Origin of the sequence: Streptomyces sp. NPDC012835 (assembly GCF_042900885.1) — a bacterium.
Classification (GTDB): Bacteria; Actinomycetota; Actinomycetes; order Streptomycetales; family Streptomycetaceae; genus Streptomyces.
This window is the reverse complement of sequence record NZ_JBIBBW010000001.1, coordinates 1,225,489-1,339,889: the sequence shown is the minus strand read 5'-3', so window position 1 is coordinate 1,339,889 and position 114,401 is coordinate 1,225,489. Positions and strand designations below refer to the sequence as shown.

General features: G+C 71.8%; 96 protein-coding genes and 5 pseudogenes. 54 read left to right on the top strand and 47 right to left on the bottom strand.

What is annotated here, in order from left to right; genetic code table 11:
- Nucleotides 1-40: 40 nt before the first annotated feature.
- The 4 genes from ACFY6S_RS05490 to ACFY6S_RS05475 form a co-directional block, all read right to left on the bottom strand.
- Nucleotides 41-2,806, bottom strand: coding sequence for a LuxR C-terminal-related transcriptional regulator (locus tag ACFY6S_RS05490; RefSeq protein ID WP_388823126.1), 2,766 nt, complete (start codon nucleotides 2,804-2,806; stop codon nucleotides 41-43).
- A 143-nt stretch (nucleotides 2,807-2,949) separates the two neighbouring features.
- On the bottom strand, nucleotides 2,950-3,474 hold the full coding sequence (locus ACFY6S_RS05485) for a hypothetical protein (RefSeq protein WP_388823124.1): 525 nt from the start codon (nucleotides 3,472-3,474) through the stop codon (nucleotides 2,950-2,952).
- 106 nt (nucleotides 3,475-3,580) lie between these two features.
- The gene (locus ACFY6S_RS05480; RefSeq protein ID WP_388823122.1) at nucleotides 3,581-3,892 is read right to left on the bottom strand and encodes a hypothetical protein; all 312 of its coding nucleotides are present in this window, start codon (nucleotides 3,890-3,892) and stop codon (nucleotides 3,581-3,583) included.
- 332 nt (nucleotides 3,893-4,224) lie between these two features.
- A complete protein-coding gene (locus ACFY6S_RS05475; protein WP_388823120.1) occupies nucleotides 4,225-4,734 on the bottom strand; it encodes a GNAT family N-acetyltransferase in 510 nt (169 codons plus the stop codon).
- A gap of 232 nt (nucleotides 4,735-4,966) precedes the next feature.
- Here ACFY6S_RS05475 and ACFY6S_RS05470 point away from each other — a divergent pair, with 232 nt between their 5' ends.
- The gene (locus tag ACFY6S_RS05470; RefSeq protein WP_388823118.1) at nucleotides 4,967-5,551 is read left to right on the top strand and encodes a hypothetical protein; all 585 of its coding nucleotides are present in this window, start codon (nucleotides 4,967-4,969) and stop codon (nucleotides 5,549-5,551) included.
- A gap of 388 nt (nucleotides 5,552-5,939) precedes the next feature.
- On the opposite strand, the gene ACFY6S_RS05465 is transcribed toward ACFY6S_RS05470, so the two are convergent.
- The gene (locus ACFY6S_RS05465) at nucleotides 5,940-6,596 is read right to left on the bottom strand and encodes a TetR/AcrR family transcriptional regulator (RefSeq protein ID WP_388823116.1); all 657 of its coding nucleotides are present in this window, start codon (nucleotides 6,594-6,596) and stop codon (nucleotides 5,940-5,942) included.
- A 263-nt stretch (nucleotides 6,597-6,859) separates the two neighbouring features.
- On the opposite strand from ACFY6S_RS05465, the gene ACFY6S_RS05460 reads away from it, so the two are divergent.
- The 3 genes from ACFY6S_RS05460 (at nucleotide 6,860) to ACFY6S_RS05450 (ending at nucleotide 11,562) form a co-directional block, all read left to right on the top strand.
- On the top strand, nucleotides 6,860-8,173 hold the full coding sequence (locus tag ACFY6S_RS05460) for a UDP-glucose dehydrogenase family protein (protein ID WP_388823114.1): 1,314 nt from the start codon (nucleotides 6,860-6,862) through the stop codon (nucleotides 8,171-8,173).
- A gap of 66 nt (nucleotides 8,174-8,239) precedes the next feature.
- On the top strand, nucleotides 8,240-9,451 hold the full coding sequence (locus ACFY6S_RS05455; protein WP_388823112.1) for a glycosyltransferase: 1,212 nt from the start codon (nucleotides 8,240-8,242) through the stop codon (nucleotides 9,449-9,451).
- 488 nt (nucleotides 9,452-9,939) lie between these two features.
- Nucleotides 9,940-11,562, top strand: a complete 1,623-nt coding sequence (locus tag ACFY6S_RS05450; protein WP_388823110.1) for an MDR family MFS transporter — start codon at nucleotides 9,940-9,942, stop codon at nucleotides 11,560-11,562.
- Nucleotides 11,563-11,682: 120 nt separating this feature from the next.
- On the opposite strand, the gene ACFY6S_RS05445 is transcribed toward ACFY6S_RS05450, so the two are convergent.
- The gene (locus ACFY6S_RS05445; RefSeq protein ID WP_388823108.1) at nucleotides 11,683-12,417 is read right to left on the bottom strand and encodes a translation initiation factor IF-2; all 735 of its coding nucleotides are present in this window, start codon (nucleotides 12,415-12,417) and stop codon (nucleotides 11,683-11,685) included.
- A gap of 445 nt (nucleotides 12,418-12,862) precedes the next feature.
- On the opposite strand from ACFY6S_RS05445, the gene pcaC reads away from it, so the two are divergent.
- From pcaC to ACFY6S_RS05405, 8 genes are all read left to right on the top strand, one after another.
- Entirely contained in the window at nucleotides 12,863-14,161 is a 1,299-nt protein-coding gene (gene pcaC, locus ACFY6S_RS05440) for a 4-carboxymuconolactone decarboxylase (protein WP_388823106.1), read from the top strand.
- Nucleotides 14,162-14,219: 58 nt separating this feature from the next.
- Nucleotides 14,220-14,852, top strand: coding sequence for an MBL fold metallo-hydrolase (locus tag ACFY6S_RS05435; protein WP_388823104.1), 633 nt, complete (start codon nucleotides 14,220-14,222; stop codon nucleotides 14,850-14,852).
- 45 nt (nucleotides 14,853-14,897) lie between these two features.
- Nucleotides 14,898-15,677 (top strand): exodeoxyribonuclease III, encoded by a 780-nt coding sequence (locus ACFY6S_RS05430; protein WP_388823102.1) that lies wholly within the window; start codon nucleotides 14,898-14,900, stop codon nucleotides 15,675-15,677.
- A 289-nt stretch (nucleotides 15,678-15,966) separates the two neighbouring features.
- The gene (locus ACFY6S_RS05425; RefSeq protein ID WP_388823100.1) at nucleotides 15,967-16,404 is read left to right on the top strand and encodes a DUF6278 family protein; all 438 of its coding nucleotides are present in this window, start codon (nucleotides 15,967-15,969) and stop codon (nucleotides 16,402-16,404) included.
- 169 nt (nucleotides 16,405-16,573) lie between these two features.
- Complete coding sequence (locus ACFY6S_RS05420; protein ID WP_388823860.1) at nucleotides 16,574-17,317, top strand: amino acid ABC transporter ATP-binding protein; 744 nt, start codon at nucleotides 16,574-16,576, stop codon at nucleotides 17,315-17,317.
- A gap of 13 nt (nucleotides 17,318-17,330) precedes the next feature.
- Nucleotides 17,331-18,266, top strand: a complete 936-nt coding sequence (locus ACFY6S_RS05415; RefSeq protein WP_388823098.1) for a glutamate ABC transporter substrate-binding protein — start codon at nucleotides 17,331-17,333, stop codon at nucleotides 18,264-18,266.
- Between the two features lie 10 nt (nucleotides 18,267-18,276).
- Nucleotides 18,277-18,921, top strand: coding sequence for an amino acid ABC transporter permease (locus ACFY6S_RS05410; protein ID WP_388823096.1), 645 nt, complete (start codon nucleotides 18,277-18,279; stop codon nucleotides 18,919-18,921).
- Nucleotides 18,918-19,793: an amino acid ABC transporter permease gene (locus tag ACFY6S_RS05405; protein WP_388823094.1), complete on the top strand. Its 876-nt coding sequence runs from the start codon at nucleotides 18,918-18,920 to the stop codon at nucleotides 19,791-19,793. Before ACFY6S_RS05410 ends, ACFY6S_RS05405 begins: the two co-directional genes overlap by 4 nt.
- A 90-nt stretch (nucleotides 19,794-19,883) precedes the next feature.
- Here the strand turns inward: ACFY6S_RS05405 and ACFY6S_RS05400 are convergent.
- A pseudogene (locus ACFY6S_RS05400) lies at nucleotides 19,884-20,081 on the bottom strand (hypothetical protein); the annotation flags it as partial.
- A 136-nt stretch (nucleotides 20,082-20,217) separates the two neighbouring features.
- On the opposite strand from ACFY6S_RS05400, the gene ggt reads away from it, so the two are divergent.
- Nucleotides 20,218-22,047, top strand: coding sequence for a gamma-glutamyltransferase (ggt, locus tag ACFY6S_RS05395; RefSeq protein WP_388823092.1), 1,830 nt, complete (start codon nucleotides 20,218-20,220; stop codon nucleotides 22,045-22,047).
- 134 nt (nucleotides 22,048-22,181) lie between these two features.
- On the opposite strand, the gene ACFY6S_RS05390 is transcribed toward ggt, so the two are convergent.
- From ACFY6S_RS05390 to ACFY6S_RS05370, 5 genes are all read right to left on the bottom strand, one after another.
- On the bottom strand, nucleotides 22,182-23,180 hold the full coding sequence (locus ACFY6S_RS05390; protein ID WP_388823090.1) for a zinc-dependent alcohol dehydrogenase family protein: 999 nt from the start codon (nucleotides 23,178-23,180) through the stop codon (nucleotides 22,182-22,184).
- Between the two features lie 9 nt (nucleotides 23,181-23,189).
- A complete protein-coding gene (locus ACFY6S_RS05385; RefSeq protein WP_388823088.1) occupies nucleotides 23,190-23,990 on the bottom strand; it encodes a HisA/HisF-related TIM barrel protein in 801 nt (266 codons plus the stop codon).
- Nucleotides 23,987-25,264: an FAD-dependent oxidoreductase gene (locus tag ACFY6S_RS05380; RefSeq protein WP_388823086.1), complete on the bottom strand. Its 1,278-nt coding sequence runs from the start codon at nucleotides 25,262-25,264 to the stop codon at nucleotides 23,987-23,989. The genes ACFY6S_RS05385 and ACFY6S_RS05380 overlap by 4 nt, the downstream gene beginning before the upstream one ends.
- Before the next feature lie 7 nt (nucleotides 25,265-25,271).
- Nucleotides 25,272-25,952: a hypothetical protein gene (locus ACFY6S_RS05375; RefSeq protein ID WP_388823084.1), complete on the bottom strand. Its 681-nt coding sequence runs from the start codon at nucleotides 25,950-25,952 to the stop codon at nucleotides 25,272-25,274.
- A 78-nt stretch (nucleotides 25,953-26,030) separates the two neighbouring features.
- Complete coding sequence (locus tag ACFY6S_RS05370) at nucleotides 26,031-26,684, bottom strand: hypothetical protein (protein WP_388823082.1); 654 nt, start codon at nucleotides 26,682-26,684, stop codon at nucleotides 26,031-26,033.
- Nucleotides 26,685-27,102: 418 nt separating this feature from the next.
- Here ACFY6S_RS05370 and ACFY6S_RS05365 point away from each other — a divergent pair, with 418 nt between their 5' ends.
- The 7 genes from ACFY6S_RS05365 (at nucleotide 27,103) to ACFY6S_RS05335 (ending at nucleotide 34,362) form a co-directional block, all read left to right on the top strand.
- A complete protein-coding gene (locus tag ACFY6S_RS05365) occupies nucleotides 27,103-27,402 on the top strand; it encodes a helix-turn-helix domain-containing protein (protein WP_388823080.1) in 300 nt (99 codons plus the stop codon).
- Nucleotides 27,399-27,797 carry a PPOX class F420-dependent oxidoreductase gene (locus ACFY6S_RS05360; protein ID WP_388823078.1) on the top strand — a complete coding sequence of 133 codons (399 nt, stop codon included), beginning with the start codon at nucleotides 27,399-27,401 and terminating at the stop codon, nucleotides 27,795-27,797. Before ACFY6S_RS05365 ends, ACFY6S_RS05360 begins: the two co-directional genes overlap by 4 nt.
- 119 nt (nucleotides 27,798-27,916) lie before the next feature.
- Nucleotides 27,917-29,395 carry a hypothetical protein gene (locus tag ACFY6S_RS05355; RefSeq protein WP_388823076.1) on the top strand — a complete coding sequence of 493 codons (1,479 nt, stop codon included), beginning with the start codon at nucleotides 27,917-27,919 and terminating at the stop codon, nucleotides 29,393-29,395.
- Nucleotides 29,396-29,653: 258 nt separating this feature from the next.
- Nucleotides 29,654-30,496, top strand: a complete 843-nt coding sequence (locus ACFY6S_RS05350; RefSeq protein ID WP_388823074.1) for a nitrilase-related carbon-nitrogen hydrolase — start codon at nucleotides 29,654-29,656, stop codon at nucleotides 30,494-30,496.
- Nucleotides 30,493-31,773, top strand: coding sequence for an aspartate aminotransferase family protein (locus ACFY6S_RS05345; RefSeq protein WP_388823072.1), 1,281 nt, complete (start codon nucleotides 30,493-30,495; stop codon nucleotides 31,771-31,773). The genes ACFY6S_RS05350 and ACFY6S_RS05345 overlap by 4 nt, the downstream gene beginning before the upstream one ends.
- A gap of 162 nt (nucleotides 31,774-31,935) precedes the next feature.
- On the top strand, nucleotides 31,936-33,342 hold the full coding sequence (hydA, locus tag ACFY6S_RS05340; protein WP_388823070.1) for a dihydropyrimidinase: 1,407 nt from the start codon (nucleotides 31,936-31,938) through the stop codon (nucleotides 33,340-33,342).
- Nucleotides 33,343-33,360: 18 nt separating this feature from the next.
- Nucleotides 33,361-34,362, top strand: a complete 1,002-nt coding sequence (locus tag ACFY6S_RS05335) for a TIGR03842 family LLM class F420-dependent oxidoreductase (protein WP_388823068.1) — start codon at nucleotides 33,361-33,363, stop codon at nucleotides 34,360-34,362.
- Nucleotides 34,363-34,602: 240 nt separating this feature from the next.
- Here ACFY6S_RS05335 and ACFY6S_RS05330 read toward each other — a convergent pair whose 3' ends face one another.
- From ACFY6S_RS05330 to ACFY6S_RS05310, 5 genes and pseudogenes are all read right to left on the bottom strand, one after another.
- Nucleotides 34,603-34,791 (bottom strand): hypothetical protein, encoded by a 189-nt coding sequence (locus ACFY6S_RS05330; RefSeq protein WP_388823066.1) that lies wholly within the window; start codon nucleotides 34,789-34,791, stop codon nucleotides 34,603-34,605.
- A 487-nt stretch (nucleotides 34,792-35,278) separates the two neighbouring features.
- A pseudogene (locus tag ACFY6S_RS05325) lies at nucleotides 35,279-35,371 on the bottom strand (ferredoxin); the annotation flags it as partial.
- A gap of 83 nt (nucleotides 35,372-35,454) precedes the next feature.
- Nucleotides 35,455-36,447 carry a 4-hydroxy-3-methylbut-2-enyl diphosphate reductase gene (locus tag ACFY6S_RS05320; protein ID WP_388823064.1) on the bottom strand — a complete coding sequence of 331 codons (993 nt, stop codon included), beginning with the start codon at nucleotides 36,445-36,447 and terminating at the stop codon, nucleotides 35,455-35,457.
- 142 nt (nucleotides 36,448-36,589) lie between these two features.
- Nucleotides 36,590-37,777, bottom strand: a complete 1,188-nt coding sequence (gene ispG / locus ACFY6S_RS05315) for a flavodoxin-dependent (E)-4-hydroxy-3-methylbut-2-enyl-diphosphate synthase (protein WP_388823062.1) — start codon at nucleotides 37,775-37,777, stop codon at nucleotides 36,590-36,592.
- Nucleotides 37,774-39,675, bottom strand: a complete 1,902-nt coding sequence (locus ACFY6S_RS05310) for a 1-deoxy-D-xylulose-5-phosphate synthase (RefSeq protein WP_388823061.1) — start codon at nucleotides 39,673-39,675, stop codon at nucleotides 37,774-37,776. The genes ispG and ACFY6S_RS05310 overlap by 4 nt, the downstream gene beginning before the upstream one ends.
- A gap of 504 nt (nucleotides 39,676-40,179) precedes the next feature.
- Here ACFY6S_RS05310 and ACFY6S_RS05305 point away from each other — a divergent pair.
- Nucleotides 40,180-41,709 (top strand): ABC1 kinase family protein, encoded by a 1,530-nt coding sequence (locus ACFY6S_RS05305; protein WP_388823059.1) that lies wholly within the window; start codon nucleotides 40,180-40,182, stop codon nucleotides 41,707-41,709.
- Between the two features lie 103 nt (nucleotides 41,710-41,812).
- Here ACFY6S_RS05305 and ACFY6S_RS05300 read toward each other — a convergent pair whose 3' ends face one another.
- On the bottom strand, nucleotides 41,813-42,862 hold the full coding sequence (locus tag ACFY6S_RS05300) for a polyprenyl synthetase family protein (protein WP_388823057.1): 1,050 nt from the start codon (nucleotides 42,860-42,862) through the stop codon (nucleotides 41,813-41,815).
- Between the two features lie 933 nt (nucleotides 42,863-43,795).
- Here ACFY6S_RS05300 and ACFY6S_RS05295 point away from each other — a divergent pair.
- Together ACFY6S_RS05295 and ACFY6S_RS05290 are read left to right on the top strand one after the other, a co-directional pair.
- Nucleotides 43,796-44,893, top strand: a complete 1,098-nt coding sequence (locus ACFY6S_RS05295) for a hypothetical protein (protein WP_388823055.1) — start codon at nucleotides 43,796-43,798, stop codon at nucleotides 44,891-44,893.
- A 263-nt stretch (nucleotides 44,894-45,156) separates the two neighbouring features.
- On the top strand, nucleotides 45,157-46,296 hold the full coding sequence (locus ACFY6S_RS05290; protein ID WP_388823858.1) for an anion permease: 1,140 nt from the start codon (nucleotides 45,157-45,159) through the stop codon (nucleotides 46,294-46,296).
- A 50-nt stretch (nucleotides 46,297-46,346) separates the two neighbouring features.
- On the opposite strand, the gene ACFY6S_RS05285 is transcribed toward ACFY6S_RS05290, so the two are convergent.
- Nucleotides 46,347-47,402: a biotin/lipoate A/B protein ligase family protein gene (locus ACFY6S_RS05285; RefSeq protein WP_388823856.1), complete on the bottom strand. Its 1,056-nt coding sequence runs from the start codon at nucleotides 47,400-47,402 to the stop codon at nucleotides 46,347-46,349.
- 220 nt (nucleotides 47,403-47,622) lie between these two features.
- Between ACFY6S_RS05285 and ACFY6S_RS05280 the strand changes: the two genes are divergently transcribed.
- Both ACFY6S_RS05280 and ACFY6S_RS05275 read left to right on the top strand, forming a co-directional pair.
- A complete protein-coding gene (locus tag ACFY6S_RS05280; protein ID WP_388823854.1) occupies nucleotides 47,623-49,395 on the top strand; it encodes a gamma-glutamyltransferase family protein in 1,773 nt (590 codons plus the stop codon).
- Nucleotides 49,396-49,449: 54 nt separating this feature from the next.
- Nucleotides 49,450-50,322: an inositol monophosphatase family protein gene (locus ACFY6S_RS05275; protein ID WP_388823053.1), complete on the top strand. Its 873-nt coding sequence runs from the start codon at nucleotides 49,450-49,452 to the stop codon at nucleotides 50,320-50,322.
- 53 nt (nucleotides 50,323-50,375) lie between these two features.
- Here the strand turns inward: ACFY6S_RS05275 and ACFY6S_RS05270 are convergent, their stop codons facing one another.
- A complete protein-coding gene (locus tag ACFY6S_RS05270) occupies nucleotides 50,376-51,185 on the bottom strand; it encodes a nucleotidyltransferase domain-containing protein (protein WP_388823852.1) in 810 nt (269 codons plus the stop codon).
- A 174-nt stretch (nucleotides 51,186-51,359) separates the two neighbouring features.
- Between ACFY6S_RS05270 and ACFY6S_RS05265 the strand changes: the two genes are divergently transcribed.
- The 4 genes from ACFY6S_RS05265 to ACFY6S_RS05250 all read left to right on the top strand — a co-directional run bounded on the left by ACFY6S_RS05265 (nucleotide 51,360) and on the right by ACFY6S_RS05250 (nucleotide 55,947).
- Complete coding sequence (locus ACFY6S_RS05265) at nucleotides 51,360-52,775, top strand: phytoene desaturase family protein (protein WP_388823051.1); 1,416 nt, start codon at nucleotides 51,360-51,362, stop codon at nucleotides 52,773-52,775.
- 243 nt (nucleotides 52,776-53,018) lie between these two features.
- Nucleotides 53,019-54,500: an AlkA N-terminal domain-containing protein gene (locus tag ACFY6S_RS05260; protein ID WP_388823850.1), complete on the top strand. Its 1,482-nt coding sequence runs from the start codon at nucleotides 53,019-53,021 to the stop codon at nucleotides 54,498-54,500.
- Nucleotides 54,501-54,553: 53 nt separating this feature from the next.
- A complete protein-coding gene (locus ACFY6S_RS05255) occupies nucleotides 54,554-55,090 on the top strand; it encodes a methylated-DNA--[protein]-cysteine S-methyltransferase (RefSeq protein WP_388823049.1) in 537 nt (178 codons plus the stop codon).
- 167 nt (nucleotides 55,091-55,257) lie between these two features.
- Nucleotides 55,258-55,947: a TMEM175 family protein gene (locus ACFY6S_RS05250; protein ID WP_388823047.1), complete on the top strand. Its 690-nt coding sequence runs from the start codon at nucleotides 55,258-55,260 to the stop codon at nucleotides 55,945-55,947.
- Here the strand turns inward: ACFY6S_RS05250 and ACFY6S_RS05245 are convergent.
- The 3 genes from ACFY6S_RS05245 to ACFY6S_RS05235 all read right to left on the bottom strand — a co-directional run bounded on the left by ACFY6S_RS05245 (nucleotide 55,865) and on the right by ACFY6S_RS05235 (nucleotide 59,161).
- Nucleotides 55,865-57,127, bottom strand: a complete 1,263-nt coding sequence (locus tag ACFY6S_RS05245) for a hypothetical protein (RefSeq protein WP_388823045.1) — start codon at nucleotides 57,125-57,127, stop codon at nucleotides 55,865-55,867. The genes ACFY6S_RS05250 and ACFY6S_RS05245 overlap by 83 nt on opposite strands.
- A 185-nt stretch (nucleotides 57,128-57,312) precedes the next feature.
- Nucleotides 57,313-58,548: a MerR family transcriptional regulator gene (locus ACFY6S_RS05240; RefSeq protein WP_388823043.1), complete on the bottom strand. Its 1,236-nt coding sequence runs from the start codon at nucleotides 58,546-58,548 to the stop codon at nucleotides 57,313-57,315.
- Between the two features lie 64 nt (nucleotides 58,549-58,612).
- On the bottom strand, nucleotides 58,613-59,161 hold the full coding sequence (locus ACFY6S_RS05235; protein WP_388823847.1) for an NUDIX domain-containing protein: 549 nt from the start codon (nucleotides 59,159-59,161) through the stop codon (nucleotides 58,613-58,615).
- 188 nt (nucleotides 59,162-59,349) lie between these two features.
- On the opposite strand from ACFY6S_RS05235, the gene ACFY6S_RS05230 reads away from it, so the two are divergent.
- Nucleotides 59,350-60,504 (top strand): glycerate kinase, encoded by a 1,155-nt coding sequence (locus tag ACFY6S_RS05230; protein WP_388823041.1) that lies wholly within the window; start codon nucleotides 59,350-59,352, stop codon nucleotides 60,502-60,504.
- A 115-nt stretch (nucleotides 60,505-60,619) separates the two neighbouring features.
- Here the strand turns inward: ACFY6S_RS05230 and pssA are convergent, their stop codons facing one another.
- The 9 genes from pssA to ACFY6S_RS05185 form a co-directional block, all read right to left on the bottom strand.
- A complete protein-coding gene (pssA, locus tag ACFY6S_RS05225; protein ID WP_388823039.1) occupies nucleotides 60,620-61,474 on the bottom strand; it encodes a CDP-diacylglycerol--serine O-phosphatidyltransferase in 855 nt (284 codons plus the stop codon).
- Nucleotides 61,467-62,114: a phosphatidylserine decarboxylase gene (locus tag ACFY6S_RS05220; RefSeq protein WP_388823037.1), complete on the bottom strand. Its 648-nt coding sequence runs from the start codon at nucleotides 62,112-62,114 to the stop codon at nucleotides 61,467-61,469. The genes pssA and ACFY6S_RS05220 overlap by 8 nt, the downstream gene beginning before the upstream one ends.
- Before the next feature lie 180 nt (nucleotides 62,115-62,294).
- Nucleotides 62,295-63,500 (bottom strand): acyl-CoA dehydrogenase family protein, encoded by a 1,206-nt coding sequence (locus ACFY6S_RS05215; protein WP_388823035.1) that lies wholly within the window; start codon nucleotides 63,498-63,500, stop codon nucleotides 62,295-62,297.
- A 1-nt stretch (nucleotide 63,501) separates the two neighbouring features.
- Nucleotides 63,502-64,050 carry a MaoC family dehydratase gene (locus ACFY6S_RS05210; protein ID WP_388823033.1) on the bottom strand — a complete coding sequence of 183 codons (549 nt, stop codon included), beginning with the start codon at nucleotides 64,048-64,050 and terminating at the stop codon, nucleotides 63,502-63,504.
- Nucleotides 64,051-64,055: 5 nt separating this feature from the next.
- On the bottom strand, nucleotides 64,056-65,042 hold the full coding sequence (locus ACFY6S_RS05205) for an HpcH/HpaI aldolase/citrate lyase family protein (RefSeq protein WP_388823031.1): 987 nt from the start codon (nucleotides 65,040-65,042) through the stop codon (nucleotides 64,056-64,058).
- Nucleotides 65,039-67,054: a protein meaA gene (locus ACFY6S_RS05200; RefSeq protein WP_388823029.1), complete on the bottom strand. Its 2,016-nt coding sequence runs from the start codon at nucleotides 67,052-67,054 to the stop codon at nucleotides 65,039-65,041. Before ACFY6S_RS05200 ends, ACFY6S_RS05205 begins: the two co-directional genes overlap by 4 nt.
- 1 nt (nucleotide 67,055) lies before the next feature.
- Nucleotides 67,056-68,429 (bottom strand): crotonyl-CoA carboxylase/reductase, encoded by a 1,374-nt coding sequence (gene ccrA / locus ACFY6S_RS05195; protein WP_388823027.1) that lies wholly within the window; start codon nucleotides 68,427-68,429, stop codon nucleotides 67,056-67,058.
- A gap of 407 nt (nucleotides 68,430-68,836) precedes the next feature.
- On the bottom strand, nucleotides 68,837-69,649 hold the full coding sequence (locus ACFY6S_RS05190; RefSeq protein WP_388823025.1) for a TetR family transcriptional regulator: 813 nt from the start codon (nucleotides 69,647-69,649) through the stop codon (nucleotides 68,837-68,839).
- A gap of 130 nt (nucleotides 69,650-69,779) precedes the next feature.
- A complete protein-coding gene (locus ACFY6S_RS05185; RefSeq protein ID WP_388823023.1) occupies nucleotides 69,780-71,687 on the bottom strand; it encodes a 3-hydroxyacyl-CoA dehydrogenase family protein in 1,908 nt (635 codons plus the stop codon).
- A gap of 312 nt (nucleotides 71,688-71,999) precedes the next feature.
- Here ACFY6S_RS05185 and ACFY6S_RS05180 point away from each other — a divergent pair, with 312 nt between their 5' ends.
- On the top strand, nucleotides 72,000-72,566 hold the full coding sequence (locus ACFY6S_RS05180) for an adenylosuccinate lyase (protein WP_388823021.1): 567 nt from the start codon (nucleotides 72,000-72,002) through the stop codon (nucleotides 72,564-72,566).
- On the opposite strand, the gene ACFY6S_RS05175 is transcribed toward ACFY6S_RS05180, so the two are convergent.
- The 3 genes and pseudogenes from ACFY6S_RS05175 to ACFY6S_RS05165 all read right to left on the bottom strand — a co-directional run.
- Nucleotides 72,515-73,075 (bottom strand): GNAT family N-acetyltransferase, encoded by a 561-nt coding sequence (locus ACFY6S_RS05175; protein ID WP_388823019.1) that lies wholly within the window; start codon nucleotides 73,073-73,075, stop codon nucleotides 72,515-72,517. The two genes, ACFY6S_RS05180 and ACFY6S_RS05175, sit on opposite strands and share 52 nt — an antisense overlap.
- Nucleotides 73,076-73,227: 152 nt before the next feature.
- The gene (locus ACFY6S_RS05170; protein WP_388823017.1) at nucleotides 73,228-73,698 is read right to left on the bottom strand and encodes an NUDIX domain-containing protein; all 471 of its coding nucleotides are present in this window, start codon (nucleotides 73,696-73,698) and stop codon (nucleotides 73,228-73,230) included.
- Between the two features lie 5 nt (nucleotides 73,699-73,703).
- A pseudogene (locus ACFY6S_RS05165) lies at nucleotides 73,704-74,149 on the bottom strand (XRE family transcriptional regulator); the annotation flags it as partial.
- Between the two features lie 197 nt (nucleotides 74,150-74,346).
- Between ACFY6S_RS05165 and ACFY6S_RS05160 the strand changes: the two are divergent.
- Both ACFY6S_RS05160 and ACFY6S_RS05155 read left to right on the top strand, forming a co-directional pair.
- On the top strand, nucleotides 74,347-74,868 hold the full coding sequence (locus ACFY6S_RS05160; RefSeq protein WP_388823015.1) for an RHS repeat-associated core domain-containing protein: 522 nt from the start codon (nucleotides 74,347-74,349) through the stop codon (nucleotides 74,866-74,868).
- A gap of 132 nt (nucleotides 74,869-75,000) precedes the next feature.
- Nucleotides 75,001-75,498, top strand: coding sequence for a hypothetical protein (locus ACFY6S_RS05155; RefSeq protein WP_388823013.1), 498 nt, complete (start codon nucleotides 75,001-75,003; stop codon nucleotides 75,496-75,498).
- A gap of 782 nt (nucleotides 75,499-76,280) precedes the next feature.
- On the opposite strand, the gene ACFY6S_RS05150 is transcribed toward ACFY6S_RS05155, so the two are convergent.
- Nucleotides 76,281-76,490, bottom strand: coding sequence for a hypothetical protein (locus tag ACFY6S_RS05150; protein ID WP_388823845.1), 210 nt, complete (start codon nucleotides 76,488-76,490; stop codon nucleotides 76,281-76,283).
- A gap of 872 nt (nucleotides 76,491-77,362) precedes the next feature.
- Between ACFY6S_RS05150 and ACFY6S_RS05145 the strand changes: the two genes are divergently transcribed.
- Entirely contained in the window at nucleotides 77,363-77,887 is a 525-nt protein-coding gene (locus ACFY6S_RS05145) for a hypothetical protein (RefSeq protein WP_388823011.1), read from the top strand.
- A 23-nt stretch (nucleotides 77,888-77,910) separates the two neighbouring features.
- Here the strand turns inward: ACFY6S_RS05145 and ACFY6S_RS05140 are convergent.
- Nucleotides 77,911-78,842 (bottom strand): annotated as a pseudogene (locus ACFY6S_RS05140) (transposase); the annotation flags it as partial.
- Between the two features lie 95 nt (nucleotides 78,843-78,937).
- Nucleotides 78,938-79,126, bottom strand: a pseudogene (locus ACFY6S_RS05135) (radical SAM protein); the annotation flags it as partial.
- Between the two features lie 138 nt (nucleotides 79,127-79,264).
- Here ACFY6S_RS05135 and ACFY6S_RS05130 point away from each other — a divergent pair.
- From ACFY6S_RS05130 to ACFY6S_RS05090, 9 genes are all read left to right on the top strand, one after another.
- A complete protein-coding gene (locus tag ACFY6S_RS05130; RefSeq protein ID WP_388823009.1) occupies nucleotides 79,265-79,762 on the top strand; it encodes an SRPBCC family protein in 498 nt (165 codons plus the stop codon).
- 252 nt (nucleotides 79,763-80,014) lie between these two features.
- On the top strand, nucleotides 80,015-82,510 hold the full coding sequence (locus ACFY6S_RS05125; RefSeq protein WP_388823007.1) for an MFS transporter: 2,496 nt from the start codon (nucleotides 80,015-80,017) through the stop codon (nucleotides 82,508-82,510).
- A 134-nt stretch (nucleotides 82,511-82,644) separates the two neighbouring features.
- Nucleotides 82,645-85,083 (top strand): SpoIIE family protein phosphatase, encoded by a 2,439-nt coding sequence (locus ACFY6S_RS05120; protein WP_388823005.1) that lies wholly within the window; start codon nucleotides 82,645-82,647, stop codon nucleotides 85,081-85,083.
- A gap of 103 nt (nucleotides 85,084-85,186) precedes the next feature.
- On the top strand, nucleotides 85,187-85,912 hold the full coding sequence (locus ACFY6S_RS05115; RefSeq protein ID WP_388823003.1) for a class I SAM-dependent methyltransferase: 726 nt from the start codon (nucleotides 85,187-85,189) through the stop codon (nucleotides 85,910-85,912).
- Nucleotides 85,913-86,127: 215 nt separating this feature from the next.
- A complete protein-coding gene (locus tag ACFY6S_RS05110; RefSeq protein WP_388823001.1) occupies nucleotides 86,128-86,961 on the top strand; it encodes a M55 family metallopeptidase in 834 nt (277 codons plus the stop codon).
- Nucleotide 86,962: 1 nt separating this feature from the next.
- Entirely contained in the window at nucleotides 86,963-88,303 is a 1,341-nt protein-coding gene (locus tag ACFY6S_RS05105) for a M20/M25/M40 family metallo-hydrolase (protein ID WP_388823843.1), read from the top strand.
- A gap of 8 nt (nucleotides 88,304-88,311) precedes the next feature.
- Nucleotides 88,312-90,342 (top strand): prolyl oligopeptidase family serine peptidase, encoded by a 2,031-nt coding sequence (locus ACFY6S_RS05100; RefSeq protein WP_388822999.1) that lies wholly within the window; start codon nucleotides 88,312-88,314, stop codon nucleotides 90,340-90,342.
- A complete protein-coding gene (locus ACFY6S_RS05095) occupies nucleotides 90,339-91,298 on the top strand; it encodes an LD-carboxypeptidase (protein WP_388822997.1) in 960 nt (319 codons plus the stop codon). Before ACFY6S_RS05100 ends, ACFY6S_RS05095 begins: the two co-directional genes overlap by 4 nt.
- A 125-nt stretch (nucleotides 91,299-91,423) precedes the next feature.
- Nucleotides 91,424-92,008, top strand: a complete 585-nt coding sequence (locus ACFY6S_RS05090) for a GNAT family N-acetyltransferase (protein WP_388822995.1) — start codon at nucleotides 91,424-91,426, stop codon at nucleotides 92,006-92,008.
- Nucleotides 92,009-92,149: 141 nt separating this feature from the next.
- Here the strand turns inward: ACFY6S_RS05090 and ACFY6S_RS05085 are convergent, their stop codons facing one another.
- On the bottom strand, nucleotides 92,150-92,662 hold the full coding sequence (locus tag ACFY6S_RS05085) for a MarR family winged helix-turn-helix transcriptional regulator (RefSeq protein WP_388822993.1): 513 nt from the start codon (nucleotides 92,660-92,662) through the stop codon (nucleotides 92,150-92,152).
- Nucleotides 92,663-92,803: 141 nt separating this feature from the next.
- On the opposite strand from ACFY6S_RS05085, the gene ACFY6S_RS05080 reads away from it, so the two are divergent.
- On the top strand, nucleotides 92,804-94,057 hold the full coding sequence (locus ACFY6S_RS05080; protein ID WP_388822990.1) for an amidohydrolase family protein: 1,254 nt from the start codon (nucleotides 92,804-92,806) through the stop codon (nucleotides 94,055-94,057).
- Between the two features lie 147 nt (nucleotides 94,058-94,204).
- Here ACFY6S_RS05080 and ACFY6S_RS05075 read toward each other — a convergent pair whose 3' ends face one another.
- The 5 genes from ACFY6S_RS05075 to ACFY6S_RS05055 form a co-directional block, all read right to left on the bottom strand.
- Nucleotides 94,205-94,540, bottom strand: a complete 336-nt coding sequence (locus ACFY6S_RS05075; RefSeq protein ID WP_388822988.1) for a DUF6204 family protein — start codon at nucleotides 94,538-94,540, stop codon at nucleotides 94,205-94,207.
- A 146-nt stretch (nucleotides 94,541-94,686) separates the two neighbouring features.
- Nucleotides 94,687-95,385 (bottom strand): VWA domain-containing protein, encoded by a 699-nt coding sequence (locus tag ACFY6S_RS05070; protein ID WP_388822986.1) that lies wholly within the window; start codon nucleotides 95,383-95,385, stop codon nucleotides 94,687-94,689.
- Nucleotides 95,386-95,518: 133 nt separating this feature from the next.
- Nucleotides 95,519-95,884, bottom strand: coding sequence for a VOC family protein (locus ACFY6S_RS05065; protein WP_388822984.1), 366 nt, complete (start codon nucleotides 95,882-95,884; stop codon nucleotides 95,519-95,521).
- Nucleotides 95,885-95,957: 73 nt separating this feature from the next.
- On the bottom strand, nucleotides 95,958-96,773 hold the full coding sequence (locus tag ACFY6S_RS05060; protein ID WP_388822982.1) for a class I SAM-dependent methyltransferase: 816 nt from the start codon (nucleotides 96,771-96,773) through the stop codon (nucleotides 95,958-95,960).
- 119 nt (nucleotides 96,774-96,892) lie between these two features.
- On the bottom strand, nucleotides 96,893-98,359 hold the full coding sequence (locus tag ACFY6S_RS05055) for a bifunctional phosphatase PAP2/diacylglycerol kinase family protein (RefSeq protein ID WP_388822980.1): 1,467 nt from the start codon (nucleotides 98,357-98,359) through the stop codon (nucleotides 96,893-96,895).
- A gap of 205 nt (nucleotides 98,360-98,564) precedes the next feature.
- On the opposite strand from ACFY6S_RS05055, the gene ACFY6S_RS05050 reads away from it, so the two are divergent.
- A complete protein-coding gene (locus ACFY6S_RS05050) occupies nucleotides 98,565-99,782 on the top strand; it encodes an aminotransferase class I/II-fold pyridoxal phosphate-dependent enzyme (RefSeq protein ID WP_388822978.1) in 1,218 nt (405 codons plus the stop codon).
- A gap of 136 nt (nucleotides 99,783-99,918) precedes the next feature.
- Here the strand turns inward: ACFY6S_RS05050 and ACFY6S_RS05045 are convergent, their stop codons facing one another.
- Together ACFY6S_RS05045 and ACFY6S_RS05040 are read right to left on the bottom strand one after the other, a co-directional pair.
- Nucleotides 99,919-100,557: a DedA family protein gene (locus ACFY6S_RS05045; RefSeq protein ID WP_388823841.1), complete on the bottom strand. Its 639-nt coding sequence runs from the start codon at nucleotides 100,555-100,557 to the stop codon at nucleotides 99,919-99,921.
- Entirely contained in the window at nucleotides 100,557-101,348 is a 792-nt protein-coding gene (locus ACFY6S_RS05040) for an MBL fold metallo-hydrolase (RefSeq protein ID WP_388822976.1), read from the bottom strand. Before ACFY6S_RS05040 ends, ACFY6S_RS05045 begins: the two co-directional genes overlap by 1 nt.
- Nucleotides 101,349-101,595: 247 nt before the next feature.
- On the opposite strand from ACFY6S_RS05040, the gene ACFY6S_RS05035 reads away from it, so the two are divergent.
- The 4 genes from ACFY6S_RS05035 to ACFY6S_RS05020 all read left to right on the top strand — a co-directional run bounded on the left by ACFY6S_RS05035 (nucleotide 101,596) and on the right by ACFY6S_RS05020 (nucleotide 105,245).
- A complete protein-coding gene (locus tag ACFY6S_RS05035) occupies nucleotides 101,596-102,000 on the top strand; it encodes a hypothetical protein (protein ID WP_388822974.1) in 405 nt (134 codons plus the stop codon).
- A 119-nt stretch (nucleotides 102,001-102,119) separates the two neighbouring features.
- A complete protein-coding gene (locus ACFY6S_RS05030) occupies nucleotides 102,120-104,318 on the top strand; it encodes a phage holin family protein (protein WP_388822972.1) in 2,199 nt (732 codons plus the stop codon).
- 92 nt (nucleotides 104,319-104,410) lie between these two features.
- Complete coding sequence (locus tag ACFY6S_RS05025; protein WP_388822971.1) at nucleotides 104,411-104,812, top strand: hypothetical protein; 402 nt, start codon at nucleotides 104,411-104,413, stop codon at nucleotides 104,810-104,812.
- Nucleotides 104,813-105,032: 220 nt separating this feature from the next.
- Nucleotides 105,033-105,245 carry a hypothetical protein gene (locus ACFY6S_RS05020; protein WP_388822969.1) on the top strand — a complete coding sequence of 71 codons (213 nt, stop codon included), beginning with the start codon at nucleotides 105,033-105,035 and terminating at the stop codon, nucleotides 105,243-105,245.
- A gap of 55 nt (nucleotides 105,246-105,300) precedes the next feature.
- Here ACFY6S_RS05020 and ACFY6S_RS05015 read toward each other — a convergent pair whose 3' ends face one another.
- Nucleotides 105,301-106,326 carry a LacI family DNA-binding transcriptional regulator gene (locus ACFY6S_RS05015; RefSeq protein WP_388823839.1) on the bottom strand — a complete coding sequence of 342 codons (1,026 nt, stop codon included), beginning with the start codon at nucleotides 106,324-106,326 and terminating at the stop codon, nucleotides 105,301-105,303.
- 364 nt (nucleotides 106,327-106,690) lie between these two features.
- On the opposite strand from ACFY6S_RS05015, the gene ACFY6S_RS05010 reads away from it, so the two are divergent.
- From ACFY6S_RS05010 to ACFY6S_RS04990, 5 genes are all read left to right on the top strand, one after another.
- Entirely contained in the window at nucleotides 106,691-107,980 is a 1,290-nt protein-coding gene (locus tag ACFY6S_RS05010) for an ABC transporter substrate-binding protein (RefSeq protein WP_388822967.1), read from the top strand.
- 17 nt (nucleotides 107,981-107,997) lie between these two features.
- Entirely contained in the window at nucleotides 107,998-108,978 is a 981-nt protein-coding gene (locus ACFY6S_RS05005; RefSeq protein WP_388822965.1) for a carbohydrate ABC transporter permease, read from the top strand.
- A complete protein-coding gene (locus tag ACFY6S_RS05000) occupies nucleotides 108,975-109,835 on the top strand; it encodes a carbohydrate ABC transporter permease (protein WP_388822963.1) in 861 nt (286 codons plus the stop codon). The genes ACFY6S_RS05005 and ACFY6S_RS05000 overlap by 4 nt, the downstream gene beginning before the upstream one ends.
- A gap of 61 nt (nucleotides 109,836-109,896) precedes the next feature.
- The gene (locus ACFY6S_RS04995) at nucleotides 109,897-111,150 is read left to right on the top strand and encodes a glycosyl hydrolase (protein WP_388822960.1); all 1,254 of its coding nucleotides are present in this window, start codon (nucleotides 109,897-109,899) and stop codon (nucleotides 111,148-111,150) included.
- A gap of 78 nt (nucleotides 111,151-111,228) precedes the next feature.
- Nucleotides 111,229-114,249 (top strand): alpha-mannosidase, encoded by a 3,021-nt coding sequence (locus ACFY6S_RS04990; protein WP_388822958.1) that lies wholly within the window; start codon nucleotides 111,229-111,231, stop codon nucleotides 114,247-114,249.
- Nucleotides 114,250-114,401 lie beyond the last annotated feature (152 nt).

The window sequence follows — 114,401 nt, the reverse complement described above, 5'->3', positions numbered from 1 at the left end:
CGTAACCGCTCCGGCGTGGCCGCGGCGCCGGGCAGCGGTGTTACGTCCTGAACCTCACCAGACCCATCCGGGAGCGGATGCCGAGCTTGCGGTAGATCTGCCGCAGATGAAACCCCACCGTGTGCGGGGAGATGTACAGATGCCGTGCGGCCTGCTGGTTGGTGAGGCCGTCGGCCACCAGCTCCGCCACCTTCCGTTCGGTCCTGGTGAGGCTCTCCCAGCCGGAGTCCGGACGCTTGGCGCGCGTCCAGTGCCGGCGCCGCACCCCGAGCCGGCGCAGCCGGGCCCGTACACGCGCGGCGTCCCGCTCGCCGCCGAGCGCGCCGTAGGCGTCCAACGCGCGGTCCAGCTCAACGATCGCGGCCGCGTGGTCGCCGCGGTCGAGCAGCAGCCCGCCGTGGTCCTCGGCCGCCGCCGCCCGCGCCCACGGGTTGCGGTGCTGCCGGCCCGCCCTGGCCAGGGCGTCCACGTCGCCCTCGGCGAGCGCGCGGGCGTGCAGGGCCGAGGTCAGCACGGCGGGAACGTCCGGGTTGTGCGTACGGAGGTACTCCATCGTCCCGACCACCGTCCGCACGATGTCCGGCCGGTCCGCCGCGAGCGCGCAACGCACACACCACGCCGCTGCCGCCGCGTCCTCCAGCAGGAGGTCGCGGAGCGCACCCGCGTTCGTCCCGATCTCCGCCAGCATCTCCGCCGCCGCCCGCGAACCCCCCTGGGCCTGGGCCAGCTGCGCGTTCAGCAGCCGGCGCGCGGCCCACCAGGGGCTGGGGGAATCCTGCGGGAAGTCCTTCTCCAGGGTCCTGGTGTGATCCTCGGCCTGGGCGAGCGCGCCCCGGCGCAGTGCGACGAGGGCCAGCACCAGCCATGCCTGCGGGGCGAGCATCGGCAGGTACGGGCCGTCCCCTCCCGTACCGCCCCGCACCGCCGCCTCGGCCTCGTCCAGGTGCCCTTGGGCGAGCCGCAGCGGGGCCCTGAGCAGGGCCGGGACGACGGCGGCCAGCGTCCTCACCTCCGGAGGGGCCGGCCGGGCGCAGCGCTGGATGACGGCCGCCGCCTCCTCGTACTCGTCGGTCTTGGTGAGCGCGAAGGCGAGGAACCAGCGTGGATCGAGGAGTTGCGCGTCCCCGCCCTCGCGGTCGAGCGCGACGGCCGCCCGCAGCGTCGCCACCGCCTCGCCCACCCGGCCGTCGCGCCACTGGCTGAACGCGTGGAAGGTCAGCGCGCCGATCCGCACGGTCCTCGGGTGGCGGTCGGGCGCGCCGACGATCTTCCGCGCCCGGTCGACCGCGGTGCCGTCGCCGCTCAGGTAGGAGGCGGCGAGGTGGGTGATCACGGCTTCCGGGAGCTGGGGTCCGCCCTCCCGTGCCGCGAGCGCCTCGTGTGCCGCCCGGCGCGCCGCGCGGGTGTCCCCCCGGAGGAGCAGCGCGGTCGACATCGACGCTCGCAGTGCCGCGATGTCTCCGGCCGGCTCCGTCGGACCCGGGGCCGCGCGGCCGGTCGTCTCGTCGATCGTCTCCTTGGACAGGGCGACGGCCCGGTCCAGGTCGCCCGCTCGGGCGAACGCGTCGACAGCGGTCCGCGCGAGGCGCACGCGCTCGGGGTGCCCGGAGGGCAGCAGCTCCATACCGCGGGTCGCCAGCCACGCCGCGGACGGCGGATCGGTGGCCAGCAGCTCGCCGGCTCCCGCGGCGATGACGCCCAGGGCCTCCGCGTTGCCGGGCTGGGCGATGTGCACCAGTTGGAGGGCGGCGCGCGCGACGCCGTCGGGACGCGCCAGCAGCATCTCCGCCGCCTGCCGGCGCAGCAGCGCGCACACCGGCGGCGGCACGGAGTCCAGCAGTACCCGCCGGATCGGCCCGCTGCGGAACGCGAGGTCCCGCTCACCGCAGACCAGAAGCCCCCGGCCGACCGCTTCGTCCACCGCTGCCAGCAGGCCGACCGGTGCCTCACCGAGCAGGGCCGACAGATCCTCCGGCGCGAACGGCGATCCGAGCACCGCCGCCAGCCTGAGCGCCTTCATGGTGGGTGGGGAGAGCGACCGCAGTTCCTTCTGGACCAGCGCGGAGAAACGCTTCGGTACGGACGCCGGCATACCCCCACCGGTCCCGGCGGAGGCGTTGCCGGGGGAGTCGGGCCGCAGCCGTGAGATGCCGTCGACCACACATATGTCGCCGTCCTCCACAAGCCCGCGCACCAGCTCGATCACCGCCCGGGGCGTGCCGTTGACGCTCTCCGCCAGCGCGAGGAGCGCCGGGCCGGGGGCGGCGCCGGTGCAGTCGGTGACCAGGTGCGCCAACGCGTCGACCGGGAGCGGCCCCAACTCCCGCACGGGCTCGACCGGGACCCTGCCCCGGAGGATGCCGAGACAGGTCTTCACCGGCTCGTACGGCGTGGGGTCCCCGTCCGGCGTGAAGGCGAGCAGCCAGAGGACCGGACGACCGCTCAGGGCCACGACGAGATCGCACAGGGCCGTCAGGTCGGGGAGGGTCGCCAGATGCAGATCGTCGAGCGCGACGACGGCGCGGACGTGTTCCGCGTCGTCGCGCAGCCATGCCCGCGCCGCCCCGATCGCGGCCGACGCGCTCGGGTGGTGGAGCCCGCCGGCGCCGGTGCCCGGCGGGTGAGGGCGGGCACCGGCAGCTGTCGGCGCCGCCCCGGCGGAGGCATCGGGGCCCACCGGGACGCCGTTGAGGACCGTGAAACCGCTCCTGTCGGCGAGGCCGGCCGCCTCGGCCAGCAGACGGGTCTTGCCCGCGCCGGACGCCGCCTCCACGAGGAGGACCCGGCTCCGCCGTGTACTGGTCACGCCGTGCAGGTTCGCGGTCACCTGCGCCAGCTGTTGTTCCCGCCCGCGCACCTGCGGTGACGGCCGTGCGTGAGGACCCATGAGGCTCCGTATCACGAATCTCAGTCAGTCGGTCCGCTGCTCCACTTGGTCCAGCTGCTCCCTCACTCGACGAACTTGACGCTCTGGAAGGTGGCGTCGAGGTGGGCGCCGGGGGCGACGGCGTGGGCGGCCGTCCCGGGGCAGTTCTTGAAGCCGTAGAGGAGGGCGGTGGCGTCGGTGTTGTTGAGGAGGAGCCCGTCACCGGCGACGTTCTCGCAGTGGCCCAGGGGCGGCTTCGGAAGCGTCTTCGGGGCTGAGCGCGTGGCGTAGACGAGCGTCCCGCCGGCCTGCCGCACGACGCGCAGACTCTCGAAGGCGACGTGGTCCTTCCACGCGTGCGGGGCGACCGTGACGGGGATACCGGAGCAGTTCGGGTGGGTGAAAAGCTCGACGCCCTGGTCGGTCAGGTTGTCGACGGCGATGCCACCGGGGGACACGTGGCAACGGGGAGGCGGGTCGGTCAGGGCGTGCTCTGCCGGGGGCGGGGTGTAGGTGAAGGAGCCGCTCGCCGCGGTGGCGGGACCGACAGGCATTGTCAGGGACAGAGCGAGGGCGAGCGCGGTCGGCACGGCGCGAGAGATCGGCACCCGGTGTTCCTTTCGGCGAGCGGTAGGTGCTGCCACGCGGCCCGGCCGCACGGGACCCGGGCCGGGGCCGGCCCGTCGCGGGGTGACGGGCCGGCCGGGCGACGGGTCAGCCGATGAACTTCACGCTCTTGAACTCCGCCTCGTAGTGCTGCGCGCCGGGGTCGAGCTCCACGGCATGAGTGCCGGCGCAGCTCCGCTCCGCGTACAACAGGGCGTAGGCGTCGGTCTTGTTGAGCGTGTTCTTGATGCCGGTGACGTTGTAGCACTTGCCGGTCACCGGGTTTTCGAGGAGGGCGAGCTGGCCGTTGGTCTGGGTGTAGGCGAAGGTGCCGGACGCCGCGTACGCGCTGGTGGTGGTTCCCAGGGCGAGCGCGGCGGCCGTACCCACGACGGCCGTGCACAGGGCGATGCGCTTCATGAAGCTCCTTTCGGACCGGGACGAGGCGTCGTCCGGCGATGGCGGGGTCCGCCGATGCGATGCGGAAGCGGGGCGGGCGCCCCGCGACGACTACTGCGGGAGAGTGATCGACTCCATGGAGTGACTTTCCCAGGCTGGCACGGCTGACGCTCGGAAACCACCGCGTACAACAGGTCGCTCCACGGCGCTAGCAGCACACCCGTCGCGGCCCGCACCTCCACGCGCCCCCCGGCGCCCCGCGTACCCACCGGAACCGTGAAATCCCGCGACGGGGGGCCGGGGGCGCGGGAGTTGCCGCCGGACGCGAGGACCGGCCACCTCGACCGCCGCGCTCAGTCGCGCACCTCCGCGGGAGCGTTGAGCGAGATCCAGGTGTCAGGGGGCAGGTCCGGCCGGCCCGGCACCTGCCTATGCTCCTCGGTCCACGCGTCGCCGACGGTCTCCGTGGCGACACGGCGCCAGAAGCGCGCCGCGCCCGTGTTGGTGTCCTGGAAAGCGATCTCCCACGGACCCGGGTGCCTGGCCATGAGCTGCTGAACGGCCCGCAGCCCGACTCCGGCCCGCCGCGCGCCGCGCACCACGAAGAAGCTGTTCAGCACGCGCGTCGGGCCGGTCAAGCCGCGGACGAAGGCGAAGCCGGCCGGTCTGTCCCCGCTCATCAGGAGGTACGGCGCCCAGCCGGGCTCGGAGAACGCCTTGTGGAGCCGGTCGGCGCGGAAGGTTCCGTCAGGGTGGGGCAGCACAGCCTCGAACTCGGACATGTCATGGCGGTACATCAGCCACAGCCGCTCCACCGTGGAGCGGTCCGTGGTGTCCGCGAGGCGCGTGGATATGTCTGTCACAGGACTCCTCGGTGAGGGGGCGGGCTCGGGCGGCCGCTGCGGCGGACCGGTGGGCAGCCGGGCGTCGTTCGGGGCGTGTGTGTCGGCGGATGCCCAGGTGTGCGACGGGTGGGACCTGACTGCATACGGGTGACGGATGAACGTTACCTCTCGGCAACACCGTCGCGCGGGACCCGATACGGCTGCCATAAAGAGGAGGAAGTCCCACTTCCTGAAGGAAATGAGGGAAATCATGAATGAACTGCGCGGTACGGCAAGGGTATTTGCTGTCCTGGCGGCGCTGGCGCTCACCGCCGGCGGAGCCGGTTCGGCATCGGCGGCCGGGAGCGGAGCGGGGAACGTCGCGGGACCGGCGGCGGTGGAGTACACCGGGGTGATCGGCTCCGATGTCGCGGACATCGTCAAGGAGAAGAGGGCCGGCGCCGAGGAGTGGGGCCAGGTGTACGACACCGAGACGGTCCACCTCGCGTGCAGGGGCACCGGCGACCGGCACACCTGGTACCAGCTCGCGGGACAGAAGGACCGGTGGATCATCGACGACGCGTTCGACACCGTCTCCCCGCGCATCCCCGCGTGCCCCGTCACCGAGCCGGCCGGCCACACGGGAATCGTCACGGGATCCCGGTACGCGGACATCCTCAAGGAGAAGAGGCGGGGCTCCGAGGAGTGGGGCCTGGTCTACGAGACCGAGACGGTCCACCTCGCGTGCAAGGGCACCGGTGACCGGCACACCTGGTACCAGCTCGCCGGACAGCGGGACCGGTGGATCATCGACGACAAGCTGAGGAGCCTCAGCTCCGGTATCCCCACCTGTTAGACCGCTGCCCGCGTACGGCACGTCCGAACGAGCAACGGCATCGTCACCTCGCGTCCGGGGGCGGGATCCCGCCTCGGAGACCGCCTCCCGGGCAGGCGCACCGGCCACCGGGGCACACCGGACACCGACGTCCTCCGCGGCCACGACTCCACTGAGCGGTACGCACCCCGTCGCGCGGGCTCCCCGTGAAGCGGGGTGCTGCTGTGTCTGTTCCCCCGCTTCCCGCGGCGGCTTCCTCGCCTCGGCTTCCCTGCCACAGCTCTCACGGTCTCCTTGCCCCGGCGGTCAAGGCATTCGTGCGCCACCGGGTGGCCGATCGGGCGGGCCGGCGGCCATCCCGCGCACCCGCAGCCCCGGCGGAGGGCGACGGGGACGCCCCGGTCGGCCGTTACGGCTCCGACCCCTCGCACCAGCATCCTTCAACCGCGCCCTTCCTCGCCCCGCCCGGCTGTAGCAGCGAGTCGACGGCCCCCTTGATATAGGGCAGCACGGTCGCGTCCTGAGCGGAGCTGAGCGCGGGCGGCTGGACCGCCAGCCGCATCAGCACCACCCCCAGCACCAGCGCCGCCAGCAGTTCGGCGCGGACCTCGGCGTCGGGTCCGTCCAGGCGTCTGGCGAAGTTGCGCGAGAAGACCTCGGTCACGTCGGCGTGCATGCGCCCGACGCCTTCCTCCCGGCTGGGCGAGCGGAGCATCGTCAGCACCGGATGGGGCGTTTCGTCTTCTGCCGGGCCTTCGAAGGCCATCCGGTGAACCCACTCCGCCACGTCCTCCAGCGGCAGGTCGCACAGGGGTGCGAACACGGCGGTACCGCTGCTCACAACCTCCGCGAACAGCCCCTGTTTTGAGCCGAAGTAACGGTAGACGAGCGCGGCGTCGACATCGGCGGCCCGGGCGATGTCGCGGATGCTGGTGCCCTCGTATCCACACCGCCCGAAGCACCGGGCGGCAGCGCTCACCAGAGCCGCCCGCGTGCCCGCGGAGTCGTATCTGCGGGGCGAGGAGCGGCCGGAGCCGTCCCGTTTCGCCTCGTCGGTTCTCTCCATCTGGTTCTCCTCCGTCGGGCCGTTTTCCGTACATGCTCCCGGTCCCGGCCCAGACTGTCCAAAAGCCGCCAACCAATGTCATCGATCGTTGACAAATATTTTTTGATCCAAATAGCTTGTGGACGCGGGCCGTTGACCACCGGAACCCGCCTTCGACCACAGGCCCGACGAGACGTCGGGCCCCTTCCCCCCTGCCAATGACGCGGCCGAGGCGCCGGCCCACGGTGATGCCGGTGCCCGAACGAGAAGAATCGGTTGTTCTCATGGAATTTCGACATATAGCAGTCATAGGAACCGGCTACGTCGGACTGACCACCGGCGCCTGTCTGGCCTCCCTGGGACACCGGGTGGTGTGCGCGGACGCGGACGCGCGCAAGGTCGAACGGCTCCGGCGGGCAGAGGTCGACATCCTCGAACCGGGCCTGCCGGAAACGGTCCGCGAGGGGCTGGACTCCGGCCGTCTCCGGTTCGTGGGGGACGCCCGGGCGGCCGTCGAGGAGGCCGAGGTGGTCTTCCTCTGCCTGCCCACTCCGATGGGCGTCGGAGGCGCCGCCGACCTGGCCGCGGTCGAGGCGGTCGCCGACGAGGTCCGGGACCGCCTGCCGCGCGGCTGCACGGTGGTCAACAAGTCCACCGTGCCGGTCGGCACCGCCGAGCGCGTCGCGGCTCTGCTCCGCCGCCCCGACGTGACCGTGGTGAGCAACCCGGAGTTCCTCCGCGAGGGACACGCCGTGGACGACTTCCTCCACCCCGACCGGATCGTGGTGGGTGCCGCCGACGCCGAGGCGGCCCGGCGGGTGGCCGACCTCTACGCGGCCGTCGACGCGCCGCGGGTGCTCACCGACACCGCCGGCGCCGAACTCGCCAAGTACGCGGCGAACTTCTTCCTCGCGATGAAGCTGTCCTTCGCGAACAACCTCGCCACGCTCTGCGAACGGCTCGGCGCGAACATCGACGACGTCGTCGCCGGCATCGGACACGACCCGCGCATCGGCGGCGCCTTCCTCAAGCCGGGACCCGGATGGGGCGGCTCCTGCCTGCCCAAGGACACGCACGCGCTGCTGCGCGTCTGCGAGGAGTCCGGCGTCGAGTTCCCGCTGCTGCGGGCCGCCATCGAGACCAACGTCGAACACCAGCGTCGGCTTGTCGAGCGGGTGGTCGCGGCGTGCGCCGGGCCGGACGGTTCGCTGCGCGGGGTCCGGATCGGACTGCTCGGTCTCACCTTCAAGGCAGGCACCTCCGACCTGCGCGACTCACCCGCCCTGGCCATCGCCCGCCAACTGCGCGAGCGCGGAGCCGAGTTGACCGCCTACGACCCCGCTCTCAGCGAACTCCGGCCCGATCTGGGCGATCTGCTCACCATCACCGGCACCCCGCTCGACGCGGTGGAGGGGGCCCGCGCCTGTGTCGTCCTCACCGAGTGGCCCCAATTCCGCGACCTGGACTGGGAGGCCGTCGCCGGGCGGCTGGACACGCCGCTCGTCTACGACTTCCGCAACATCCTCGACCCCGCACGGCTCGACAGTGCCGGGCTGACCTCGGAGGGCATCGGCCGCCCGCTGGCGATGGCGCGCTGACGGCGCCCCCTCCATCTTCACGCTTCCCCCCTTCCCCAGTCTCCTGAGCCCGAAGAAAGGCTTGTCGTGCGCGTACTGTTCACCACGATCGGTAGTCCCTCCCACGGCCGCGCACAGCTACCGCTGGCCCGGGCGCTGGCGGCGGCCGGGCACGAGGTGCTCGTGGCCACCACCCCGGCCCTCGCCTCCGTGTTCCAGCAGGACGATGTCCGGGTGGCCGCCGCCATCGGCGAAACCACTCCGCAGTCCTTCATCACACCCGAACTGGCCGAGCGGGTGGCACGGGCGACCGAGGACGGCAGCGAGCCGCGCGACGCCATGAGCCGCCTCATGTTCCACGTCATCTCCGGCCCGATGGCCAAGAAGCACTGGGATGAAGTCCTCCCGGTGGCAAGGGAGTTCCGGCCCGACCTCATCCTGCGCGACGGCATGGACATGAGCGCCTGCCTGATCGCGGAACACCTCGGCATCCCGCACCTGCCCACCCCGTCGGGCACCAGCAACCTCATCGACCCCGCCGAACTGCTGCCCGGCCTCAACGCCCTGCGCGAGGAACTCGGGCTGGCCGTCCAGGACGACCCGCTGTCGATCGTCCCCCACGGCCGCATCGACTACGTACCGCCGGCCTTCTCGTTCGCCGAGCATCTGCCCTCGTCGTATGCCTACCGGCAGAGCGTGACCGTGGACCGCGTCTCGGTCCTGCCGCAGTGGTTCGCGCAACTGCCCACCGACCGCCCCCTGGTACTCGCCGCCCTCGGTACCGCCCTCCCGAAGATCAGGGAGCTGACAGCCGACGGGAACCAGGAGCAGCCGTTCCCGATGCCGGACCCGGTCGGGACGCTGCGGTCGATGATCGAGGCGGTGTCGCGGCTGGAGGAGTGCACCGTCGTCGTCGCCACCTCCGGCCTCCCGGCGGACACCGAAGGACTGCCGCCGCACGTGCACGTCACCGACCGGGTGCCGCAGCCCCTGCTGCTGGAGTCCGTCGACGCGTTCCTCACCCACGGAGGCTTCAACAGCATCCGGGAGTCGCTGCGTACGGCCACCCCCATGGCGGTGCTGCCCCAGTTCGGCGACCAGATGGCCAACGCGCGCCGCGTCGAGCAGCTCGGTCTCGGCCGGGAGGTCACCGACACCACCCCGGACGGCATCACCACGACCGTACGCGAGACGCTGACCGACCCGGGCGTTCTGGCCAGGGCACGTGCGGCCAGGCTGGCGATGCTGACACTGCCGGAGATCGACAGCGCCGTGACCGATCTACAGAAGATCGTCTGACACCGCGTCACACGCCGGCACACCGACATACACGGCACACGTACACGGCACACCGACGTACACGACGCACCGACGTACACGGCACACCGTCGCACACTGCCGCGCATCGGCACCCATGGGCCTCGACACCCACGGGCCTCGCGCCGGGCCGGCTTCGCGCCGTTCCGTCCGGCAGTCCGCCCTTCCCCCTCCCGGCCCGGACCGAGCCCGCGGGCCCCGGCCGGGAGGGCTTCACGCCCGTCCCTCCTCCCGTCTCTCCGCCTGCCCCCGCCCGCCCCGCCCCGTCCACAGCACGCACACGCAGCGAAAAGGGTTCCCGTGCCGCCTCCCCCAACCTCCACCACCGTCACCGAGGCCCTGACACCGGCCGCCGGTACGGGCCCGCGCCTCCGCACGGCGACGAAGGCCGTGCCCCGCCGGATACCGTCCCCGACCCACGGGGCCGGCGACGGCGCTCCGGGCGTCGTGGCCTGCGCGGAGGGAACGGCATGACCGCCTCCGAAGCGGCCCCGACCGGCGCCAAGGACGCTCCCGAGGGGCCCGCGCGCCTGGAACACCGGCAGATCGTCACCGTGCTGTCCGGGCTCATGCTCGGCATGTTCCTGGCGGCACTCGACCAGACCGTGGTCTCGTCCGCGCTGCGCACCATCGCCGACGACCTGCACGGGCTGACGGCGCAGGCGTGGGTGACGACCGCCTACCTCGTCACCGGCACCATCGCCACCCCGCTGTACGGAAAGCTCTCCGACATCTACGGCCGCCGCCCGGTGTATCTGTGGGCGATCGTGCTGTTCGCCGCGGGCTCGCTGCTGTGCGGCTTCGCCACGTCGATCTACGAGCTGGCGGCCTTCCGCGCGGTGCAGGGCCTCGGCGGCGGCGGGCTGATGTCGCTCGCCATGACGATCATCGCCGACCTCACCTCGCCCCGGGAACGCGGCCGGTACCAGGGCTACATCACCGCGGTCTTCGCCGGCGCGAGCGTCGCCGGGCCGCTCGTCGGAGGGGTGTTCGCGGCACAGCCCACGCTGCTCGGGCTCGACGGCTGGCGCTGGATCTTCCTGCTCAACGTGCCGTTGGCGGCGCTGGCCGTCGTGGTGATCCTGCGGGTGCTGCACGTCCCGCACCAACCCGTACGCCACCGCCTGGACTACGGCGGGGCCCTGGCGCTGGCCATCGGCATCGTCCCCCTGCTCGTCGTCGCCGAGCAGGGCCGGTCCTGGGGCTGGCTCTCCGCCCCGGCGCTGGGCGCGTATGTGCTCGGACTGGCCGGCCTGACCGTCTTCGTACTGCTGGAGCGCCGGATGGGGGATGCCGCCCTGCTGCCGCCACGGCTGTTCCGGATCCGGGCGTTCCGGCTGGGAGCCGTCCTGCACTTCGTCGTCGGCATCGCCATGTTCGGCACCATGACGACCCTGCCGCTCTACCTTCAGCTGGCAAAGGGCATGAGCCCGGTGGGGGCGGGACTGGCCACACTGCCCACCGTCGTGGCGAACGTGTCGGTGACCCTGATCGTCGGGCGGCTGATGGCCAGGACGGGGAAGTTCAAGGTCCATCTGGTGCTGGGCATCGGGTCGTTGACGCTCTCCCTGCTGGTGTTCGCGACGCTCCGCGCGGACAGTCCGCTGTGGTACGTCTCGATCGGCATGCTGTTCATGGGCGCCGGCCTCGGTGCCGCGATGCAGACCATCACCACACTGGCGCAGTCGGAAGTGCCCCGCGGCGACATGGGTGCGGCGACCGCCGCGGTGAACTTCTTCCGCTCCAACGGTGGGACGGTGGGCGCCGCCGCGTTCCTCTCCATCCTCTTCTCCCTCGCGGGCACCCGGATCACCGAACGTCTCACCGGCGCGTTCACCGAGCCGGCCTTCCGCCGCCTCACCGATGAACCCGACAACGCCCGCGCGCTGGACGGCGTGCTCCAGGCGGACGGCCACGTCAGCCTTCAGGACTCGGCCTTCCTCCGCGCCCTCGACCCCCGCGTCGCCCAGCCTTTCCTGGAGGGCTACGTCAGCGCCATGCAGGTCGTCTTCCTCACCGGTGCCGCCGTCGGCCTCACCGCGTTCGTGATCGCGGCCTGGCGGGTGCCCAACACCAGTCTGTCGGACGACTGAGCCGGCAGGACCACCGAGCCGGAGAGGCGGCCGAGCCGGAGGGGGCGCCGAGCCGGAGGGAGTGCCTCTACGTCTGCCGTCGCAACCCGCCGCCGGCGGCCGAAAGAGTCGGGGTCCCGTTCAGTGCGGCGGCGGTTGCGGGTCCAGGGCGTTGTCGACGCTGCAACCGCCCTCTCCCGGCATCCGCTGGATCCGGGGCGGCACCCACACTTCCGTGGCGCCGGGACCCACGCGGGCGAGAAGACAGTCCTGCGCGTCGAAGCCGCTGCCCCGCACCGACAGGAGAATCCCGACCCGGCCCCCGTCCGCCTTCACCTCGGTATGGATCGCCGGTTCCAGCTCCAGGGCGGCGAGCGTACGGCGCACCTCGGCCTCGTCCGCCCGGCCGGCCTCCGGCACCCGGGGAAGCCTCGCGCGCAGCTCCTCCCGCGGCAACCGGGGCGGTTCGGGCGGCGGGGCGAAGGTCAGCGGAGGTCCATCCGGGCAGTCCACGTCCCGGGGAGCCGCACCCCACTCGGACTTGGGCGACACCCGCACCAGGAAACAGCGCAGCACGGTGACCTCCTCCAGGTCGCGCCATCTGTTGTACGTCGAGCCGGGTGTACGGACGACCACGTCGACGCCGTCTCCGTCGTGCGTCGAGGTACCCGTCACCCGCAGGACCTCCACCCCGTCGATGCCGGAGGCGGCGCGCCCCACATCCTCCGCCGCGCGCGGACGCTGGCCGTAGAGCAGCTCGCCCGCCCTCCGGGCCACCTCCCGAGCGGCGTCCGTCGCCTCCGTCTCGGAGGACCGCACCACCCCGCAACCGGCGGTGAACAGCAACAGCGGGGCGAGCACGAGCAGTCGGCGCACGCGCCCACCTTTCCTGTGCCGAGCGCGGCGGGTGATCGCTCGCGTACTCGGACCGGCACGGGCGATGGTACTCAGCCGCTGCGGCGATCGGCACGCGCGCACCCCGGCGCCGGGACCGGACAGCATCAATGGTCCCGAAACGCTGTTCTGGGCAGTTCGACGCGAGGGCGCTTCAGGTTCCGTGACGCTGAAATGGAAGGATCATGGACGAAAATGGCCTTCCCAGGGTCCGTCTGTACGATGCTCGGGCGTCTTGCATCAGGTACCTCGCCGACAACGGAGTGCCTGATCACCTGGTTGCCATGCGGGCCGGGCACACGAACGTGAGGACGACGAAGAAGTGGTACGTGAAGCCGGACGTGGCGGACCTGCTTCCAGCAGCGGAGGCATGGGGAGGTCTCGCGGGGGGCGTGTGACGGATCGTGACAGATGAAGGTGTGAACCCGTGAGCGAAGCCAAGATCCATACGCTGCAATACCGCTTTGACGGGCCCGAACAGGCCCCGGTCCTGATCTTGGGTCCCTCACTGGGCACCACGTGGCACATGTGGGATCGCCAGGTGCCCGAACTGGCCCGGCAGTGGCGGGTCCTCCGCTTCGATCTGCCCGGTCACGGCGGCGCGCCGGCGCATCCCGCCACCAGCGTCCCCGAGCTGGCCGAGCGGCTGCTCGCCACTCTCGACGGGCTCGGAGTGCAGCGTTTCGGATACGTGGGTTGCTCCATCGCCGGGGCCATCGGCGCCGAGCTGGCGCTGCGCCGCCCGGACCGGATCGCCTCGCTCGCGCTGGTGGCCGCCTCGCCCCGCTTCGGCACCGCCGACGAGTTCCGCCAGCGCGGGGTGATCGTACGGGCCAACGGGCTCGACCCGATGGCCCGGACCGCGCCCGAGCGCTGGTTCACCCCCGGGTTCGCCGCCGCTCAGCCCGCCATCGTCGAGTGGGCCGTCCAGATGGTCCGCACGACCGACCCCGGCTGCTACATCGCCGCCTGCGAGGCGCTGGCCGCCTTCGACATCCGGGCGGAGCTGGGCCGTATCTCCGTACCGACCCTGGTACTGGTCGGCGCCGAGGACCAGGTCACCGGACCGGCCGAGGCCCGGACCCTGGTCGCCGGGATTCCGGACGCGCGGCTGGCGTTGGTGCCAGGGGCCTCCCATCTGGCGCCCGTCGAGCAGCCCGCGGCCGTCACCGACCTGTTCGTCCGCCACTTCTCCACCGCGTGGTTCAACCCCTCCGACACGGCCACGGGCCTGACCGTGATGCCCGAACGCGTCACCCGGCCCTCCAGCTCGGCGCAGGCCGGACCGGTCGCCGAGATCGCCCCCGCCGAACAGCCCCGGGCGGTCTCCACCGGCACCGGCCGCCCGGATCCGTACGAGGCGGGGATGCGGGTCCGCAGGGAGGTACTCGGGGACGCCCATGTGGACCGGGCCACGGCCGCCGCCGACGGCTTCTCCGGTGACTTCCAGGAGCTGATCACCCGCTACGCCTGGGGCGAGGTGTGGACCAGGGAGGGCCTGGACCGCCGTACCCGCAGCGCGGTGACGCTGACCGCGCTGATCGCCGGCGGACACCTGGAGGAGCTGGCCTTCCACACCAGGGCCGCGCTGCGCAACGGGCTGACCCCGGCCGAGATCAGGGAAGTGCTGATCCAGACCGCCGTCTACTGCGGCGTCCCGGCCGCGAACACGGCCTTCCGCGTGGCCGGGGCCGTCATCCGGGAGGAGACGACGCCCGAGGCGTAGCAGGATGGAAGATGTACGGCCCGAGCGAGGGACAGCGACCAGAAGGAGGCGGTGAGCGGTGAAACTCACCAAGAGGACCCACGCCTGTGTACGGCTGGAGAAGGACGGGCGCACGCTCGTCATCGACCCCGGCGCCTTCACCGAGGAGGACGCCACCGTCGGCGCCGACGCCGTCCTCATCACCCACGAGCACCCCGACCACTTCCACGAGGGGCGGCTGCGGGCCGCGCTCGAAGCCAATCCGGCGGCCGAGCTGTGGACGCTGCGCAGCGTCGCGGAACAGGTCTCCGCCGCGTTCCCCGGCCGGGTCCACACGGTGGGGGAGGGCGACGCCTTCACCGCGGCCGGGTTCGACGTCAGGGTGTACGGCCAGTTGCACGCCGTCATCCACCCGGACCTGCCGAGGGTCACCAACACCGGCTATCTCGTGGACGGCTCGGTCTTCCACCCGGGCGACGCGCTGACCGTCCCCGACCACCCGGTCGACACGCTGATGCTGCCCGTGCAGGCACCGTGGAGCAAGATCTCCGAGGTGATCGACTACGTGCGCGAGGTCGCGCCGCGCCGCTCCTTCGACATCCACGACGCGCTGCTCACCGACCTGGCGCGGCCCGCCTACGACATGCACATCGGGGCGCTGGGCGGCGCTGAGCACGGCCGGCTCTCCTCGGGCGAATCCGTCGACGTGTGATCGCCGCGCCGGGCGCTGTCGTACCCCGCCGCTAGGGTGTCCTTCATGCGCATCGCCACCTGGAACGTCAATTCGATCACCGCCCGGCTGCCCCGGCTGCTGGCCTGGCTGGAGGGCAGCGGCACGGACGTGCTGTGCGTCCAGGAGACCAAGTGCGCCGAGGCGCAGTTCCCGGCCGACCGGCTGCGTGAGCTGGGGTACGAGTCGGCGGTCCACGCCACCGGCCGGTGGAACGGGGTGGCGCTGATCTCCCGGGTCGGTCTGACGGACATCGTCAAGGGGCTGCCCGACGGCCCGGAGTACGAAGGGGTCGCGGAGCCGCGGGCGGTCTCCGCGACCTGCGGCCCGGTCCGCCTCTGGTCGGTCTACGTGCCCAACGGCCGCGAGGTGGGCCACGACCACTACGGCTACAAGCTCGCCTGGTTCGAGGCGCTGCGCGCGGCCGTCGCTCAGGACGCGGCGGGCTCGCGCCCCTTCGCGGTGCTCGGCGACTTCAACGTGGCCCCGGCCGACGAGGACGTGTGGGACCTGTCCCGGTTCGAGGGCGCCACCCATGTCACCCCCGCCGAGCGGGCCGCGCTCGCCGCGCTGCGCGGGGAGGGGCTCCAGGACGTGGTGCCGCGCCCCCTCAAGTACGACCGTCCGTACACCTACTGGGACTACCGCGAGCTGGGCTTCCCGAAGAACAGGGGCATGCGCATCGACCTCGTGTACGGAAACGCCCCGTTCGCCGGGGCCGTCAAGGACAGCTACGTCGACCGCGAGGAGCGCAAGGGCAAGGGCGCGTCCGACCACGCCCCGGTCGTGGTCGACCTCGACGTGTGACCGCGCCGGCCGGGCGCCCCGGCTCGGACCCGACCAGCGCGCTCGTCGGCACCCGGGAGCGACGACCCGTTCACCGAGGAGGGGATCGTCAGCACCCCGCAACTGATGACCGGATCCGGCCGCGGGACCACGGTCCGCCTGATCGTGAACGCCGTCGTCAACCTGTGCGCCCACCCCGGCCGGCCGGCCCTCGTTGTGTCCTACGGGACGGCCGGCGCCGGGTGCCGGACACGCCCCGGGCCGCGTGCCCCTATGGTGCCCCGGCCGGGGTGATGGCAGGCTGGCGGGCATGAACATCCCTTTCTTGGACAACTGGCGCAAGCGGCGGGACGGTGACACCGCCACGTCGCTCGCCGCCGCCGGCGCCGACCAGGAGGGCGTGGCCGAGCTGCTCTCCGAGTGCGAGCTGCTGCGGGCCAGGGCAGGGCAGAGCGGGCTCGAACTGGACGACTCCCCGGACTCGTTGGACGCGCTCGACCAGCTGCCGCCGCGCTGGCGCGACGACCCGGAGGAGCTGCCCTGGCTGGGCAACGACGCGGGACTCTATCTGGGCACGGTGATCGTCCGTACGGTGCCGGGCGCGGTCTGGCAGATCTGGCCCGGCGGCCACCCGGTGGTGCGCCTGCTCTCGGGGCGCGAGATCCAGGTGGTCGAGGCGGGGCTGGAGTGGGCGGCCACCGGGGCGCCCGAGCTGTCCCAGGTGTACGGGGAGGCCGCCGAGGGCTGACCCGGCCCGGTGCTCCCGCCCCGCCCCGGCCGCCCCCGCAGCACCCCGTACCGCTTTTGCAGTAAATACGGCTTATGCCCCGCGTGCGCGTGTCGTGCGCGAAGTCCCTTTCCCGGCTGGATAGTTTGCGCGGACCTCGACACAGCCGAGAATGGGGTGGGGCAGGGTGATGGCCGTCGATCCGTTGATCGAGCTCCGTGACGTCAACAAGTACTTCGGGCAGCTCCACGTCCTCCAGCACATCGATCTCACGGTCGCGCGCGGCGAAGTGGTCGTGGTCATCGGCCCCTCCGGCTCCGGGAAGTCCACCCTCTGCCGGACCATGAACCGGCTGGAGACGATCGAATCGGGCCGGATCACCATCGACGGCCGTCCGCTGCCCGAGGAGGGCCGCGGACTCGCCCGGCTCCGCGCCGAAGTGGGCATGGTCTTCCAGTCGTTCAACCTCTTCGCGCACCGGACCGTGCTGGCCAATGTCTCGCTCGCGCAGATCAAGGTGCGGGGGCGCAAGAAGGAGGACGCCGACCGGCGCTCCCTCGAACTGCTCGACCGGGTGGGACTCGCCGACCAGGCCGACAAGCTGCCCGCCCAGCTCTCCGGCGGCCAGCAGCAGCGCGTCGCCATCGCCCGCGCCCTCGCGATGGACCCCAAGGTCATGCTCTTCGACGAGCCGACCTCGGCGCTCGACCCCGAGATGATCAACGAGGTCCTCGAAGTGATGCGGCAACTCGCCCGCGACGGCATGACCATGGTCGTGGTCACCCACGAGATGGGCTTCGCCCGGTCCGCCGCCAACCGCGTGATCTTCATGGCCGACGGCCGCATCATCGAGGACCGCACCCCGGAGGACTTCTTCACCGCGCCGGCGAGCGAACGGGCCAAGGACTTCCTCTCCAAGATCCTCAAGCACTGACGGGGCGCGGTCGATGACACACCTGCCACGCCGGAGAAGGAGCCTCGCGGCCCTGCTCCCGCTGCTGCTGGCCCTGCTCGCGCCGCTCGCCGCCGCCGGCTGCGGCAAGGCGGGCAGCCCGCCCGTGAAGGGCCCGAAGGCCGAAGCCCTGCCGCGCTACCGGGTCGACCGGTCGTTCCGGCTGCCGGACTCGCCCACCTGGCGAAAGGCCGAGCGGCGCGGTCATCTCGTCGTCGGGGCCAAGGAGGACCAGCCCTACATGGGTGAGAAGGACCCCGCCACCGGTGTCTACTCCGGCTTCGACATCGAGATCGCCAAGATGCTGTCGGCCTCGTTGGGCTTCGACCCGAAGACCGTCCAGTTCCGTACGATCGCCTCGGCCAATCGCGAAACCGCCCTCCAGAACGGGCAGATCGACTACTACGTCGGCACGTACACCATCAACGACAACCGCAAGAAACTCGTCGGCTTCGCGGGCCCCTACTACATGGCGGGCCAGTCCCTGCTGGTGCGGACCGACGAACACGGCATCGACGGACCGCGCGACCTCGACGGCAAGCGGGTCTGCTCGGCGTCCGGATCCACCCCGTACCAGCGCGTGCAGCACGACTACCCGCGCGTCGAACTCGTCGGCTACGACACCTACTCCGTCTGTGTCGACAATCTGCTGACCTACCAGGTCGACGCCGTCACCACCGACGACACCATCCTCCAGGGCTACGCGGCCAAGGTGCCCGAGGAGCTGAAAGTGGTCGGCAAGCCGTTCTCGAAGGAGCCGTACGGCATCGGCGTCCCCCGCGGCGACAACGCCCTGCGTCTCGCGCTCGACGACGCCCTCGCCGTCCACGAGCGCGACGGGGACTGGCAGAAAGCGTACGACGCCACCCTCGGGCTCTCCGGACGCAAGGCCACCCCGCCCCCGCCCATCGACCGCTACCCGGCGAGCTGAGGCAGGCGCCATGGACGTACTCACCCAGAACTTCTCCCTCTACGGCAAGGGCTTCCTCGGCACCGTCGAGCTGACCGTCTACGCCTCGCTGCTCGCGCTGGCGCTCGGCTTCGTCATGGCCTCGTTCCGCGTCGCGCCGGTGCGCTCACTGCGCGCGCTGGGCACCGTATGGGTCACCGTGCTGCGCAACACCCCGCTGACGCTGCTGTTCTTCGCGGTCGTGCTCGGACTGCCGCGCTTCGGTCTCGTCCTGCCCTTCCAGCTGTTCGCGGTGCTCGCGCTCGGCTGCTACACCTCCGCGTTCATCTGCGAGGTGCTGCGCTCGGGCATCAACACCGTGCCCACAGGGCAGGGCGAGGCGGCGCGCAGTCTCGGGATGGGCTTCGGCCAGACGCTGGGCACGGTGGTGCTGCCGCAGGCGTTCCGCACGGTCATCCCGCCCATCGGCTCCACCCTGATCGCCCTCGCGAAGAACTCGGCCATCGCCGGCGCGTTCAGCGTCACCGAGCTGCTCGGCACCTACAAGAGCCTCAACGAGATGGGCTACAGCATCGTCTGGACCTTCGTCTGGATCGCCGTCGGATACCTGATCATCACGCTGTCCATCAGCGCGCTGTTCACGGTCATGGAGAAGCGCTGGGGGACCGCCCGATGAGCCGCGCCACCGTCACCGCGGGGCCGACCGCCCTGTACGACATCCCGGGGCCCAGGACGCGCCGCCGCCACCGCCTCTACGGTGTGCTGGCGACGGCGGTGATCGCCGCGCTCGTCGGCTGGGTGCTGTATCTGCTCTTCGACACCGGCCAGTTCACCGCCACCAAGTGGTCGCCCTTCGAGTACCGGGGCATCCAGGACCTGCTGCTGCGCGGGCTCGGCAACACCCTCAAGGCGTTCGCCCTGGCCGCGGTGGGCTCCCTCGCGCTGGGCGGAATCCTGGCCTGCGGCCGGCTCTCCGAGCACCGGCCGGTGCGCTGGATCGCCACCGTCCTGGTCGAGTTCTTCCGCGCCATGCCCGTACTGGTGATGATCTTCTTCATCTTCGTCGCGCTCAAGGTGCAGGCCCTGCCCGCACTGGTGGCGGGGCTCACGCTCTACAACGGCTCCGTGCTCGCCGAGGTGTTCCGCACCGGCGTGAACTCGGTGGAGCGCGGTCAGCGGGAGGCCGCGTACGCCCTCGGCATGCGCAAGACGCAGGTCATGTCGTACGTGCTGGTGCCGCAGGCGGTCCGCGCCATGCTGCCCACGATCATCAGTCAGTTGGTGGTCGCTCTCAAGGACACATCACTGGGATATCTGATCACCTATGAGGAGTTCCTCCATGCCGGAAAGCTCATCGCCTCGAATCTCGACTACGATTTGCCGTTCATCCCCGTGGTGATGGTGATTTCGCCGATCTACATCGGGATGTGCATGCTGCTCTCCTGGTTCGCCCACTGGATGGCCAGGCGTCAGCGGCGCAATCCGAGAACCGGTGCCGCGGCTGTCGCCCCGGCCTCTCCGGGGACGCTGCTGCCGGGCGCGCGGTAGCACAGGGCAGTGGCCCGCCCGGCGGCAGTCGGAGATCACTTCTCGTACGACGGGGAGAAGGTCAGCTGCGCCGGTCGGGCCGTGCTCGGATCAGCCGGTGGCCGGCGCGGGCTCCGGGGCCGGCGCCGTACGGAACACCTCCGCGACCGGCTCCACCACATCGGGCCCGGGCGCCTCCGAGTTCACGACCTTCAGCAGCGGACAGAACGACCTGTCGCCGTGCTTGCGCCCGAGCCTCTCGTGGTGGCGCGCCAGACAGCGCGAGGCCGCCTGACCGGTGATCGCCCGCTACCGGTTGATCAGCGCCGGCAGCTCCAGCGGCGCGAAGACGTCGTAGCGGCGGCCCCGTCATGACGATGGCGGTCCTGACGCGGCGGGCGCGCGGAAGTTAGGCTGCGCGCACTGTTCCTGACTGGAGGTACGGATGCGTCGCTCCGCAGCGCGGAATGTCTCGCTGGTGGCCCTGGCCGCCGCCCTGCTGTCGGTGGGGGCGGCGCCGCCCCCGTCGGCGGCCCCCGGCTCCCGGACCGGAGCCCCCACACCCACCGTGCCCAAGACACCGGTCGCCGCGGGGTACGGGGGAGCGGTCGCGAGCGTCGACGCCGACGCCTCGGCCGCCGGGATCGAGGTGCTCAGGCGCGGCGGCAACGCCGTGGACGCGGCCGTCGCCACCGCCGCGGCGCTCGGGGTCACCGAGCCGTACTCGGCCGGGATCGGCGGCGGCGGATACTTCGTCTACTACGACGCCAAGTCCCGTACGGTGCACACCATCGACGGCCGCGAGACCGCCCCGAAGTCCGCCGACAGCTCCCTCTTCCTGGAGAACGGCGCCCCGATCCCGTTCGCGGACGCGGTCACCAGCGGCCTCGGCGTCGGCACCCCCGGCACCGCCGCCACCTGGGACACCGCCCTCGACGCCTGGGGCAGCCGGTCCCTGGGACAGGTGCTGGCGCCCGCCCAGCGGCTGGCGAAGGACGGTTTCACCGTCGACGAGACTTTCCGCTCCCAGACCGAGTCCAACCAGAAGCGCTTCGCCGACTTCCCCGACACCGCGAAGCTGTTCCTCCCCGGAGGCCGGCTGCCGGTCGTCGGATCGGTCTTCAAGAACGCCGATCTCGCCCGCACCTACGCCGAGTTGGGCCGCCAGGGCACCAGCGCGCTCTACCGGGGCGAGCTGGGCCGCGACATTGTGCGCACGGTGCGCAAGCCGCCCGTCGACCCGTCGGCCGACCGGGTGGTCAGGCCCGGCGATCTGACCACCCGGGATCTCGCGGCCTACCGGACGAAGCGCCAGGCGCCGACCAAGGTCGCGTACCGGGGGCTCGACGTGTACGGCATGGCGCCCTCGTCCTCGGGCGGTACGAGCGTGGGGGAGGCGCTCAACATCCTTGAACGCACCGACCTTTCGAAGGCGAGCCAGGCGGGGTATCTGCACCGCTTCATCGAGGCGAGCCGGATCGCCTTCGCCGACCGGGGCCGCTGGGTCGGTGACCCGGCCTTCGAGGACGTGCCGACCAAGGGGCTGCTCTCCCAGCGGTTCGCGGACTCACGGGCCTGCCTGATCAAGGACGACGCCGTCCTCAAGAGCCCCCTCGCACCCGGCGATCCGAGGAATCCCACCCGGTGCGGCCAGGGCGGCACGGCAGCGCCGACCACCTTCGAGGGAGAGAACACCACGCATCTGACGGCCGCCGACAAGTGGGGCAACGTCGTCGCTTACACCCTGACCATCGAGTCGACGGGCGGCAGCGCCATCACCGTGCCGGGCCGGGGATTCCTGCTCAACAACGAGCTGACCGACTTCTCCTTCGCCCCCGCGAACCCGGCGGTCCACGACCCGAACCTGCCGGGCCCCGGGAAGCGGCCGCGCTCGTCCATCTCCCCGACGATCGTGCTCGACCGGCACGACCGGCCGGTGCTGGCCGTCGGCTCGCCGGGCGGCGCGACCATCATCACCACCGTGCTCCAGACCCTGACCGGGCGTCTCGACCGGGGGCTGCCGCTGGTCGACGCGATCGCGGCGCCCCGGGCCAGCCAGCGCAACACGGCGGCCACGGAGCTGGAGCCCGGGCTGTGGAACAGCCCGGTGAGGCGCCAACTGGAGGCGCTGGGGCACGTCTTCACCCAGAACCCGGAGATCGGCGCGGCCACCGGGGTGCAGCGCCTGCCCGACGGGCGGTGGCTGGCAGCGGCGGAGCGGGAACGCCGGGGCGGCGGCTCGGCGATGGTGGTACACCCCGCCGGACGGCAGTAGCGCGCGACGGGCGGGCGGCCACCGGCCGCCCGCCCACGGCGCGGGTCGTCGCGGCTACGGACCGATCCGCGCGGGACCGGTGAGGGCAGGCGCCGGCCGGGGCACGAGGGGCCCCGGCCGGCGCCTCGCGCGAGTCAGCCGGTGAGCACGATCTTCCCGAGGCGGCCGGGCCGCAGGTGGTGGGCGAGCGCGTCGTGGATGCGGGAGAGATCGTAGTGGGCCTCCACGGGCGCCTCCAGCGTGTGATCGGCGAGCTGCCGGGCGATGGTCGAGGTCAGTTCGTGAAGGGCCGGAGGGCTCATCCGCTCCATGTGCTGGGGCAGCCAGAAGCCCTCCACGCTCACGCCGCGGAAGATGAGATCGAACGACGGCAGGGGGAGCGGGTGGCCGGACATGGAGCCGTAGACGATGTGCCGGCCGCCGTCGCGCAGGCAGCGCAGGGCCAGCGCTCCCTGCCGTCCGCCGACGGCGTCCAGGGCCGCGGCCACGCCTCCCGTACCCGCCGCGTCCCGGGCCCGGTGGACGACCGCGTCGTCGCCGCCGTCGGCCGACACCACGTGTTCGGCTCCGAGATCCCGGAGCCGGGACGCCTGCTCGGTGTCGCGAGCCAGACAGACACAGCGGACGCCCCGGTCGCGCGCCAGGCGGATGATCATCCGGCTCACCGACGACGTGCTCGCCGTCAGGACGATGGCGTCGCCCGGTTCCACCGCGAGATCGGCCAGGAGCAGGTGGGCGGTGAAGGGATTCACCGTGAACTGGCAGGCGATGTCGAGCGGCAGATCGTCCGGGACCGGGATGACGGCGTCCTCGGGGGCGGTGACGTACTCCTGCCAGGTGCCCGTGACGGCGACCGCCACTCGGGCACCCGGCTCCAGCCGGACCCCCGGTCCTGCCTGATCGACGACGCCGGCGCCCTCGAACCCGATGGGGCTGACGGTGCTGCCACCGACGCGGGTGAAGGGGGCCGGCCGCCCGTAATCACCCTTGACGAACATGACATCCGAAGGGTTCACCGGCCGTGCCTGGAGGCGTAGCCGGACCGTTCCGGCCGGGGTGTCGGGCAGTGGCATCTCGGTGAGGAGCAGACTCTCCACCGGGTCACCGTGGTGTTCGAAGACAAGGGCGCGCATGAACACTCCCTACGCGAAGGACGAACTGCTCATGAGCGAGTCGCGGATGTCGGCGATGGAGAACTGCCCGCCGTGCACCATCGAGTTCACCAGGACATAGGTGGCGCCGCCTTCGCCCAATGCCTCCGTGAGGTGCTCCAGTGCCCCGCACCCGCCGGAGGCGATGACCGGGAGCCCTGACGCTTCCGCGACGGTGCGGGTCAGTTCCAGGTCGAAGCCCTTGCCGACGCCCTCCCTGTTGACGGCGTTGGGCAGGACGGCGCCGACGTGGAGGTCTCCGAGCCTGCGGGCCAGGTCCACGGCGTCGATCGAGGTGCTCCTCGTGCCGTTGTGGGTGTAAGCCTCCCACCCGCCGCTCGCGCGCGGCCGGCTGTTGATGACGACGATGAAGCGTTCGGCTCCGTACCGGTCGATGGCCTCCGCCACGTCGTCCGGGTTGTCGATCATGCTGGTGCTGACGGAGACGGCGTCGGCACCGGCGTCCAGCAGGCGTCCGACATGGTCCGCGGAGGGAATGACACCGTGTCCGACCGAGACCAAGGGGGACATGCCGGTGCCGTTGAGGCGGCTCACCAGGGGATGGAGATAGCCGGTGGTGCGCTCCCACGGGTCGATCACGTCGACGAAGAGTTTGGTGGCGCCGTCCCGCGCGTAATGGGCCGCTACTTCGACGACGTCCGTGGGATCGGGCAGCCCCGGTATGCGCGAGGGTTTCGCGGTACGTCCCCCGGTCACGTCCACGCAGGGGATGATCAGGTCCGCGACATAGGAGTTCCGGTCGTGGAAAACGGGAGCGATCGATTGCGTCATGGCGAGGAATCTCCTTGTCGGGCGGTGAGTTGTTCCAGACGCGGTCCAGTGCGGGTGAGACGGCGGGCGACGTCGAGAGCGGAAGCCACTGCGGCTTCCTGGGAGTCCAGGGCGCCGGTGTAGGCGCCCGCGAAGTACAGGCCCCCTTCGCCCTGGCACTGCCGCAGGCGTCGGCGTGCGCGGTGCGCGGCCGGGGTGGGCAGGGGGGTGCGGAAGGACGTCTGGGCCACCTGGCGGCCGGGTCGCGCGCCGCGATGGGTGATCTGGCTGACGAACATGTCGGTGTCGTGGCCCGGGCCGTACCAGGTGGTGGTCTCGCTCCACCCGTCGTGCACGGTCACGTTGGTGGTGGACCAGTGCCTGCGGTCCCGCGGCATGCCGAAAGGGTCGAGGTGCGCGGCGTAGACGAGTTCCTGGTAGGTGAAGGAGTCGAGGATCGCCCGCAGACGGCCGCAGCCCCCCAGGGACCGGAGCGCCAGTGCGGCGGCATCAGCGGGCGTGGCGAAGACGACCGCGTCCACCGAATGGGTCCGGCCTGATGTCTCGACCAGGGTGAAACGGTCGCCGTCCCGGCGCAGCCGACGCAGCTGTGCCCGCAGGTGGACCTCCGTGGTGCGCAGTTGATCGACCAGTGCGAGGGCGAGTTGCTGGGCGCCCCCTCGTACGTTCTGCGTCAGGGCGGCTTCGGAGGTGGACGCCGGGGGGCCCGCGAAGAATCCGCCGGCTCCCCGGGCGGCGAGCCCTGCCACATCGTGGGTGCCGCAGCCGAACACGGAGGCCGGCAGGGCATGGATCACGTCATTCCGCAGGGCGCCGGGGAGCGCCGGCCAGTCGGCCGCCTCCTCGACGGTGACCTCGCCGTCGAGGTCCTCGTCCTCCCAACGGGATGCCTCACGGAACAGATGGTTCAGCGCCTCCCACGCCGGGCCGAGAATCACCTCACGGTGCCTGTCCTCCCGCACGGTGTGCGGGCCGACCAGGTAGGGGCGGGCGCCGTCGCCGTGTCGCAGAGTACGGGAGGCGGGAACCGGCAGCAGATCGTCCGGTCCGAAGCCGGCCGCTCGCAGCAGGCGCGACCACAGGGGGAACCGGTCCGAGACCTCATGGACCCCGAGGTCCGGACAGCAGGTGCCGGCCGCTGTGCGGGCGCTGACGGTACGCGCGTTGCCCCCGGGGGAGCCGCGTTCCTCCAGCAGCACGATCTGGTGGCTGCCGGACAGCAGCCAGGCCGTCGTGAGGCCCGCCGTCCCCGCTCCTACGATGCCGATTCTCATGGTGCCCTCACGGGTGGGAGGAGGCGATGACGGTCGGGGCCCCGGCAGCACTGGCCCAGAAGCCCTCCAATGACTCCTCGAGAAGCCGCGCCATGAAGAGTGCCTCCTCCGGGTCGTCACCCCGGTCCAAGCCGTCCTGCGCCACTTCCACGGCGAGTTCACACAGGTTCTCCGACGGGTCGTTGGAGAAATAGGTGAGGAAATCGTCGGGGGCGTCCACATCGTGCTTACGGATCTCCGTGACGAGTTCCTCGCAGGCCGGGAAGTACACGGACATGTCCGTGTGAGCCGTCAACGCGGTGACCGCCTGACTGCCCTGGATCGCGATCCAGGACAGGATGCCGTTGAAGCTGTAGGCGTCCCTGGCGGCCGGCCGCCTCCACTCCTCCTTGCCCTGACTCGACAGCCCCAACGCCTCTCCCGCCCTGTCGAGTCTGGGTCCGGCGTCGTAGGCCAGGCAGGCCAGTCTGAGGTAGAGGCCCGCGGCGGGCCGGTGGGGGAAACGGCTGCCCATGACGGCGTAACCGGGCAGTTCCCCGTGGTGAACCTGCGCTTCGTTGCGGACCAGTTGGCGCAGGTGGTCCCGGGTGAGTTCGCCGGCCTTCGCCACGTCCAACAGCGGATTCGCCACCGGGTGCTGTCGGCGCCTGCGCGTCAGTTCTTCGACCAACTGCTGTGCGGACGACATCCGATATCCCTTCCTGACGCGGCGGAGACTCCGCGGCGCCGATCAGCGTGCCCTTGCGGCGGGGCGTCGGTGGCGGCCCTATGCCGCGGCGGCGCTGGCCCAGAAGTCCGCGAAGGACTCTTCGAGAAGTCGCGCCATGAGGAGGGCCTCCCGCGGGTCGTCGCCCCGGTCAAGGCCGTCCTGCGCCACTTCGAGAGCCTTCCGGCGCGTGCCCGCGCACGGGTCTCCCTCGTAGTAGGTGAGAAATTCCTCGGGGGCGTCCACGCCGTGCTCTCGGATCGACGCCACGAGGTCCACACAGCCGGGAAAGTAGACGGACATGTCCGTGTGGACGGCCAGCGCCGTGGCGGTCTGGCTGCCCCGGGCGGTGATCCACGACAGAATTCCGTTGCAGCTGTAGGCCCTCCGGTCGGACGGCCACATCCACTGGTCTTTCTCCTGTCGTGACAAACCCAGTGCCTCCGCCACCGCGTCGAGTTTGGGCCCGCATTCGTGCATCAGATCGATCAGCTCGATATAGAAATCTTCGGCGGGTCGGTGCGCGAACCGGCTGAGCATCGCGCCGTAGGCAGGGAGTTCCGTGTGATGACACTGGGACTCCGTGCGTACGAGGCCACGCAGCTGGTCGCCGGTGAGCTCGCCGGATTCCGCCACGTCCAGCAGCTGATTGGGAACCGGATCTTGTTGACGCTTCTGCGCGAGTTCATCGACCAGTTGTTGTGCGGACTTCATCTTCGGTCCTTCCCGGAAAACGCACCCGCCGTTCATCTGCGTGCTCCACGGGTTATCCGCGTGCTCTACGGGACAAGTTCTGACGCGGTCGGCACGCTGAATCCGCGCTGCTCCGAAGGGCTGGCATCGTTCGCCCTTCACACGCCGTATTCGCGGATTCTGGGCAGCCTCGTTCACCAGCCTAGGGGCATTCCGGTGACACGGCATCCGCGCACGTTCTCGGTGAGGCGACCAAAACATGAAGGAAGCGATCCGGACATCGGTGGAGCGACGGAACATCGGTGCATGGACCGGAACATCGGTGAAGCGACACTGGACGGCTGAGCGGTCGGAGAAGATCACGCGCTCACCGCCTCGGGGTCCGGCTCCCGGCGCCCGGCTCAACCTCCTCCGCACGTACCCGCGTTACCATGACCGCATGGTGCGCAACCCCCTCACCCCCGAAGAGCGCGAGCGCGGCGACCGGCTCGGCCGGCTCCTCCGTGAGGCGCGCGGTCCGCGCAGCATGGTGGAGGTCGCGGCCGTCGCCGGACTCTCCGCCGAGACCCTGCGCAAGATCGAGACCGGCCGTGCCCCGACGCCCGCCTTCTTCACGGTGGCGGCGCTGGCACGCGCGCTCGGCCTGTCGATGGACGAGATCGCGGCGGCCTGCGCGCTGGTGCCTGCTTGTCTGACGGCCCGTGCCGGGACCCACCGGGCGGTAGTGTCCGGCGTGTGACCACACTCCGGACGCTCGGCCGCAGCCGCTATCTGAGTCTCACCACCTACCGCAAGGACGGTACGGGCGTCGCGACGCCCGTCTGGCACGCGGTGGAGGGCGATGAGCTGTACATCTGGACCCGTTCCGACTCCTGGAAGGTCAAGCGGATCCGCAACAACGGCAAGGTGCTGGTGGCCGCCTGCGACATGCGCGGGCGGATCGCGCCGGGAGCCGCGAGCGCCGAGGGCACCGCGCGACTGCTCGACGGAGCGGGCCTGGACAAGGCGCGCGCCTTGCTGGCCGCCAAGTACACCTGGCAGTTCTGGCTGACCGACTGGCCTGCCATGGTCCTACGGCGCGGAAAGCGCCCCCACACGGGAATCGCCGTGCGGCTCGGCCCCGACGCCGGGTGAGACCTCCGCCCCGCCCCGGAAAACTGTCCGTAGCCGCCCCGTAACACGGCTGCGGTGGAATGCCCGCAGACCGAGGCGTGTTCCCTCCGGCAGGGGACCCTGCAAGGGACGGGGCAGCGATGGCGGTGCATCAACTCCCGGCGGAGATTGGATATTTCGCACGTTATCTAAAGGACCTGGCCGCTCGGCTCGATCCGGACGGCGGCTGGTACGGCGTCTTCGGGCACCGTGACCCCGAGGGGCTGCGCGCCTGCTTCGACGGCGCGCGGATCCCGCCGTGGGACGTGGTCGAGTCGCTGCTCCAGGACTTCGCGGCCGGCCGTGACCAGCGGCTGGTGGCGCGCGAGACCGAGCGTGCCCGGCGGCTGCACGCCGCGTCCGTCGCCGCGTACGACCGGCTGCCCGGCGGCGCCGAGGCGCTGTCGGAACTGCTGCGGCTGATGCTCGGCGAACAGGCCCACGCGGCAGGCCGGGCCGAGGAGCTGACGCGGCTGCTCCACGGCGAACCGGAGGGCTCGCCCCAGGGGCAGCGGCTCGTCCATGACCTGGCCTGGGTCCGTGACGACCACGCGCGCGCCACCGTGCGCTGCGCCGAACTCCGCGCCAGACTGGCGGCCCTGACGGCACCGGTCCCTTCCGCCTCCGTACCGCGCCCGCCCGCCCCGGCGGGCTGGTTCCGCGCGGACACCGATACGGGAGCGGGCACGGAAGCCGAAGCCGATACGGAGCCGGAGCCCGCGGGGCCGGACGGCGCCGAGCGCGTGGTCGGACCCGAGCGCGCCGGCGGCCCCGCCGAACATCCGCCCGCAGAGGCCGCCGGCGGGGGCGAGGGCGGGAAGCGGCCGGCCGGCCGGAGCGCGAAGAAGGCGCGCAGGGAGAACCGCGACACCTCCCAACGCAGGCCGCGCGGCGCCCGCTTCGCCGGCATCGAGGCCGAGGAGACGGACCCCGCCGAGCCCGCGCCGCTCACGCCCCCGCCCGGCGCCCCCGGCACCCCGCGTGGCGCCCGCTTCGGCGGTGTGCCGGCGGCCCGGCCCGTAGGACCGACGCCGCCCCCGGTGACCCCGGAGGACCGGAGCGCCGCGACCGGCACCGTCGCCCGGCTGATCCGGTTGCGCGCCGAGGGCCGGACCGGCGAGGCCCATGTCGTCCTCTGCGAGGCGGCGGGCCGGCCGCCCGGCCAACTGCCGCAGCTCGCCGCCGAACTGCACCGCGCCGGGCTCGGCGCCGACTGGGCCGAACTGCTCTGGGAAGCCGCCTTCCTGCCGCCCGCACGGCTCGCGGCGGCCGCCGGGGCGCTCGCCCTGGCGGGCCGGGACGACGACTGCGCCCAACTGCTGCGGCAGGGGGTCTCGCGTCCCGCCGAGGAGATCGGCGACGCCGTACTCGCCCTCGGGGACGCAGGCCGGGAGCAGGAGGCGCGGGCCCTGCTCAGCGCCTTCGTGCAGGCCCGCGCGCCCGAGGACGCGGCGCTCGTCGCCGCGCCCGATCCCGCCCGGCTCGTCCCGCAGCTGATCGACGCGGCCCGTACGGTCTCGGTCGCCAGGGAACGCGACCTCGTCCACGCGCTGCGCGTCGCGGGCATCGGGAACGCCTGAGACGGACCGGTCCGCCCGCTGCCGGAACGGTGAGCCGCACCCCGCTCCGAACCCCGCGCCGTACCCCTGACATGGGCGGCGGGCGTCTCATTCTGCCGTGAACCGGCCGATGTCGACCGCTCGGGTGTGAAACTTGATCGACTCTGCGGGTTAACGACGATGGTCTTGCCCCCGTGTGGGACGGGGCTTACGTTCTCCTCCTACGCATCGAATCTACGTGCGTAGAGCGCACCGACGCATCCGCCGAAGGAGCAGCTCGTGGCCTCAGTCGTACGCGCCGCACTTGTCCAGGCGACCTGGACGGGCGACACCGAATCCATGATCGCGAAGCATGAGGAGCACGCCCGCGAGGCGGCCCGGCAGGGCGCGAAGATCATCGGGTTCCAGGAAGTCTTCAACGCCCCCTACTTCTGCCAGGTGCAGGAGCCCGAGCACTACCGATGGGCGGAACCGGTTCCGGACGGACCGACCGTGACCCGGATGCGGGAGCTGGCCCGGGAGACCGGAATGGTGATCGTCGTCCCGGTCTTCGAGATCGAGCAGTCCGGGTTCTACTACAACACCGCGGCGGTCATCGACGCCGACGGCTCGTATCTCGGCAAGTACCGCAAGCACCACATCCCGCAGGTCAAGGGGTTCTGGGAGAAGTACTACTTCAAGCCGGGCAACGCGGGCTGGCCCGTCTTCGACACCGCAGTCGGCAAGGTCGGTGTCTACATCTGCTACGACCGCCACTTCCCGGAGGGCTGGCGCCAGCTCGGGCTGAACGGCGCGCAGATCGTCTACAACCCCTCCGCCACCTCCCGCGGTCTCTCCGGCTACCTCTGGCAGCTCGAACAGCCCGCCGCGGCCGTCGCCAACGAGTACTTCGTCGCCGCGATCAACCGCGTCGGCCAGGAGGAGTACGGCGACAACGACTTCTACGGCACGAGCTACTTCGTCGACCCGCGCGGCCGGTTCGTCGGGGAGACGGCGAGCGACAAGGAGGAGGAACTCCTCGTCCGCGAACTGGACTTCGGGCTGATCGAAGAGGTACGCCAGCAGTGGGCGTTCTACCGGGACCGCCGGCCCGACGCGTACGAGGGGCTGGTGCGGCCGTGACGGAACTGCACGACCGGCACCGCGCCGTCCTGCCCGACTGGCTCGCGCTCTACTACCAGGACCCCATCGAGATCACCCACGGCGAGGGCCGCCACGTGTGGGACGCCGAGGGCAACCGCTACCTCGACTTCTTCGGCGGCATCCTCACCACCATGACCGCCCACGCGCTGCCCGAGGTCACCAAGGCCGTCAGCGAGCAGGCCGGGCGGATCATCCACTCGTCCACGCTCTACCTCAACCGCCCCATGGTCGAACTCGCCGAGCGCGTCGCCGGTCTCTCCGGCATCCCCGACGCCCGGGTCTTCTTCACCACCTCGGGCACCGAGGCCAACGACACGGCGCTGATGCTCGCCACCGCGTACCGGGGGTCGAACCAGATCCTCGCCATGCGCAACAGCTACCACGGCCGGTCCTTCTCCACGGTCTCCGTCACCGGCAACCGCGGCTGGTCCCCGACGGCGCTCTCCCCGCTCCAGACGCTGTACGTGCACGGCGGCGTCCGCGACCGGGGACCGTACGCCGGGCTCACCGACGAGCGGTTCACCGAGGCGTGCGTCGCCGATCTGGAAGACCTGCTCGGCCATGTCCGTACCCCCGCCGCGCTGATCGCCGAACCCGTCCAGGGCGTCGGCGGCTTCACCGTCCCGCCCGACGGGCTCTACGCCGCGTTCCGCGAGGTCCTCGACCGGCACGGTGTGCTGTGGATCAGCGACGAGGTGCAGACCGGCTGGGGCCGCACCGGCGAGCACTTCTGGGGCTGGCAGGCGCACGCAGGGAACGGCCCGCCCGACATCCTCACCTTCGCCAAGGGCATCGGCAACGGCATGTCGATCGGTGGCGTCGTCGCCCGTGCCGAGATCATGAACTGCCTGGACGCCAACTCCATTTCGACGTTCGGCGGCAGCCCCGTCACCATGGCCGCCGGGCTGGCCAACCTCTCGTACCTGCTGGAGCACGACCTCCAGGGCAACGCCCGCAGGGTCGGCGGACTGCTGATCGAGCGGCTGCGCGCCATCGGCGCACGCGTCGACTCCGTACGGGAGGTGCGCGGCCGGGGGCTGATGATCGGCATCGAGCTGACCAGGCCGGGTACGGCCGAGGCGGCGCCCGAGACAGCCGCGGCGGCCCTCGAAGCGGCCCGCGAGGGAGGGCTGCTGATCGGCAAGGGCGGTGGCCACAACACCAGTGTGCTGCGGATCGCGCCCCCGCTCTCGCTGACCGTCGCCGAGGCGGAGGAGGGCGCGGAGATCCTGGAACTGGCCCTGCGCAGCACCTAGTTCAGCAGGGGAGGGGACGCGCGCGCCGGTCGACTGCCGGGCCGTCCGTCCCCGCCGCCCGTCCGTCCCCGCCGCCCGTCCGTCCCCGCCGCCCATCCGTATCCGCCGTCCGTCCGTCCCTGTCCGTCCGTCCCCGTCCGTACGAGAGGGAGCGTCACCAGCATGAGCAGTACCCGCACCCTGATCCGCGGCGGTCTCGTCATCACCGCCTCCGACGAGATCCACGCCGACGTCCTGATCGAGGACAGCCGCGTCGTCGCGCTCGCCGCGCACGGCTCCGGCACGGCCGAGGGCTGGACCGCCGGCCGTACGATCGACGCCACCGGGAAGTACGTCATCCCCGGCGGTGTCGACGCGCACACCCACATGGAGATGCCGTTCGGCGGGACCTTCGCCGCCGACACCTTCGAGACCGGCACCCGGGCGGCCGCCTGGGGCGGTACGACCACCATCGTGGACTTCGCCATCCAGACCCCGGGCGGATCGCTCCGCGAGGGCCTGGACGCCTGGTTCGCCAAGGCCGACGGCACGTGCGCCATCGACTACGCGTTCCACATGATCATGGCCGACGTCAACGAGACCTCCCTCAAGGAGATGGACCTCCTCGTCCAGGAAGGCGTCACCTCCTTCAAGCTGTTCATGGCCTACCCGGGCGTCTTCTACAGCGACGACGGCAAGATCCTGCGGGCCATGCAGCGCGCCTCGTCCAACGGCGGGCTGATCATGATGCACGCCGAGAACGGCATCGCGATCGACGTCCTCGTCGAACAGGCCCTGGCCGAGGGCCGCACCGACCCCCGCTACCACGGGGAGGTGCGCAAGGTCCTGCTGGAGGCCGAGGCCACCCACCGGGCGATCCAGCTCGCACGGGTCGCCGACGCGCCGCTGTACGTCGTCCACGTCTCCGCCGAGGAGGCCCTCGCGGAGCTGGCCATGGCCCGGGACAAGGGGCTGCCGGTCTTCGGCGAGACCTGTCCGCAGTATCTGTTCCTCTCCACCGACAACCTCGCCGAGCCCGACTTCGAGGGCTCCAAGTACGTGTGCTCGACCCCGCTGCGGCCCCGGGAGCACCAGGCGGCGCTCTGGCGGGGGCTGCGCACCGACGACCTCCAGGTGGTGTCCACGGACCACTGCCCGTTCTGCTTCGCCGGACAGAAAGAGATGGGCCGGGGCGACTTCTCGAAGATCCCCAACGGGCTGCCGGGGGTGGAGAACCGGATGGATCTGCTCCATCAGGCCGTGGTCGAGAAGAAGTTGAGCCGGCGCCGCTGGATCGACATCGCGTGTGCCTCGCCGGCCAGGATGTTCGGCCTCTACCCGCGCAAGGGGACCATCGCGCCCGGCGCCGACGCCGATGTGGTCATCTACGACCCGCACACCGAGCAGACCGTCTCGGCCCGGACGCACCACATGGCCGTGGACTACTCGGCCTACGAGGGCAAGCGCGTCACCGGCCGGGTGGAGACGGTGCTCTCCCGAGGCGAAGTGGTCCTGGAGAAGGGGGAGTTCAAGGGCAGGGCCGGACACGGCCAGTACACCCCCCGCTCGACCTGTCAGTACCTCACCTGAGTTAGGGAGCGTCACGCCATGGACTTCGGACTCGTTCTCCAGACCGATCCGCCCGCCTCGGCGGTGGTCGGACTGATGCGGCGCGCGGAGCGCAACGGCTTCCGGTACGGCTGGACCTTCGACTCGGCCGTGCTCTGGCAGGAGCCCTTCGTCATCTACAGCCGCGTCCTGGAACACACCACCAGCCTGGTGGTGGGCCCCATGGTCACCAACCCGTCCACCAGGACGTGGGAGGTCACCGCCTCCACCTTCGCCACCCTCAACGACATGTACGGCAACCGCACCGTGTGCGGGATCGGCCGCGGGGACTCCGCGATGCGGGTGGTGGGCCGCAGGCCCAACACCCTGGCCACACTGGGCGAGGCGATCGACACCATCCGCGACCTGGGAGAGGGCAGGGAGGCGCACGTCGACGGCCGCCCGGTACGGCTGCCCTGGGTGCGCGACGGGAAACTCCCGGTGTGGATGGCGGCGTACGGTCCCAAGGCACTGGCCCTGGCCGGACAGAAGGCCGACGGTTTCATTCTCCAGCTCGCCGACCCGTTCCTCACCGAGTGGATGGTCAAGGCGGTCCGCACGGCGGCCTCCGACGCCGGCCGCGACCCGGACTCCGTCACCATCTGCGTCGCGGCCCCGGCCTACGTGGGCGACGACCTCGCCCACGCGCGCGAACAGTGCCGGTGGTTCGGCGGGATGGTCGGCAACCACGTCGCCGACCTGGTGGCGCGCTACGGGGAGCACTCCGGGCTGGTGCCGGACGCGCTGACGGACTACATCAAGCGGCGCGAGGGGTACGACTACAGCCACCACGGCCGCACCGGCAATCCGGACGCCGGCTTCGTACCGGATGAGATCGTGGACCGGTTCTGTCTGCTCGGCCCGGCCGAGGCGCATATCGAGAAGCTGCGGGTCCTGCGCGATCTGGGGGTCGACCAGTTCGCCGTGTACGCCATGCACGACGCGCGGGAGGCCGTCATCGACGCGTACGGCGAGCGGATCATCCCGGCACTCGACGGATAGGCGCCGACCGAGAAGGCAAGCATGTCCGGGGCCGGCACGGATCCTCGGTCTCCTGAAGCCGTGGTGGACTGCCGCAGCCGATGTGCGGGGTGGAGGGGGCGTAGCTCGATCCGGACAGCCGGATGACGGGCGGGCCCGGCGGTGGGAGACGGAGGCGGGCGACGCGGCTGGAGGGTGCGGAAAGGCGGTGCCGACAAGAAACTGCCCCGGCAGCTTCGCGCCTGTCGGGGCAGCGGTCGGTCACCGGCTGTGTTCAGGCCGAGACGGCTCGCGGTGGTCCTTGGTCTCCACCAGCTTGGTCAGTCCCTCGCGGAAGTCGCCTTCGGCGGCCGACAACCTGTCGACGATGGCGTCGGCGAGTGATTCGGCGCTGTTGAGCACGTCCTTCAGGAATTTACCGATGCCCTGGGGCTTGTTTGATTTGGTCACAGTCTCTTCTCCTGTGGGGTGGATGACGCGGCGGCATGTCCGGCTTGCGGCTCTCTCTCGGAGATCAGCAGGCGATTGCGGGCGACCCGGAAGCCCTCCGCGCGGGGGCGCCGACCGGACGTGGCGAGGGCCGTGTCTCGGGGCGCCCGGGGCCGCGCCCGAGGTGCTGACGGCGGTCGAGGCCGGACGGGGGCGAGCGGCCCACTGCCTCGACGGGGCGCGGTGCGGCGGCTTCCGGTCCGAGGCGCGACCGGACGAGTGGGCGTGCCATCAGGTCCACCGCGTCCCTCGCGGCGACGGGGATCGCGGCTGCGCCGTCCGGTACGCGGTTCGGGGCCGCTGACCCACGCGGTATCGGCCCCGGGCGGCCCGAGACGCCGGCGCGTCCGGTCGTGCTGTGCCCGGTCACCCCCCGTTCCAGCAGGTGAGACGGTCTGCGGGTCCTCCGGCTGCTGCGGTGCACGTGCCTCCACCCGTACCCGTGCCGCCGTCCTCCGCTGTAGACGCAGTCGACGGGGCATTCGTCGCCACACGCTCTGTCGAGCACGTCCACACCGGGTGCGGCGATCACATACGTCATGGCGGACAGTCCTCTTCTCGTCGGCGGGCCGTGCCCATGAGGCGGGCCGGGCGGCGGGCGGCCAGGAGATGCCCGGCCTGCTGTCAGGCGGTACGCCGGGGCTGCTCGGCGGCCTCGGCGCGCAGGTTTCGGCGGAGTTCCTTGGGGAGGCTGAAGGTGATCGATTCGTCTGCTGTCCTGACCGTCTCGACGTCGCCGTATCCGCGTTCGGCGAGCCATGTCAGTACGCCGTCGACCAGGGTGTCGGGAACCGAGGCGCCGGAGGTCAGGCCGACCGTGCTCACGCCCTGGAGCCAGGTCTCGTCGAGTTCGTCGGCATGGTCGACGAGGCGGGCGCTCGGCGCGCCCGCCTGGAGGGCGACTTCGACCATGCGAACGGAGTTGGACGAGTTCGTGGAGCCGACGACGATCACCAGCTCGGCCTGTGAGGCGAGTCGCTTCACGGCGGTCTGGCGGTTCTGGGTGGCGTAGCAGATGTCGTCGCCGGGCGGCGAGAGGAGCTGCGGGAACTTCTGTTTGAGGGCGTCGACGGTCTCCATGGTCTCGTCGACCGAGAGGGTGGTCTGGGAGAGCCAGACGACCTTGGACTCGTCGCGTACGGAGATGCCCGCGATGTCGTCGGGGCCGCCGACCAGGGTGATGTGGTCGGGGGCCTCGCCGCTGGTGCCGATGACCTCTTCGTGTCCCTCGTGGCCGATCAGGAGGATGTCGTAGTCCTCCTTGGCGTAGCGGACGGCTTCCTTGTGGACCTTGGTGACGAGGGGGCAGGTCGCGTCGATCGTCGCGAGCCCGCGCTCGGCGGCCTCGGTGTGGACGTGGGGGGCGACGCCGTGCGCGGAGAACATCATGATGGAGCCCTCGGGGACCTCGGCGGTCGCATCGACGAAGATCGCGCCTTTTTTCTCCAGGGTCCGTACGACGTACTTGTTGTGGACGATCTCGTGGCGCACGTAGATGGGCGCACCGTACTGTTCGAGGGCTCTTTCGACGGCGGTCACGGCGCGGTCCACACCCGCGCAGTACCCACGGGGAGCGGCGAGAAGGACCCGGCGGGCGGGGACTGGTGGTCGCGTCATCGGGATCGGCTTCCTGTGGCAGGGCAGGCAGGGCAGGCAGGGCAGGGAGGGCAGGCAGGGCAGGGAGGGCAGGCAGGGGAGGCGGGCAGGGCCGGTTGGCGCGGGGCGACGAGGGCCCCGGACCGGGCCGTGCCCACAGTCGTCATGGTGTACGGCCCCGGCTCGTCGCCCGGTCGGTGTCGTCGGCGTCGGCCGTGTCGGTGAGCTTCAGCGCTTCTTCCAGCAGCGCCTCGACGATCCGGCTTTCGGGAACCGTGCGTACGGTCCTGCCCTGAACGAAGATCTGTCCCTTGCCGTTGCCGGAGGAGACGCCGATGTCGGCTTCGCGGGCTTCGCCGGGGCCGTTGACGACGCAGCCCATGACCGCGACCCGCAGCGGGTGGGGGAAGCCGTCGAAGGCGGCCTCCACCTGGGTGGCCAGCTTGTGGATGTCGACTTGGAGTCGTCCGCAGCCCGGGCAGGAGACGATCTCCAGTTTGCGGGGGCGCAGGCCGAGCGAGGACAGGATGTGGCAGCCGGCCTTCACCTGCTCCACCGGGCTGGTGGACAGGGAGACACGGATCGTGTCACCGATGCCTTCGTTCAACAGGATTCCGAAGGCGACGGCGGACTTGATGGAGCCCTGGAGGGCGGTGCCCGCCTCGGTGACGCCCAGGTGGAGCGGGTAGTCGCACTGCTGGGCGAGTTGCCGGTAGGCGGAGATCACCGTGAGCGGGTCGTGGTGCTTGACCGCGATCTTCAGGTCGCGGAAGCCGTGGTCCTCGAACAACGAGCATTCCCAGAGCGCGGACTCCACCAGGGCTTCCGGTGTCGCTCGGCCGTGCTTCGCGAGGAGCCGGGGATCCAGCGATCCCGCGTTGACCCCGATCCGGATCGGGACACCCGCGGCGGTGGCGGCGGCGGAGATCTCGGCGATCCTGTCGTCGAACTTCTTGATGTTGCCCGGGTTGACGCGGACGGCGGCGCAGCCGGCGTCGATGGCCTGGAAGACATAGCGCGGCTGGAAGTGGATGTCGGCGATGACCGGGATCGGGGACCGCTCCACGATGCGGGGCAGGGCGTCGGCGTCGTCCTGGGAGGGGACCGCGACGCGGATGATGTCGCAGCCCGCGGCGGTGACTTCGGCGATCTGCCGCAGAGTGGCGTCCACGTCCGCGGTCAGGGTGGTGGTCATCGTCTGCACGGTGACGCGGGCGCCGCCGCCGACCGGGACGGTGCCGACCTGGATCTGCCGGGTGGGCCGGCGCACCGGGACCGTTGCTGTGGTGGGCGGCTCTGTGGGGGTGGTCCGGCCGGGCAACGGCGGGATGGGGAGGTCGACGGTGGTCATGGGCTGTTCCCGTCAGGAGCAGGTGTGTGGGGGAGCAGGGGCTTTCCGGCGCGGGCCCGCAGAACCGCCCGGGCGACCTGGCGTGCCGTCAGACCTGCCTCGGTGAGCAGCTGTTCGCGGCTCGCGTGGCGGAGGAACGCGGTGGGCAGGCCGAGGGTGTGCAGGGGGGTGGTGATGGAGTTGTCGCGCAGCGCACCGGCGAGGAGACTCCCCGCGCCACTGGTGCGGAGGCTGTCCTCGACAGTGAGAATCAGCCGGTGTGAGGTGGCGAGTCGCAGAAGTTCGGGGGAGACCGGCAGCACCCAGCGCGGGTCGCAGACGGTGACTCCGATGCCCTGGGAGTCCAGTTCGGCTGCTGCTTCCAGGCACGGGTCGGCGAGCGGGCCGTGGGAGACGAGCAGCACATCGCGGTTCCCGGACGCGAACAGGACATCGACGGGACCCTCCCCGCGCAACGCGGGGATGTCGTCACGGGCGGTGCCTTTGGGGAACCTCAGCGCGGTGGGCCCTTCCCGGCAGGCGGTGGCTTCCTCCAGCAGTCGGCGCAGCTGGGTGGCGTCCCGTGGGACGGCCAGTCGCATACCGGGGACGGCCGCGAGGAGCGTCGGATCCCACATGCCGTGATGCGACGGTCCGTCCGGGCCGGTGATCCCCGCCCGGTCCAGCACGAACGTCACCGGCAGGCGGTGCAGCGCCACGTCCATCAGCACCTGGTCGAAGGCACGGTTGAGGAAGGTGGCGTAGACGGCGACGACAGGGTGCCACCCGCCCATGGCCAGCCCCGCGGCGGAGGTCACCGCGTGCTGCTCGGCGATCCCCACGTCGAAGTACCGCTCGGGAAACCGCTCGGCGAACGGGACGAGCCCGGTGGGACCCCCCATCGCCGCCGTGATCGCCACCACGTCCGGGCGCTCGGAGCCGAGTTCGAGCAGGGCACGGGAGAACACGCTGGTCCATGACGGACGAGGCGCGCCCCGGACCGGAACCCGGACGGGTGCGGACGGGCTGACCGCATGCATCCGGTCCGCCTCGTCCGCCTCCGCCGGTGGGTGCCCTTTCCCCTTGACGGTGAGCGCGTGCACGATGACGGGGCGGTTCAGGTCGCGTGCTCGGACCAGGGCCTTCTCCAGGGCTGGAGTGTCGTGGCCGTCGACCGGACCGAGATAGGTGAAGCCGAGATCGGTGAACAGGTTGCGGCCGCCCGCCTCGGTACCGTCGATGTCCGTGCCGTACGGCTCCGTGCCGTACGCTTCTCTGCCGCGCGTGCGCAGTGTCGCCAGATGTGCGGCCAGCGCCCCGGTGGTGAGGGCGTAGGAACGCCCGTTGTCGTTCAGGACCACGACCACCGGGCGCTCGGAGGCGGCCCCGAGGTTGTTCAGCGCCTCCCACGCCATGCCGCCGGTCAGAGCGCCGTCCCCGACCACCGCCACCACCCGTCCCGTATGTCCCGACAGGTGGCGGGACTTGGCCATGCCGTCCGCGTAGGACAGGGCGGTGGAGGCGTGCGAGTTCTCCACCCAGTCGTGGGGGGACTCGGATCGGGCGGGGTAGCCGGACAGGCCGCCCGCCTGACGCAGTGTGCCGAACGCGTCGCGGCGGCCGGTCAGCAGTTTGTGAACGTAGGACTGGTGGCCGGTGTCGAAGAGGACGGTGTCGCCGGCCTCGACATCGAAGACCCTGTGCACGGCCAGCGTCAGCTCCACCACACCCAGGTTCGGGCCCAGATGACCGCCCGACGTGATCACCCTCTCGATGAGGAGCGCACGGATCTCCACGGCCAGCTGATCCATACGTGAGGCCGGCAGTTGACGGACGTCTCCCGGAGTGGTGATCGAGTCCAGGAGCGGATGTGCCGGTTCGGCGGACGGGGGCAAGGGGGGCGCGGCGGTAGTGGACATGGGGCGTGCCTCTCACCCGGGACCGGACGGGCGAACGATGCCCCGCGGTCCCGGCAGAAGGTCGATAAACGTGTACCTGACAGAATGCGGGCACCTGCCCACGGGGTGTACAGATGACATACGACCGGCGCGCGAAGCCCGCCGCGTTCCACGGAGTGCGCCTGAGCGGAACCGGGTGCGCCACACTCCGGGCAGCCCGTTTGTCACACATGCCGCCCCGCCGTGGCGGGACCCGCGGAGTGGCTCCAGGAAGTCACACCGGTGAGTCCGCGGTACGCGGTGCCCACGGCGCCGGCCTGTCCGACGCCCGCGTTCGAGCGCCGGAGCGCACCGCTTCGTTCGCACGTCCTTCGCGACACCGTGCGCTCCACCTTCGGGGGATGGCCGCCGCTTGCAGCGGACATGCTGCACCCCGGGTGTGCGCCAGCCGCATACAGCCACGGCCGGCGCGGGATCCTTCCGCCGCGCCATGGTCCAGTGTCATGCGAGCCATTGGAGCTGCCCATGGGGAACAGTCGCCGCGCGGGGAAGATCATCAAGGTCCTCGGGCGTCTGGCGGCCGAGGAGACGGCGCGTACGGTACACCGGCTCGGCGACCGCGCGGCGCGGGACGGCGGGGACGAAGCACGCTCGCGAGCGTGTGCCGCGCGGCAGGCGCTGGAGAGCCTGGGCCCGCTGTACATCAAGGTGGGGCAGATGCTGTCGACCCGGCCGGACATGGTGTCGGCGGCCATGGTCGAGGAGTTCCGGAAGCTCCACGATCACGTGGCGCCCAGCCCGTTCGCGGAATTCGAACCGGTACTGGCCGGTGAACTGGGACCGGACTGGGCAGCCGGCTTCCGCCGTATCGACACCGAGGACCCCATCGGCACGGCATCCCTGGCGCAGGTCTACCGGGCCGAACTCGCGGACGGCACCACCGTGGCGGTGAAGATCCAGCGGCAGGGGGTGCGCGAGGTGATGGAAGCCGACATGCGGCTGCTGACCGGACTCGCGCGCTTCGCCGGACGGAGGGCGCCCCGTCTCAACGCGGTCGTCGACTTCGAAGCGATGCTCGGCGTGCTGTTCGACGCGATGCGCCCGGAGCTCGATTTCGTCCTCGAGGCGAGGAACATGAAGATCGCAGGCAAGGCGGCGTCCGGCTTCAAGCACATCGCCGTACCGGACGTCATCAGGGCCACGCCCCGGGTGCTGATCCAGACGCTGGCCCCTGGCTGTTCCATCCGGGAGGCGGATCCCGCCGCCTTCACCGTCCAGCAACGGACGGATATCGGCCGGGACTTGCTCGCGTTCATGTACCAGGGCTATTTCCTCGACGGGTGGTTCCACGCCGACCCTCATCCGGGCAACATCTTCGTCCACCCGGGCTCGCCCGCGTACCTCATCGACTGGGGCATGGTCGGACGAATAGACCGCTCCCTCGGCACCCACCTCCTGCGGGTCCTTCTCAGCGTCGCCCAGAACGACGGAACGGCGCTCGCGCAGGCGTGGATCGAGCTAGGCGACGTCACCCCGTGGGCCCAGGTCAACGCCTTCTGTGCCGACATGGTCGCCCTCGTCCCCAAGGTCGCGGCGGCGTCCTTGGAGGACCTCGACTTCGGCCTCACCCTGACATCGATCCTCGAACAGTCGACGAAACGAGGCATCAAGACCAACACCATGATCGCCGTCCTCGGCAAATCCTTCGCCAACATCGAGGGATCCATCCGCTGTCTGAGCCCCGAACTCTCCCTCCTCGACGTGTTCGAGACGGAGCTGGTCCCCATCGTTCAGGGACATGTCAAAAAGTTCGCGTCCGGCGCGCAAGCCGTCCACGCCCTCCTCGAAGGCATCGACGACACCACCCGGACACCCCAGCAACTCCGTGGGATCATCCGCGACCTCGCCGAGCACAAACTGACGGTGAACGTCGCCCACTCCCAGGGCGCGCCCGCGACACGGAATGCGCTGGAAGGCGTCTCTCACCGGATTCGCGACGCGGCACTGCTCACCATGGTGGTCCTGTGGTGGCGTCGGTCCCGCACCGCGCGGTGACGGTCGCCGCGCAGCCGGCTGGTCGTGTCGGCCAGGGTGTCGGATTCGTCGGCGGCCGTCAGTGGCTGGTCTCCCGTCTGCGGGGCCGGGTGGGCGGTGGCGATCAGCAGGCCCGGCTGGCCGCTGCGGTCGCCATGGTTCTCAGGACGGTGGCGGCCGCGGGGCGCAGGGGCGCGCGGTCGAGTGCGGCCAGCGCCTGCTCGTGGCGTTCGTTGATCAGGTTCTCGACGCTGGCTTGCGCCCCGGTGTCGGTGAGGACCTGGCGCATCCGCGTGGCCTCCGCGGCGGTCAGGGCCTGATTACCGAGGCCGGCGCGCAGGACGCGTGCCTGTGCCGGAGTGGCGCGCTGGAGGGCGATGGCGGCCAGCACGGTGTGTTTGCCCTCGCGGAAGTCGTCCAGGACGGACTTTCCGGTGCGCTCGGGGGTTCCGTACACGCCCAGTAGATCGTCGCGCAGCTGGAACGCCTCGCCCAGCGGAAGGGCGTACGCCGACAGTGCCGCGAGCACGTTCCTGTCGGCCCCGGCGAGACGAGCTCCCAGCTGCAGGGGGCGCTCACAGGTGTACTTGGCGGTCTTGTAGCGGATGACACGGCGCGCGGCAGCGGTGTCGGGGAGGGCGGTGGAGACCGGTCCGGCGCTGACGAGGTCGAGGTACTGGCCGACGAGGGTCTCGGTACGCAGGGCGTTCAGCAGAGGCCAGACCCGGCTGAGGTGCTCGGCGGTGGGGCCGAGGCCGGTGGCGTGAAGGAGTTCGTAGGACCAGCCCAGCGCGAGGTCGCCCAGGAGGATCGCGGCGTGGACGCCGAGGGTCTCGGCGTCGCCCCGGTCGCGGTGGCGAGCGGCGAGGAGACGGTGGGCCGTGGGCTTTCCGCGCCGTGTCTCCGAGGCGTCCATGATGTCGTCGTGGATCAGAGCGAAGAGGTGGAAGAGTTCCAGCGAGGCGGCCACCCGCCAGACCGCCTGCGGGGGTGGCCGGTCGCTCACCGTCAGCCAGCCGACGACACACAGCACGGGCCGGATCCGCTTGCCTCCGGCCGCGATCATGTCCCGTAACAGATTGGCGAACAGAGCCAGTTCGGCCAGATCGTCGTTCGCGTCGCGGATCTGCGCGTCGAGGAACTCGTACAGCAGCGCCTCGACGGCCGCGGGCACATGTTCAGGTTCCAGAGGTGAAAGTGGCGTGGGCATGACAATCATATGATGCCTCCTGGGGCAAGGAGCCTGGGGCAAGGAGTCGGCCGGTCGGCCGACGAGGCCGAGGGGCCCGGCGAGTCGTCAGGAATCCAGCGGCGCACGGGCTCGGAGTGCACTGGGTTCGCGGTGCTCCCCGGCCGTCGCGCTCCGGGCTCGGCCCGGGCATGGCCTCGACCGTGAGGTGTACGGGCCGGGGCCGGGCGGCACGAGACCCGGGCTCCCTCGCCGGTGACGGAGGATCCCATGGCCCATCGTCCGCCGTCTCCGCCGCTCCTTGTAGAGCGCGAACCTCCGGCGCTCGACGTGCGAACGTCCTCGGAATCACGCCCCTCACTCCCACGGGAGGGAGGACGCGGCTCCGGAGGCGGACCGCTGCCGATCACATGAATGCCCGTTAGGCGTTTCGGGCGGGGTGGCGAACCGTCGCGGCGCTCCACCTGCCGGCCGGCGTATGGTGCGGGCTCCCGGCCTCCCCCCGGGGTTGCCCGCGTGCACTGCTCTCCGGGCCCTGTGGCACCCCCGGCCACAGGGCGTGCGGAAGCGCGACAGCGCCGCGCGTCGAGGGGCGGGTGCGGGGGCGCGAGCCGCCCATAGGCGTACGAACCGACCTACGCGCCCGGGGCGTACATCATGGACCGATATTCACGTCAGCCATGGTCCTGTGCTCCCTTCCCGCAGCTTGTGGCCGAGGTGATCCTGGTTGCACGACTCGACCGGAGTCGGCCCGGGTGACTGACGGATCGGTGCCATGGGCAAGGCCGGTCGCCGCGCGTCGGCGCCGGCGGACCCGACCGGCCCGCCCCCTTCTTCGAGGGGAACACCGTACGACCGCCCTCATCCGCCCCGGCGTGCCCGCCGCCCTCGGCACGTCACACCACGAGGAAGCATGTCATGAACACGACTATGGACCCGACCGCCGCACAACTGCTCCAACTGCCGCCGCTGTACTGCCCCATCGACGCGGCCGTTCACCCCGAGCTCGACAGCATCGACCACGATGCCCGGAACTGGCTCGACCGCTACCGCCTCTACACCAGCGACATCGACCGGGCCTGGGTCATCGCACGCAACTACGGGGAGGCGATGGCCCGCATCTACCCCGTAGGCATCACCGACCGGGTCGTGCTCACCGCCCGATGGCTGCACTGGATCTTCTATGTCGACGACGTCCGCATGGAAACCGCCCTCACTCCCGACAAGCTCGCTACGGCCATGGGCCTCACCAGCCACCTGCTCCGCGTCATGGAGTCCCCGGCCACCGAACCGGCCGCAGACGAGACCGGCCCCATCGCCGCGCTCCAGTCACTCATGGCCTCCGTGCAGGACGTCGCCACCCCGACCCAGCTCTACCGGCTCGTCGAGGCCCACCGCAAATGGTTCCACGCCATCCTGTGGGGGATGGCCGCCCCCACTCCCGCCGGCCTGGACGAGTTCCTGCACCTGCGCATGTTGAACGCGGGCGGCGCCGCCAGCCTGTGCTGGTCGGAGATCACCGCCGGGGAGGAGATCCCCGGCGCCGAATTCCACTCGCCCGCCATGCGCGCACTCCAGGAATCCTCCTTCCTGATGATGGCCCTCGACAACGACCTGCTCTCCTACAACCGCGAGCTGCTCATCGACAAAACCGACGTCAACATCGTGATGCTGCTCGCCCGGCTGAACGACTGCCCGGCCGAGCAGGCCGTCCAGCAGGCTGTGGCCCTGCGGGACCGCCTGACGACACTGTTCCTGAGACTGCGCGAGCAGGAACAGCCCAAGCTGAGCGCGCCCGGAAGGGCCTACGTCGCGGACCTCGCCTACGCGATCCGCTCCAACCTCGACTGGGGCGCGCACTCCGCCCGCTACACCGCTGTGACCTCGCGAACCCAGCTCCCCCCGCCCCATCCCGCCCCCATCCCGCTGACACTCACCGACCACCCCAGCGACGCCAGCACCGAACCCCTGCCCTGCCCCTCGATCGCCTGGTGGTGGCAGCAGCTGCGCACGTGACCCCGGGAGACCTGTGTCCCGCATACGGCGCACCTCGGGTCGCCGACGCCATGGTCCACGCCGGGCTGTGCCGATGCCGCCATCGCACGGCTCCGACGACGGACGCGTACGGCGTGCGGATCATCCCGGAGCTCGGCGGCAGATGATTCTCCCGGCAGGGCGTTGCGCGGCTTTACGGGCCTGTCTCCTGATTTAGTGTGACGTTTCTACGTGGAATCAGGTGGACTCCGGCTCGGGCTGGACGCCGGTCCGGGAGGTCCGTGTTGGGCTCGGTCACCGTCCTTCTCGTACTCGTGGTCATCACCGCGCTGGCCTTCGACTTCACCAACGGGTTCCACGACACGGCCAACGCGATGGCGACGTCCATCGCCACGGGCGCGCTGTCGCCACGGCTGGCGGTGGCCATCGCCGGTGTGCTGAATCTGACCGGCGCCTTCCTCTCCGTACGTGTGGCGGAGACGATCTCCAGCGGCATCGTGGACGACGACCTGATCTCGCTTTCCATGATCTTCGCGGGTCTCACCGGGGCGATCGTGTGGAATGTGGCCACGTGGTTCCTGGGGCTGCCGTCGAGTTCCACGCACGCGCTCCTGGGCGGGCTGATCGGGGCGGTCTGGGCGGGCGCCGGCGGGTCGGCCCTGCGGACCGGCGAGATCATCGGGAAGGTCGTGGTGCCCGCGGTCGTCTCACCCGTCATGGCCTGCGTCGTGGCTCTGACGGCGATCCGCGTCGCCCACCTCCTGACCCGGGGAGTGGGCGGAGGCGGCCTCGTACGGGGGTTTCGCGCGGGTCAGATCGGGTCGGCGTCCCTGGTGGCCCTCGCCCACGGCACCAACGACGCGCAGAAGACCATGGGGGTCATCACGCTGGCGCTCGTCTCCGCCGGAGTCCTCGGCCAGGGGGCGGGGCCGCCCCTGTGGGTGGTGCTCTGCGCGGGAGTCGCGATCTCTCTGGGCACCTGCGCGGGCGGCTGGCGGATCATCCGGACCGTGGGCCGCAGGCTGACCGATATCGAATCCCCGCAGGGTTTCGCCGCCGAGGCGAGTTCGGCGTCGGTGATCCTCGTCTCGTCGCACCTGGGATTCCCGCTGTCCACCACACAGGTCTGCACCGGCAGCGTCCTCGGCGCGGGGCTCGGGCGCGGGCGGGCACGGGTGCGGTGGAACATCGCCGGACGGATCGCTCTGTCGTGGGCCCTGACCCTGCCCGCCGCTGGGGCCCTGGGAGGGGCCTCGGCGTGGACCGCCGACCGGGGGAACTGGGGCGTGGGCCTGGTGGTGGTCGTCGTTCTGGCCACCACCACCTGCCTGCGGATTCTGGCCCGCCGCCGTCCCGTCACCCCGGACAACGTCAACGAGCCACCTCCCCGGCTCGACGGCCCCGGTGAGAAGAAGATCGCGTAGAGCGTCCCGCCCGGCCCGCGGGCGGACGGCGCCGCTCTCGCGGTCACGCCCTACGGCACCCGCGCCGTCCACCCCTCCGTGGCGAACTTCGTCGCGACCAGTTCCTCGGCGCGCGCCAGCTCCGCGTCGGTGACCTTGCCCGTGGTGAGACCGTACCGGCCCCGGAAGGAGTCGATCATCCGCTCGATGACGGTCTCGCGCGGCAGCCCGGTCTGCCGCCGCAGCGGGTCGACCCGCTTCTTCGCGCTGCGGGTCCCCTTGTCGGAGAGCTTCTCCCCGCCGATGCGCAGTACGTCGACCATCTTGTCCGCGTCGATGTCGTACGCCATGGTCACGTGGTGCAGCACCGCGCCCCGCCCGTCCACGACGCGCTTCTGGGCGGCGCCGGCGATCTTGCCCTGCTCGGTCGCGATGTCGTTGAGCGGCTGGTACCAGGCGGCGATGCCCATGTCGCCGAGCGCGGACAGCACCCAGTCGTCCAGATAGGCGTAACTGTCCGCGAAGGAGAGCCCGGAGACGAGGGACTGCGGTACGGAGAGGGAGTACGTGATGGTGTTGCCGGGTTCGACGAACATGGCGCCGCCCCCGGAGACCCGGCGCACCACCGTCACCCCGTGCCGGTCGGCGCCCGCCGGGTCGACCTCGTTGCGCAGCGACTGGAAGCTGCCGATGATCACGGCGGGCGAGTCCCACTCCCAGACCCGCAGCGTCGGCGGGCGGGCCCCGGTGGCGACCTCGGCCGTGATGACCTCGTCCAGCGCCATGTGGAGAGCGGGGGACTGCGGCTCCTCGTGGATCAGCTGCCAGTCGTAGTCGCTCCACTCGGTGGCCCCCGCGAGCGCCCGCCGTACGGCGACGGCCACGCCCTCGGCGCTCAGCCCGTACATCACGGTCCCCTCGGGCAGCGCCGCCTCGATCCGCGCGGTGAGTCCGGCGGCGTCCGTGCCGGCGGGGGCACCCTCCAGGGCCCGGTCGATCGCCCCGATCGCCTCGTCGGGCTCCAGGAAGAAGTCCCCGGCGACCCGCACCCCGCGCAGCGCGCCGTCCGCCACGTCCAGGTCGACCACGACGAGCTTGCCGCCGGGGACCTTGTACTCACCGTGCACGCTCATGCCTCCAGCTCCGCCCGGACCCCGAACGGGCCGGTTCCGATCGGACACAACGCCCGAATCCGGGCCATCATTCCGTACGGCCCGCTCCGACCGGTCCCGGCCCGACGCCGGCCGCCGGGGCTTGAGTAGTCTGCGGCACCGGACCATCCGTTCCCACGGTGAGGTGACACAGGTGCGGTTCACGACTCGGCCGACTCTCCAGGGCACGTTCGGGATGGTGTCGTCCACCCACTGGCTGGCCTCGCAGTCCGCCATGGCCGTGCTGGAGGACGGGGGCAACGCCTACGACGCCGCCGTGGCCGCCGGGTTCGTGCTGCATGTGGTCGAGCCGCATCTGTGCGGACCCGCGGGGGAGGTGCCGATCATCGTGGGGCCCGCCCGGGGAGAGGTACGGGTGCTCTGCGGGCAGGGGACCGCGCCGGCGGGGGCGACCATCGAGCACTACCGTTCCCTCGGCCTGGAACTCGTTCCCGGCACCGGGCCGCTGGCCGCCGCCGTGCCCGGGGCGTTCGACGCCTGGATGGTGCTCCTGCGCGACCACGGCACGAAGCCGCTCGCACGGGTGCTGCGCTACGCCGTCGGCTACGCGCTCGACGGGCACCCGCCCGTCGAGCGGATCGGCGAGACCGTCGAGACGGTGCGGGAGCTGTTCGAGACGGAGTGGACCTCCTCCGCCGAGGTGTATCTGCCCGGCGGCCGGGCGCCCGCCCCCGGGACGCCGCTGCGCAACCCCGCCCTCGCCGCGACCTGGCGCCGGCTGATCGCCGAGGCCGAACAGCGCGGCGGCGGCGACCGGGTGCGCCAGATCGAGGCCGCCAGGGCGGTCTGGCGCGAGGGCTTCATCGCCGAGGCGCTGCTCGCCCAGTCCGCCCGTCCGACCATGGACACCAGCGGCTCCCGGCACCCGGGCACCCTGACCGCCGCCGATCTGGCCGGCTGGTCAGCGACGTACGAGGCGCCCGTCACCTACGACTGGGACGGCTGGACGGTGTGCAAGGCGGGCGGCTGGAGCCAGGGCCCCGTCCTCCTCCAGCAACTGGCGCTCCTGCCGCCGCACGCCGCCGACCTGCCGCCGTACGGCTCCGGCGAGTACGTCCACCGGCTCATAGAGGGCTGCAAGCTCGCCATGGCCGACCGGGAGGCGTGGTACGGGGACGCCGCCGCCGACGTCCCCCTCGGCACGCTGCTCTCCGAGCCGTACAACACCGAACGGCGTGCCCTCATCGGCGAGCGGGCCTCGTACGCCCTGCGGCCGGGCAGCCCCGACGGGCGGCTGCCCGTGCTCAGCGCGCACGCCGACGCCGTCGCCTCGGGCCGGATCGCCTTCGACCCCTCGGCGGCCCCCGGCGCGGGCGAGCCGACCGTGGCGGGGGACGGGGGCACCCGGGGCGACACCTGCCACGTCGACATCGTCGACCGGTGGGGCAACATGGTCTCCGCCACACCCAGCGGCGGCTGGCTCCAGTCCAATCCCGTCGTGCCCGAACTGGGCTTTCCGCTCGGCACCCGGCTCCAGATGGCGTGGCTGGACCCGGGCCTGCCGAACTCCCTGACACCGGGCCGCCGGCCCCGTACCACCCTCACCCCCTCCCTCGCCCTGCGCGACGGGGTGCCGGTGCTGGCGTTCGGCACGCCGGGCGGTGACCAGCAGGACCAGTGGCAGACGCACTTCTTCCTGGCGCTCGCCCTGCGGCCCCCGGTACGCGGCGGGCTCGACCTCCAGGGCGCCGTCGACGCGCCCAACTGGCACAACGACAGCTTCCCCGGCTCCTTCCACCCGCGCGGCATGCGTCCGGGCGGGGTGACCGTCGAGGCGGGCACCGACCCGGACGTCGTCGCGGAGCTGCGCCGGCGCGGCCACGACGTCACCATCGGCCCCGCCTGGTCGGAGGGCAGGCTGTGCGCGGTCGCCAGGGACCCGGCCGGCGGCATCCTCTCCGCCGCCGCGAACCCGCGCGGAATGCAGGGTTACGCCGTCGGACGCTGACCGGCCACCCGGTGCGCCCCACGGCCGGTCACGGCGGCGTGGTTGGCTGGGTACATGATCGATGACTCGGTGTTCGGAACGGTTCCCCTGCGAGACACGGCCCACGGCCCCGGCGTGGCGGCCGTCGAGGAAGCGGTGCGCGCCGCCGCCGCGGCGGAGATCATGCCGCGCTTCCGGCGGCTGGCCGCGCACGAGATCCTGGAGAAGGAAGGCCCGCACGATCTGGTGACCGTCGCTGACCGGCGCGCCGAGGAACACCTCACCGCCGCCCTCACCGCGCTGCTGCCCGGCTCGGCGGTGGTCGGCGAGGAGGCCGTCCACGCCGACCCGGCGGCCTACGAGGCGCTGCGCGGCGACGCACCCGTGTGGATCGTGGACCCGGTCGACGGCACCAGCCACTTCGTGCGGGGCGAGCCCGGCTTCTGCACGCTCGTCGCGCTGGCCCAGCGGGGCGAGCTGCTGGCCTCCTGGACCTACGCGGCGGCGCTGGACGAGATGGCGATCGCGGTACGGGGCCGGGGCGCCGTCCTCAACGGCGCCCCGCTGCGCTCGGGCGCCGCCGACCCCGGCGCGGTGCTGAAGGTCGCGCACTCCCACCCGGACTACACGTCAAAGACGCAGAAGCGCGCCCTGCTCGGGCTGCGCTGCGCGGACATCGAGGCCCGTCCCTGCGGCGCGGCCGGGCTGGAGTACCTGTCCGTGGCGCGCGGCACGCTCGACGCGGTGGCCTTCAACTGGGAGCTGGCCTGGGACCACGCCGCCGGGCTGCTGCTGGTGACGGAGGCGGGCGGCGCGCAGACGACGCTGGCCGGCGAGCCGTACCGCATCACCGGCGGCAACGTGCTCCCGTTCACGGCGGCGCGGGACGCGGGGACCGCGCGGCGGGTACGGGACCGGCTGCGCGCCGGGACGCACGGCACGGGATGAGCGGCCGGAGCGGGCGTCAGCGAGCCGCCGCCCGCCGCCGTCCCGTGCCCCCGTCAGCCGTCCGTCTCCAGCACCGCCCGTACCTCCCGCACCAGCGCCTCCGCCTCCGCCACCGCCCGCTCGGCCGGCGCCCGCAGCGCCTCCGCCACGCGCCGGGCGAACCCCGGCGGGGTGTGCGGCAGAGCCGCGGCGGCGGCCGCGGCGCCCTTCTCGTTGAGGCACCACGTCCTGTGGTGGGCGTGCAGGCCCTGGGCGAGGACGCCGAAGGCCCGGGACAGACACAGCGCCACATACAGCGCGTCGTCCCCGGCGCCGTCCCCGCGCCCCACCGTCTTGCGGGTGGCGGCCACCGAGAACGACGCCTCCCACACCGCCCCGGTCAGCGCCGCCCGCAACGGCTCCGGATAGTCGGCGGTCTCCGTCCGCAGCCGCGTCAACTCGCCGTGCGGATCGGCCAGTACGCGGCAGAGCGCGACCTCCCCGGCATACGCGGGCGACCAGAATCCGAGGGGGTGCCCCGGCTGCGTACCCACCTCGTACCGCCCCTCCCGGCACCCCGCCCAGACCCGTTCCACCCGGTCGAGATCGCGCAGGATCCAGTCCACAGCGACGCCGTTGACGGTCAGCCAGGCGCCGCCGTTCACCCAGGGGCCCCAGCCGCCGGGGCCCGCGACCTCCACCGGGGAGTCCCCGGCGCCGTCGTCCACCTCCGCCGCGAGCGCCGTCAGCGCCGGTACGTCCACATCCCCCCGGTAGTAGACGCCCAGGTCCCAGTCGGAGCCGGGGCGTGCGGCGCCCCGGGCGCGGCTGCCGCCGAGGGACACGGCGCGTACGCCGCGCACCCGGGTCAGCCGTGCGGCCATCGCCCCGATCGCCTCCTCCACGGATGCCCCGGCGGATTCCGTCACGGCCGCCTCCGGCGGCCGGTCCTCAGGTGTGTTCATGGTCGCGGACCGTACCCGCTCCCGGGCTGTCGGTGCCCGGGAATATCCTGGAGGCCCGGCCCGTGGCCGACAGTGCCGACAGAGGAGACGAAGGTGACGTCGATGCTCGATGCGGTCGTCGTGGGGGCGGGGCCCAACGGGCTGACCGCCGCGGTCGAGCTGGCCAGACGCGGCTTCTCCGTGGCCGTGTTCGAGGCCAGGGAGACGGTGGGCGGCGGGGCGCGGACCGAGGAGCTGACCCTGCCCGGATTCCGTCACGACCCCTGCTCGGCCGTCCATCCGCTGGCCGTGGGCTCGCCCGTCTTCGGGACGATGCCCCTCGCGCGGTACGGACTGGACTGGCTGCACCCCGAGTTGCCCATGGCGCACCCCTTCGACGACGGCACGGCGGCCGTGCTCTCGCGCTCCGTCGCGGAGACGGCCGCCTCGTTCGGCCCGCGTGACGCCGGAGCCTACCGGCGGCTCGTCGCCCCGTTCGCCGGCAAGTGGGACTCGTTCGCCGCGGACTTCATGTCCCTGCCGCTGACCGCGCTGCCGCGCGACCCGGTCACCCTCGCCCGCTTCGGGCTGGTCGGACTGCCCCCGTCGACGTGGCTGATGCGCCGCTTCCGCGACGACAGGGCGCGCGCACTCTTCGCCGGGCTCGTCGCCCATGTCATCGCCCCGCTGGGCGGCCTCGCGACCGGCGCCGTCGGGCTGGTCTTCGCGCTCGCCGCGCACGCGGGCGGCTGGCCGATGCCGCGCGGCGGCTCGCAGTCGATCTCGGACGCCCTCGCCGCCTACCTCCGTGACCTGGGCGGCACCGTCCACACCGGATACGAGGTCAAGCGGCTGGACGACCTGCCGCCGGCCCGCTCGTACATCTTCGACACCTCCCCGACCGCCCTCGCCCGCATCGCCGGTCTGGGCCGCGCCTACGACGGCTACCGGTACGGCGCGAGCCTGTTCAAGATCGATTACGCCCTGGACGGGCCCGTGCCCTGGACGGCGGAGGAGCCGCGCCGGGCGGGCACCGTACAGATCGGCCCGAGCAGCCGGGAGATCGGGACGGCGCTGCGTCAGGCGTCGGGCGGGCAGGCGCCGGACACACCGTTCCTGATCACCGCGCAGCCCAGCCTGGTCGACCCGTCGCGCGCGCCGGAGGGCCGGCACGTCTTCTGGGCGTACGGCCATGTCCCCAACAGCTGGCAGGGCGACTTCACCGAGTCGATGGAGCGTCAGATCGAGCGCTTCGCCCCCGGTTTCCGCGACCGGGTGCTGGCCCGCGCCACCGCGGGACCCCGTGAACTGGCCGACCGCAACGCCAACTACGTCGGCGGGGACATCGCCTGCGGCGCCGCCTCCGGGCTCCAGCTCCTGGTGCGCTCCAAACTCTCCCTCTCCCCGTACACCACCTCGCACCCCGCCGTCTTCCTCTGCTCCTCGGCGACCCCGCCGGGGCCCGGAGTGCACGGCATGTCGGGGCACAACGCGGCGAAGGCGGTGTGGCGGCGGCTGCGCCAGGACTGAGCCGCCCGCGGAGAGCGGACCCGCGCCGTCCCGCGCCACCTCGGGCGATGCTCCAGTCTTCGCACGTGTGAGCGAACGCGTGGCGGTGCGGGACGCCGCGCCGGGGAGCGCGGTGGGGGTCGGCGACGCACCCGGCCCGGCTCGGCCTGCGGAACCGTCGCCCCCGGCGGCCGGAAGGCCAATGTCGTTTTCTCGCCAGTCGGGACGGCGCCGGTACGCGATGATGGAGCCATGCGCCCCGCGATGCACACCGACACCGAACGCTGTGTACGGGCCGTCAGATCCAACGACGCGAGGTTCGACGGCTGGTTCTTCACGGCTGTCCTGACCACCGGGATCTACTGCCGGCCCAGCTGTCCCGCCGTACCGCCCAAGGCCGAGAACATGACGTTCTACCCGAGCGCCGCCGCCTGCCAGCAGGCCGGGTTCCGCGCCTGCAAGCGGTGCCGGCCGGACACCAGCCCCGGATCCCCGGAGTGGAACGCCCGCGCCGACACCGTGGCCCGGGCCATGCGGCTCATCCACGACGGCGTCGTGGACCGCGAGGGCGTCCCCGGGCTCGCCGGACGGCTCGGCTACTCCGCGCGCCAGATCGAGCGCCAGCTGCTCGCCGAGCTGGGCGCCGGGCCGCTCGCCCTGGCCCGCGCGCAGCGGGCGCAGACCGCCCGGCTGCTGATCGAGACGACCGCGCTCCCGATGGCGGACGTGGCCTTCGCGGCGGGCTTCGCCTCCATCCGCGCCTTCAACGACACCGTCCGCGAGGTCTTCGCGCAGTCACCGAGCGAGCTGCGGACCCGCGCCACCGCGCGCGGCTCCCGCACGTCCGGCGACGGCGCCCGCGGGGTGATCTCACTGCGCCTGCCGTTCCGCGCGCCGCTCACCCCCGACAACCTCTTCGGCCATCTGGCCGCGACGGCCGTACCGGGAGTCGAGGAGTGGCGGGACGGCGCCTACCGGCGCACCCTCACCCTGCCGTACGGGCACGGCGTCGCGGCGCTCTCCCCGCGCCCCGACCACATCGCCTGCCGGCTCTCGCTCACCGACCCCCGCGATCTCACCCTGGCCATCAGCAGCTGCCGCCGCCTGCTCGACCTGGACGCCGACCCCGTCGCCGTGGACGAGCAGCTGCGGGCCGACCCCCGGCTGGCGCCGCTGGTCGACAAGGCCCCGGGGCGGCGGGTGCCCCGTACCGTCGACGCCGCCGAGTTCGCCGTACGCGCCGTACTCGGCCAGCAGGTCTCCACCGCCGCCGCGCGGACACACGCGGCGCGGCTGGTGACCGCGCACGGCGTCCCCGTCCAGGACCCCGAGGGCGGGCTCACCCATCTCTTCCCGACGCCCGCCGCGCTGGCCACGCTCGATCCGGCCGCGCTGGCCCTGCCGCGCACCCGGCGCACCACGCTCACCACCCTGGTCGCGGCCCTCGCCGACGGCTCGCTGCGGCTGGGACCCGACAGCGACTGGGAGCAGGCCCGCGCCCGGCTGGCGGAGCTGCCCGGATTCGGGCCGTGGACGGTCGAGGTGATCGCGATGCGGGGGCTGGGCGACCCCGACGCCTTCCTCCCCACCGATCTCGGCATCCGCCGCGCCGTCCGGACCCTGGGCCTGCCGTCCACCCCCGCCGCGCTGACCGCGCGCGCGGCGGGCTGGCGGCCCTGGCGCGCCTACGCCGTCCAGTACCTGTGGGCCACCGACGACCACGCCATCAACCGCCTTCCCGCGTAACCCCCACCCGGCTCACCCTCGTTACACAGACACCTCGCGTAAGGAGCCTCCGCATGACCACCCCGCGCACCGTGGACACGGCACAGGTCGTCCACACGGTGATCGACAGTCCCTACGGCCCGCTGACGCTCGTCGCCACCGACGGCGCCCTGAGCGGGCTCTACATGACGGAGCACCGTCACCGCCCGCCGCAGGAGACCTTCGGCGTCCCCGACTCGGGCCCCTTCACCGAGGTCGTCCGCCAGCTCGGTGCCTACTTCGACGGCGAGCTGACGGAGTTCGACCTGCCGCTGCGAGTGGCGGGCACCCCCTTCCAGCGCGAAGTCTGGGAGCAGCTGAAGAAGATCCCGTACGGCGAGACCCGTTCCTACGGCGAACTCGCCGAGGCCCTCGGCAGGCCCGGCGCCTCACGCGCCGTGGGCCTGGCCAACGGCAAGAACCCGGTGAGCATCATCGTGCCCTGCCACCGGGTGATCGGATCGACCGGCAGCCTCACCGGATACGGCGGCGGGCTCGCCCGGAAGCAGCGGCTGCTGGCCTTCGAGCGGTCGGGGGCGAAGTCCCCGGAGGAGACCGCGACCCTCTTCTGAACCCGGCGCGCCCGCGTCCAGCTCGCGTGCCCGTGCCCGGCCGGTCCGATCGAGGACCCGGCCGGGCACACCGGTGGGTGAACCGCCGTGCCGGGTCGCCCGCCGGGCACGAGCGGTGCTCTAGCTTTGGCTCCTCACGGCACCGTCACACTCCAGGGACGTCAGGCATGAGCACCCTCAGCACACCGTCCGACGAAGCCGTGGGCGAACGCTCGATGGGACGGCTGTTCGGCCTCTCCGACGCGGTCTTCGCCATCGCCATGACCCTGCTCGCCCTCGACCTGGGCGTGCCCGCGCTGAACAGTCCGACCGAGGGCGAGCTGCGCCACGCGCTGGCCGGACAGGGCTCCCACTTCCTGGCCTTCCTGCTGAGCTTCTACGTGGCCTCCGTCTACTGGCGGCGCCACCACACCGAGATGCGCGACGTGCGCGTCAGCCACCCCGCGCTCGTCCGGCGCACGATGATCCTCCTCCTCGCGGTGAGCGCGCTGCCGTTCGCCTCCAACCTGCTGGGTTCCTACGGCAGTCGGGCCGGAATCGTGCTCGCCGTCTACGCCGGGGTCAACGTCGTCGCCATCGCGGCGCTGCTGCTGCTCCGCCACGCCGTGCGCCACCACCGGCTCTCCACGGAACCCGGCCCCCGGCCCGAAGCCGTCGAGCTGTGGTTCGACCTCGCCGCGATGCTGCTGGCCGTCCCGGCCGGTTACCTGCTCCCCGGCCACGGAGTGGTCGCGCTGATCGTCCTGCTGGTCGTCAGCGGCCGGGCCGGCTGGTTCATGACGCGTCGGCGACGGCGAAGGGATTCGGCACGCCTCCCGTCCAGCGGTGCAGGACCGCGCGGCCGGTCTGCCGGGTGACTCCGTCGGCGCGCACCGTGCCGGCCTCGGCCACGTAGTAGCGCCCGTCGTCGAGCGAGACCAGCCCGTACTGCCCGGCCGCCTCCCAGCCGTTCACCCCGGACCCGGCGTCGTGCAGCCCCTGTGGCAGGAGGGACAGCAGCCGGCCGTGCTCGGGCTCCCGCTGACCCCGTACGACGCCGTCCACGGGGCGTTTCGAGCCGTCCACGACGAAGAGCGTGTACGGGGGGAAGTGTGTTTTGGTGCCCTTGTAGACGGCGAGCAGCCAGTTTCCGGTGTGCCGGTCGTACTCCAGGTTCTGCACGCCGTAGGTGGTGTTGCCGGTGTACGCGAAGTACTTGCCGCCGGGGGAGGCGGGGCCGCTGGTGTGCGGCGACTGCTCGGTCAGCGGGCGCTCGTACCTCTTCCACCCCCGCACGTCGTACTGGAGCAGGACCTGGTGGTCGTTGTCCTCGCGGCCGGTGTTGGCGTAGATCCCGTACGCGACGGTGAGCCGCTCGCCGCCCGTGCCGTCGAGGGCCGGGCCGAAGGCCACACCGTCGATGCCACTGCAACCGTAACGGTGGTCGGGGGTGGCGGCGGTGTCGCCGTCGAAGACGCCGTTCCCGTCCATGTCGGCCGTGTAGTCCTTCACGACCTCGCCGAGATGGACGGTGGAGACCACCCCGGTGGAGGCCGCGTCCATGTCCATCCGGTTGATGCGGGCCCCGTCGAAAACGGCGATGTAGAACGCCTTCGCCGCCTTGTATTCGAGCGAGCCGTAGACCCTGCCGTCCCGTTCGTCGAAGTCCAGGTCCCCGAGATGGCCGGTGAAGCCGGTGACGGAGCCGAGCGGGGTGCCGCGCAGATCCGTCTTGACCAGGAGGTTGGTGAAGGAGAAGTACAGGTGGCCCGCGCGGCGGTCGACGGCCATGCCCTGAAGATGGCCGGACCGCCAGCTTCCGCCGTCGACCGACGCGGGGAGCCGCGGCAGTGTGCGCGCGGCGGCGACAGGAGTGGCGGTCGCGCCGGCGCCGGTGTCGGCGGGCGCGGTCCGCGGCCCGCCCCCGCCCGCCAGTAGCACCGCGCTCAGCACGGCCGGAACGACGGCGCCGAAGACGCGCAGGACGGCCGCCGTCCTGCCGCGCGCCCGGGTCCCGTCCGCCTGACGGCTGCTCAGTCTGCTGGATCGCGTGCGCATCGGGGGGCCTCCGCGAGTCGTGGGGGACTCCAGGATGATGCCGCCCGCGCGTGCACGGCGGACCAACGCGGCGTGAACGGCGCGACATGCCTCCGACGGGCCCTGTCCCCATGCCCGTTCCGCCGCCCCGATCCCGCTCCCGATCCCGCTCCCGACGCCGGTCTCGCCCCCGGTCCCGCTCCGTCTCAGTCCGTCCGCCCGGCCAGGGCGACGGGCATCACCAGCGTGGTGAAGCCGCTCTGGTCCGCGGAGCGCACCACGACCGGCTCCGTCGGAGCGGCGATCTCCAGCAGGACGTCCGGGCCGACGCTCGTCTCCAGCGCCGCGACGAGCACGGCGGGGGCGAAGCCGATCCGCAGGGGCGGTTCACCCGTGCGGACGGCCGGCAGCACCTCGGCCCCGGAGCCGTCGGGCCGCGCCACGGTGACCTCGTCCGTACCGAGCCGCAGCGCGACGCCCGGGGCGTCGCCGAGGGCCTCGACGGCGGTCAGCAGGGCCTCCCGGCCCACGATCACCCGGTGCCGATGCGGCGTCAGGGCCGCGAGCATCTCGCGGTAGGCGGGGAACTCCCCCTCGGAAACGGGAAGTTCGCGCAATCCGCTGCCGTCCGTGTCATACGCCCGGACACCGTCGGGCCCCGCCTCCAGGGTCACCGCCGCGCAGCGCGCCGCCCAGGTCCCGAACTCCACCAGCCGCTCGGCCGCGATCAGCACCGCCCGCGCCCGCCCCTCCACCGTCAGCACCGGCTTCAGACCGCGCAGCGCCAGGCGGTAGCGGTCGGTGGCCACGAGCCGCACCTCGTCCGCGTCGATCTCCACGAGGACGCGGCCGAGGACCGGGATCTTCGGGTCCTCGCCGGTCGCGGGTACGACCTGACGTATCGCGCCCGCCAGTTCGGCCCCGCCGAGCCGCACCCGGGTGGGGGCGGGCTCCCCGTGCGCCTCGGCGGCGGAGGAGTCCGGGCCCGGCATGGAGCGCAGCACGGCCGCGATCGCGGCGTCGGCCGTCCTGCTCCGCTCCCGCACGGTGGCGCGGTGCCGTTCCAGCACGGCGCGCGCCTCGGCCACCTCGCCGTCGAGGACGACCATGACATCCGCGAGCGGAAGCCCGGCCGACCGCAGACTCCGCAGCATATTGGCGCGGATCGCCTGGTCGGGGCTGTAGGAGCGGTAGCCGGTGGCCGCGTCCACCCGGGCGGGCGGAAGGACGCGGCAGTCGTCGTAGAAGCGCAGGGCGCTCGGGGTGAGCCCGACGCGCCGGGCGAAGACGCTGATGCTCAGCAGTTCGGGCGGCGTGCCGAGCGTGAGGTCGACGGGGGAGCCGCGCCTCGCGCCCCCCGCCGTACCACCCGTGCCGTTCCCGCCAACCGTGTCGCCCGTGCCGCCGGTCCCGCGCGGAGTGTTGTCCGTGGTGCTGTCCATGGCGGCGATTGTCGACGTTCACGCTGCCTGAAAGTCAACTCCGCCCGGCACCGGGTCACTTCCGTCAGACGCGGTGGCCGTTCTCCAGCTCCACCGTGCGTCCGCCGGCCTCCAGCGCGTCGAGCGCGATCAGCACCCGCCGCCCGAGCGAACCGGGCAGCCAGGCGGGTACCTCGGAGGGCTCCACCAGGCGCCACGAGAGCAGTTCGTCCTCCTGGAGAACGATCGCAGCGAGCCGCTCCTCGCTCAGCACCCCGCCGTCGTACAGGTACGAGGCCACGGGCGGCCGGGCCTCCCCCTGCACCCAGTCCACGGTGAGCAGCGTCCCCGGCTCGATGTCGAGGCCGATCTCCTCCAGCGTCTCGCGCCGGGCGCCCTCGCGCGGGGTCTCGCCGTCGTCCGACTCGATGGTCCCGCCGGGCAGCGCCCAGCCCTCCCGGTAGTTGGGCTCGACGATCAGTACGCGCCCCGCGCCGTCCCGCAGGAGCACGGCGGCGCCCGCGAGGATCCGGGGCAGCGAGGCGATGTACGCGGCGTAATCCTCGGCCTCGGCCTCGGCGGCGTCGGATTCGGGGGTGGGAACGGGGGCGGGAGTCTGGGTATCGGTGTCCATCACACGCGAAGGGTATCCGGGCGAGAGGGGCGCGCCATACGTAGGTAAATATCCATTATTGAGGTGTGGTATGTCGTCCCCGCCGGACGGCCACGGGCGACGGGCATGGGCGACGGGCATGGGCATACCCCCGCCGTGCGGATAGGGTCGGACCGGCGCGACACCTGTTCGAAAGCAAGGGATACAAGGTGACGGACGGCGCGGTAAACGGGCCCGCACGCGTACTGATCGCGGCGGACAAGTTCAAGGGCTCACTCACGGCGGTGGAAGTCGCGCGGCGGGTGACGGCGGGCCTCCGCCACGTCGTCCCCGACCTCGCGGTCGAGGCGCTGCCCGTCGCGGACGGCGGGGACGGTACGGTCGCCGCCGCCGTGGCGGCCGGATTCGAGCGGCATGAGGTCCGCGTCACCGGGCCCCTCGGTGACGCGGTGACGGCGGCCTTCGCGCTGCGTGACGGCACGGCCGTCATCGAGATGGCGGAGGCGTCCGGCCTCCAGCACCTCCCCGAAGGAGTCTTCGCGCCGCTCACGGCGACCACGTACGGCTCCGGCGAGCTGCTGAGCGCCGCGCTCGACGCGGGCGCCCGCTCCCTCGTCTTCGGCGTCGGCGGCAGCGCCACCACCGACGGCGGCGCGGGCATGCTCAGCGCGCTCGGCGCCCGCTTCCTGGACGCCGGCGGACGGCCGGTGGGCCCCGGCGGCGGCGGACTGCGGGACCTCGCCACCGCCGACCTCTCCGGTCTCGACCCGCGCCTCACCGACGCGGACACCGTGCTCGCCAGCGATGTCGACAATCCGCTGACCGGCCCCAAGGGCGCCGCCGCCGTGTACGGGCCGCAGAAGGGCGCCACCCCCGCGGACGTCACCACGCTCGACGCGGCGCTCGCCCGCTACGCCGGGGTGCTGGAGGCGGCCATCGGGTCCCGCGCCGCCCATCTCGCGTTCTCGCCGGGCGCGGGCGCGGCGGGCGGTATCGGCTACGGCGCGCTGGTCGGCCTCGGCGCCCGCTTCCGCCCCGGGATCGAGATCATGCTCGACGTCCTGGGCTTCGCCCCGGCGCTGGCCCGGGCCACCCTGGTCATCACCGGCGAGGGATCGCTGGACGAGCAGACCCTGCACGGCAAGGCCCCCGCGGGCGTCGCTGCGGCGGCCCGCGCCAGGGACGTCGAGGTCGTCGCGGTCTGCGGGCGGCTGAGCCTGCCCCCGGAGGCCCTCGGCCGGGCCGGTATCCGCCGGGCCTACGCCCTCGGCCAGCTGGAGCCGGACCCGGCGGTGTGCATGGCCGAGGCGGGTCCGCTGCTGGAGCGCCTCGCGGCGGACATCGCGCGGGACTTCCTGGTCTGAGGGCCGCGCGCCACCGCCGCCGGGGGCCGCGCGCCACCGCCGGCGGAGCCACGGGACAGCGAGGAGGCCCGGGTGCGGTACGCACCCGGGCCTCCTCGCGTTGCCACGCCCACCGCTACGGCAGCTGAGCCGCCCGTGCCTCGCGACGGTTGCCGCGGAAGGTGTTCACCCGGCGCGCCGTGGCGAAGAGCGGGATCACCGCGCCCGTCACCACCTGGAGCGCACAGCCGGTCTGGAGCAGCAGCTGGCCGCCCGGCGCGTCGAACGCCCAGGCCGCCAGGAGCCCCATCGCGGCGACGATCCAGCTGAGCATCGCGAGTGCGAGCACACCGCGCGGCTTGGGGTACTCGACCCGGCTCACCATCAGCCACGCCACCCCGATGATCGCGAGCAGTGTCGGGACGAAGGGCAGCTCCAGCAGCACGATCGAGATGACCGTGAGGGCGCCGAAGGGGCTCGGCATCCCCTGGAACATGCCGTCCTTCAGCGTCACGCAGGAGAATCTGGCCAGCCGGAGCACGACGGCGAGCAACACCACGATCGCCGCCAGCGCCGACACCCGTTGATGTGCGTCGTCCGCGACCATTCCGTACACCAGTACGAAATAGGCCGGGGCGAGACCGAAGCTGATCAGGTCGGAGAGGTTGTCCAGCTCCGCGCCCATCGGGGAGCTGCGCAGCTTGCGCGCCACGAGACCGTCGAACAGGTCGAAGATCGCCGCGGCGAGCATCAGGATCACGGCTGTCGCGGCGGAGTGCCGTGCCATGCCGCTCTCGTCGCTGCCCGTGAGGTGCGGGATGAGGATGCCGGTGGTGGTGAAGTAGACGGCCATGAAGCCGCAGGTGGCGTTACCGAGCGTGAGGGTGTCCGCTATCGACAGCCGCAGCGACAGCGGCATGTCCTCGGCTTCGGCCTCCGCCTTGGCCTCTGCCTCGGCGACCCAGCCCGCTTGCGTATCAGGATCAATCACGGTCAATTCGAGTCACCCCTGCGGTCGTGGTCTGACCGACCTCGACAGCGACCTCGACACCTTCCGGAAGGTAGATGTCGACGCGCGAGCCGAACCGGATCAGGCCGATGCGCTCGCCCTGTTCCACCTTGGTCCCCTGGGGGAGGTACGGGACGATGCGCCGGGCCACCGCGCCCGCGATCTGCACCATCTCGATGTCGCCCAGCTCCGTGTCGAAGTGCCAGACAACGCGCTCGTTGTTCTCGCTCTCCTTGTTGAACGCCGGGACGAACCCGCCGGGGATGTGCTCCACGGAGGTCACGGTTCCCGCGAGGGGAGCCCGGTTGACGTGAACGTTCAGCGGGCTCATGAAGATGGCGACCCGGGTGCGCCCGTCCTTCCACGGCATGATGCTCTGCACCACACCGTCGGCCGGGGAGATGACCCGGCCCTGCGTGATCTCGCGCTCCGGGTCTCTGAAGAACCACAGCATGCCCGCCGCGAGCGCGGTGGCGGGCACGGCGAGGGCTGCCGCGCGCTTGGAACGGCGTGCGCGGGCCAGGCCGATCGCTGCGGTCGCGACGGTCGGCAGGAGCCACGGCGATGCTCCGCGTGCGATGCGGACCCGGCCGCTGGGTGCAGAGGTTTGGCTGTGGGGCATGGATGACCTTCGTAGCGGATGATGCCGCGCTGGCAACGGGGGACGGCGGCTTTCCAGCGATGGTACTGGTTGTGAGCCGCAACTGAGCAAGCCAGCACCCGAGTCGGGCGGCTTGAAGCGTGCGGCACACCTCGATCTGGTGTGATCTTCTTCGCCGTCAAATCGGTTCAAAGGCGATAATTATCCCTGGAATCGGTACTCCTCCAGCAGTCGGCGGCCGATGATCATTTTCTGGATCTCGGCGGTACCCTCGCCGATCAGCAGCATCGGTGCCTCGCGGTAGAGACGCTCGATCTCGTACTCCTTGGAGAAGCCGTAACCGCCGTGGATACGGAAGGCGTCCTCGACGACTTCCTTGCAGTATTCGGAGGCGAGGTACTTCGCCATCCCTGCCTCCAGGTCGTTTCGTTCCCCGGAGTCCTTTTTGCGTGCCGCGTTGACCATCATCGCATGGGCGGCCTCGACTTTGGTAGCCATCTCGGCCAGCTTGAACTGGATCGCCTGGTGCCGGGCGATGGGTTTCCCGAATGTGTGGCGCTGCTGCGCGTACGAGACGCCGAGTTCGAAGGCGCGATGAGCGACCCCGCAGCCACGCGCCGCGACATTCACCCGGCCGATCTCGACACCGTCCATCATTTGGTAAAACCCCCGGCCGGTGGTGCCGCCGAGGACCCGATTGGCCGGAATGCGAAGTCCGTCCATCACCAGCTCGGTGGTGTCGACGCCCTTGTACCCCATCTTGTCGATCTTCCCGGGCACGGTGAGGCCGGGGCGCACCTCGCCGTAGCCGGGCTCCTTCTCCACCAGGAACGTCGTCATCGACTTGTGCGGAGGCGTACCCGCCGGATGCCCCTCGTCGCTCCGGCAGAGCACCGCGACCAGGTGCGAGGTGCCGCCGTTGGTCAGCCACATCTTCTGACCGTTGAGCACATAGGCGTCGCCGTCCCTCGTTCCCCTGGAGGTGATCGCCGCGACGTCCGAGCCGAGGGCCGGCTCCGACATCGAGAAGGCGCCGCGCACCTCGCCGGTCGCCATGCGGGGCAGAAAGGTGTCCTTCTGCTCCTGGGTGCCGTACCGCTTGAGCAGATACGCCACGATGAAGTGCGTGTTGACGATGCCGGATACGGACATCCAGCCGCGGGCGATCTCCTCCACGCAGAGCGCGTAGGTCAGCAGGGACTCGCCGAGGCCGCCGTATTCCTCCGGGATCATCAGCCCGAACAGTCCGAGTTCCCGCAGACCCTCGACAATCCGCGTCGGATATTCGTCGCGGTGCTCCAGCTCGGTGGCGACCGGGATGATCTCCTTGTCGACAAAGTCCCTTACGGTCGCCAGGATCTCCCGCTGGATATCGGTCAGCCCAGCGGTCTGCGCGAGTCGGCTCATCTCACTTCTCCCGTGGCGTCGGCGCGGACTTCGGTTCGGACTTCGGCGCGGATTTCGGTTGCGGCCGGCCGGGCTGTTCTCCGCCGCGTTCCTTCACGTAGGACGCGGTGGGGACCATCACTTTGCGGCGGAACACACACACCACGGTGCCGTCCTGGGTATAGCCCCGCGTCTCCACCCGGACGATTCCGCGGTCGCTTTTCGACTTCGACGGTGTCTTATCCAGGACCGTCGTCTCGCCGTACAGCGTGTCGCCGTGGAAGGTCGGCGCGATGTGCCGCAGCGACTCCACCTCCAGATTGGCGATGGCCTTGCCGGAGACATCCGGCACGGACATTCCCAGCAGCAACGAGTAGACGTAGTTGCCCACCACGACGTTCTTTCCGAAATCCGTCGCCTGCCCCGCGTAGTGGGCGTCCAGATGCAGCGGATGATGGTTCATGGTGAGCAGACAGAAGAGATGGTCGTCGTACTCCGTGACGGTCTTGCCGGGCCAGTGCCGGTAGACCTCGCCGACCTCGAACTCCTCGAAGGTGCGTCCGAAGCGCATCGCGCTCACCCCTCCGGCGCTTCGAACGAGGAGGTCCGGGACAGCCCGGCGGCCCGGCCCTTGCCGGCGATCACGAGTGCCATCTTCCGGCTCGCCTCGTCGATCATCTCGTCCCCGAGCATCGCCGAACCCTTCCGGCCACCGGCGTCCGAGGTGTGGAAGTCGTACGCGTCGAGGATCAGCTCGGCGTGGTCGTAATCCTCCTGCGAGGGCGAGAAGACCTCGTTGGCCGCCTCGATCTGCCCCGGGTGCAGCACCCACTTGCCGTCGTAGCCGAGCGCGGCGGCGCGGCCCGCCACCTCGCGGAAGCCGTCCACGTTCCGGATCTGGAGATAGGGCCCGTCGATGACCTGGAGATCGTGGGTGCGGGCCGCCATCAGCAGTTTCATCAGAATGTAGTGGTAGGCGTCCGCGGGATAGCCGGGCGGCTGCTCGCCCACCACCAGGGTCCGCATGTTGACGGAGGCCATGAAGTCCGCCGGACCGAAGATGATCGTCTCGGTGCGCGGTGAGGCGGCCGCGATCGCGTCCACGTTGACCAGGCCCTTGGCATTCTCGATCTGCGCCTCGATGCCGATCCGGCCCACCTCGAAGCCCATCGTCTTCTCGATCTGGGTGAGCAGCAGGTCCAGCGCCACGATCTGCCGCGCGTCCTGCACCTTGGGCAGCATCACGCAGTCCAGATTCGGTCCGGCGCCCTCCACGACCGTGATCACATCGCGGTAGGTCCACTCGGTCGTCCAGTCGTTGACCCGCACCACCCGGGTCTTGCCCGTCCAGTCACCCTCGTTGAGGGCTTTGACGATGGTGTGCCGGGCGCCCGGCTTGGCCAGTGGAGCGCAGGCGTCCTCCAGGTCCAGGAAGACCTGGTCGGCCGGGAGCCCCTGGGCCTTCTCCAGGAACCGGGGGCTCGACCCCGGCACGGCCAGGCAGGAGCGGCGCGGCCGGAGCCGGCCGGCCGTGGTCGCGGGCGTGGCGGTGGGCGTGGTCATGCGCGTACCTCCAAGGGGTCGAGCTTGTTGGCCTTACGGATCTCGTCGACGATACGGCCGATGATCCCGGTGATCCCGAAGTCCTTCGGGGTGAAGACGGCGGCGACCCCGGCCGCCCGCAGCAGCGCCGCGTCGGCACTCGGGATGATCCCGCCGACGATCACGGGCAGATCGCCCGCGCCCGCCTCGCGCAGCCGTGCGAGCACATCGGGCACCAGGGCGGTGTGCGAGCCCGACAGGATCGACAGGCCCACGCAGTGCACGTCCTCGGCCAGCGCCGCGCCGACGATCTGTTCCGGGGTCAGCCTGATGCCCTGGTAGACCACCTCGAAGCCGGCGTCCCTGGCGCGTACCGCGATCTGCTCGGCGCCGTTGGAGTGCCCGTCGAGCCCCGGCTTGCCGACCAGCAACCGCAGCCGTCCCGCGTTCAGTTCCTCCGCCGTACGGGACACCTTCGCCCGTACGGCGGCCAGCGGGGTGCCCGCCTCGGCCGTCACCGCGACCGGCGCACCGCCCACCCCCGTCGGAGCGCGGAACTCACCGAACACGTCGCGCAGCGCCCAGGACCACTCGCCGGTGGTCACCCCGGCGCGTGCGCACTCCACGGTGGCGGCCATCAGATTGCCGGTGCCGGCGGCGGTCCGCTTCAGCGCGGAGAGCGCCCCGGCGGCTCGTGACTCGTCCCGCGCGTCGCGCCACTCGTGCAGCGCCGCCACCACCCGGGCCTCGTTGGCCGGGTCGACCGTCATGATCGCGGTGTCGAGATCCGCGGTCAGCGGGTTGGGCTCGGTCGACTCGTAGCAGTTGACGCCCACGACCTTCTCCTCGCCGGACTCGATCCGGGCCCGGCGTTCGGCGTGCGCGGAGACCAGCCGCGACTTCAGATAGCCGGACTCGACGGCCGCCATCACCCCGCCCATCTCCTCGATCCGGCCGATCTCGCCGAACGCCTCGGTGACCAGGGCCGCCACCTTGGTCTCGACGACCTGCGAGCCTTCAAAGAGGTCCGCGTACTCCAGCAGATCGCTCTCGTGCGCCAGGACCTGCTGGATACGCAGCGACCACTGCTGGTCCCAGGGCCGGGGCAGCCCCAACGCCTCGTTCCAGGCGGGCAGTTGCACCGCGCGGGCGCGGGCGTCCCTGGAGAGCGTCACGGCGAGCATCTCCAGCACGATCCGCTGGACGTTGTTCTCCGGCTGCGCCTCGGTCAGCCCGAGCGAGTTGACCTGGACGCCGTAGCGGAACCTGCGCTGCTTGGCGTTCTCGATCCCGTACCGCTCCCGGGTGATCCGGTCCCAGACGCGGGAGAACGCGCGCATCTTGCACATCTCCTCGACGAACCGCACGCCCGCGTTGACGAAGAAGGAGATCCGCGCGACCACCTCGCCCCTGCCCTCCTCGGGGATCTGTCCGGACGCGAACACCGCGTCGAGCACGGCGATCGCGGTGGACATCGCGTACGCGATCTCCTGGACGGGGGTCGCCCCCGCCTCCTGGAGGTGGTAACTACAGATGTTGATGGGGTTCCACTTGGGGATGCGGGCGACCGTGTACGTGATCATGTCCGTGGTCAGCCGCAGGCTCGGCACCGGCGGGAAGACATGGGTTCCGCGGGACAGGTACTCCTTCACGATGTCGTTCTGCGTCGTCCCCTGGAGCCTGGTGATGTCCGCGCCCTGCTCCTCGGCGACCACCTGATAGAGGGCCAGCAGCCACATCGCGGTGGCGTTGATGGTCATCGAGGTGTTGGTGCGCTCCAGCGGGATGTCCCGGAACAGCCGCCGCATGTCGCCGAGGTGCGAGACCGGCACCCCGACCCGGCCGACCTCGCCGCGCGCGAGGACGTGGTCCGGGTCGTAGCCGGTCTGGGTGGGCAGGTCGAACGCGACGGAGAGTCCCGTCTGTCCCTTGGCGAGATTGCGGCGGTACAGCTCGTTGGACGCCTCGGCGGTGGAGTGACCGGCGTACGTCCGCATGAGCCAGGGCCGGTCCTTCGCGCGTTCCCCGGTCATCTCACACGCTCCCGCGGTGCTGATCGGTCCGCTCCGCCGGCGCGTCACGGAACAGGTTGATCGCGTCGATGTGCCGGGCGCGCAGCTCCTCGTCCCGTACCCCCAGCCCCTCGCGCGGCGCCAGCGCCAGCACGCCGACCTTGCCCTGGTGGAGGTTGCGGTGCACGTCGTACGCGGCCTGGCCGGTGTCCTCCAGGGCGTACACCTTCGACAGCGTCGGATGGATCCTGCCCTTGGCGACCAGCCGGTTCGCCTCCCACGCCTCGCGGTAGTTGGCGAAGTGCGAGCCCACGATGCGCTTGAGCGACATCCACAGATAACGGTTGTCGTACTCGTGGGTGTAGCCGGACGTGGAGGCGCAGGTGACGACCGTGCCGCCCTTGCGGGTGACGTACACACTGGCGCCGAAGGTCTCGCGCCCCGGGTGTTCGAAGACGATGTCCACGTCCTCGCCGCCCGTCAGTTCGCGGATGCGCTTGCCGAAGCGCTTCCACTCGCGCTGGTCCTGGTGGTGGTCGTCCTGCCAGAACCGGTAGCCCTCGGCGGTGCGGTCGATGATCGCCTCGGCGCCCATCCGGCGGCAGATCTCCGCCTTGCGGTCGCTGGAGACCACACACACCGGGTTCGCGCCGCCGGCGAGCGCGAACTGCGTGGCGTACGAGCCGAGTCCGCCGCTCGCGCCCCAGATCAGGACGTTGTCCCCCTGCTTCATGCCGGCGCCGTTGCGCGACACCAGCTGGCGGTACGCGGTCGAGTTGACGAGGCCGGGGGCCGCCGCCTCCTCCCAGCTCAGATGGAGCGGCTTGGGCATCAGCTGGTTGGACTTCACCAGCGCGAGCTCCGCCAGACCGCCGAAGTTGGTCTCGAAGCCCCAGATCCGCTGTTCGGGGTCGAGCATCGTGTCGTTGTGGCCGTCGGACGACTCCAGTTCGACGGAGAGGCAGTGTGCCACCACCTCGTCGCCCGGCCGCCAGGCGTTGACCCCGGGACCGGTGCGCAGGACGACACCGGCGAGGTCGGAGCCGATGACGTGGTACGGCAGATCGTGCCGCCGTGCCAGCTCGCTCAGCCTGCCGTACCGCTCCAGGAAGCCGAAGGTCGGCAGCGGCTCGAACAGCGAGGTCCACACGGAGTTGTAATTCACCGAGCTGGCCATCACGGCCACGAGGGCCTCGCCGGGGCCGAGCGGGGGCACCGGCACCTCGTCGAGGTGCAGCGAGGCGCGGGGGTCCTTCTCCCGGCTGGGAAGGCCCGCGAACATCTCCGTCTCTCCCTTGTGCACGGTCACCGCGCGGTACGACTCGGGGACGGTCAGAGCGGCGAAGTCGGCGGACGTACTGTCCGGCGACTGGATCGCCTCCAGGATTTCCTTCACGGTATGGCCTCCGGCGAAGCTGAGGGTGCGAGTGCGGCTGGGGGCGCGCGGGCGGACGGCGAGGTGCCCGGTCGCGGGATGGAGGTGTGCCGTCGGTTCGGCGGATGGTGCTGATCACGTGGTGCTGATCGCCCGGTGCGTGACGTGCTGATCGCGCTGACGTGCTGAGCGGTGGCGCCGGGTGGGCGCGCGGGTGCCTGTGACGCAGGCGTCCGGGGCGCAGGCCCGGGGGCTTGCGGGAACAGCCGGACAACATCAACGTATGGCACGCCGTGACAGCTGGCAAGGCACTGGGTGCCAAGAATTTGTCTCAATTGACGCAGGGGCGGCACGCATGAGCACCACCCGCCGCCCGAAGTGCCGTAAGAGCACTTCAGGTGGCCGGTCGACCGTGGAAGGAGGAGGGGTCAGGCGTTCTTGAGCGCCTGCTTGATGGTCCGCATGACCTCGTCCAGCGGGGCATCGGTGTGGGCCACCGCGACCAGCACGTCCCCACTGGTGCGCGCCGAGGCCGCCGGGCGGCGGGGCGCCTCGCCCATGGTGCGGCCCGCGCCGATACCGGAGCCGAAGGTCTCACGGACGATCGCGAAGGCGTGGTCGAGCTGTGTCTCGACGTCGCCGCGGCCGCCGGCCCGCAGCCAGCGGCGCAGCACATGGTTGTGCGCGGTGACCACGGCGGACGCGGCCACCTCCGCCAGCAGCGGGTCGTCATTGCCGTCGGTGTGGTCGCGCTCGTCGAAGTGACCCAGCAGATAGCGGGTGAACAGCCGCTCGTAGCGGGCCACCGAGGCGATCTCCGCCTCCCGCAGCGTGGGCACCTCGCGGGTGAGCTTGTAGCGCGCCACGGAGACGGTGGGGGAGCCCGCGTACATCCGCATGACTTCCTTGATGCCCCGGCAGACCGTGTCCAGCGGGTGCTCGTGCGCGGGGGCGGCGTTGAGCACCGCCTCCGCCCGCACCAGCGTGTCGTCGTGGTCCGGGAAGATCGCCTCTTCCTTGGAGCGGAAGTGCCGGAAGAAGGTGCGGCGGGCGACCCCGGCGGCGGCGGCGATCTCGTCGACCGTCGTCGCCTCGTACCCCTTGGTCGCGAACAGTTCCATGGCCGCCGCCGACAGTTCGCGGCGCATCTTGAGCCGCTGAGCGGCGGCGCGGGTGCCCGCGGCGCTCTCGGGGACGTCGGACTTGCTGCTGGAACGGGCGGACCTGGCGGGCTGGGACATGAGGTGAACGTACTGCATCGACGCCGCGGAGCGCGCCCGAGGGGGCGGCCCGCCCCCGGTCCCGACCCGCCCCGCGTTCCTCTCTTCGCCCAGCTCAGGGGCGGGTGCGCCGTCTTGCCCGGGGGCCGGCTCAGCGGCGCTTGGCGTACTCACGGAAACCGCGCCCGCTCTTGCGTCCCAGGCACCCCGCCGCCACCAACTGCTCCAGCAGCGGCGCGGGGGCCAGCGAGGGGTCCCGGAACTCCTGGTGCAGCCCCCGCTCGATGGCGAGCGAGACATCGAGGCCGACCACGTCGAGCAGTTCGAAGGGGCCCATCGGATAGCCGCCGCCGAGGCGCATCGCCGCATCGATGTCGTCCATCGTCGCGTAGTGCTCCCCGACCATCCTGACCGCGTTGTTGAGGTACGGGAACAGCAGCGCGTTGACGATGAATCCGGCGCGGTCGCCGCAGTCCACCGGGTGCTTGCCGACGGCCGCGCTCACCTCGCGGACGGTGGCGTGGGCGCTGTCGCAGGTCAGCACCGTACGGACCACCTCCACCAGCCGCATCGCCGGAGCCGGGTTGAAGAAGTGCATGCCGAGGACGTCCTGCGGGCGGGAGGTCGCGCGGGCGCAGGCCACCACCGGCAGCGAGGAGGTCGTCGTGGCCAGCACCGCTCCGGGCGCGCACACCGTGTCGAGCGCGGCGAACAGCTGCCGCTTGACGTCCAGGTCCTCGGCCACCGCCTCGACGGCGAGGTCCACCGCGCCGAGCGCGTCGAGCGATCCGGCCGGGGCGATCCGCTCCAGCGAGGCGTCGCGGGCCTGCCGCGTCAGCCGCCCCTTCGTCACCGCACGCTCCAGGGACGCGGCGATCCTGGCCACGGCGGCCGTCGCCCGCTCCCGGGTGCGGGCGGTGAGCACCACGTCGTACCCCGCCGTCGCGAAGACCTCGGCGATGCCGCTCGCCATCGTGCCGGAGCCGGCGACGCCCACCGAGGCGACGGGCCGGCCCAGGGCGGCCGGCGCCGCGGGCGACGGGGTGAGCCCGTCCGTCACCGGGGTGCCGCTGCCGGGCGCCTCGTACGTGTAGAAGCCGCGCCCGGCCTTACGGCCCGTCAGCCCGGCGTCGCTGAGCTGCCTGAGCACGGGCGTGGGCGCGTGCAGCCGGTCGTGCGACGCGGCGTACATCGCGTCGAGCACGGTACGGGCGGTGTCGATCCCGATCAGGTCCAGCAGCGCGAGCGGCCCCATCGGCAGCCCGCACCCCAGCCGCATCGCCGCGTCGATGTCCGCGCGCGAGGCGTACCCGGACTCGTACATCGCCGCCGCCCGGTTGAGATAGCCGAAGAGCAGCCCGTCCGCGACGAATCCCGGCCGGTCGCCCACGGCCACCGGCTCCTTGCCCAGGGCGCGGGCGAGCGCGGTGACGGCAGCGACGGCCGCCGGTGAGGTCAGCACCGACGACACCACCTCCACCAGGCGCATCGCGGGGGCGGGGTGGAAGAAGTGCAGGCCGAGCACGCGTTCGGGGTGCGCCGAGCCGGCGGCCAGCCGGGTCACGGACAGCGCGTTCGTGCCGGTCGCGAGGATCGCGGTGGGGGCGACGATCCCGTCCAGTTCGCGCAGGACCCGCCGTTTGGTCTCGTACTCCTCCGGCACGACCTCGATCACCAACGGGGCGTCGGCGGCGGCCCGGGGGCCGGAGAAGGTACGGAAGCGGGCGAGCGCGGTCAGCCGCTCCCGCGCGTCGAGCCGCCCGCGCCCCACCGCCCGCGCGGTGGACTCCTCCAGCGTGCGCACGGCCCGCGCGGCGGCCGCCGCGTCGGGATCGATACCGATCACCTCGCGGCCGGAGAGGACCAGAAGCTCGGCGATGCCGGTCCCCATCGTGCCGAGGCCGACGACGGCGACGGTGGAGAGGGGCGCGGCGGGGGCGGGCGAGGCGGAGGCGGTGGTGGTGACGGGGGTGACGGTGGTGGCCGGGGCGGTGGTGGTGTCGGTCGCGGTCGCGGTGGCGGCGGTGGTCGCGGCAGGGGTGTCCGTACGGATGTCCATCGGGGGACTCCAGGGGGATGGGTGACGGCTGAGGGCGCGCGCGAACGGCGGCGCGGGTGAAGAGGGTTGCGAGGTCTGCGGCGGGCCCTGTCCCGGGGCCGCGCCGTGCGGACGGCCCGTGCGGACCGTGCCGTGAAGCCGCTGAACCGACAGCGACAGGACTCGCGACGGCTGCGTCACCAGGCCGTCGAAGTCGCGGAGTTCATCCGCTCATTTGAGATTAACCGACGGGTAACGAGCGCGCCAGAGGGGTGCGCCCACCGGTCCGCTGTGCGGTGCGTCACGGTCACCGGACTCGCTACGCTGCTCCGTATGGATGAGGACTTCCGCTCCCTCGCGGACCGCGTGCGCGGCGAGTCCGGCGGCTCCGGCACCTGCGAACGGCTGATCGGCACCGAGGACACGGAGGAGCTGGCCACGGTCCTCACCGCACCCCAACAGCCCTTGTGGGCCAGGGAGATCGCGGCCTTCCGGCTCGGCTGCGCGGGAGACCGGCGGGCCTTCGAGGCGCTGGTCCTGCTCCTCAACCACCGCGACCCCGAGCGCTGCGTCAGCGCCTCGTACGCCCTGTTCAGGCTCGGTGATCCACGCACCCCTCGGGCCGCCGCCGCGCTCGCGACCAACGCGCTGCGGACGGCGTACGCGCTGCACCCCGTACGGCTGCTCACCGAACTCCGCGCCCCCGAGTCCCTACCGGCGCTCACCGCCACCCTGGGCCGGCTGCTGGCGCCCGGCGAACCGCACTGGCGGGTGGCGCTCGCCTGCGTGGAGGGGCTGGGGCAACTCGGCGACGGCCGGGCGCGCACGGTACTCGAAGCGGCTCGCGCTCACCCGAGGCTCGCCGCCGCCGCCGAGGAGGCGCTCAGCCGCATCGCGTAACGCAGCTCGCGCACCGTGGCCCCGGCCACCTCGAAGGACCCCTCGGCGCCGTCCGGCGCGAGACCGCTCTTGGCGTAGAAGCGCCGCGCCCGCTGATTGCCGGTCAGCACCCAGAGCCGCAGGCTCCGGCAGCCGCGCGCCTCCGCGTGGTCGGCGAGCGCGGCCATCAGCGCCCGGCCGACCCCGGTGGACAGGTGCTCGGGCAGTACGTAGAGCGTGTACAACTCGGCGGCGCCGGGCGGCGCGTCCTCGTCGCGGCCGGGACCGTAACACCCCCACCCGACCACCCGCCCCTCGCGCTCCGCCACCAGGTCGACCGCCCGTCCTGCGCCCCCGGCGAACTGCTCGCGGCGGACCGCCGTCTCCTCCACGACGCTCATCGCGTCCAGATACGCCTGCGGCACCACCCCGGCGTACGCGTGCTGCCAGCCGCGCACCCTCACCTCCGCGACCGCCGGGCAGTCGTCGGCGGTCATCTTCCTGATGTGCGGGCGCGCGGGGTCGTTCATGCGGGCATCCTCCCCGACGCCGCCGGCAACGGGCCAGGGGATTTCGCCCGGGGGCGCGACCGGGGCGCCGCGCGCTGAAGCGGGCCCCCTCCGGGAGGGCCGGAGGAGCGTGGCGGGAAACCCGCGCCTCTCTTCGGGGCAGATTGCGGAAGTCAGCCCAGGTACGGCGCGGCCCGGTGCTCGGTGAAGTGCCGGAGCCGTAGCCGCTGTGTGTGGTGCATGGGCAGAGAGTCAAGTTCTTCGGGCTCGACGAAGCGAAGTTCGGTGCTCTCGTCCGAGATGGCCAGGGTTCCGCCGGTGATATGGGCTGTGAAGCACACGTTGAACTGCCGGCGTACCTCTCCGTCGCTGTACGCGATGACGTGCCGGGGGTCCGTGTACGTGCCGACGAGCCCCGTGATCTCGACGTCCAGCCCGGTTTCCTCCTTGACCTCCCTCACCGCCGTGCCGGGCAGCGAGTCGCCCATATCCATCCCCCCACCGGGCAGCGCCCACAGGCCGTTGTCCCTGCGCCGCTGGAGCAGGACGCGTCCCCTGTCGTCGGTGACGACAGCGGAAGCGGCCACGACCAGGCTGTTGGGCGTCGGTGCGCCCGGGTCGTCGAAGTACTCGGTCCGTGCCACGGTGGTCACTTTTCCACAGGGCGGGCTGTCTCCCAGGCGGCGTTGAAGCTGCCCGCACAGGTGTCGAACAGCCCGCCCCCGGCACCGCGTCGGAGGTGCCACACGGGCGCCTCATAGGCGTTGACGCCCCAGACGTGCGCGTTGACGAGTACGTGGTCGTCGGAGCGGTACAGGCTGTTGTAGAGCGTTGTCCCGTGCGTCCGGATCTCAATGCCGGGTACACCGATGAGCGGTCGGTAGTGCATGAGTGCGAGACGACAGCGAGACTCAATGCCGTGGCCGAACTTCTCTTCCTGGCCACGCTGTTGGACGATGGGACTGTCCGGATCGCCCAGAGCGGCCCGGATCTGCATCCCTCGGCGGCCCGCTCGCGCAGCAGGTCATTGAGGCGTGGGTACGCCTCTTGAAAGAAGACAGCCGCGTACACCAACACGTCGATCCGCTGCTGTGCCCGAGCGAAGAGTTTCACGGTCCGACTGCACCGTCTACCTGACGCGGCACCCGGAGGGGCACAGGTGATCGCGCGCGACGACATCGGCGCACAGGTGGAGGACGCCACGGGGCGTGTCGGCATCCTCCGGGACGTGATCCCCGACTCCGAGGACCTCGCCGAATCCCCGGGGCGGCGCCGTAAGCGTTCTACGGCTCATGGGTGTCCGGGTCTACGATCCGACCACCGGCCGTTTCCTCCAGACCGACCCGGTCTACGGCGGCAACACCAGCGCCTATATCTACCCCGCCGACCCGATCGGTCAAGTGGACACCACCGGTGAGCTGAAATATCGCAATCAGTACAAGAAGACAAAAAACTACACGTTGAGCATCAGTCGAAACTGCAGTGGGAAATCCAAGTGCAGCTTGACTTGGTACGTGAAGCTGAAGAGTATCTGGAAAAAATATGGCTCTCTGAAATTCGTGTACAGCATCGCCCTCCCGGGATATTGGGCCAGAAAAAATCAGAACTACGGCCACCTGGAGTCAGGCACCTACACCTTCCATGGCTCTTGGGGGGTTCCGACGGACAAGAACCCTGACCGCGGAAAATACAAAGTCCTCGGAGTCACAACATGGTTCGACTGGACAGACAACGTTGAATTCTCCGGAAAATTCACCGCGCAAGGCATATGTGCAAAGAATCCAACTCTGAAGGTTTACGGACTTTTCACCTGATAGCCTCAGGTGGAATCCGGGTAATCTCGTAAAAGTGCATCGCCGGGGGGAGTGCCGGGAGCCCTCACCCCGGCGATGCGCTATCTATGTTAGGCGGCGAGGATGTCGAAATTTTCGGACTGGAGAGACAGAATGCTGCGGGCAGTCTGGCGGCAAGAGGAAGGAACCCCGGAAGCGGTACTGAAATGGATGTCCGACATGTATGGCGAATCCGGAGAAGTTGCGGAAATGGAATTCTGCGAACTCTGGACCGCGCGAACCTTTTCTATGGCGAAAACCGCTTTTGAGATGATCGGCAGGTCGGTGGAGGAGGAAACAGGAAAAGAGGTCGCCGGGAAGGAGTTTTGTTACATCGATTATCTGCGCGACTCGGATTTGGGGCCGGTCGGGGTGGTTCGCGTCAAGTCCATGGAGGTCTCGACGCCGGATTGGGGAGAGGTTTTGGGTGTTATGGCGGAGGGAATGCAGGAATTCGTCATGAGCCACTATCGCGTGGTCTGGCCTGTCTGCGCTGATCACAAATGTGGTCTGCATGTGGGTTTTTTTCACGAGACCGCGGTCTGGACATGTAAAGCCGGGATCACGAGTGGTCACGTGGTGAGAGCTATTGATCCCGCCGTTCGGTTGTAGACCACGGTGAATGGCTGAGAGCAACGGGTTGCCGGACGTCGCATCCGGTGTCGCCGCAGGGGCTCGTCCGCGCCTGCCAGCCCATCTTCAGCGCGGCCGAGTTCGCACCGAGCCCCCGGGCACAGCCGACAGCGAACGCCACATCAACTCGGAACGGAACCTTGACCGCGCTTATGGAAGAGGCGGAGAGCACCCTTCAGCGGCAAACGCGAACTCCGCAATGCAACCTCCCGTCGCAACCCATGACCTCGTGGACGCGGTGCACCGCTGCCGGATGCCGCGTGACGATGATGCGGGGCTCTCGGGTATGCAAGCGCGATACAGTCGGTAATCGCACAAGCCGTCTGCCTGATCTCACCTCACCACCGCAACCCCCGCTCACTTCCAGCACGTGCCCGTTGACATACCGGCCGGCTGGCCATACCGAGCAGTAGTGGTTCTGGCCGAACTTCCGTAAAACGCACACGTTGAGTGACGACTGACGCCCGTAACGGCTCGGGGAAGATGCCTCGAAATGAGAGCACCGCGGGCACTGCCGCGGCGGGCAGGGGATGCGTAACAAGCAGGCCGGCATGCTCGCCCACAACAGGGTCCGGTGAAGACGGAGCAGCAGCCGGTCCCCGGCTCTGCCGGCCAGGGGCGTCGCGACCGACGCGATCACCTTCCGCAGGGCGGGGGTAGGCCGCTGGTGGCGCACCGTCAGTCCGGGGGACCTGCTCGACGAACGTGGCCTTGGAGCAGTCCGGGTTCTCGCAGTACAAGCGGCGCACCGACACATCCGATCACCACCGCCCTCCCGCCGATACCCTCGTCGGCTCGTGGAGTATCTCGTCGAAGCCCAGCCAGCCGCGAGTGGGATGACGCATGTGCTTCTCCGCTGATCTCCATGCGCTGATTTCACCGCGTTGCCAGTGGGCGCGAATCGTCGCGCTGGTCGTGGTCAGTTCGGTGAATAGGGACTTCAGGTAGTCGTCGCCGGGATATCGACTCAGTGTCGTGCGGGTCCCGCTGCCGCGACGCGGGTGAGCTGTCCGGCACCGTCTTCGCCGAGCAGTTCCGGGAGTGTGGTGGAGGCGAACGCGTGGTGGACGATGTTCCGGCCGTACCGGCCCTCTCTCTAAGGGCTCCAGTTGCGGTTCGCTATCACTGCTGGTCAGAGCCGTTTTCCTGAGTCCATTTGGCTGATGGTCCGTCAGTTCGGGATGTCGTGACCTCGGTGGCGGTGGTGGCAGCGTCTGGCGATGGCCCGGTGATGCCTGCGCCAGCGTGACCAGTTCAGTGCGTGGCCGGTGCGCCGAAGGTGTGTCACCGGGGGACGGTCAGCTGCCAGGAGTCGCCGGATTTCTGCCACGGTGAGCGGCGCGAGAGCGCCGGAACCGTTTCTGCCGTACCCGCCATCGGCCAGCGCGCGCACAATCGTTGTCCGGCTCGGGTGGCGGAGCCGGCCCTTGCCTGCCTCCGGCGAAGCCTGAACCACCTTGTCCTGAACCACCTTGCCCATCGTCTGCGTAGTAGCTTGACCACCCTCTGACCTGGTCGGATGTGTCTTGCCCGACGCCGTCGGCGGCGAGCGCGGCCACCGCGGCGGTTCGCGCGGCGGGCAGGGTGAGCCGGAGGCCGTCGGGGAGGACAGTCCGCGGGGCGCCGTCGATCGTCTCGTGCCACTGGGTTGTGCGTTCGCTCAGGCCGTCCGGTCGACGAGCAGGCCGCCGGGGCGCTGCGCGTCCGTTCCGCGTCCTGCTCGGCGGCCCGGCGGCTGGGCGGGAGGACAACGTTCACCGGTCGGGGCCCGGCCGGTAGAGCGAGGGTGAGCTTGAGATTTATCCCGTAGGAGCCTTCGGTGCTTGGCTCACATACTGGTCTGATGAGTTCGATCTCCACACACCATCGGTCCTGGGACCCACGCAGCACAAAGTACGACTTCCTCGCGTCGGTCCTCGTGTGCTGTCCCGGCTGCGAGAAGATCGCACACGTTGTGGCAGGACCGGAGCCGGCCGGAGTGCACGATCCGGACCTCTTTGCACCAAGGCGTCTCGTCTGCCGAAACTGCGGGGCGGCGAAGGAATGGAGGCGTGGAGGTGTGGCCCTGCACCGGGACCGGGACCGGGACCGGGACCGGGACGAACCGGCCACGGACCCGTACTTCGACGTCCGTCTGTGGCTGCAGACCGAGACCCGGCACGGGTGGGTATGGGCCTACAACCTGGAACACCTGGACCTGATCAGGCGATTCGTGCAGGCGCCGCTGCGTGGAGGGATTCCCTGGCATGACCACGGTCGGAAGATGACCGTGGTGGCCCGCCTGCCCACATGGATGCAGCAGGCCAAGGACCGCGACGAGGTGCTGCGGGCCATCGCCCGCAGCCACGCCTCACCGCTCCGAGCCTGATCCGGGAACACCGAGCCTGCCGCTCATCCCGTGAAGCGTCCGGACCTGGTGCCCTTCTTGTGATGACTGGGGCGCGAATGCGCTTCTCCGGTCTTGAGGACCAGACCGACGTCCTGAACGGTGGCCCGGCGTCGGTTTTTCACACCGGGCGGGCGGCCCGGGCCGGGTTTGGTGGGTTTGGCCCACGGGCTGGCGGGGGGCACTTCAAACGGAGGTTCCTGAACCCGCGCCGCACCCGGGCCGGGGCGAGCTTGTTCGGCAGAGCCGGCCGTTCCCAGGGACGACGGAGATCGGTGACCAGGCCACGGACGAGACGGAGTTGGGTATGAGCGGCGACGATCAGCCAAGTCCACCGGTCGGCGGCCTCGGGATCACGGAGCTTGGGGCGGGTCCACCCGAGCGTCTGCTTGATCGTTCTGAAGGTGTGCTCAAGATCGAATCTGCGCAGGAACGCGTGCCAGAGCCGGTCGACATCCGTCTCGTTCGCGCCGGTGCCCGACCACCACAGCCAGACTGGCGTGGGGTCCGCTCCGTTGCGCAGGCGGTCGACCTCGAGCCGGATCACGGTGCCCTCGATGATCGGCAGCTCGTCCCGGTGGGTGAGCCAGGCCGCGCGGCGGGTCAGCCGCGGGTGGAGCCGGTCGAAGGAAGTAGCCACCGAGGTTCCGTACCGCTCCGTCTCCGTGACTGTCCGGACGTCGGGCTCGCCCCAGGTGTCCGGCTGGCCGAAGACGAACTCGCCGCTGTGCTTGGGCGGCCGCGCGCCCTTCGGGTCGTAGATCCTCGGCGGTGTGGGCCCGCGCATCACCCGGTCCGACCGTAGTCTGCCCAACAGCTCAAGGGGTAGGTCCGTCAGCAGGACCGACAGGCGCTGAACGTCGTGACCGGCGTCCAGGACCAGGAGAATAGCCAGGTCGCCGGGGTTCCACTCGCCGGCGGCGACCAGGCGCTCGACACCGCCCACACCGCGAGAGCCGGCAGGCCGGCCGCCACGCCCGGAGCCGTGCAGTCGCGGCCGTCGTCGACACCGCGACGCCCGACGCCTCCGAGTTCGAACGGCATGCGGGACGCCCCCGGCACCCGGTTCACGATCGAACGGGCGCGGACCTCGTGGAAGGTGATGCCGCGGAATTCGGGCGTGTCGAAGGTGCGGGTGGTCACCGCGTCCGTACGGAAGAGCGCGATGTCCCCGGCCGGCCCGTTCGTCGAGGTGTTCTCGACCAGATTGTCCCAGCGCATGGGGGCCTCCTCTGTAGCACTGCGCACAGAATAGAACACTTGTTCCCTTGATCGTCGGGGCCCGGATTTGGGCGGGCGTGCCGGAGGGTGGTTGGGTGGCCGCACCCCACCGAAATGCCGAGTGCTGGAGGAAGATCCATGGCGCAGGTCGAAGCCACGACGGAGCGAATCATCGCGGCGGACCCGGAGACGGTGTTCGATGCTCTGGCCGACTACGAGAACACCCGCGCGAAGCTTCTGCCGGGCCAGTTCAGCGAGTACGAGGTGCGGGAGGGCGGCGACGGTGAGGGCACCCTCGTCCACTGGAAGCTCCAGGCCACCAGCAAGCGCGTTCGGGACTGCCTGCTGGAGGTGACCGAGCCCACCGACGGTCAGCTGGTCGAGAAGGACCGCAACTCCTCGATGGTCACCACGTGGGTCGTCACTCCGGCCGGAGAGGGCCGTTCGAAGGCCGTCGTCACCACGGTCTGGGACGGCGCGGGCGGGGTCGGCGGCTTCTTCGAGCGGACCTTCGCCCCCAAGGGGCTGGGACGTATCTACGACGAGGTGCTCGCGAAGCTCGCCGCGGAGACGGAGACGAAGGCCGAGACCACGACCGAGCCCGGCGCCGCGCCGGAGACCGGGTCCGGGGCGTAGGCACCGCCTCCGGCAGATCGTTGCCGGAGTCACCGATTCGAGTGGTCTTCCCCGCGGCGTCGTGACCGTGCCGCCGTGTGCCGTCCGTGCGACACGCCGCGGGAAAGCCCCTGATGAGCGCCTCGCTACCGTCGGCCCTCCGGCCAACTTCCCCTCGTCACACCCTCCTTCGGGGCGGGGATTCCCGCTTGCTCCCCCTCGGCGCGCGATGTGAACAATGACGCCGCGCAGGTGTGACGAGGGGAGCAGTACGTGGGCGGGACCACTCTGGCGAAGGGCGTCGAGCGGGACGCGGACGGGGGCGCCGGACCGGTCGCGGAGCCGTTCCCCGCCGTCGTGACCGGGGAAGCGGCCGAGGAAGCGACCAGGGGGGCGGACGGGGACGCGCCGCCGCCCGCGGAGAGCGGCGGCGCCGTCGTCGCCGGCCCTCTCGGTCCCCGCCAGGTCCGGCTGGTCTTCGTCGGGCTGATGCTCGCCATGCTGCTCGCCGCGCTGGAACAGATGATCGTGGCGACCGCGCTGCCGAAGATCGTCGGAGATCTCCAGGGCCTGGACCGGATGTCCTGGGCGATCACCGCGTATCTGCTCACCGCCACGGTCGGACTGCCGGTCTACGGCAAGCTCGGGGACCTCTTCGGCCGCAAGGGCGTCTTCCAGTTCGCGATCGTCGTCTTCGTCATCGGATCCGCGCTGGCGGGCTGGTCGCGCACGATGGACCAGCTGATCGCCTTCCGGGCCCTCCAGGGCGTCGGCGCCGGCGGGCTGATGATCGGGGTGCAGGCGATCATCGCGGACATCGTGCCGCCCCGCGAGCGCGGCAAGTACATGGGGCTCATCGGCGGGTCCTTCGGCGTGGCCTCGGTGGCCGGCCCGCTGCTGGGCGGCTTCTTCACCGACCACGTCTCCTGGCGCTGGTGCTTCTACTTCAACGTGCCCTTCGGGCTGGTCACCCTCGCCGTCGTCAGCGTGGTGCTCAAACTGCCCCGGCCGGCGGTCCGCGCCCGGCTCGACGTCCTCGGCGCCCTGCTGCTCGCCGCCGCGTCCACCTGTCTGGTCCTGCTGACCAGCTGGGGCGGTACGGAGTACGCGTGGGGCTCCCGCGTCATCCTGGGGCTGGCGGCGGGCGCGGCCGTGAGCGCCCTGCTCTTCGTGGCCGTCGAGCACCGCGCCGCCGAACCGATCATCCCGCTGCGGCTGTTCCGCGACCCGGTCTTCGCCGTGTGCGGCGTGGTCGGCATGGTCGTGGGGGTGGCGCTGTTCGGCGCGGCCAGCTACCTGCCGACCTTCCTCCAGATGGTCGACGGGGCCAGCGCCACCGAGTCGGGGCTGCTGATGCTCCCGATGATGGGCGGCATCGTCGTCGCCTCCGTCGGCTCCGGCCGGCTGATCACCCGCACCGGCCGCTACAAGCGCTTCCCGGTGCTCGGCGGCGCGCTGTCGGTGCTCGGGATGTGGCTGCTGTCGCGGCTGGAGGTGGGGACCTCCCGGCTGGAGTGCGGCGTCGCGCAGGCGGTGCTCGGCCTCGGGATGGGCCTGGTGATGCCGGTGATCGTCCTCGCCGTGCAGAACGCCGTACCGCCGTCCGACCTCGGCGCCGCCACCAGCGCCACCAACTACTTCCGCCAGATCGGCGGCAGCGTGGGGGCGGCCGTCTTCGGCACGCTCTTCGCCGGGCGGCTCACCGACGCGCTGGCCGAACGGGTCCCCGCCGGGGCCGGGGCGCTGAGCGCCGGGTCCATCACCCCGCAGTCGGTCCACGCCCTGCCACCCGCCGTGCGGGACGGCTACGTCCAGGCGTACGCCGACGCGATGCCCCGGATCTTCCTCTATCTCGTGCCGGTGCTCGCCCTCGGCCTGTTGATCACCTTCTTCCTCAAGGAGAAACCGCTGGTGTCCCAGAACGCCCCCGCCGCCGAGTCCGGCGCGGTCCCCGCCGCGCGCACCGTCCTCCCGGAGCCGCGGTACGCGCCCGCCGCCGCCCCGCCCACCCCGGGGGTCGCCGTCTGCGGCACCGTCCAGCACCACGACGGCACCGTCGTGCCCCGCGCCGCGCTCACCCTCATCGACGTCCAGGGTCAGCAGATCGGCCGCGGGGCGAGCGGCGCTGACGGGCGGTACGCGCTGAGCGTGCCCGGCTCCGGGTCGTACGTGATGATCGCGGCGGCCGGCGGCCACCAGCCCCAGGCCGTCACGGTGACCGTCGGCGAACGGCCCGTCGAGCTGGACGTCGTGCTCGGCGGCGCGGGACGCCTCGCCGGAGCGGTCCGCACCGCAGACGGCACCCCGGTGGGCGACGCCGCCGTGACCCTCACCGACGTACGGGGAGACGTCGTGGCGTCCACCCGCAGCGGCCGGGAGGGCGGTTACGTGATCTCCGAACTGGTGGCGGGGGAGTACACCCTCGCGGCCAGCGCGCCCGCCTTCCGGCCCGCCGCGCTGCCCGTCAGTGTGCAGGCGTCACGCGAGACCCGGCAGGACATCGAACTGGCGGGCGGCGCCGTGCTGCGCGGCACCGTCCGCGCCGGCGGCGGCCGTCCGGTCGAGGACGCGCGGGTCACTCTCCTCGACGCGGCGGGCAATGTGGTGGACACCCTCACCACCGGACTCGACGGCACCTTCCGCTTCGTCGACCTCTCGTCCGGCGAGTACACCGTGATCGCCGCGGGCTATCCGCCGGTCGCCACGGTGCTCCGGATGGCGGGCGGCGGACGGACCGAACGGGACCTCCTGCTGGGCCACGAGGACTGACTGAAATTCAGTCAATCGGCGGTTGTGCGCGGGCGCACAACCTATTGGTTCAATGCCCGGCGAACAGTCGGCCGAGGGCCGTACCGTGGAGGACGAGCCGCGGATTCCGGCGGCAGGGAAGGAGCCTCCCACCCATGGACAGTGGCATTCCGCCGGGGCCGCGGCAGCGGCTCGCCACGGCCGGAAGAATCCCGCTCGCCGTGGTTGTCGTGGACGGGGACGGCCTGGTGTCGCACTGGTCGTCCGGTGCGCGGCGGCTGTTCGGGCATGTGAGGGAGGACGCCGTCGGCCGCCCCGCCGCCGACCTGATGCCGGTCGCGGGCGCGCTGGCCGAGGACGAACGGGGCGTCGCCCACGGCGGGTACGACCCCGACGACGAGTGGGGCCCCGGGCTGCACGCCCGGGGCGCCTACCCCACCGCCGGATGCGCGAAGGTGTCCGATCCCGGGCGCGGCCGGACGGATGTGCTGTGGTGGGCCTATCCGCTGATCGGCCCCGGTCCCGGGCGCCATCTCGTCCTGGCGGCGGACGCCGGCGGGTTCACGGCCGGGGAGGACGACCGGGAGTCGGCGCATCTGCGGATCACCCCGGGCTTCGCCCTGCACACGGAGTTCCCCGAAGCGGACGCGCTGGCCGGGCGGCTGCCGGACATCCTGCCGAGCATGAGCCCCGCCGAGTCCACCCGCATCGTCACCCAGGTGCTCGACATGGGCTATCCGGTGCTGGAGTTCAGCCGGCACGACCGGGTGCCCGTCACCCCCGACTGGGGAGTGCCGCGCCGCTCGCCCGAACGGTACGCGGCCGACGACCCGCGTCCCGACACCGGACGGCTCCCTCGGCGGGCGGCGCCACGGCCCGAACTCGACCTCGAATACGCCGCCGTGCGCGAGCGGCTGGAGTTCCTGAACGAGGTCAGCGGCCGCATCGGCTCCTCCCTCGATCTGGCCGACACCATCCGGGAGGTCACCAGCGCCGCCGTCCCGCGCTTCACCGACTTCGCCGGCACCCATCTGCGCGCCGCCGTCCTCGCCGGCGAGGGGTTCCCGGACGGCGTCCCGGACGTGACCACCGTCTGGCACCGGGTCTGGGTCGAACACAACGACGAGCCGGGACGCTGGGACGACACGGTGCCGGTCGGCGAGGCCATCGCCTTCCCGGAACACACCCCGTTCTTCCAGTGCATGGTGACCGGTGAGCCCGTACTCATACCGCGCATCAGCGAGGAGGTCGGCAACCGGATCTCCGCGCAGTTCGAGAAGCGCGATCTGCGCCCGCTCATCAACCACCGGTCGATGCTTCTCGTACCGCTGAAGGCGCGGGACGTGGTGCTCGGCTTCATGGTGCTGATGCGCAGGGCCGAGCGCGAGCCGTTCGACGCCATGGACCGCACGACCGGCGCCGAACTCGCCGCCCGCGCCGGGCTCGTGCTCGACAACGCCCGCATGTACACCTACCAGGAGAACGTCGCCGAGACCCTCCAGGACAGCATGCTGCCGAAGGTCGCGCCGCGCATGGCGGGCTGCGACATCGCCACCCGCTATCTGCCGGGCGCCCTGCTCGGCCGGATCGGCGGTGACTGGTTCGACGCGGTGAAACTCCCCGGCTCGCGCACCGCGCTCGTCGTCGGCGACGTCATGGGCCACGGCCTCAACTCGGCGGCGATGATGGGCCAGTTGCGGACCGCCGTCCAGACCATGGCGACGATGGAGATGCCGCCCGCCCAACTGCTGCGCAACCTGGACGACCTGGCGCAGCGGCTCGGTGAGCTGTACCTCGCGACCTGTCTCTACGCGGTCTACGACCCGATCAGGTCCGAGATCCAGATCGCCAACGCCGGACACATCCCTCCCGTGCTCGTCCGCGCCGATGACGGGAGCGGCGAGGTGCTCGACGTACCGACCGGCGCGCCGATCGGGGTCGGCCAAGTGGCCTTCGAGACGGCCACGTTCGCGGTCCGGCCCGGCGACCGGCTGGTGCTGTGCACCGACGGCCTGGTCGAGGTGCGCGGCGCGGACATCGGCGACGGACTCGCCGCGCTCTGCGCCTCCGCCGCCCACCCCGCCGCCTCGATGGACGACGCCTGCGACACCATCATCCGCGCCCTCAACACCCGCGAGGGGCGCAAGGACGATGTGGCGCTGCTGATGGCCAGGCTCAACGGGATCGACGACGAGGACGTCGCGGAGTTCGAACTCGCCCTGGATCCGAGGGAGGTGGGGCGGGCCCGGCGGCTGGTGCGCCGTCAGCTGCTGGACTGGGGGCTGCCCGGCGCGGTCGACTCGGCGCAGCTCATGGTCAGCGAACTGGTCACCAACGCGGTGAACCACGCCCGCTCCCGTCGGGTGGGGCTGCGCCTGGTCCGTACGGACGCCCTGCTGTGCGAGGTACGCGACGACGAGCCGGCCCCCGCGGCGCTGCTGGACGCGGGCCGTGACGACGAGTTCGGCCGCGGGCTGCGGGTGGTGAGCAGTCTCGCGCGCGAGTGGGGCACCAGCACGTCCGCGCACGGCAAGACCGTCTGGTTCGAACTGGCGCTCGGCCCGAAGGTGGGGTCCGGTGCGTACGGACGGTGAAGGACGGTGAAGAAGGGCGCGGCGGGCTTGCCCCGACCGCCCTGGCGAACGTAGTCCGGTCTCTGCAACTCGCCCAGGAGCGAGCCTGAGTTGGGGAGACACCATGGACGTATCACCACGCTACCGCGAGTCGTGGGAAAGCTACTGGCGCGAGACCTCCGACGCCCCGGGCGAGGCCATCTGGGACTCCGCCCCCTCCTTCTCCGCCGAGCCGCACAGCGAACTCCTGCTCGCGCACGCCGACGCCGCCTTGCCGGTGGTCGACCTCGGCTGCGGCAGCGGCACCCAGACCCGGTATCTCGCCACGCGCTTCGCCCGGGCGATCGGGGTGGACCTCTCGCAGGCGGCGGTCGACCACGCCCGCCGCGCCGACCCGGCGGGCGTGGCGGAGTTCGAGCAGCTCGATCTGGTCGACCACGACGCGGTGCTCGGGCTGCGCGAGCGGATCGGGGACACGAACGTCTACATGCGGGCGGTCATCCACCAGAGCGAGCCCCATGACCGGGTCCGCGTCGCGGGCGCGGTCGCCACGCTGCTCGGCTCGCGCGGACGGGCCTTCGTCACGGAGCTGACCAGCGCCTCCAAAGCCGTCCTCCGGCAGGCTGCGGAGGGCCCCGGCGGCCCGCCCGAAAAGCTGCGGCGGGTCTTCGCGCACGGCCTCACGCCGGCCGAGGCGGGGGACGAGGAGGTGGCGGAAGTGCTGGGCGCCGCGGGGCTGACCGTACTGGCGTCGGGGGACGCGCCTCTGCCGCAGACGGAGCAGCTGGCGGACGGCACACGGATCGAGCTGCCGGCGCGGTGGTTCGTCCTCGCGAACGCGAAGGAGTGAGCGCGCCCGCGCCGGTGTGACCCGGCGCCGGTGGATCCGCGCCTCTCGCGCCCGGCCCGCCGCGTGCCCCGACCCGCCCCGCGACCCCCTCGGCACGGGGTGGGCTCGGTACGGGGCGGGTCGGAGTGATCTACTGGGACGGCCGGTGAGACCGAACTCACCGGTCGACGCAGACGGCCCCGTCGGCCGCCCGATCCGGGAGGATGGCGCGCACCATGAAGATCCTCATCAGCGCCGACATGGAAGGCGCCACGGGGGTGACCTGGCCGGCCGATGTGCTGCCGGGCACTCCGCAGTGGGAACGCTGCCGTGCCCTGTTCACCTCCGACGTCAACGCCGCCGTCCTCGGCTTCTTCGACGGCGGCGCGGACGAGGTGCTCATCAACGAGGCGCACTGGACCATGCGCAATCTGCTGCTGGAGCGGCTGGACGAGCGCGCGCAGATGCTGACCGGACGGCACAAGGCGCTCTCCATGGTGGAGGGCGTGCAGCACGGCGACGTCGACGGCATCGCGCTCGTCGGCTACCACACCGGGGCCGGGGCCGAGGGCGTCCTCGCCCACACCTATCTCGCCAACTCCCTCACCGGGGTCTGGCTCAACGGCGTACGGGCCAGTGAGGGGCTGCTGAACTCACGGGTGGTCGCGGAGTTCGGCGTGCCCGTGATCCTGGTCACCGGCGACGACCTGACCTGCGAGGACGCGATCGGATACGCGCCGGAGGCGCACAAGGTGGCGGTGAAGGACCATGTGTCGCGGTACGCGGCGGTCTGCCGGACCCCGGCCCGCACAGCCGCCGACATCCGCGCCGCCGCGAAGCTCGCGACGGCGCTCGCCCGGCGGCACGAGCCCGTCGACGGCGGGCCGTTCACGGTGGAGATGGAGTTCGACGCGGCGCATCTGTCCGACGTCGCCACCGTGGTGCCGGGCGTCGCGCCCAGCGCCGAGCGCCGGGTCGCCTACACCAGTGGGACGATGTACGAGGCCATCCGGACCTTCAAGGCGGTCACCACGATCGTCTCGGCCTCGGTGGAGGAGCAGTATGGCTGACATGACGCACAACGACATGAGGGGCGCCCTCGACGAGACGGCGCTGGACGAGGTGGTCACCTTCACCTCCGAACTCATCCGTATCGACACCACCAACCGGGGCGACGGCGACTGCCGTGAGCGGCCCGCCGCCGAGTACGTCGCCGAGCGGCTCGCCGACGCCGGGATCGAGCCGGTCCTGCTGGAGCGCACCCCCGGCCGTACCAATGTGGTGGCCCGCATCGAGGGCACCGACCCGTCCGCCGACGCGCTGCTGGTCCACGGCCACCTCGACGTGGTGCCCGCCGAGGCCGCCGACTGGAGCGTGGACCCCTTCTCCGGGGAGGTCAGGGACGGCGTGGTGTGGGGGCGCGGCGCCGTCGACATGAAGAACATGGACGCGATGATCCTGTCCGCCGTGCGCGCCTGGTCCAGGACCGGCGTCCGGCCGCGCCGGGACATCGTGATCGCCTACACGGCGGACGAGGAGGCCAGCGCCGAGGACGGCTCGGGCTTCCTCGCCGATCAGCACCCCGAGCTGTTCGAAGGGTGCACGGAGGGCATCAGCGAGTCCGGCGCCTTCACCTTCCACGCGGGCCCCGGCATGGCCCTCTACCCGATCGCCGCCGGGGAGCGCGGCACCGGCTGGCTCAAGCTCACCGCCCACGGCCGGGCCGGGCACGGCTCCAAGGTGAACCGCGCCAACGCGGTCAGCAGGCTCGCCGCCGCCATCGCCAGGATCGGCGACCACCCCTGGCCGGTCCGGCTGACCCCGACCGTACGGGCCGCCCTCGCCGAACTCGCCGTGCTGTACGGCGTCGACACCGACGTGTACGCGGCGGACTTCGCCCCGGACGATCTGCTGGGCAAGCTCGGGCCGGCCGCCGCGCTGGTCGAGGCGACCATAAGGAACAGCGCCAACCCGACGGTCCTGGAGGCCGGTTACAAGGTCAATGTGATCCCGGGGCAGGCCACGGCCTATGTGGACGGACGGATGGTGCCGGGCGGCGAGCTGGAGTTCCGCACCACCATGGACCAGCTCACCGGACCGGACGTGGACTGGGAGTTCCACCACCGGGAGGTCGCGCTCGAGGCGCCGGTCGACTCACCCACCTTCGCCAAGCTGCGCGCCGCCGTCGAGCGCTTCGACCCGGACGGCCACGTCGTGCCGTACTGCATGTCGGGCGGCACGGACGCCAAGCAGTTCTCCCGGCTGGGTATCACGGGCTACGGGTTCTCCCCGCTCAAGCTGCCCCCGGGCTTCGACTACCAGGCGCTGTTCCACGGCGTGGACGAGCGGGTGCCCGTCTCGGCGCTGCACTTCGGCGTCCGGGTCCTCGACCACTACCTGAAGACCGCTTAGGAGCGTTCGTGGAGCGAGCGGAGAGCACGGAACGGGGCGCGGTGCGCGTCGGACCGTACGGGACCTGGCCGTCGCCCGTCGACGCGGCGCTGGCCGCCTCGCGCGACGGCCGGCCCGAGTACGCGGGGGTCGTCGGCGACGAGGTGTGGTGGACCGAACCGCGCCCGGCCGAGGCGGGCCGCCGCGCGCTGGTACGGCGGCGGGCCGACGGCCGGGAGGAGCCGGTGCTGCCGGCCCCCTGGAACGTCCGCAGCCGGGTCATCGAGTACGGCGGTATGCCGTGGGCCGGGGCCGCGCGCGTCGACGGCGGTCCGCTCGTCGTCTTCGTCCACTTCCCCGACCAGCGGCTGTACGCGTACGAGCCGGACGGCGCGGCGCCGCCCCGGCCGCTGACACCGGTGTCGGCGACCGGCGGCGGGCTGCGCTGGGCCGACCCCCGCATCCTGCTCGACCGGGGCGAACTCTGGTGCGTCCTGGAGGAGTTCACCGGCGAGGGCCCCACCGACGTACGGCGGGTGATCGCGGCCGTGCCGCTGGACGGCTCGGCCGCCGAGGACCGTACGGCCGTGCGGGAGCTGTCCGACGACCGGCACCGCTTCGTCACCGGCCCCCGGCTCTCCCCGGACGGCCGCCACGCGGCCTGGATCGCCTGGGACCATCCGCGGATGCCCTGGGACGGCACCCTGGTGATGCTGGGCGAGGTCACCGGGAGCGGCCCCTTCCGGGGGGTGCGGCCGGTCGCCGGGGACACCGACGAGTCGGTCGCCCAGGTCGACTGGGCCCCCGACGGCTCACTCCTCTTCGTCTCCGACAGCGGAGGCTGGTGGGAGCTGTACCGCGCCCCGGTGGCCGAGGGCGTGCCGGACGTGGCCGCGAGCACCGTCCTGTGCCCGGGCCGGAACGAGGAGTTCGGCGGGCCGCTCTGGAAGATCGGCCTCCAGTGGTTCCACCCGCTGGCCAATGGACTGGTCGCCGTCATCCACGGCAGCGGTACGACGGCCCTCGGCATCCTCGACCCGGCGACCGGCGACCTGGTGGACGCGGTCGGACCCTGGACCGAGTGGGCGCCGACCCTCGCCGTCCAGGGCGACCGGGTGATCGGCGTCGCCGCCGGACCCCGCGGTGCCTACGAGGTCGTGGAGCTGGACACCGGCTCGGGACACGCCCGGGTGATCGGCGCGGCGCACCACGACGCGGTGGACCCGGCGTACTACCCCGAGCCCCGGCTCCGTACCTTCACCGGACCCGGCGGCCGGGACATCCACGCCCAGATCTACCCGCCGCACCACCCCGAACGGTCCGCGCCCGAGGGCGAGTTGCCCCCGTACGTGGTGTGGGCGCACGGCGGGCCCACCGGCCACGCCCCGCTCGTGCTCGATCTGGAGATCGCCTACTTCACCTCACGGGGCATCGGCGTCGCCGAGGTCAACTACGGCGGCTCCACCGGCTACGGGCGGGAGTACCGCGACCGGCTGCGCGAGCAGTGGGGCGTGGTCGACGTCGAGGACTGCGCGGCCGTCGCCGGAGCCCTCGCGGCGGAGGGCACTGCCGACCCCGCCCGGCTCGCCGTACGCGGCGGCAGCGCGGGCGGCTGGACGGCGGCCGCCTCGCTGACCTCCACCGACGTCTACGCCTGCGGCACCATCAGCTATCCGATCCTGGATCTGCTGGGCTGGGCCACCGACGAGACCCACGACTTCGAGTCCCAGTACCTGGAATCGCTCGTCGGACCGCTCGCCGAGGTCCCCGAGCGCTACCGGGAGCGCTCGCCGCTGCACCGGGTGGACCGGATCACCGCGCCGTTCCTGCTGCTCCAGGGGCTCGACGACGTGATCTGCCCGCCCGCGCAGTGCGAACGCTTCCTCGGCGCGGTGGCCGGACGCGGGATCCCGCACGCGTACCTCGCCTTCGAGGGCGAGGGGCATGGCTTCCGCAGGGCCGACACCATGGTCCGCGCGCTGGAGGCCGAACTGTCCCTGTACGCGCAGACCTTCGGCATCGTCCGTGACGACGTGCCGCGACTGGAGCTGGAGCGATGACCACCGGGACCACGGCTCTCGCACCGCTGACCCGGCCCGCGCGGCTGCGCCCCGGCGCCAGGGTCGCCGTCGTGGCGCCCAGCGGTCCCGTACCCGAGGAACGCCTCCAGTCGGGGCTGGACATGCTGCGCGGCTGGGACCTCGACCCGGTCGTGGCCCCCCATGTCCTGGACCGCCACCCCCGGTTCGGCTATCTCGCGGGCACGGACGAGGACCGCGCCAGGGACCTCCAGGACGCCTGGTGCGACCCCTCGGTGAGCGCGGTGCTGTGCGCCAGGGGCGGGTACGGGGCGCAGCGCGTGGTGGAGCTGCTGGACTGGACCGCGATGCGCGCGGCCGGCCCGAAGGTCTTCGTCGGCTTCAGCGACATCACCGCGCTGCACGAGGCGTTCGCCGTACGGATGGGACTGGCCACCCTGCACGGCCCCATGACCGCCGCCGTCACGTTCCTCAAGGACGCCACGACCCAGGAGTCGCTGCGCTCCACGCTCTTCGCGCCCGAGTCGGTACGCACCCTCGCCCCGGACACCGCCCGCACCCTGATTCCCGGCCGGGCGGCCGGGGTGACGCTCGGCGGCTGCGTCAGCCTGCTCGCCGCGGAGCTGGGCACGCCGCACGCGCGGCCCTCGGCGGCGGGCGGGCTGCTGCTGATCGAGGACATCGGGGAGGAGCCGTACCGCCTCGACCGCATCCTCACCCAACTGCTGCGCTCCGGATGGCTCGACGGCGTCGCCGGGATCGCCCTCGGCTCCTGGGCCCGGTGCGGCCCCTACGAGCAGGTGCGCGCGGTGCTGCTCGACCGGCTGGGGCCGCTGGGCGTGCCGGTCGTGGAGGAACTGGGCTTCGGCCACGCGGACACGGCGCTGACGGTGCCGCTCGGTGTCCCCGGGGTACTGGAGGCGCCGCCGGGGGAGGGGCGCGCGGCGCTCGTCCTGGACGGACCGGCGCTGACCTGACGGCCGGGCACTGACCTGACGGACCGGCGCTCGTCCTGGACGGACCGGCGCTGACCTGATGGCCCGGCGCTGACCTGACGGCCCGGCGGACGGGGACCGGTGGCGACACGCCCTAGGGTGGCGGGATGTCCGACCGCGCCGCCCGGCTCCCGTCCCCGCCCGTGCCCCCGACACCGCTCGGCGCCGGCCCCCGTGCCTTCGTACGCCCCTTCCGGTACGCCGACGCGGAGGAGTTCACCGCCCGCGCCCGCGAGAGCCGGGAACTGCACGCACCGTGGCTGGCTCCGCCCCGGGACGCGGAGGCGTACGCCGCGTACGCGGGCCGGCTCATCGAGGACCCCGCCCGGGCGGGGTATCTCGTCTGCGCCGGGGACGACGGCCGGATCGCCGGATTCATCAACATCAACAACATCGTCCACGGCGCCTTCCGCTGCGGCGCGCTCGGCTACGGCGCCTTCGCGCACGCGGCCGGGCGCGGGCTGATGAGCGAGGGACTCGGCCTGGTCCTGCGCCATGCCTTCGGCCCGCTCGCGCTGCACCGCCTGGAGGCCAACATCCAGCCCGCCAACACCGGTTCCCTCGCTCTCGTACGGCGGGCCGGATTCCGGCGGGAGGGGTATTCGCCGGACTTCCTGCACATCGACGGGGCCTGGCGGGGCCACGAGCGCTGGGCGATCACCGCGGAGATGGTGCCGGGCCCGGGCCGCTGACGGGCGGGCGGCCGAGGTGTCGCGCAGGCGCCGCCGACGCGGCCCGGAGAGCGCCCTGTGGGGTGACGGTGGACCGTTCCCCTCGTGAAGCCGACCCCGGTGTCGCCGTTTGCGGTCGCCCGGCGTGTACGCGCGTCGGCGTCAGTCCGCCGGCGGCGGTGGGGGGCCGCTGACGGCGCCCGGTGCGGGCAGCCGGGCGGTGGAGTCCGCGTACTTGAGGAGGAGGCGAGCGAATTCGAGCCGCTCGGCTTCGGGCCAGTCGCGGGTGATGAACTCGAAAGCCTGCCGCTGCTGGTGGCGGAAGTGCTGGAGGAGGGCGGCGCCCTCCTCGGTGAGGTGGAGCACGGTGCGGCGGCCGTCCTGCTGCGAGGCCGCGCGTACCAGATAGCCGTGCGAGATGCAGTCGCTCACCATGCGGCTGGCCACCGACGGGTCCACCAGGAGGTGGTCGGCGAGTCCGCCGACGGTCATCTCCCGGTCCGCCTCGGCCGCCTCGTCGACGATGTTGAGGACCAGGTTGCGCTTGAGGTCCTTGGGTCCGGCCGGGGGATCGACCGGCGCCTGCATGGTGCGCCGCCTCAGCCGGGCGAAGGCGGTGCCGACGGCATCCAGCAGGGCCTGGCCTTCCGGCGTGGTGGCGTCCGTGTTGGTCACCCGCGCAGCCTATCGCATACATCTGCGGGAAGCAGATACATGCGAATGTGCATGGAATTGCAATGTGCATTAATGTGGTGGTCGCGGTGGGGAGAGCTCGGCACCAGCGGAGCGACGGGCCTGCCCGGAGAAGAGAGAGTCATGATCACTGCCATCGTCAACGGCCGTGTATTCGACGGCGAGCACGTGCTGCGGGACACCACCGTCGTACTGGACGGCGCCCGGATCGCCGCCGTCGGAGGGGAGCCGCCCGCCGGGGCGGACATCGTCGACGCCGGGGGCGGAACACTGCTGCCCGGCCTGTTCGACGCCCATGTCCACACCTCCGACGACGCACTCGCGCTGGCGCTGCGGTTCGGGATCACCACCGAACTGGAGATGCAGGGCCTGAACACCAGAACCGGCCGCGCGCACATCACGGAGAACGATTCCCTCGCCGATGTCCGCTCGGCGGGGTTCGGTATCACTCCGCCCGGCGGCCACCCCAGCGAACTCATGCCCAAGGGTTTCAAGCCGGGAGGCGGCGGCGGACAGGGCGGCCGGGCTAATCGGCCCGCTCCGCGCGAGATGCCCCTGATGCCGTTCTCCACCACGCCGGAGGAAGCGGTCGCCTTCGTCCCCCGGCTCGTCGCGGCGGGCTCGGACTACATCAAGTTCATGGTCGACGACGGCACCGTCGAGGGCCACCCCGGTCTGCCCATGCTCGACCAGGCGACCCTGAACGCCGGTGTCGCCGAGGCGCACCGGCACGGGATGCTCGCCATCGCCCACACCCTGACCGTCGACGCGACACGGATGGCGATCGAGGCGGGCATCGACGGCTTCGCCCATCTGTTCATGGACCAGCCGCACACCGGCGAGATCATCGAACTCATCGCCGCCTCCGGCGCGTTCGTCGTCCCCTGCGTCGTCCTCAACGCCTCGATGATGGGCATCACCGGCTCGTCCCTCACCGATGACCCGCGCGTCGGTTCACGCCTGAACGAGGCATGGACGAACACCCTGAACAGCAGCTACGACCGCTACCCGGCGGGCAGGCTGGCGGACGTCCTGGCCTCGGTCAAGGCCCTGCACGACGCCGGCGTCGACCTGATGGCGGGCACCGACGCGGCCCCCATGCCGCTGCCGTTCATGGGTGGTGTGGTGCACGGCGCCAGCGTCCACCAGGAACTCCAGTACCTCGTCCGGGCCGGCCTCACCCCGGTCCAGGCCCTGCGCGCGGCGACCCGCACCCCGGCACGCCGCTTCGGCCTGGAGGACCGTGGCCGTATCGCCGAGGGCCTGCGGGCCGACCTGCTGCTCGTGGACGGCGACCCCACCACCACGATCAGCGACACTCTCAACCTGCGTGAGGTGTGGCGGCGCGGCACCCGCACCACCCTCTCGGCCTCATAGCGAGCCGTTCCCGGCCGACGACCGCCGCCCGCCGCGTCCTTCCGTGGCGGGCGGCGGTCGCCGGGCCGCCGCGTACCCGGCCCGACGGCCGTACGGGAACACGCACCGCGGCCGAACCGCCCGCCCCCTGGCGGCCGGGGAAGCGCCTCAGCGGCCCTTGCGGTTGATCTTCATGGTGTCCATGTCGGTCACCGTCGAGCGCAGCTCGCCCCACGCGCCGCCCAGCGCGCGCAGCGCCTTCTCCGCCCGCTCCTCGGCGAGCGCGCCCGCCATCTCCTCGCCGTCCGCCGCGTCGGAGACCACCACGTAGCGGAAGCTGAAGTGCTTCAGCGTCCGGTCGTAGGTGAGCGATCCCTCGGGCGTGAAGCGCATCCCGGTCAGTCCGTGATCCGCCACCTTCGCCAGCAGCCCGGCCCTGACCTCGTCCGTCAGCTCCTGCCAGCTCCCGCGCACGATCACCCGGTACGTGTGCTGCGTGGTCATTCCGCCGCCCGCTCTCCGCCTCGCCGATACCCGTTCGCCGGTAAGAGTACGGAAAGGGGGGCGGTCCGCACCCGGAATTCCGCGGTGACCGGCGCACCCCGCGCTCCGGGGCCGCGCCCCCGCCCCGGGCATGCGCGGCCCGGTCGTCAGCGCAGCACCCCGGCCGCGCGTGCCGTGCCCAGCCACTCCGGGAACTCCTCCATCAGCCGGTCGTACAGCACACCGTCGGGGATGTCGGCCGGGCGCTGTCCTGCCGGGAAGAACCCCGCGTTGTCGACGACGCGCTTCGCCGGCACCGCCAGGTCGTCGAGCTTGCGCAGGAAGGTGAACGCGTCGTCGCCGAACCCGATGAACTGCCAGAACAGCGGCAGCGCGGCCGCCTTGCACAGGGTCTGTTCGGCGGCGCGGCGCGAGTCCGGCGACCCGTCGGTCTGGAACACCACGAACGCGGGATCGTCCGTCCCGGTGTCGAGGTAGTGGTCGATGACCTTGTCCATGGCCGCCGCGTAGTTCGTGGAGCCCATCCGTCCGTACTCCCGGTGCAGCACGTCGATACGGCCCCGGTGGGCGTCGAGACTGATCTCGGCGGGCTCGTACGCGTCGCTGTCGAAGAACACCGTGGGCACGACACCGTCGTCGTCGAGATTGGCGGACAGGGCGAGGATCTGCTCGGCGAGGTGCTGGACGCTGCCGTCGCGGTAATAGGGGCCCATGCTCCGAGAACGGTCGAGAACGAGATAGACGGCGGCCCGCTGTCCGGCCAGCCCGGCCTTCTCCAGGCTGACGGCAGCGCTCTTGGTGAGGCTGACGAGCCCGGCGGGGATCTTGTCGAGGCTGATCGGCACGTCGGTTCTCCAGATAGGCGAGCAGGCCGGCTCGCACGGCGGGCAGGGCCGGGGGCGCCGCCCTGCGACGGGAAGGCCGCGCGGCGCCCCGGTGACGGTGTCGGTGAGCAGGCGGGCGCGGCCGCCCGGCGCGTCAGCCGGCCCCGGTCCCGGCGCCGTTGCGGTCGACGTACTCGAAGATCGAGCCGTCGGGGTGTACGGCGATCAGGTTGCGGCCCACCGGGGTCGCCACCGGGCCCACGATGACCTGCGCGCCGACCCCGGTGAGGACGGTGCGCGCCTCCTCGACGTCCTTGACGGCGATGGTGGCCGTCACCTTGCGCAGGACATCGATCTCCGATGCCGGCCCGCTCATCAGCAGGAAGCAGCCGACGGCGGCGACCGAGACCCCGCCGCGCTCGAAACGGAGCGCGGAGCTGCCGGTGAGACGTTCGTAGAACGCCACCGAGGTCTCCAGGTCGTCGACGCAGATGCGCAGCGTGGTTCCCAGGATTTCCATGCCCCACAGGGTAGTTGGTGGAGCGGCGGCCGTGGGCGCGGGAGCCCGGCCGGGTCACGCCGGGCGGGGCCGCTCAGACCCGGCAGAGGATCTCGCCGTGCGGGACCAGGAACCAGGCGTCCTCGGCGGCGCCCCACTCCCGCCACGCCGCCGCCAGCTCCGCGAGCCGCTCGGCCGTGGCATGGCCGCCCTCGACGGCCAGCTCCGCGTACCCCGACGCGGTCGTACGGTCCGCCCACAGCCCGCTCCACCAGGCGCGTTCCTCCGGGGTGGCGAAGCACCAGGTGCCCGCTGTCGCGGTGACGGCGTCGCCGGCGAAGCCTGCCTGCCGCGCCCACGACACCAGCCGGCGTCCCGCGTCCGGTTCGCCGCCGTTGGCGCGGGCCACCCGCCGGTACAGCTCCTGCCAGCCGTCCAGCACCGGTACGGCGGGGAACCAGGCGAACGCGCCGTAGTCCGCGTCGCGCACCGCGACCGTCCCGCCCGGCCTGCACACCCGGCGCAGCTCGCGCAGCGCCCGCACCGGGTCCCCGACGTGCTGGAGGACCTGATGGGCGTGGACGACGTCGAAGGAGTCGTCCGGGAAGTCCAGCGCGTGGACGTCCGCGACCGCGAAGCGGACGTTGTCCACCCCGGCCGCTGCCGCCGCCTCCCGCGCCTTGTCCAGTACGTCCCCGGCCGCGTCCACGCCCGTCACCGTCCCCGGCGCGACCAGCGCCGCCAGATCGGCGGTGATGGTCCCCGGTCCGCACCCCACGTCCAGCACGTCCTGGCCGGAGCGCAGTTCGGGGAGGAGGTAGGCGGCCGAGTTGGCGGCGGTGCGCCAACGGTGCGAACGCAGCACCGACTCGTGGTGCCCGTGGGTGTAGACAGCGGTCTCTCTCGGCATGGCCGGACTCCTTCTCCGCTCCTGAAGTGGTCCTGCCACGCTACGCCTGCGCACCGAATGGTGAGATCCGCGTCTCGCCATATGGTCACCGGTCCGGGCGGGGGTCGTACGGGCGCGGTCTAGAGCAGCGCCTTCGGGCGGTAGACCCGCAGCGCCTCCGGCACCTTGTCGATGATCAACTCCCTGGGCGCCTCGGCCACTTCGCCGTCGAAGGCCAGCGGGGTGCCCGGCGCGATGCCCGCGAGGCGCACCCGGCGCATCCGCTCGGCCGCGTGGAAGGGGGAGCGGCTGAACGGGCCGGCCAGGGCGGCGCCGAGGAGGCGCAGTCCCGGAGTCCGGCCGCCGTGGACGATCCGCACGTCCAGCAGTCCGTCGGCCAGATCGCGGCGATGCCCCGGGGTGGGGCCCATCTGCCCGTAGATGCCGTTCCCTGCGAACAGCAGCCACAGCGACCGCCGCCGGCCCTCGAACTCCGCGTCCAGCTGGTGCCGGCCGCGTAGCACCTTCGCCGCCGCCAGCACCCCGGCGGGCCAGCCGCCGATCCTCGGCGACCAGTGCTCGCGCACCCGTACCAGCTCCGGATAGACGCCCAGGCTGAAGGTGTTGAGGAAGTGGCCCGGCGTCCTCCCGTCCGGGCCGGGGGTGAAGCGCCCCAGGTCGACCCGGACGGCATCGCCCTCGGTCACCGCCCTGACCGTGTCGTGGACATGCTCTATGCCCAGGTCGTACGCGAAGTGGTTCAGCGTGCCGCCGGGAAAGACGGCCAGCGGCAGTCCGTGCCGCACCGCGATCACGGCGGCCCGGTTGACCGTACCGTCGCCGCCGAGGATGCCCAGGGCGCGGCAGTGGCCCGCCGCCTTCTCCAGCTCGCCCTCCACCTCCTCGGGGTCGCACTCCACGACCTCCGCCTCCGGCAGCGCGTCGTGCACCAGGCCGACGGTGTCCGAGGAACCCGACGCGCGGTTGGCCACCACGACCAGACCCCGGCCGCCGCTCAGCGCGGGCGCCTCGGCGTACGGGCGGCCCGGCGACGGCAGCTGGTCGCGCGTCGGCACCAGCCCGCGCACCGCGAAGGCCGCGCCCACCCCCAGCGCCGCGCCCGCCACCACATCGCTCGGATAGTGCACGCCGGTGTAGACGCGGGAGAGCGCCACGGCTGCGGCCACCGGCGCCACCGCCGCGCCCCAGCCCTTCGACTCCAGGGCCACCCCGGTCGCGAAGGCGGCGGCCGAGGCCGCGTGCCCGGACGGGAAGGAGGTGGTGATCGGCTGCCGCTTCAGCTGCCGGATGACCGGTACGACATCGAGCGCCGGGCGCCGCCGCCGCACCGCGTGCTTGCCCACCGTGTTGATGGCGGCCGAGGCGAGCCCCAGCGACACCGCGCCCCGCAGGGCCGCCCGGCGCGAACGCGCCCCCCGGCCGAGCACGGCGATCCCCGCCGCCGCGCCGAACCACAGCAGCCCGTGGTTGGCGCCGCGGCTCAGCCGGGGCAGCACCGGGTCGGCGCCCGGCCAGTGCCGGCCGGCCACGGAGCGGAAGACGCGCTGGTCCCAGGAGTCGAGCAGTGCAGCGAAGGTGTCAGCCATGCAACCCGGCTACCCCCGAGGCGCCGGGTTCAAGCGGCGCCGTCCGGGGGCACGGAGCGGCAAACCTCCGTATAAAGGGCACGAAGGGCGATGAACGCGGTGAAAAACCCCCGATGCGCCCATCGGACGCGTTCATCGGCCTGACGGCTTCGCCGCTTGTCGGGCGGTCGCGGGCGTCTCGACGGTCCCGACGGGAGGTGGCGCGGTGCGGACCACGGCAGACGAGCACCGGGGGCCCGTGCGGTACGGTCCGGCCGCGCCGGGCAGCGGACTGCCCGTGCTTCCCGAGCTGGCCGAGGTGTGCGCGGCGGCGGCCCGGCACGGCTCGCCCCAGCCGCCAGGGGGCGGCGCGGCCCTGCGGGAGGCGGCCTGCGGCTACTGGTGGCGGCGCGGCCTGCACGGCGGTCCCGAGGACATGGTGGCCGCCCCCGGCGCGCCGCCGCTGCTGTTCGCGCTGCTCGCCGCGTACGACGGGGACGTCCTGATGCCCCGGCCCTGCCCCGCCTGGTGGGCCCCGCAGGTCCGGCTGCTGGGCCGCCCCGCCCACCACGTACCCGCCCCGGCGGACGCGGGCGGCGTACCCGACCCGTACGCCCTCCTGGAGACGCTGCGCCGGGTACGGGCCGAGGGCGGCGCCCCCGGCGTGCTGCTGCTCTCCCCGGCCGACGACCCGACCGCCACCGTCGCCCCGCCCGAACTCGTCCGTGAGGTGTGCGAGGCGGCCGCGGGGGAGGGGCTGGGCATCGTCAGCGACGAGACCTGGCGCGACACCGTGCACCGGCCGCACGAGAACGTCCTGTTCAGCCCGGCGGAGATGTGGCCCGACGAGGTCGTGGTCGTCGCGGACGCGGCGGGCTCCCTGCTGCCGGGCGGCTGGCCGGTGGCCGTCGCCCGCTGCCCCGCCACCCCGGCGGGGTCCGCCCTGCGGGCCAGGACGCTCGACCTGCTCACCGCGCTGGGCGCGACCGTCGCGGGGCCGGTAGCGGCGGCCGCCGCGTACGCGCTCGGCGAGCCCGACGGCGTCACGGCCAGGGCGCGGGCCGCCGCCGGACTCCACGGCCGGATGGCCGCCGCCGTCCACCGCGCGGTGCTGCTCCCGGGCGCGCTCGCCAGGACCCCGCAGGCGGGCCGGCACCTCTACGCCGACCTCGGGCCGCTGCGCGAGCGCCTCGCGGCCCTGGGCATCACCGACTCGCTGGAGCTGGAGAACCATCTGAGCGCCCGGCTGTCCATGTCCGTACCGGGCGGCCACCGGTTCGGCGAGGAGCCGGGCGCGCTGCACGTACGGCTGTCCACCGGACCGCTGCTCGGCGCCACCCGCGCGCAGCGCCTGGAGTCCCTCACGGCGGCCCGGCCCCTCGAACTGCCGCATGTCGCACGGGCGATGGACACGCTCACGGCGGCCTTCGGGGAACTGGGCTGAGACCGGCGGTCCCGCGCGCGGCCACGACCGTACGCGGAGCCGTCCCCGTACGCCGAGCCGCCCCGGTATGTCCGGCGATCCCCGTACGCCGACCCCGGCAGGTGCGCCGGCCCGGCGCAATCCGAACGAGAAGGCGCTACGTCCGCTGTTCCTCCGATCCCGGCCCCCGCAGCTTGCGCCAGAGCGCCGGCACGGCGCCGACCACCACCGTCAGGACCACCGCGGCGAGCACCCCCTCCCACGGCTCGGGAAAGAGCGAGCCGCCCGCCACCCCGATCAGCATGTACGTGGCCGACCAGGCCAGGCACGCCGGCACATCGCCCCGCGCGAACCGGCGCAGCGGCCAGTCCCCGAGCAGACACGCCAGCATCACCGGAACGCGCCCGGCCGGCACCAGCCGGGACAGCACCAGCACCGCCACCCCGTTCTCCCGCAGCTTCGACTGCGCCTGCTCCAGCCGGTCCCGCGGGGCGTGCGCCCGCAGCGAGTTCAGCCAGCGCGAGCCGTTCTTCGAGCCGACGCCGCGCCGGCCGAGCCAGTAGAGGGTCACATCACCGGCGAGGGAAGCGAACGACGCGACGAGGAACACATAGAGCATCCCGAACGGATCGGTCTGGTGGAAGGCGACCACCGCCGCCGAACTCACCACGGCGCCCGTCGGCACCACCGGCACCAGCGCGCCCAGCGCCACCAGCAGGAACACCGACGGATAGCCGACAGCCTGCTGGGTCGACTCCGGCGGCAGCTCCGCCAGCCGCGTGATCAGCCGGTCGATCACGGGGCGGCCTCCTGCGCCACGCTCTCGCCGTGACCCAGCGGATGGACGGCCACCTTGGGCGCGAGCCCGGCCGCCTTGCGGGCGAACTCGTCGCCCGGCCCGTAGAACTCGTGCGGCCTGACCCCGTCCAGACCGATCGGCCAGTAGGTGCCGTAGTGCACCGGCACCGCCGCGCTCGGCGCGAGCCGGGCCAGTGCCTGGGCCGCGCGCTCCGCGTTCAGATGCCCCGGGCCCAGGTACGGACCCCAGCCGCCGACCGGCAGCAGCGCCGTGTCGACCGGCCCCACGGCCTCCGCCATCCCGTCGAAGAGGCCGGTGTCCCCGGCGAAGTACGTCCGCGACTCGCCGCAGATCACATAGCCCAGCGCGGGTGAGCGGTGCGGCCCCAGCGGCAGTCGCCGGCCGTCGTGGTGGGCGGGCACCACCCGCACCCGCACCGCCCCCACCGCCACCTCGTCGCCCGCGTCGACCTCGGTGATCCGCAGACCGGCCGGGTTCCGGCGCGCGTCCAGCTTTCTCAGCCCGGGGACCGCCGACGGCGCGCCGCGCGGCACGAGCAGCCGGGTGCCCGGCGCGAGCCGGGCCAGCGACGGCGGGTGCAGATGGTCGGAGTGCAGATGGGAGACGAGCACGGCATCGGCGAGCGCCGCCTCGGGCGGCGGCACGGGACCGAGCCTGCGCCGCAGATGCGCCAGCCGGCGCACGAACAGCGGGTCCGTCAGCACCCGGACCCCGGAATCCTCGACCGTGCAGGTGGCATGACCCCACCAGGTGATGACAGTTCCCAACCCGACCTCAGCTCCGTCCCGCCCGGGGCGCACCGCGCACCCCCGGGCCCGATCTCCCGCATTCAGCGTACGGGGGTGCCCATGGGGGCGTGCGTGAAGTGGCTCGGACGGCCGCGATGCGCCCGGGCGCGCCCCGGTGCCCACCTCCCGCGCGCCTGCCCGCCGGGTCGGGGCGCGGGTTAGGGTCGCCGGGACGGGACGGACGGGGGCGTCGGGACCGTGGACAGGGAAGTCGTGGGGGACCGGCATGGTTGAGGTACGCGTGGCCGTGATCGCCAGTCACACACCGCTGGAGGAACTCGACAGCGATCCGTTCCTCGTCGACACCCGGGGTCAGCATGACATGTGCGCGCGCTGGGCCGAGGCCCACGGGTACGCCGTCACCCGGCAGCTGCTGCTCTACCGGCTGCGCCCCGACCACCGGGGGCTGTGGCTCGATGTCGAGGCGGGGCTGGTCGACCTCTTCGTCGCGGCCGGGGAGCGAGTGCTGGAGCGGGCGTTCACCTCAGCGCCCGCCTTCGTCGCGGAGTGCCGGCGCAGGGGTGTACGGCTGGAGACCGTCGGCCTGGACGAACCGCGCTACGACGCCGCCATGAAGGCCGAGGTCCACCGCCGCCTCTCGATACCGATGAGCGGCTACCGGGGCCGCTGAGCCGTCCCCGGCGCGACCGCCGCCCTCCCCGCACCACCCCCCGGGTCCGTCCGCCCCCCTGTGCGAGGCTGGGGCGGGGCCCGTGAACGGTACGGGCGCGGACGTGAGGTGACGGGAACGTGCTCAAGGGGCGATGGCGTACGACAGGCAGCGCCCTGCTGCGCGTGATCACCGTGTGGGCGGTCTCCACGCTGACCATGCTGCTGCTCGCCGGTGTCCTGCCGGACTTCCACCTCCAGTCGGAGGACGGGGACAGCGTCACCAGGACCGCCCTGACCGCCGCCTGGGGCGCCGGCGCGTTCGGCCTGCTGAGCGCGCTCGTGTGGCCGGTGCTCGTCCGGGCGCTGCTGCTGGTGCCCGCGCTCGTCCTCGGCCTGCTGGTCTTCTTCCTGAACGGTTCGCTGCTGCTGATAGCGCTGCGGCTGATCCCCGACGGCCGGGGCGCGGCCGACCCGCAGACCGCGGTGGTGGTCGCCGCCGTGATGTCCGCCGTCGCCTCAGCGACCTCCACCGCCCTCGCCGTCGGCGACGACGGTGCCTACCGGCGCAGGCTCTCGCGCCTCGCCGTCCGGCGGCGCCGCAGGACCGGCGAGGACGGCCGGCACGGCGGGCTGCCCGGTACGGTCTTCCTCCAGCTCGACGGCGTCGGACACCGGGTGCTGCTGGACGCGGTCGCCGACGGGCTGATGCCCCGGCTGGCGAGCTGGCTCGGCGAGAAGCCCGCCGGGACGAACCGCCCGGCGCGCTCGGGCGACCCGGAGCCGGCCCCACCGCCGACCCACCGGCTGACGCCCTGGCGCACCGACTGGTCCAGCCAGACCGGCGCCAGCCAGCTGGGCATCCTGCACGGTTCCAACCACGACGTGCCCGCCTTCCGCTGGTACGAGAAGGACACCGGCCGGATCATCGTCAGCAACCGGCCCGCCAGCGCCGCCCGGCTCCAGCGCCGGGCCATCGAGCGCACCGGCGACGGCGGTCTGCTGACCTTCGACGGCGCCAGCCGGGGCAACCTCTTCAGCGGGGGCGCCGACCAGCTCGCCCTCGTCCTCTCGATCGCCGCCCGGCGCGGCAGGGCCAACCGCTCGCGCGCCGGGTACTTCGCGTACTTCAGCGACCCGGCCAACGCCGTCCGTACGGTCGTCTCCTTCGTCGCCGAGGTCGGCCGGGAGATCGGCCAGTCCACCCGCGCCCGGCTGCGCGGCGACCGGCCACGGGTCGGCCGGGGCGGGCTCTATCCGTTCATCCGGGCCTTCGCGACCGTCGTCGAGCGGGACGTGGTGGTCACGGCGGTCATCGGGGACATGCTCGCCGGACGCACCGCCGTCTACGCCGACCTCGTCGCCTACGACGAGGTGGCCCACCACTCGGGACCGCACAGCCGCGACGCGGCGCAGGTCCTGGCGCGGCTCGACCGCTCGGTCGGCCTGATCGCCAAGGCGGCGCGGCACGCCCCGCGCGGCTACCGGATCGTGCTGCTGTCCGATCACGGCCAGAGCCCGGGCGAGACCTTCGAGGCCGCCTACGGACTCACCCTCAAGGACCTGGTCAGGGCGGGCTGCGGACTGCCCGTGCCGCGCCGGGCCCAGCGCACCAAGAGCGGCGCCGAGGCCCGCGACGCCGCCCGCCACGCCGTACTGGGAGCCCTGCACCGGCCGGAGCCCGAGGGGGCGGAGGAGGAGCCGGCGCGCAGTTCCGACCCGGTCGTACTGGCCTCCGGGAACCTCGCCCTGATCTCGTTCCCCGACGTACCGGAGCGGATGAGCCGCGAGCACATCGACCGGCGCCACCCGGCGCTGCTGCGCACCCTCGCCAACCACCCGGGCATCGGCTTCCTGCTGGTGCGCAGCGAGGAGCACGGCTCGGTGGTGCTCGGTCCCGCCGGGGTCGAGATACCGGTCGGCGAGCTGACCGACGACGGGCCGCTGGCCGCCATGGGGCCCGGCGCGGCCGACGCCGTACGGCGCACCGACGGCTTCCCGCATGTCGCCGACATCATGGTCAACTCGATGTACGACCCGGAGACGGGCCGGGTGCACGCCTTCGAGGAGCAGATCGGTTCGCACGGCGGCCTCGGCGGCGAACAGTCGCGCCCCTTCCTGATGTCACCGCTGACGCTCTCCGCGCCGGTGCCGGACGGCGCGGAACTCGTGGGCGCCGAGCAGGTGCACGGGGTGCTCAGGCGCTGGCTGCGCGAGGGAAGCGGCCCCCAGGTGCCGATGGGCTCGCCGGACGGGCGGGCCGTGCGGGAGGCAGGCCGCGGTTCGCATACGCGCGCTACGGTGGCACGAACCGCCGAGGGCGAGTGGGACACGGCATAGCACCCGTACCCCGTGCGGGCGGTTTCCGCCGGTAGCAGGGCGGCGAGAGGTGCGTACCCGGGCAGGTCAGGCATGTCCAGGAGGTCGTGCCCATGCGCCGTACCGTGCTCGCCGCACCCCGTGTCGCCGCCGCCGCGGCCGCTCCTTCCGCCGCGACGCGCCGGGGCGTGCTGGTCCTCCTGCTGGTGCTGGCCGCTTTCCTGGGCATGGCCCTCGAACCCTGCGCGGCGGTCGTACGGGGCACGCCGCCGCCTTCGCCGCTGGCGGGGTCCCGCGATCCCTCGGGCGACGGGCAGGGCGAGGTGCAGCAGGACACGGCCGAGACGGAACAGGCCACGCCCGCCAGGACCCAACGGGCGGGCAGGGCCAAGGTGGAGCCCCCGGCCCCGCTCGGCTCGCGTGCCGTGGAGCCCGCCCCGTACACCGCGCGCTGCGGCCCCGCGGTGACCCCGCGCGTGCCCGGCTCCGCGCGCTGCGCGGTGCTGCGCTGCTGACAGGTCCGGTCAGCCGTCAGCAGCACCGGCCCCCGGCAACCCCTCTGTCCCGCCGCGCCGCCGGCGCGCGCCCCCGCCGCTTCGGCCACGAGTCCGGGTGGCTCCGCCACCGGGGCTTCCGGCCGCCTCGCGGGCCGCGCGCACCGGAGGACGCCCACGCGGGGCGGACGACACCGGGCGCCGCACCAGCACCGTACCGACGCACCGTGAGGACACCGCCATGCCCGTTGACCTGTTCGCCGCGCTCAGCGCCATGATCCGTGCCGAGGCCGCACGTGCCGACGAGTCGGCCCCCCGGCCGCGGGCCGCGGTCGCCGGAGGCGCGGGACGCGACGCTGAACCCGTCGCCGCCTCCGCCGCCGCGCCGGCCGCCCCTTCCGGGACGGCGGAACCGGAGCGCCGCGAGCGCCCCGGCCGCGAGGACCGGAGGTAACCGCGTTTCCCCGCCGGGCCGGTCGCCTCCGCACGCGCGGACACGACCGGCCCGCTCATTCCCGCGCCGGGGCCGTGCTCTCCCGCTCGATCAGCCGGGGGAGCGGCACCTGCACGGTGCGGGCCCCGCCGCCGTCGAGCAGCGCGGCCAGCTCCCCGGCGGCGATCCTGCCGAAGGCGACCGAGTCCCGGGAGAGCGCGGTGAGCCACGGGCGCACCAGCCGGCACAGCGCCGAGTCCTCCCAGGAGACGATCGAGACATCGGCGGGCACGGAGAGCCCGAGCCCCGTCGTGACCGCCGCCCCGGCCGCCGCCATCACGTCGTTGTCGTAGATCAGCGCGGTCGGCGGGCGGGGCCCCTCCAGCACCCGGCGGGTCACCTCGCCGCCCTGGGTGTCGGAGTAGTCGGTGGTCAGCGAGCGCACCTCGGCGAGCCCGTACCGGGCCGCCTCGCTGCGCAGCGAGCCGATGCGCCGCTCGGTGTGGGCGAGCGAGGGGAGCCCCGCGATGTGCGTGATCCGGCGGTGGCCCAGCTCGTGGAGCCGGCCGACGACGGCGGCCATGGCGCCCGCGTCGTCGGCCCGTACCTGCGAAGGGCCCCGGTGCTGTCCGCTCCCCTCGCCCTGCCCGTCGGTGAGCGCGCCGATGACGACAGCGGGCAGGCCCAGCTCGTCGAGGAGCCCCGGCCTCGGGTCGTCGGTCCTGGGGTCCACCACGAGGACCCCGTCCACCCGGTGCTCCGCCCACCACCGGCGGTAGACCGCGCATTCGGCCTCCATGTCCTCCACCACCTGGAAGAGCAGGCCGAGTTGACGATCTGAAAGGATCTGCTGGATGCCGGAGATCAGTTGGAGAAAGAACGAGTCCACCCCGAGGGTCGCCGCGGGTCTGGCCAGCACCAGGCCGACCGTGGCGGCGCCCTCGCCGGAGAGCGCGCGCGCCGCCGTGCTGGGCCGCCAGCCCAGCTGTTCGGCGACCCGGCGCACCCGGTCGCGGGTCACCTCGGAGACGCCGGGACGGTCGTTGAGCGCGAAGGACACCGCGCTCTCCGAGACCCCGGCGCGCTGGGCGATGTCCTTCATCGTGGGGCGGCGCGCGGGGGTGCGCCTGGCCGTCGGGGTGCCCTTGGCCGACGGTTGGTTCACTGCCACCCGTGTACCTCTCTGCCGGGGTGCCGCGGCCTCCTCCGGTCCTGCCGGACGAGCCGGGCCGGCCCCGGACTAATGCGCTTGAGTACCCGCATCCTAAAGCGCATTAGTCGTCACTGCAACAAAGGAAAAATCACGGCCCTGACCTGCTGAGAAACCAGCCGGGGCCATCTTTTTCGCACGAATCTGTTGACTTTCCACCCACTACATTGCAAGGTCTGCTGGACATCAGTGACCGGAGGCTCGCTCCCCCGGCCCGCAGTCAGCACGCCTGGTCAGAGCGAAGGAGCCCTTCACCGTGCGTATCTCCCGAAGAGCAGTAGCCGTAGCCGCTGTTCTCGCCACCGTCCTCCCCCTCAGCGCCTGCGGAGGATCCGACAGCGAGTCCTCGGACGCCTCCGGCGCGGTCAAGGGCAAGATCACCTTCCAGACCTGGAACCTCCAGGCGAACTTCAAGGACTACTTCAACGGGGTCATCAAGGACTTCGAGAAGAAGTACCCCGACACCAAGGTGAAGTGGGTCGACCGGCCGGCCGAGGGCTACGCGGACAAGCTCAGCGCGGACGCCGCCGGCGGCACGCTGCCCGACGTCGTCAATGTCTCCCCCGACCTGGTGACCCCGCTGGCGAAGGCCGGACTCGCGCTGGACCTGGACAAGGACAAGACCTCGTCCGAGTTCAGCAAGGAGTATCTGCCGGGCGCCTGGAAGAGCCACCAGATACCGGGCATGGAAGGCACCTACGGCTTCCCCTGGTACCTGAACACCGGTCCGACCTTCTACAACAAGCGCCTCTTCACCGAGGCCGGCCTCGACGCCGAGAAGCCGCCGACCACCTACGACCAGCTGTTCGAGGACAGCCTCAAGCTGGCCAAGCAGAGCAACGGCAAGGTCGCCACCCTCGCCCAGGTGCCCACCATCGAGGACTTCGGCCGCTACGGCGTCCAGCTGATGAACAAGGAAGGCACCGGCTTCGCCTTCAACGACGCCAAGGGCGTCGAGCTGCTCACCAACTACAAGAAGATGTTCGACAACAAGGCCCTCGACTCGCAGGCGCTCACCGCGACCCCCGAGAGCGCCGGCACGAAGTTCCTCACCGAGTCCGTCGCCATGAACCCGGGCAGCGCGTTCGACCTGGACAACTTCAAGAAGAACGCCCCGAACCTCTACAAGAACATCGGGATCACCGACCAGATCAGCAGCACCGGCAAGGTCAACATGTACGTCATGGGCGTCATGGTCAACGCGAAGACCAAGGAGAAGCCCGCCGCCGTGGCCTTCGCCCACTTCGTCACCGACGCGACCCGCCAGATGTCCTTCGCCAAGCAGGTCGCCATCTTCCCGAGCACCAAGGGCTCCCTGGACGACCCGTACTTCACCAAGGAGGACGGCACCGACGAGACCCGGGTCCGGATCGCCGCCGCCAAGTCGCTGAAGAAGGCGGAGAACTACACGCCCGTCCTGTTCAGCGAGCAGATGAAGACCGAGCTGCGCAACCAGGTGGCGAAGGCGCTCCAGGGTAAGCAGAGCCCCCAGGAGGCGCTCGACCAGGCCGTGAAGGCCTGCGACCGCCTCCTCCAGCAGAGCTGAGAGCCGAGCCCCGCACCATGACAAGCTCCACCGCCCCCAGGGCACTTCCCCCGGATCCCGCGGTGGCGGGGCCCACGCACCGGAGCCCCGGCTCCGGCCGTGGGCCCCGCGTCGGGACCCTCCGTGGGATCAGGCGCCAACTGCCCATCAGCCCCTGGCTGTTCGCAGCCCCCGGGCTGCTGGTGATCGGCGCCTTCAGTCTCTATCCCTTCTTCAGCACCCTGATCAACTCCTTCACCGACAAGCGGACCCTGATACCCGGCGAGTACGTCGGTCTCGCCAACTTCCGTGAACTGCTGCACGACGAGATGTTCTGGATCGGGCTGCGCAACAGCACGCTCTACATCGTCGGCGTCGTCCCCGCCCTGGTCCTGCTGCCGCTCCTGCTGGCCATGCTCGTGCAGCGGCACATCCCCGGCATCTCCTTCTTCCGCTCCGCCTTCTACACCCCCGTGGTCGCCTCGATCGTGGTGGTCGGGCTGATCTGGGTGTGGATGCTGGACGACCGGGGACTGGTCAACTCGCTGCTGGAGGCGGTGGGGATCGGCCGGATCGGCTTCCTCAGCGATCAGTGGCTGCTGCTGTTCAGCGCGATGGCCGTCACGGTCTGGAAGGGCCTCGGCTACTACATGATCATTTACCTGGCCGCGCTGGCGAACGTCCCGCGCGAGCTGCACGAGGCCGCCGCGGTGGACGGCGCCGGAGCGATCCGGCGGTTCGTCACCGTCACCGTGCCCGCCGTCCGCTCCACCATGGTGCTGGTCGGCGCGCTCTCCTCGGTCGCCGCCTTCAAGGTCTTCTCCGAGGTCTATCTGATGGCCGGCCCCAGCGGCGGCCCGGCCGGCGAGGACACCACCCTGGTGATGCTCGTCCAGCGGGTCGGCACCGGGCTGAGCGGCCGGGTCGGCTACGCCTCCGCCATCTCCGTGGTCGTCTTCTGCATCACGGTCGCCCTGATGCTGCTGGTGCTGCGCGCCGACCGCAAGGAGGACGCGTGAGCATCCTGAAGGCCACCGACGCCGAGGGCCGCCGGATCGCGCCCTGGCAACTGGTGCTGCGCTACGTCCTGCTGCTCGCCGTACTGGCCCTGATGGTCGGTCCGTTCCTCTGGCAGCTGTCCACCTCGCTCAAGGGCACGACGGAGGACATCTACAGCTCCCCGCCGTCGTTCTTCCCGAGCCATCCGACCCTGCACAGCTACGGCCGGGTCGCGGACGTCATCCCCGTCTGGGAGTACGCGTTCAACTCGGTCAAGGTGGCCACCGCCAACGTGGTCACGAACTGCGTGGGCGCCTCGCTGGCCGGATACGCGCTGGCCCGGATGCGCTACCGGGGACGGACGGCGGCGACCCTCGCGTTCATCCTCGCGATGCTCGTCCCCGTCGAGGGCATCATCATCGCCCAGTTCACCACCATGCGGGACCTCGGCCTCAACAACACCCTCCTCGGTGTGCTGCTGCCCGGCTCCATCGGCGCCATGAACGTCCTGCTGATGCGCAACGCCTTCCTCAACCTGCCGCACGAGATCGAGGAAGCGGCCTTCGTGGACGGTGCCAACGTCTGGCAGCGCTTCCTGCGGATCGCTCTGCCCGCCGTCAAGGGCACCATCGCGGTGGTCGCGATCTTCTCCTTCATGGGCGCCTGGGACGACTTCCTCTGGCCGCTGATCGTCCTGAGCGATCCGGAGAACTTCACCCTCACCATCGGGCTGAACTACCTGCACGGCACCTTCGCGCAGGATCCCCGGCTCGTCGCCGCCGGCACCATCATCGCCGTGGCGCCGCTCATCGTGCTCTTCGCCTGCCTCCAGAAGTACTTCTTCCAGGGCGTCGGCGAGGGCGCCGTCAAGGGCTGACCCACCGCACGCCCCCGCACCCCCCGCACTGTCAGCCGTGAGAAACAGGAACGCTGCCCGTATGAGCCCCTCCGCACCGCGCTTCGGCGTGAACTACACGCCCAGCCAGGGCTGGTTCCACCACTGGCTGGACTTCGACCTGGACGACGTACGCGCCGATCTGGACTCCATCGCCGGGCTCGGTCTCGACCACATCCGGGTCTTCCCGCTCTGGCCGATCTTCCAGCCCAACCGCACCCTGATCCGCCCCCGCGCCGTCGAACAGCTGGTCCAGCTGGCGGACGCCGCCGCGGAACGCGGCCTGGACGTCAACGTCGACGGGCTCCAGGGCCACCTGTCCAGCTTCGACTTCCTGCCCGCGTGGACGCAGACGTGGCACCGCCGCAACCTCTTCACTGACAACGATGTCGTGGCCGGGCAGGCCGCGTACCTCCGTACGCTGGCCGCCGCGCTCGCCGACCGGCCGAACTTCATCGGCATGACCATCGGCAACGAGATCAACCAGTTCTCCGGGCCGCCGCACCCCGACCCCGACCGCATCACCCCCGCCCAGGCGGACGCGTGGCTGCGGCGGCTGCTGGACGCGTGCGAGGAGGGGGCGCCCGGCAAGCTCCATCTGCACGCCGAGTACGACGCCGCCTGGTACCTGGACGACCACCCCTTCACCCCGGCGCAGGCCGCCCGGCTCGGCGGCGTCACCGCCGTGCACTCCTGGGTGTTCAACGGCACCGCCCAGCGCCACGGCCCCACCGGTACGGCCACCGAGCACCACGCCGCGTACATGATCGAGCTGGCCAAGGCGTGGGCGCTCGAACCGCACCGCCCGGTCTGGCTCCAGGAGGTCGGCGCCCCGGCGCCGCTGATCGCGCCCGAGCACGCCGCCGCCTTCACCGAGGCGACCGTCGCCAACGCGCTGGACTGCGCGGACGTCTGGGGCGTCACCTGGTGGTGCTCGCACGACGTGTCGCGCACGCTCGCCGACTTCCCCGAGCTGGAGTACAGCCTCGGACTGCTCACCAACGACCGCCGGGTCAAACCGGCCGGAGCGGCCATCGCCCGGATCGTCGCGGACCGCCGCGCCGGGACCTACGCGCCCGCGCCCCGCACCACCGCGCTCGCCGTCGACATCGGCGACGACGCGACCGGGCCCGCCCGGTCCACCTGCGCCCCCGGCGGGACGTTCTTCGAGGCGTACGCCCGGCTCACCGAGGCGGGCGTACGGCCCGCGGTCGTCCTCGCGAGCAGGGCCGGCGACCGGGACCATCTGGCGGCCCGTGGTATCACCGAAGTCGTCCATCCCGACCAGGTCCAGTGACCCGACAGCCGTCGGCCCGTACCCCGCACCCGCACCCACCGCACCCATCCGCACCTCCGCACTTCAGGAGCACCCCGCATGCACGATGACCGCAGCCTCGTCGAAGGCCGTCTCAAGCGTGTCCTCGACGAGCGCGTCCGGCCCGCCGTCCACCCCGAATCGGTCCCGCTGGAGATCGCCGTCTGGAACGCGCCCGGCGAACCCGTACCCGTTGCGGAGGGCCTCGCGGGGCCGGTCGAACCGGTCGCGGTCGGCGACCGCTGGGGCGCCCCCTGGGGCACCAGCTGGTTCCGGGTCTCCGGCACCGTCCCCGAGAAGTGGGCGGGCCGTACCGTCGAGGCGATCCTCGACCTCGGCTTCGACGAGAACATGCCCGGATTCCAGTGCGAGGGCCTGGTCTACCGGCCCGACGGCACCCCGGTGAAGGGCCTCAACCCGCGCAATCAGTGGGTGCGGATCGGCGCTCCCGTCGCCGGCGGCGAGAAGGTCCTGCTGCACATCGAGGCCGCTTCCAACCCGGTCATCCTCGACTACCACCCCTTCCTCCCCACCCAGCTGGGGGACAAGGAGACCGCGGGCAGCGAGCCGCAGTACACGCTGGCCCGGATGGATCTGGCGGTCTTCGACGAGACCGTCTGGAACCTCGTCCAGGACTTCGAGGTGCTCGGCGAGCTGATGGCCGAGCTGCCCGTCGAGGGCGCCCGCCGCTGGGAGATCCTGCGCGCGATCAGCCGCGCGCTCGACGTCATCGACCTCCAGGACGTGAACGGCACCGCCGCCGCGGCCCGCGAGCAGCTCGCCGGAGCGCTCGCGAGCCCCGCGCCCGCCACCTCGCACCGCATCAGCGCGGTCGGTCACGCGCACATCGACTCCGCCTGGCTGTGGCCGCTGCGCGAGACGGTCCGCAAGGTCGCCCGTACGACGGCCAACATGACGGCCCTGCTGGAGGACGAGCCCGAGTTCGTCTTCGCGATGTCGCAGGCGCAGCAGTTCGCCTGGATCAAGGAGCACCGGCCCGAGGTCTACGCCAAGGTCAAGAAGGCCGTGGCGGAGGGCCGGTTCGTGCCGGCCGGCGGCATGTGGGTCGAGTCCGACACCAACATGCCCGGCTCCGAGGCGATGGCCCGGCAGTTCGTGCACGGCAAGCGCTTCTTCCTGGACGAGTTCGGCATCGAGAACGACGAGGCGTGGCTGCCGGACACCTTCGGCTTCGCCGCGGGACTGCCGCAGATCATCAAGGCCGCCGGGTCGAAGTGGCTGCTCACCCAGAAGATCTCCTGGTCCACGATCAACAAGTTCCCGCACCACACCTTCAACTGGGAAGGCATCGACGGCACCCGCATCTTCACGCACTTCCCGCCCGTCGACACCTACAACTGCTCCATGACGGGCGAGCAGATGGCCCACGCGGCGAAGAACTTCAAGGAGAAGGGCGTCGCCCGGCACTCGCTCGCCCCGACCGGCTGGGGGGACGGCGGCGGCGGTACGACCCGCGAGATGATCGCCAAGTCGGCGCGGCTGAAGAACCTCGAAGGCTCCGCCACCGTCGAGTGGGAGGCGCCCGGCGCGTTCTTCGCGAAGGCCGAGGCGGAGTACCCGAACCCGCCGGTCTGGGTCGGCGAGCTGTACCTGGAGCTGCACCGCGCCACGCTCACCAGCCAGGCGAAGACCAAGCAGGGCAACCGCCGCAGCGAACACCTGCTGCGCGAGGCCGAGTTGTGGGCCGCCACCGCCGCCGTACGCACCGGAGCGGCCTACCCGTACGAGGACCTCGACCGGATCTGGAAGACGGTGCTGCTGCACCAGTTCCACGACATCCTGCCCGGCTCCTCGATCGCCTGGGTGCACCGCGAGGCCGCGAAGACCTACGAGGGCCTCGCGACCGAGCTGAACGGCATCATCGACGCCGCGCAGCGCGCCCTGGCCGGCGACGCCTCCGGCTCCACGGAGCTGGTCTTCAACTCCGCCCCGCATCCGCGCGGCGGCGTTCCGGCCGGCGCCGCCGGACCGGTCGGCGCGGCCACCGGCGTGGAGCCGTCCCCGCGCGAGGGCGGCGGATATGTGCTGAGCAACGGGCTGCTGGAGGTCGAGATCGACGGCCGCGGCCTGGTCGTCTCGGCGTACGACATCAGCGCCGAGCGCGAGACCGTCGCACCCGGCGAGGCCGCCAACCTGCTCCAGATCCACCCCGACTTCCCCAACCAGTGGGACGCCTGGGACGTGGACGAGTTCTACCGCAACACCGTCACCGACCTCACGGACCTCGACGAGCTGACCCCCGTCGAGAACGGTGTCCGGGTCGTCCGCCGCTTCGGCGACTCGCGCGTCACCCAGCTGCTGACGCTCGCGCCCGGAGCCAAGCGGCTCGACATCGACACCGAGGTCGACTGGCACGAGACCGAGAAGTTCCTCAAGGCGGCCTTCCCGCTGGACGTCCACGCCGAGCGCTACGCCTCGGAGACCCAGTTCGGCCACGTGTACCGCGCCACGCACACCAACACCAGCTGGGAGGCGGCCAAGTTCGAGGCGTGCAACCACCGCTTCGTGCACCTGGAGGAGCCCGGCTGGGGTGTCGCGCTGGTCAACGACTCGACGTACGGACACGACGTGACCCGTACGGTCCGCGCCGCCGACGGCGGCACGACCACCACCGTCCGCGTCTCCCTGCTGCGCGCCCCGCGCTTCCCCGACCCGGAGACCGACCAGGGCGTCCACCGCTTCCGGCACGCCCTGGCACCCGGTGCGGCGATCGGGGACGCGGTCCGCGAGGGGTACCGGATCAACCTGCCCGAGCGCCGGATCACCGGGGCGGACGCCGAGGTGGCCCCGCTGGTGAGCGTGGACAACGACGCCGTCGTGGTCAGCGCCGTCAAGCTGGCCGACGACGGGAGCGGGGATCTGGTCGTACGGTTCTACGAGTCGTCCGGCGGCCGGGCCAAGGCCCGCGTCCACCTCGGCTTCGAGGCGACCGGACTGGCCGTGACCGACCTGCTGGAGCGCCCGCTGGCGGACACGGAGCCGCCGGCGCTCGACGGCGGGACGGTCGGGCTCTCGCTGCGCCCGTTCGAGCTGATCACGCTGCGGCTGACGCGCGGCTGACGGTCCGCGGACGAGTGCGGGAGGCGGGGGGCCCCGGGGGGGGGGGGCCCCCCCCCCCCCCCCGGGGCCCCCCCCCCCCGCCCCCGGGCCCCCCCCCGGCCCCCCCGCGTTAAACCCCGGCCCCCAGTTGACCCCCCCCCACCCGCGCCCCC

Coding starts and splice junctions, on each gene's coding strand:
- ACFY6S_RS05480 (WP_388823122.1), bottom strand. CDS start 3,892: ATGAAGCGCATCGCCCTGTGCACGGCCGTCGTGGGTACGGCCGCCGCG.
- ACFY6S_RS05470 (WP_388823118.1), top strand. CDS start 4,967: ATGAATGAACTGCGCGGTACGGCAAGGGTATTTGCTGTCCTGGCGGCG.
- ACFY6S_RS05465 (WP_388823116.1), bottom strand. CDS start 6,596: ATGGAGAGAACCGACGAGGCGAAACGGGACGGCTCCGGCCGCTCCTCG.
- ACFY6S_RS05460 (WP_388823114.1), top strand. CDS start 6,860: ATGGAATTTCGACATATAGCAGTCATAGGAACCGGCTACGTCGGACTG.
- ACFY6S_RS05450 (WP_388823110.1), top strand. CDS start 9,940: ATGACCGCCTCCGAAGCGGCCCCGACCGGCGCCAAGGACGCTCCCGAG.
- ACFY6S_RS05430 (WP_388823102.1), top strand. CDS start 14,898: ATGCGCATCGCCACCTGGAACGTCAATTCGATCACCGCCCGGCTGCCC.
- ACFY6S_RS05425 (WP_388823100.1), top strand. CDS start 15,967: ATGAACATCCCTTTCTTGGACAACTGGCGCAAGCGGCGGGACGGTGAC.
- ACFY6S_RS05420 (WP_388823860.1), top strand. CDS start 16,574: ATGGCCGTCGATCCGTTGATCGAGCTCCGTGACGTCAACAAGTACTTC.
- ACFY6S_RS05415 (WP_388823098.1), top strand. CDS start 17,331: ATGACACACCTGCCACGCCGGAGAAGGAGCCTCGCGGCCCTGCTCCCG.
- ACFY6S_RS05410 (WP_388823096.1), top strand. CDS start 18,277: ATGGACGTACTCACCCAGAACTTCTCCCTCTACGGCAAGGGCTTCCTC.
- ACFY6S_RS05405 (WP_388823094.1), top strand. CDS start 18,918: ATGAGCCGCGCCACCGTCACCGCGGGGCCGACCGCCCTGTACGACATC.
- ggt (WP_388823092.1), top strand. CDS start 20,218: ATGCGTCGCTCCGCAGCGCGGAATGTCTCGCTGGTGGCCCTGGCCGCC.
- ACFY6S_RS05390 (WP_388823090.1), bottom strand. CDS start 23,180: ATGCGCGCCCTTGTCTTCGAACACCACGGTGACCCGGTGGAGAGTCTG.
- ACFY6S_RS05385 (WP_388823088.1), bottom strand. CDS start 23,990: ATGACGCAATCGATCGCTCCCGTTTTCCACGACCGGAACTCCTATGTC.
- ACFY6S_RS05380 (WP_388823086.1), bottom strand. CDS start 25,264: ATGAGAATCGGCATCGTAGGAGCGGGGACGGCGGGCCTCACGACGGCC.
- ACFY6S_RS05375 (WP_388823084.1), bottom strand. CDS start 25,952: ATGTCGTCCGCACAGCAGTTGGTCGAAGAACTGACGCGCAGGCGCCGA.
- ACFY6S_RS05370 (WP_388823082.1), bottom strand. CDS start 26,684: ATGAAGTCCGCACAACAACTGGTCGATGAACTCGCGCAGAAGCGTCAA.
- ACFY6S_RS05365 (WP_388823080.1), top strand. CDS start 27,103: ATGGTGCGCAACCCCCTCACCCCCGAAGAGCGCGAGCGCGGCGACCGG.
- ACFY6S_RS05355 (WP_388823076.1), top strand. CDS start 27,917: ATGGCGGTGCATCAACTCCCGGCGGAGATTGGATATTTCGCACGTTAT.
- hydA (WP_388823070.1), top strand. CDS start 31,936: ATGAGCAGTACCCGCACCCTGATCCGCGGCGGTCTCGTCATCACCGCC.
- ACFY6S_RS05335 (WP_388823068.1), top strand. CDS start 33,361: ATGGACTTCGGACTCGTTCTCCAGACCGATCCGCCCGCCTCGGCGGTG.
- ACFY6S_RS05320 (WP_388823064.1), bottom strand. CDS start 36,447: ATGACGCGACCACCAGTCCCCGCCCGCCGGGTCCTTCTCGCCGCTCCC.
- ispG (WP_388823062.1), bottom strand. CDS start 37,777: ATGACCACCGTCGACCTCCCCATCCCGCCGTTGCCCGGCCGGACCACC.
- ACFY6S_RS05310 (WP_388823061.1), bottom strand. CDS start 39,675: ATGTCCACTACCGCCGCGCCCCCCTTGCCCCCGTCCGCCGAACCGGCA.
- ACFY6S_RS05305 (WP_388823059.1), top strand. CDS start 40,180: ATGGGGAACAGTCGCCGCGCGGGGAAGATCATCAAGGTCCTCGGGCGT.
- ACFY6S_RS05295 (WP_388823055.1), top strand. CDS start 43,796: ATGAACACGACTATGGACCCGACCGCCGCACAACTGCTCCAACTGCCG.
- ACFY6S_RS05280 (WP_388823854.1), top strand. CDS start 47,623: ATGGTGTCGTCCACCCACTGGCTGGCCTCGCAGTCCGCCATGGCCGTG.
- ACFY6S_RS05275 (WP_388823053.1), top strand. CDS start 49,450: ATGATCGATGACTCGGTGTTCGGAACGGTTCCCCTGCGAGACACGGCC.
- ACFY6S_RS05270 (WP_388823852.1), bottom strand. CDS start 51,185: ATGGCCGCACGGCTGACCCGGGTGCGCGGCGTACGCGCCGTGTCCCTC.
- ACFY6S_RS05260 (WP_388823850.1), top strand. CDS start 53,019: ATGCACACCGACACCGAACGCTGTGTACGGGCCGTCAGATCCAACGAC.
- ACFY6S_RS05255 (WP_388823049.1), top strand. CDS start 54,554: ATGACCACCCCGCGCACCGTGGACACGGCACAGGTCGTCCACACGGTG.
- ACFY6S_RS05250 (WP_388823047.1), top strand. CDS start 55,258: ATGAGCACCCTCAGCACACCGTCCGACGAAGCCGTGGGCGAACGCTCG.
- ACFY6S_RS05245 (WP_388823045.1), bottom strand. CDS start 57,127: ATGCGCACGCGATCCAGCAGACTGAGCAGCCGTCAGGCGGACGGGACC.
- ACFY6S_RS05240 (WP_388823043.1), bottom strand. CDS start 58,548: ATGGACAGCACCACGGACAACACTCCGCGCGGGACCGGCGGCACGGGC.
- ACFY6S_RS05235 (WP_388823847.1), bottom strand. CDS start 59,161: ATGGACACCGATACCCAGACTCCCGCCCCCGTTCCCACCCCCGAATCC.
- ACFY6S_RS05220 (WP_388823037.1), bottom strand. CDS start 62,114: ATGCCCCACAGCCAAACCTCTGCACCCAGCGGCCGGGTCCGCATCGCA.
- ACFY6S_RS05215 (WP_388823035.1), bottom strand. CDS start 63,500: ATGAGCCGACTCGCGCAGACCGCTGGGCTGACCGATATCCAGCGGGAG.
- ACFY6S_RS05210 (WP_388823033.1), bottom strand. CDS start 64,050: ATGCGCTTCGGACGCACCTTCGAGGAGTTCGAGGTCGGCGAGGTCTAC.
- ACFY6S_RS05205 (WP_388823031.1), bottom strand. CDS start 65,042: ATGACCACGCCCACCGCCACGCCCGCGACCACGGCCGGCCGGCTCCGG.
- ACFY6S_RS05200 (WP_388823029.1), bottom strand. CDS start 67,054: ATGACCGGGGAACGCGCGAAGGACCGGCCCTGGCTCATGCGGACGTAC.
- ACFY6S_RS05190 (WP_388823025.1), bottom strand. CDS start 69,649: ATGTCCCAGCCCGCCAGGTCCGCCCGTTCCAGCAGCAAGTCCGACGTC.
- ACFY6S_RS05185 (WP_388823023.1), bottom strand. CDS start 71,687: ATGGACATCCGTACGGACACCCCTGCCGCGACCACCGCCGCCACCGCG.
- ACFY6S_RS05180 (WP_388823021.1), top strand. CDS start 72,000: ATGGATGAGGACTTCCGCTCCCTCGCGGACCGCGTGCGCGGCGAGTCC.
- ACFY6S_RS05175 (WP_388823019.1), bottom strand. CDS start 73,075: ATGAACGACCCCGCGCGCCCGCACATCAGGAAGATGACCGCCGACGAC.
- ACFY6S_RS05160 (WP_388823015.1), top strand. CDS start 74,347: ATGGGTGTCCGGGTCTACGATCCGACCACCGGCCGTTTCCTCCAGACC.
- ACFY6S_RS05155 (WP_388823013.1), top strand. CDS start 75,001: ATGCTGCGGGCAGTCTGGCGGCAAGAGGAAGGAACCCCGGAAGCGGTA.
- ACFY6S_RS05145 (WP_388823011.1), top strand. CDS start 77,363: ATGAGTTCGATCTCCACACACCATCGGTCCTGGGACCCACGCAGCACA.
- ACFY6S_RS05130 (WP_388823009.1), top strand. CDS start 79,265: ATGGCGCAGGTCGAAGCCACGACGGAGCGAATCATCGCGGCGGACCCG.
- ACFY6S_RS05120 (WP_388823005.1), top strand. CDS start 82,645: ATGGACAGTGGCATTCCGCCGGGGCCGCGGCAGCGGCTCGCCACGGCC.
- ACFY6S_RS05115 (WP_388823003.1), top strand. CDS start 85,187: ATGGACGTATCACCACGCTACCGCGAGTCGTGGGAAAGCTACTGGCGC.
- ACFY6S_RS05110 (WP_388823001.1), top strand. CDS start 86,128: ATGAAGATCCTCATCAGCGCCGACATGGAAGGCGCCACGGGGGTGACC.
- ACFY6S_RS05105 (WP_388823843.1), top strand. CDS start 86,963: ATGACGCACAACGACATGAGGGGCGCCCTCGACGAGACGGCGCTGGAC.
- ACFY6S_RS05095 (WP_388822997.1), top strand. CDS start 90,339: ATGACCACCGGGACCACGGCTCTCGCACCGCTGACCCGGCCCGCGCGG.
- ACFY6S_RS05090 (WP_388822995.1), top strand. CDS start 91,424: ATGTCCGACCGCGCCGCCCGGCTCCCGTCCCCGCCCGTGCCCCCGACA.
- ACFY6S_RS05080 (WP_388822990.1), top strand. CDS start 92,804: ATGATCACTGCCATCGTCAACGGCCGTGTATTCGACGGCGAGCACGTG.
- ACFY6S_RS05075 (WP_388822988.1), bottom strand. CDS start 94,540: ATGACCACGCAGCACACGTACCGGGTGATCGTGCGCGGGAGCTGGCAG.
- ACFY6S_RS05065 (WP_388822984.1), bottom strand. CDS start 95,884: ATGGAAATCCTGGGAACCACGCTGCGCATCTGCGTCGACGACCTGGAG.
- ACFY6S_RS05060 (WP_388822982.1), bottom strand. CDS start 96,773: ATGCCGAGAGAGACCGCTGTCTACACCCACGGGCACCACGAGTCGGTG.
- ACFY6S_RS05055 (WP_388822980.1), bottom strand. CDS start 98,359: ATGGCTGACACCTTCGCTGCACTGCTCGACTCCTGGGACCAGCGCGTC.
- ACFY6S_RS05035 (WP_388822974.1), top strand. CDS start 101,596: ATGGTTGAGGTACGCGTGGCCGTGATCGCCAGTCACACACCGCTGGAG.
- ACFY6S_RS05025 (WP_388822971.1), top strand. CDS start 104,411: ATGCGCCGTACCGTGCTCGCCGCACCCCGTGTCGCCGCCGCCGCGGCC.
- ACFY6S_RS05020 (WP_388822969.1), top strand. CDS start 105,033: ATGCCCGTTGACCTGTTCGCCGCGCTCAGCGCCATGATCCGTGCCGAG.
- ACFY6S_RS05015 (WP_388823839.1), bottom strand. CDS start 106,326: ATGAAGGACATCGCCCAGCGCGCCGGGGTCTCGGAGAGCGCGGTGTCC.
- ACFY6S_RS05005 (WP_388822965.1), top strand. CDS start 107,998: ATGACAAGCTCCACCGCCCCCAGGGCACTTCCCCCGGATCCCGCGGTG.
- ACFY6S_RS04995 (WP_388822960.1), top strand. CDS start 109,897: ATGAGCCCCTCCGCACCGCGCTTCGGCGTGAACTACACGCCCAGCCAG.
- ACFY6S_RS04990 (WP_388822958.1), top strand. CDS start 111,229: ATGCACGATGACCGCAGCCTCGTCGAAGGCCGTCTCAAGCGTGTCCTC.